This window comes from Hydrogenophaga sp. (assembly GCF_025699295.1).
Classification (GTDB): Bacteria; Pseudomonadota; Gammaproteobacteria; order Burkholderiales; family Burkholderiaceae_C; genus Hydrogenophaga.
This window is the reverse complement of record NZ_JAILWB010000004.1, coordinates 56,118-168,592: the sequence shown is the minus strand read 5'-3', so window position 1 is coordinate 168,592 and position 112,475 is coordinate 56,118. Positions and strand designations below refer to the sequence as shown.

The 112,475-nt window shown below is 67.8% G+C and carries 105 protein-coding genes (2 of these 105 cut by a window edge); 57 read left to right on the top strand and 48 right to left on the bottom strand.

Annotation, left to right across the window (positions count from 1 at the left end):
* The 3 genes in view from K5880_RS05320 to dbpA are tightly spaced (at most 22 nt apart) and all read left to right on the top strand, a layout consistent with a single transcriptional unit that may run on beyond the window.
* Positions 1-38 carry the 3' portion of a histidine kinase dimerization/phosphoacceptor domain -containing protein gene (locus K5880_RS05320; RefSeq protein WP_297649552.1) on the top strand. It extends 958 nt beyond the left edge of the window, so the window shows 38 of its 996 coding nt (coding positions 959-996); its start codon lies off the left edge, out of view; its stop codon occupies positions 36-38.
* Positions 35-1,525, top strand: coding sequence for a response regulator (locus K5880_RS05315; protein ID WP_297649550.1), 1,491 nt, complete (start codon positions 35-37; stop codon positions 1,523-1,525). Before K5880_RS05320 ends, K5880_RS05315 begins: the two co-directional genes overlap by 4 nt.
* Before the next feature lie 22 nt (positions 1,526-1,547).
* On the top strand, positions 1,548-2,942 hold the full coding sequence (gene dbpA, locus K5880_RS05310; RefSeq protein WP_297649548.1) for an ATP-dependent RNA helicase DbpA: 1,395 nt from the start codon (positions 1,548-1,550) through the stop codon (positions 2,940-2,942).
* A 169-nt stretch (positions 2,943-3,111) separates the two neighbouring features.
* Here the strand turns inward: dbpA and K5880_RS05305 are convergent, their stop codons facing one another.
* Positions 3,112-3,999 (bottom strand): reverse transcriptase domain-containing protein, encoded by an 888-nt coding sequence (locus K5880_RS05305; RefSeq protein WP_297649792.1) that lies wholly within the window; start codon positions 3,997-3,999, stop codon positions 3,112-3,114.
* 602 nt (positions 4,000-4,601) lie between these two features.
* Complete coding sequence (locus tag K5880_RS05300) at positions 4,602-5,213, bottom strand: hypothetical protein (protein WP_297649546.1); 612 nt, start codon at positions 5,211-5,213, stop codon at positions 4,602-4,604.
* Between the two features lie 57 nt (positions 5,214-5,270).
* On the opposite strand from K5880_RS05300, the gene K5880_RS05295 reads away from it, so the two are divergent.
* The 5 genes from K5880_RS05295 to msrA all read left to right on the top strand — a co-directional run bounded on the left by K5880_RS05295 (position 5,271) and on the right by msrA (position 7,569).
* Positions 5,271-5,447 (top strand): hypothetical protein, encoded by a 177-nt coding sequence (locus K5880_RS05295; protein WP_297649806.1) that lies wholly within the window; start codon positions 5,271-5,273, stop codon positions 5,445-5,447.
* Positions 5,448-5,462: 15 nt separating this feature from the next.
* Positions 5,463-5,723, top strand: coding sequence for a DUF3297 family protein (locus tag K5880_RS05290; RefSeq protein ID WP_297649544.1), 261 nt, complete (start codon positions 5,463-5,465; stop codon positions 5,721-5,723).
* 51 nt (positions 5,724-5,774) lie between these two features.
* A complete protein-coding gene (locus K5880_RS05285) occupies positions 5,775-6,359 on the top strand; it encodes a DUF1439 domain-containing protein (RefSeq protein ID WP_297649542.1) in 585 nt (194 codons plus the stop codon).
* A gap of 107 nt (positions 6,360-6,466) precedes the next feature.
* Positions 6,467-6,949: a peptide-methionine (R)-S-oxide reductase MsrB gene (msrB, locus tag K5880_RS05280; protein ID WP_297649540.1), complete on the top strand. Its 483-nt coding sequence runs from the start codon at positions 6,467-6,469 to the stop codon at positions 6,947-6,949.
* The gene (gene msrA / locus K5880_RS05275; RefSeq protein ID WP_297649538.1) at positions 6,946-7,569 is read left to right on the top strand and encodes a peptide-methionine (S)-S-oxide reductase MsrA; all 624 of its coding nucleotides are present in this window, start codon (positions 6,946-6,948) and stop codon (positions 7,567-7,569) included. Before msrB ends, msrA begins: the two co-directional genes overlap by 4 nt.
* 45 nt (positions 7,570-7,614) lie before the next feature.
* Here msrA and K5880_RS05270 read toward each other — a convergent pair whose 3' ends face one another.
* The gene (locus K5880_RS05270; RefSeq protein ID WP_297649536.1) at positions 7,615-8,592 is read right to left on the bottom strand and encodes a tripartite tricarboxylate transporter substrate binding protein BugE; all 978 of its coding nucleotides are present in this window, start codon (positions 8,590-8,592) and stop codon (positions 7,615-7,617) included.
* A 110-nt stretch (positions 8,593-8,702) separates the two neighbouring features.
* On the bottom strand, positions 8,703-9,638 hold the full coding sequence (gene xerD, locus K5880_RS05265; RefSeq protein ID WP_297649535.1) for a site-specific tyrosine recombinase XerD: 936 nt from the start codon (positions 9,636-9,638) through the stop codon (positions 8,703-8,705).
* 124 nt (positions 9,639-9,762) lie between these two features.
* Between xerD and K5880_RS05260 the strand changes: the two genes are divergently transcribed.
* From K5880_RS05260 to K5880_RS05245, 4 genes are all read left to right on the top strand, one after another.
* Positions 9,763-10,722 carry a TAXI family TRAP transporter solute-binding subunit gene (locus K5880_RS05260; RefSeq protein ID WP_297649533.1) on the top strand — a complete coding sequence of 320 codons (960 nt, stop codon included), beginning with the start codon at positions 9,763-9,765 and terminating at the stop codon, positions 10,720-10,722.
* A 105-nt stretch (positions 10,723-10,827) separates the two neighbouring features.
* Entirely contained in the window at positions 10,828-12,882 is a 2,055-nt protein-coding gene (locus K5880_RS05255) for a TRAP transporter permease (RefSeq protein WP_297649532.1), read from the top strand.
* Positions 12,883-12,912: 30 nt separating this feature from the next.
* Positions 12,913-13,323 carry a DUF1850 domain-containing protein gene (locus tag K5880_RS05250; RefSeq protein WP_297649530.1) on the top strand — a complete coding sequence of 137 codons (411 nt, stop codon included), beginning with the start codon at positions 12,913-12,915 and terminating at the stop codon, positions 13,321-13,323.
* Positions 13,324-13,358: 35 nt separating this feature from the next.
* The gene (locus K5880_RS05245; protein ID WP_297649528.1) at positions 13,359-14,273 is read left to right on the top strand and encodes an AEC family transporter; all 915 of its coding nucleotides are present in this window, start codon (positions 13,359-13,361) and stop codon (positions 14,271-14,273) included.
* Positions 14,274-14,604: 331 nt separating this feature from the next.
* On the opposite strand, the gene K5880_RS05240 is transcribed toward K5880_RS05245, so the two are convergent.
* Positions 14,605-15,276 carry a FadR/GntR family transcriptional regulator gene (locus tag K5880_RS05240; RefSeq protein ID WP_297649526.1) on the bottom strand — a complete coding sequence of 224 codons (672 nt, stop codon included), beginning with the start codon at positions 15,274-15,276 and terminating at the stop codon, positions 14,605-14,607.
* A 152-nt stretch (positions 15,277-15,428) separates the two neighbouring features.
* On the opposite strand from K5880_RS05240, the gene K5880_RS05235 reads away from it, so the two are divergent.
* Both K5880_RS05235 and K5880_RS05230 read left to right on the top strand, forming a co-directional pair.
* Positions 15,429-16,301 carry a fumarylacetoacetate hydrolase family protein gene (locus K5880_RS05235; protein ID WP_297649524.1) on the top strand — a complete coding sequence of 291 codons (873 nt, stop codon included), beginning with the start codon at positions 15,429-15,431 and terminating at the stop codon, positions 16,299-16,301.
* A 46-nt stretch (positions 16,302-16,347) separates the two neighbouring features.
* Positions 16,348-17,325, top strand: coding sequence for a tripartite tricarboxylate transporter substrate binding protein (locus K5880_RS05230; RefSeq protein ID WP_297649522.1), 978 nt, complete (start codon positions 16,348-16,350; stop codon positions 17,323-17,325).
* A gap of 4 nt (positions 17,326-17,329) precedes the next feature.
* Here K5880_RS05230 and K5880_RS05225 read toward each other — a convergent pair whose 3' ends face one another.
* From K5880_RS05225 to K5880_RS05215, 3 genes are all read right to left on the bottom strand, one after another.
* On the bottom strand, positions 17,330-17,905 hold the full coding sequence (locus K5880_RS05225) for a hypothetical protein (RefSeq protein ID WP_297649520.1): 576 nt from the start codon (positions 17,903-17,905) through the stop codon (positions 17,330-17,332).
* A gap of 170 nt (positions 17,906-18,075) precedes the next feature.
* Positions 18,076-19,089, bottom strand: a complete 1,014-nt coding sequence (locus K5880_RS05220) for a mammalian cell entry protein (protein WP_297649518.1) — start codon at positions 19,087-19,089, stop codon at positions 18,076-18,078.
* A 5-nt stretch (positions 19,090-19,094) separates the two neighbouring features.
* Positions 19,095-19,901: an ABC transporter permease gene (locus K5880_RS05215; protein WP_297649516.1), complete on the bottom strand. Its 807-nt coding sequence runs from the start codon at positions 19,899-19,901 to the stop codon at positions 19,095-19,097.
* A gap of 123 nt (positions 19,902-20,024) precedes the next feature.
* Here K5880_RS05215 and K5880_RS05210 point away from each other — a divergent pair, with 123 nt between their 5' ends.
* Positions 20,025-21,587 (top strand): acyl-CoA synthetase, encoded by a 1,563-nt coding sequence (locus K5880_RS05210; protein WP_297649514.1) that lies wholly within the window; start codon positions 20,025-20,027, stop codon positions 21,585-21,587.
* A gap of 2 nt (positions 21,588-21,589) precedes the next feature.
* Here the strand turns inward: K5880_RS05210 and K5880_RS05205 are convergent, their stop codons facing one another.
* Entirely contained in the window at positions 21,590-22,399 is an 810-nt protein-coding gene (locus K5880_RS05205; protein ID WP_297649512.1) for a siderophore-interacting protein, read from the bottom strand.
* 74 nt (positions 22,400-22,473) lie between these two features.
* Between K5880_RS05205 and K5880_RS05200 the strand changes: the two genes are divergently transcribed.
* The gene (locus K5880_RS05200; protein ID WP_297649510.1) at positions 22,474-22,911 is read left to right on the top strand and encodes a MarR family transcriptional regulator; all 438 of its coding nucleotides are present in this window, start codon (positions 22,474-22,476) and stop codon (positions 22,909-22,911) included.
* On the opposite strand, the gene queG is transcribed toward K5880_RS05200, so the two are convergent.
* Positions 22,887-23,978, bottom strand: a complete 1,092-nt coding sequence (queG, locus tag K5880_RS05195; protein WP_297649509.1) for a tRNA epoxyqueuosine(34) reductase QueG — start codon at positions 23,976-23,978, stop codon at positions 22,887-22,889. The two genes, K5880_RS05200 and queG, sit on opposite strands and share 25 nt — an antisense overlap.
* Before the next feature lie 42 nt (positions 23,979-24,020).
* Here queG and tsaE point away from each other — a divergent pair, with 42 nt between their 5' ends.
* Together tsaE and K5880_RS05185 are read left to right on the top strand one after the other, a co-directional pair.
* Positions 24,021-24,554, top strand: coding sequence for a tRNA (adenosine(37)-N6)-threonylcarbamoyltransferase complex ATPase subunit type 1 TsaE (gene tsaE, locus K5880_RS05190; protein WP_297649508.1), 534 nt, complete (start codon positions 24,021-24,023; stop codon positions 24,552-24,554).
* Positions 24,551-25,978: an N-acetylmuramoyl-L-alanine amidase gene (locus K5880_RS05185; protein WP_297649507.1), complete on the top strand. Its 1,428-nt coding sequence runs from the start codon at positions 24,551-24,553 to the stop codon at positions 25,976-25,978. Before tsaE ends, K5880_RS05185 begins: the two co-directional genes overlap by 4 nt.
* A gap of 59 nt (positions 25,979-26,037) precedes the next feature.
* Here K5880_RS05185 and K5880_RS05180 read toward each other — a convergent pair whose 3' ends face one another.
* From K5880_RS05180 to K5880_RS05170, 3 genes are read right to left on the bottom strand one after another with little or no spacing between them, the layout of a single operon-like run.
* Positions 26,038-27,012, bottom strand: coding sequence for a tripartite tricarboxylate transporter substrate binding protein (locus K5880_RS05180; RefSeq protein ID WP_297649505.1), 975 nt, complete (start codon positions 27,010-27,012; stop codon positions 26,038-26,040).
* Between the two features lie 29 nt (positions 27,013-27,041).
* Positions 27,042-28,310: a DUF1254 domain-containing protein gene (locus K5880_RS05175; protein ID WP_297649503.1), complete on the bottom strand. Its 1,269-nt coding sequence runs from the start codon at positions 28,308-28,310 to the stop codon at positions 27,042-27,044.
* A gap of 11 nt (positions 28,311-28,321) precedes the next feature.
* Positions 28,322-29,524 (bottom strand): CoA transferase, encoded by a 1,203-nt coding sequence (locus K5880_RS05170; protein WP_297649501.1) that lies wholly within the window; start codon positions 29,522-29,524, stop codon positions 28,322-28,324.
* A 113-nt stretch (positions 29,525-29,637) separates the two neighbouring features.
* Here K5880_RS05170 and K5880_RS05165 point away from each other — a divergent pair, with 113 nt between their 5' ends.
* Positions 29,638-30,594, top strand: coding sequence for a LysR substrate-binding domain-containing protein (locus K5880_RS05165; protein ID WP_297649499.1), 957 nt, complete (start codon positions 29,638-29,640; stop codon positions 30,592-30,594).
* Between the two features lie 84 nt (positions 30,595-30,678).
* Here the strand turns inward: K5880_RS05165 and K5880_RS05160 are convergent, their stop codons facing one another.
* Entirely contained in the window at positions 30,679-31,332 is a 654-nt protein-coding gene (locus tag K5880_RS05160) for a DedA family protein (RefSeq protein WP_297649497.1), read from the bottom strand.
* Positions 31,333-31,367: 35 nt separating this feature from the next.
* On the opposite strand from K5880_RS05160, the gene mutL reads away from it, so the two are divergent.
* The 11 genes from mutL to pgi all read left to right on the top strand — a co-directional run bounded on the left by mutL (position 31,368) and on the right by pgi (position 45,310).
* Complete coding sequence (mutL, locus tag K5880_RS05155; protein WP_297649495.1) at positions 31,368-33,272, top strand: DNA mismatch repair endonuclease MutL; 1,905 nt, start codon at positions 31,368-31,370, stop codon at positions 33,270-33,272.
* 163 nt (positions 33,273-33,435) lie between these two features.
* Positions 33,436-34,779 carry an NADP-specific glutamate dehydrogenase gene (gdhA, locus tag K5880_RS05150; RefSeq protein WP_297649493.1) on the top strand — a complete coding sequence of 448 codons (1,344 nt, stop codon included), beginning with the start codon at positions 33,436-33,438 and terminating at the stop codon, positions 34,777-34,779.
* Positions 34,780-34,883: 104 nt separating this feature from the next.
* Complete coding sequence (locus tag K5880_RS05145) at positions 34,884-35,777, top strand: alpha/beta fold hydrolase (protein WP_297649491.1); 894 nt, start codon at positions 34,884-34,886, stop codon at positions 35,775-35,777.
* 58 nt (positions 35,778-35,835) lie between these two features.
* Positions 35,836-37,080 carry a multidrug effflux MFS transporter gene (locus tag K5880_RS05140; RefSeq protein WP_297649489.1) on the top strand — a complete coding sequence of 415 codons (1,245 nt, stop codon included), beginning with the start codon at positions 35,836-35,838 and terminating at the stop codon, positions 37,078-37,080.
* A 5-nt stretch (positions 37,081-37,085) separates the two neighbouring features.
* Positions 37,086-38,054 carry a tRNA (adenosine(37)-N6)-dimethylallyltransferase MiaA gene (gene miaA / locus K5880_RS05135; RefSeq protein WP_297649487.1) on the top strand — a complete coding sequence of 323 codons (969 nt, stop codon included), beginning with the start codon at positions 37,086-37,088 and terminating at the stop codon, positions 38,052-38,054.
* On the top strand, positions 38,051-38,701 hold the full coding sequence (locus K5880_RS05130; RefSeq protein ID WP_297649485.1) for an ABC transporter ATP-binding protein: 651 nt from the start codon (positions 38,051-38,053) through the stop codon (positions 38,699-38,701). The genes miaA and K5880_RS05130 overlap by 4 nt, the downstream gene beginning before the upstream one ends.
* Before the next feature lie 156 nt (positions 38,702-38,857).
* Positions 38,858-40,333, top strand: a complete 1,476-nt coding sequence (zwf, locus tag K5880_RS05125) for a glucose-6-phosphate dehydrogenase (RefSeq protein ID WP_297649483.1) — start codon at positions 38,858-38,860, stop codon at positions 40,331-40,333.
* Positions 40,334-41,044: a 6-phosphogluconolactonase gene (pgl, locus tag K5880_RS05120; protein ID WP_297649481.1), complete on the top strand. Its 711-nt coding sequence runs from the start codon at positions 40,334-40,336 to the stop codon at positions 41,042-41,044.
* 148 nt (positions 41,045-41,192) lie between these two features.
* Positions 41,193-43,064, top strand: coding sequence for a phosphogluconate dehydratase (gene edd / locus K5880_RS05115; protein ID WP_297649479.1), 1,872 nt, complete (start codon positions 41,193-41,195; stop codon positions 43,062-43,064).
* Between the two features lie 11 nt (positions 43,065-43,075).
* A complete protein-coding gene (gene eda, locus K5880_RS05110; protein WP_297649477.1) occupies positions 43,076-43,714 on the top strand; it encodes a bifunctional 4-hydroxy-2-oxoglutarate aldolase/2-dehydro-3-deoxy-phosphogluconate aldolase in 639 nt (212 codons plus the stop codon).
* Positions 43,715-43,735: 21 nt separating this feature from the next.
* Entirely contained in the window at positions 43,736-45,310 is a 1,575-nt protein-coding gene (gene pgi, locus K5880_RS05105) for a glucose-6-phosphate isomerase (protein WP_297649475.1), read from the top strand.
* 4 nt (positions 45,311-45,314) lie between these two features.
* Here the strand turns inward: pgi and K5880_RS05100 are convergent, their stop codons facing one another.
* Positions 45,315-45,806 carry a hypothetical protein gene (locus tag K5880_RS05100; protein WP_297649473.1) on the bottom strand — a complete coding sequence of 164 codons (492 nt, stop codon included), beginning with the start codon at positions 45,804-45,806 and terminating at the stop codon, positions 45,315-45,317.
* Entirely contained in the window at positions 45,799-46,356 is a 558-nt protein-coding gene (locus K5880_RS05095) for a hypothetical protein (RefSeq protein WP_297649471.1), read from the bottom strand. Before K5880_RS05095 ends, K5880_RS05100 begins: the two co-directional genes overlap by 8 nt.
* A 224-nt stretch (positions 46,357-46,580) precedes the next feature.
* On the opposite strand from K5880_RS05095, the gene K5880_RS05090 reads away from it, so the two are divergent.
* Positions 46,581-46,937 carry a hypothetical protein gene (locus K5880_RS05090; RefSeq protein WP_297649448.1) on the top strand — a complete coding sequence of 119 codons (357 nt, stop codon included), beginning with the start codon at positions 46,581-46,583 and terminating at the stop codon, positions 46,935-46,937.
* Between the two features lie 36 nt (positions 46,938-46,973).
* On the opposite strand, the gene K5880_RS05085 is transcribed toward K5880_RS05090, so the two are convergent.
* Positions 46,974-47,849, bottom strand: coding sequence for an MBL fold metallo-hydrolase (locus K5880_RS05085; RefSeq protein ID WP_297649446.1), 876 nt, complete (start codon positions 47,847-47,849; stop codon positions 46,974-46,976).
* A 93-nt stretch (positions 47,850-47,942) separates the two neighbouring features.
* Here K5880_RS05085 and K5880_RS05080 point away from each other — a divergent pair, with 93 nt between their 5' ends.
* From K5880_RS05080 to sulP, 4 genes are read left to right on the top strand one after another with little or no spacing between them, the layout of a single operon-like run.
* Positions 47,943-48,269, top strand: coding sequence for a metalloregulator ArsR/SmtB family transcription factor (locus K5880_RS05080; RefSeq protein ID WP_297649444.1), 327 nt, complete (start codon positions 47,943-47,945; stop codon positions 48,267-48,269).
* A complete protein-coding gene (locus tag K5880_RS05075; protein ID WP_297649442.1) occupies positions 48,266-48,703 on the top strand; it encodes a YeeE/YedE family protein in 438 nt (145 codons plus the stop codon). The genes K5880_RS05080 and K5880_RS05075 overlap by 4 nt, the downstream gene beginning before the upstream one ends.
* Before the next feature lie 11 nt (positions 48,704-48,714).
* On the top strand, positions 48,715-49,152 hold the full coding sequence (locus K5880_RS05070; protein ID WP_297649440.1) for a YeeE/YedE family protein: 438 nt from the start codon (positions 48,715-48,717) through the stop codon (positions 49,150-49,152).
* 10 nt (positions 49,153-49,162) lie between these two features.
* Positions 49,163-50,893 carry a SulP family inorganic anion transporter gene (gene sulP / locus K5880_RS05065; protein WP_297649438.1) on the top strand — a complete coding sequence of 577 codons (1,731 nt, stop codon included), beginning with the start codon at positions 49,163-49,165 and terminating at the stop codon, positions 50,891-50,893.
* 15 nt (positions 50,894-50,908) lie between these two features.
* Here the strand turns inward: sulP and K5880_RS05060 are convergent, their stop codons facing one another.
* The 4 genes from K5880_RS05060 to K5880_RS05045 form a co-directional block, all read right to left on the bottom strand.
* Positions 50,909-51,925, bottom strand: coding sequence for a TRAP transporter substrate-binding protein (locus K5880_RS05060; protein ID WP_297649436.1), 1,017 nt, complete (start codon positions 51,923-51,925; stop codon positions 50,909-50,911).
* A gap of 62 nt (positions 51,926-51,987) precedes the next feature.
* Positions 51,988-53,265: a TRAP transporter large permease subunit gene (locus K5880_RS05055; RefSeq protein WP_297649434.1), complete on the bottom strand. Its 1,278-nt coding sequence runs from the start codon at positions 53,263-53,265 to the stop codon at positions 51,988-51,990.
* Positions 53,262-53,756 (bottom strand): TRAP transporter small permease, encoded by a 495-nt coding sequence (locus K5880_RS05050; RefSeq protein WP_297649431.1) that lies wholly within the window; start codon positions 53,754-53,756, stop codon positions 53,262-53,264. The genes K5880_RS05055 and K5880_RS05050 overlap by 4 nt, the downstream gene beginning before the upstream one ends.
* The gene (locus K5880_RS05045) at positions 53,753-54,292 is read right to left on the bottom strand and encodes a gluconokinase (RefSeq protein ID WP_297649429.1); all 540 of its coding nucleotides are present in this window, start codon (positions 54,290-54,292) and stop codon (positions 53,753-53,755) included. Before K5880_RS05045 ends, K5880_RS05050 begins: the two co-directional genes overlap by 4 nt.
* Before the next feature lie 181 nt (positions 54,293-54,473).
* Between K5880_RS05045 and K5880_RS05040 the strand changes: the two genes are divergently transcribed.
* The 3 genes from K5880_RS05040 to K5880_RS05030 all read left to right on the top strand — a co-directional run bounded on the left by K5880_RS05040 (position 54,474) and on the right by K5880_RS05030 (position 58,254).
* Entirely contained in the window at positions 54,474-55,499 is a 1,026-nt protein-coding gene (locus K5880_RS05040) for a LacI family DNA-binding transcriptional regulator (RefSeq protein WP_297649427.1), read from the top strand.
* A gap of 39 nt (positions 55,500-55,538) precedes the next feature.
* The gene (locus tag K5880_RS05035; RefSeq protein WP_297649425.1) at positions 55,539-55,826 is read left to right on the top strand and encodes a DUF1330 domain-containing protein; all 288 of its coding nucleotides are present in this window, start codon (positions 55,539-55,541) and stop codon (positions 55,824-55,826) included.
* Positions 55,827-55,911: 85 nt separating this feature from the next.
* On the top strand, positions 55,912-58,254 hold the full coding sequence (locus K5880_RS05030) for a penicillin-binding protein 1A (RefSeq protein ID WP_297649423.1): 2,343 nt from the start codon (positions 55,912-55,914) through the stop codon (positions 58,252-58,254).
* Here K5880_RS05030 and K5880_RS05025 read toward each other — a convergent pair whose 3' ends face one another.
* From K5880_RS05025 to K5880_RS05010, 4 genes are all read right to left on the bottom strand, one after another.
* Positions 58,255-59,235: a nitronate monooxygenase family protein gene (locus tag K5880_RS05025; RefSeq protein ID WP_297649421.1), complete on the bottom strand. Its 981-nt coding sequence runs from the start codon at positions 59,233-59,235 to the stop codon at positions 58,255-58,257.
* A 24-nt stretch (positions 59,236-59,259) separates the two neighbouring features.
* A complete protein-coding gene (locus tag K5880_RS05020; RefSeq protein ID WP_297649419.1) occupies positions 59,260-61,050 on the bottom strand; it encodes an acyl-CoA dehydrogenase in 1,791 nt (596 codons plus the stop codon).
* Between the two features lie 78 nt (positions 61,051-61,128).
* Positions 61,129-62,061, bottom strand: a complete 933-nt coding sequence (locus tag K5880_RS05015) for an FAD-binding protein (RefSeq protein ID WP_297649417.1) — start codon at positions 62,059-62,061, stop codon at positions 61,129-61,131.
* 11 nt (positions 62,062-62,072) lie between these two features.
* On the bottom strand, positions 62,073-62,822 hold the full coding sequence (locus K5880_RS05010; protein WP_297649415.1) for an electron transfer flavoprotein subunit beta/FixA family protein: 750 nt from the start codon (positions 62,820-62,822) through the stop codon (positions 62,073-62,075).
* Between the two features lie 354 nt (positions 62,823-63,176).
* On the opposite strand from K5880_RS05010, the gene K5880_RS05005 reads away from it, so the two are divergent.
* The 3 genes from K5880_RS05005 (at position 63,177) to K5880_RS04995 (ending at position 66,082) form a co-directional block, all read left to right on the top strand.
* Positions 63,177-64,190, top strand: a complete 1,014-nt coding sequence (locus K5880_RS05005) for a TRAP transporter substrate-binding protein (protein ID WP_297649413.1) — start codon at positions 63,177-63,179, stop codon at positions 64,188-64,190.
* Positions 64,191-64,271: 81 nt separating this feature from the next.
* A complete protein-coding gene (locus K5880_RS05000; RefSeq protein WP_297649411.1) occupies positions 64,272-64,790 on the top strand; it encodes a TRAP transporter small permease subunit in 519 nt (172 codons plus the stop codon).
* Positions 64,787-66,082: a TRAP transporter large permease gene (locus tag K5880_RS04995; protein WP_297649409.1), complete on the top strand. Its 1,296-nt coding sequence runs from the start codon at positions 64,787-64,789 to the stop codon at positions 66,080-66,082. Before K5880_RS05000 ends, K5880_RS04995 begins: the two co-directional genes overlap by 4 nt.
* Here K5880_RS04995 and K5880_RS04990 read toward each other — a convergent pair.
* The 3 genes from K5880_RS04990 to K5880_RS04980 are packed head-to-tail and all read right to left on the bottom strand — an operon-like array spanning position 66,059 to position 69,224.
* Positions 66,059-67,390: a mechanosensitive ion channel domain-containing protein gene (locus K5880_RS04990; RefSeq protein WP_297649408.1), complete on the bottom strand. Its 1,332-nt coding sequence runs from the start codon at positions 67,388-67,390 to the stop codon at positions 66,059-66,061. The two genes, K5880_RS04995 and K5880_RS04990, sit on opposite strands and share 24 nt — an antisense overlap.
* A gap of 30 nt (positions 67,391-67,420) precedes the next feature.
* Entirely contained in the window at positions 67,421-68,233 is an 813-nt protein-coding gene (locus K5880_RS04985) for an enoyl-CoA hydratase (RefSeq protein ID WP_297649407.1), read from the bottom strand.
* 37 nt (positions 68,234-68,270) lie between these two features.
* Complete coding sequence (locus tag K5880_RS04980) at positions 68,271-69,224, bottom strand: histone deacetylase family protein (RefSeq protein WP_297649406.1); 954 nt, start codon at positions 69,222-69,224, stop codon at positions 68,271-68,273.
* 26 nt (positions 69,225-69,250) lie between these two features.
* On the opposite strand from K5880_RS04980, the gene K5880_RS04975 reads away from it, so the two are divergent.
* From K5880_RS04975 to mltB, 4 genes are all read left to right on the top strand, one after another.
* Complete coding sequence (locus K5880_RS04975; protein WP_297649405.1) at positions 69,251-70,171, top strand: MoxR family ATPase; 921 nt, start codon at positions 69,251-69,253, stop codon at positions 70,169-70,171.
* A complete protein-coding gene (locus tag K5880_RS04970; protein WP_297649403.1) occupies positions 70,168-71,145 on the top strand; it encodes a DUF58 domain-containing protein in 978 nt (325 codons plus the stop codon). Before K5880_RS04975 ends, K5880_RS04970 begins: the two co-directional genes overlap by 4 nt.
* A gap of 126 nt (positions 71,146-71,271) precedes the next feature.
* On the top strand, positions 71,272-73,305 hold the full coding sequence (locus tag K5880_RS04965) for a DUF3488 and transglutaminase-like domain-containing protein (RefSeq protein ID WP_297649401.1): 2,034 nt from the start codon (positions 71,272-71,274) through the stop codon (positions 73,303-73,305).
* A 13-nt stretch (positions 73,306-73,318) separates the two neighbouring features.
* A complete protein-coding gene (mltB, locus tag K5880_RS04960) occupies positions 73,319-74,419 on the top strand; it encodes a lytic murein transglycosylase B (RefSeq protein WP_297649399.1) in 1,101 nt (366 codons plus the stop codon).
* A 31-nt stretch (positions 74,420-74,450) separates the two neighbouring features.
* On the opposite strand, the gene K5880_RS04955 is transcribed toward mltB, so the two are convergent.
* Together K5880_RS04955 and K5880_RS04950 are read right to left on the bottom strand one after the other, a co-directional pair.
* Complete coding sequence (locus K5880_RS04955; RefSeq protein WP_297649397.1) at positions 74,451-75,392, bottom strand: hypothetical protein; 942 nt, start codon at positions 75,390-75,392, stop codon at positions 74,451-74,453.
* 157 nt (positions 75,393-75,549) lie between these two features.
* Entirely contained in the window at positions 75,550-76,479 is a 930-nt protein-coding gene (locus tag K5880_RS04950) for a DMT family transporter (protein ID WP_297649396.1), read from the bottom strand.
* Between the two features lie 84 nt (positions 76,480-76,563).
* On the opposite strand from K5880_RS04950, the gene K5880_RS04945 reads away from it, so the two are divergent.
* The gene (locus K5880_RS04945; RefSeq protein ID WP_297649394.1) at positions 76,564-77,427 is read left to right on the top strand and encodes a LysR substrate-binding domain-containing protein; all 864 of its coding nucleotides are present in this window, start codon (positions 76,564-76,566) and stop codon (positions 77,425-77,427) included.
* 14 nt (positions 77,428-77,441) lie between these two features.
* Here the strand turns inward: K5880_RS04945 and K5880_RS04940 are convergent, their stop codons facing one another.
* The 5 genes from K5880_RS04940 to K5880_RS04920 form a co-directional block, all read right to left on the bottom strand.
* Entirely contained in the window at positions 77,442-78,401 is a 960-nt protein-coding gene (locus tag K5880_RS04940; RefSeq protein ID WP_297649392.1) for an alpha-E domain-containing protein, read from the bottom strand.
* A gap of 19 nt (positions 78,402-78,420) precedes the next feature.
* Positions 78,421-79,860: a circularly permuted type 2 ATP-grasp protein gene (locus K5880_RS04935; RefSeq protein ID WP_297649390.1), complete on the bottom strand. Its 1,440-nt coding sequence runs from the start codon at positions 79,858-79,860 to the stop codon at positions 78,421-78,423.
* 94 nt (positions 79,861-79,954) lie between these two features.
* Entirely contained in the window at positions 79,955-81,253 is a 1,299-nt protein-coding gene (locus K5880_RS04930; protein ID WP_297649388.1) for a HipA domain-containing protein, read from the bottom strand.
* Between the two features lie 78 nt (positions 81,254-81,331).
* On the bottom strand, positions 81,332-81,631 hold the full coding sequence (locus K5880_RS04925; protein WP_297649387.1) for a helix-turn-helix transcriptional regulator: 300 nt from the start codon (positions 81,629-81,631) through the stop codon (positions 81,332-81,334).
* A gap of 102 nt (positions 81,632-81,733) precedes the next feature.
* Complete coding sequence (locus K5880_RS04920; protein ID WP_297649385.1) at positions 81,734-84,205, bottom strand: DNA internalization-related competence protein ComEC/Rec2; 2,472 nt, start codon at positions 84,203-84,205, stop codon at positions 81,734-81,736.
* A 122-nt stretch (positions 84,206-84,327) separates the two neighbouring features.
* Between K5880_RS04920 and K5880_RS04915 the strand changes: the two genes are divergently transcribed.
* The 4 genes from K5880_RS04915 to K5880_RS04900 all read left to right on the top strand — a co-directional run bounded on the left by K5880_RS04915 (position 84,328) and on the right by K5880_RS04900 (position 92,094).
* Complete coding sequence (locus tag K5880_RS04915; RefSeq protein ID WP_297649383.1) at positions 84,328-87,834, top strand: DUF2126 domain-containing protein; 3,507 nt, start codon at positions 84,328-84,330, stop codon at positions 87,832-87,834.
* A gap of 87 nt (positions 87,835-87,921) precedes the next feature.
* The gene (locus K5880_RS04910) at positions 87,922-90,522 is read left to right on the top strand and encodes a circularly permuted type 2 ATP-grasp protein (protein ID WP_297649381.1); all 2,601 of its coding nucleotides are present in this window, start codon (positions 87,922-87,924) and stop codon (positions 90,520-90,522) included.
* A gap of 28 nt (positions 90,523-90,550) precedes the next feature.
* Positions 90,551-91,528 carry a transglutaminase family protein gene (locus K5880_RS04905; RefSeq protein ID WP_297649379.1) on the top strand — a complete coding sequence of 326 codons (978 nt, stop codon included), beginning with the start codon at positions 90,551-90,553 and terminating at the stop codon, positions 91,526-91,528.
* A gap of 98 nt (positions 91,529-91,626) precedes the next feature.
* Positions 91,627-92,094, top strand: a complete 468-nt coding sequence (locus K5880_RS04900; RefSeq protein ID WP_297649378.1) for a RidA family protein — start codon at positions 91,627-91,629, stop codon at positions 92,092-92,094.
* Positions 92,095-92,219: 125 nt separating this feature from the next.
* Here the strand turns inward: K5880_RS04900 and K5880_RS04895 are convergent, their stop codons facing one another.
* The 4 genes from K5880_RS04895 to K5880_RS04880 are packed head-to-tail and all read right to left on the bottom strand — an operon-like array spanning position 92,220 to position 97,844.
* Positions 92,220-92,399, bottom strand: a complete 180-nt coding sequence (locus tag K5880_RS04895) for a hypothetical protein (protein WP_297649376.1) — start codon at positions 92,397-92,399, stop codon at positions 92,220-92,222.
* A gap of 2 nt (positions 92,400-92,401) precedes the next feature.
* A complete protein-coding gene (locus K5880_RS04890; RefSeq protein WP_297649374.1) occupies positions 92,402-93,502 on the bottom strand; it encodes a crosslink repair DNA glycosylase YcaQ family protein in 1,101 nt (366 codons plus the stop codon).
* 7 nt (positions 93,503-93,509) lie between these two features.
* The gene (gene parC, locus K5880_RS04885; RefSeq protein ID WP_297649372.1) at positions 93,510-95,861 is read right to left on the bottom strand and encodes a DNA topoisomerase IV subunit A; all 2,352 of its coding nucleotides are present in this window, start codon (positions 95,859-95,861) and stop codon (positions 93,510-93,512) included.
* Positions 95,862-95,873: 12 nt separating this feature from the next.
* Positions 95,874-97,844, bottom strand: a complete 1,971-nt coding sequence (locus K5880_RS04880; protein ID WP_297649370.1) for a DNA topoisomerase IV subunit B — start codon at positions 97,842-97,844, stop codon at positions 95,874-95,876.
* Positions 97,845-97,999: 155 nt separating this feature from the next.
* Between K5880_RS04880 and K5880_RS04875 the strand changes: the two genes are divergently transcribed.
* The 5 genes from K5880_RS04875 to bamC all read left to right on the top strand — a co-directional run bounded on the left by K5880_RS04875 (position 98,000) and on the right by bamC (position 102,100).
* Entirely contained in the window at positions 98,000-99,250 is a 1,251-nt protein-coding gene (locus K5880_RS04875; RefSeq protein WP_297649368.1) for an MFS transporter, read from the top strand.
* On the top strand, positions 99,247-99,375 hold the full coding sequence (locus K5880_RS04870; protein WP_297649366.1) for a hypothetical protein: 129 nt from the start codon (positions 99,247-99,249) through the stop codon (positions 99,373-99,375). Before K5880_RS04875 ends, K5880_RS04870 begins: the two co-directional genes overlap by 4 nt.
* Positions 99,375-99,929: a class I SAM-dependent methyltransferase gene (locus tag K5880_RS04865; RefSeq protein ID WP_297649364.1), complete on the top strand. Its 555-nt coding sequence runs from the start codon at positions 99,375-99,377 to the stop codon at positions 99,927-99,929. The genes K5880_RS04870 and K5880_RS04865 overlap by 1 nt, the downstream gene beginning before the upstream one ends.
* Before the next feature lie 75 nt (positions 99,930-100,004).
* The gene (dapA, locus tag K5880_RS04860) at positions 100,005-100,904 is read left to right on the top strand and encodes a 4-hydroxy-tetrahydrodipicolinate synthase (RefSeq protein ID WP_297649363.1); all 900 of its coding nucleotides are present in this window, start codon (positions 100,005-100,007) and stop codon (positions 100,902-100,904) included.
* A gap of 170 nt (positions 100,905-101,074) precedes the next feature.
* Positions 101,075-102,100, top strand: coding sequence for an outer membrane protein assembly factor BamC (gene bamC, locus K5880_RS04855; RefSeq protein ID WP_297649790.1), 1,026 nt, complete (start codon positions 101,075-101,077; stop codon positions 102,098-102,100).
* Between the two features lie 91 nt (positions 102,101-102,191).
* On the opposite strand, the gene K5880_RS04850 is transcribed toward bamC, so the two are convergent.
* Both K5880_RS04850 and K5880_RS04845 read right to left on the bottom strand, forming a co-directional pair.
* Positions 102,192-102,713: a hypothetical protein gene (locus K5880_RS04850; protein WP_297649361.1), complete on the bottom strand. Its 522-nt coding sequence runs from the start codon at positions 102,711-102,713 to the stop codon at positions 102,192-102,194.
* Positions 102,714-102,745: 32 nt separating this feature from the next.
* Complete coding sequence (locus K5880_RS04845; protein WP_297649359.1) at positions 102,746-103,909, bottom strand: cupin domain-containing protein; 1,164 nt, start codon at positions 103,907-103,909, stop codon at positions 102,746-102,748.
* Positions 103,910-103,923: 14 nt separating this feature from the next.
* On the opposite strand from K5880_RS04845, the gene K5880_RS04840 reads away from it, so the two are divergent.
* Positions 103,924-104,475, top strand: a complete 552-nt coding sequence (locus tag K5880_RS04840) for a peptidylprolyl isomerase (RefSeq protein ID WP_297649357.1) — start codon at positions 103,924-103,926, stop codon at positions 104,473-104,475.
* Positions 104,476-104,593: 118 nt separating this feature from the next.
* Here K5880_RS04840 and dut read toward each other — a convergent pair whose 3' ends face one another.
* The 7 genes from dut to xseB form a co-directional block, all read right to left on the bottom strand.
* Positions 104,594-105,043 (bottom strand): dUTP diphosphatase, encoded by a 450-nt coding sequence (dut, locus tag K5880_RS04835; RefSeq protein WP_297649355.1) that lies wholly within the window; start codon positions 105,041-105,043, stop codon positions 104,594-104,596.
* A 31-nt stretch (positions 105,044-105,074) separates the two neighbouring features.
* Positions 105,075-106,850 carry a TRAP transporter large permease subunit gene (locus K5880_RS04830; RefSeq protein ID WP_297649788.1) on the bottom strand — a complete coding sequence of 592 codons (1,776 nt, stop codon included), beginning with the start codon at positions 106,848-106,850 and terminating at the stop codon, positions 105,075-105,077.
* Positions 106,850-107,452 (bottom strand): TRAP transporter small permease subunit, encoded by a 603-nt coding sequence (locus tag K5880_RS04825; RefSeq protein ID WP_297649353.1) that lies wholly within the window; start codon positions 107,450-107,452, stop codon positions 106,850-106,852. Before K5880_RS04825 ends, K5880_RS04830 begins: the two co-directional genes overlap by 1 nt.
* Positions 107,453-107,629: 177 nt before the next feature.
* Positions 107,630-108,709 (bottom strand): TRAP transporter substrate-binding protein, encoded by a 1,080-nt coding sequence (locus K5880_RS04820; RefSeq protein WP_297649351.1) that lies wholly within the window; start codon positions 108,707-108,709, stop codon positions 107,630-107,632.
* 193 nt (positions 108,710-108,902) lie between these two features.
* Entirely contained in the window at positions 108,903-110,798 is a 1,896-nt protein-coding gene (gene dxs, locus K5880_RS04815) for a 1-deoxy-D-xylulose-5-phosphate synthase (RefSeq protein WP_297649786.1), read from the bottom strand.
* Positions 110,799-110,844: 46 nt separating this feature from the next.
* A complete protein-coding gene (locus K5880_RS04810; RefSeq protein ID WP_297649784.1) occupies positions 110,845-111,723 on the bottom strand; it encodes a polyprenyl synthetase family protein in 879 nt (292 codons plus the stop codon).
* A gap of 29 nt (positions 111,724-111,752) precedes the next feature.
* On the bottom strand, positions 111,753-112,010 hold the full coding sequence (gene xseB / locus K5880_RS04805; protein WP_297649349.1) for an exodeoxyribonuclease VII small subunit: 258 nt from the start codon (positions 112,008-112,010) through the stop codon (positions 111,753-111,755).
* A 301-nt stretch (positions 112,011-112,311) separates the two neighbouring features.
* Here xseB and K5880_RS04800 point away from each other — a divergent pair, with 301 nt between their 5' ends.
* Positions 112,312-112,475 carry the 5' portion of an aromatic ring-hydroxylating dioxygenase subunit alpha gene (locus tag K5880_RS04800; RefSeq protein WP_297649347.1) on the top strand. It continues 1,042 nt past the right edge of the window, so the window shows 164 of its 1,206 coding nt (coding positions 1-164); it begins with the start codon at positions 112,312-112,314; its stop codon lies beyond the right edge, outside the window.

Below are 112,475 nucleotides of genomic sequence, written 5' to 3'. Positions count from 1 at the left end.
GCTTTTCCCTGCGTTTCCAGTTGGGAGAGACCCCATGAGAAACACGCCACCGCGCATCCTGATCGTGGAAGACGAAAGCATCGTCGCCTTCAACCTCCAGCAGCGCCTGTCGCAACTGGGTTATGACGTGCCCGCCGTGGCGGTGTCCGGGCAGGAAAGCCTGGCGCTGGTCCACAGCACGCGCCCCGACCTGGTGCTGATGGACATCCACATCGAAGGCGACATGGACGGCATCGATGTGGCCGCCCGCCTCAAGAACGACCACCCGGTGCCGGTGATCTACCTCACCGCCTATTCGGAGGACTCCACGCTGGAGCGCGCGCGCCAGACCACGCCCTACGGCTACCTGATCAAACCCTTCTCGGAGCGCGAGCTGCACGCGACCATCCAGATGGCGCTGGAACGCCACACGGTGGAAGAATCACTGCGGGAGAACAGGCGCCTGCTGCAACAGGCGCTCGACGCCGCGAGCATGGGGGTGCTGGAGATGGACACCGTCACCAGCGCAATGACCATCAATCCGCGCACCGCGTCTCTGCTCGGCCGCGACGCGGCACGGCCCCTGACCCTGGCCGATTTTCTGGCCGACGTGGACGAGAAGGACCGGCAGTACGTCGAGAGCAGGCTGCGGGAGACCATGGCGCCGCTGCGCAAGTTCAGCGAAGAGTTCCGCCTGCTCGCGGGCCCGGCCACGTCGCGCTGGATCAAGCTGGACGCCAGCCCCGTGTCGGAACAACGCCTGAGCGGCGTAGTGCAGGACGTCACCGAACGCAAGCACGCCGAGATCCGCCTGCAGCGGCTCAACGAGGGACTGGAGCAACTGGTGCACGAACGCACCACCGAGTTGCGCGAGAGCCTGCGCGAGCTGGAGACCTTCAGCTACTCGGTGGCGCACGACCTGCGCTCGCCGATCCGCTCCATCGCGGGCCTCAGCGCCGTGCTGCTGGAGGACCACCGCGCCGACCTGGGTGATGAAGGCGCCAAGCTGATCGCCCGGATCGCCGCCAAGAGCACCCAGATGGGCAACCTGATCGACGCCCTGCTCAACCTGTCCAAGCTCTCGCAGGTGCAGCCAAAACTCGTCGACGTCGACCTCAGTGCCATCGCCGCCGAGATCATCGAACAGCAACTCGAGACCGCGCCCGAGCGCATCGCCGAAGTGCGCATTGCCCCGGGGCTGAGCGCCGTGGGCGACCCAGTTCTGGTGCGCAGCGTGCTCGACAACCTGATCCGCAACGCCTGGAAGTTCTGCGCCAAGCGGGAGGTCACCCGCATCGAGGTGGGCCACGAACTGCAGGGCAACGAGGACGTCTTCTACGTGCGCGACAACGGTTGCGGCTTCGACATGGCGTATGCCGAACAGGTGTTCAGCCCGTTCCGCCGCCTGCACACCGACACCGAGTTCCAGGGCACGGGCATCGGCCTGAGCATCGTGCAGCGCATCGCCGCGCGCCACGGCGGGCGCGTGTGGGCCGATGCGGCGCCCGACAAGGGCGCCACCTTCTACTTCACGCTCGGCGGCTGAGCGCCGCCACCGATAATCGGGGATGACCACCGCCTCCCCGACCGATTTCGGCACCCTCCCCCTTTCTCCGGCCATGCTGGCCAACCTGGCACGGCTGGGCTATGCGTCTATGACGCCGATCCAGGCCGCCGCCCTGCCGCCCGCGCTGCTGGGCAAGGATCTGATCGCGCAGGCCCGGACCGGCAGTGGCAAGACCGCCGCCTTTTCCCTGACGCTGCTGGCCAACCTGAACCCGCGCCGCTTCGCGGTGCAGACCCTGGTGCTTTGCCCCACGCGCGAACTGGCCGACCAGGTGACCACCGAGATTCGCCGCCTCGCGCGCGCCGAGGACAACATCAAGGTCGTCACGCTGTGCGGCGGCGTGCCGCTGCGCGGCCAGCTCGCCACGCTCGAACATGGCGCGCACATCGTGGTGGGCACGCCGGGGCGCATCATGGACCACCTGGAACGCGGCAGCCTGCAGCTGGACGCGCTCAACACCCTGGTGCTCGACGAAGCCGACCGCATGCTCGACATGGGCTTCTTCGACGACATCGTGACCGTGGCGAAACAGTGCCCCGCCACGCGCCAGACGCTGCTGTTCTCGGCCACCTACCCCGAAGGCATCGCCAGCCTGAGCGCACGCTTCATGCGCGAACCCGTCACCGTGAAAGTGGATGCGCAGCACACGGGCACGCAGATCGAACAGCGCTGGTACGAAGTGGCCGAAACGCAGCGGCTGGACGCCGTGAGCCGGCTGCTGCACCATTTCCGGCCCGAGAGCACGCTGGCGTTCTGCAACACCAAGGCCCAGTGCCGCGATCTGGTGGCGGTGCTGCAGGCCCAGGGCGTCAGCGCACTCGCGTTGTTCGGCGAACTGGAGCAGCGCGAGCGCGACCAGGTTCTGGTGCGCTTTGCCAACCGCAGTTGCTCGGTGCTGGTGGCCACCGACGTGGCCGCGCGCGGCCTGGACATCGCCAGCCTGGCCGCCGTGATCAACGTCGACGTGACGCCCGACCCCGAGGTGCACGTCCACCGCATCGGGCGCACCGGCCGCGCGGGTGAAAGCGGCCTGGCACTCAACCTCGCGAGCCTGGACGAGATGGGCAGCGTCGGCAAGATCGAGCAGTTGCAGGGCCGCGAGTCGGCCTGGCACCCGCTGGACGAGCTCGCACCCACTGGAAGCGGCCCGCTCGTGCCGCCCATGGTGACGCTGCACATCCAGGGCGGCCGCAAGGAAAAGATCCGCCCCGGCGACGTGCTGGGCGCGCTCACCGCCGACCTGGGCTACACGCGCGAACAGGTGGGAAAGATCAACGTGAACGAGTGGTCCACCTACGTCGCGGTGAACCGCGACATCGCGCAACAGGCCGCCAGCCGCCTCAACGCCGGGCGGATCAAGGGCAAGGGTGTGAAGGTGCGGGTGCTGGAGGACTGAAAGTCAAACACTGTGAGATTCGGTTCTTTCCATCACTACCTGCCCGCAGATATTTCGCGAGTGCACTGCCTAGCTCGTGACACCAATACCCTCATGGATCACAGCGATCTCAACAGAACTGAAGTCTTGTGTTCGATTTCGCCCTCCCATGATGCATTGAGTCTCAGTACTACGATTTTTCTTGTCCAGATTTGCGAAGGGCACGCATAACGGCAAGTGCCTCATCTACATATTGCGAGGAGAGACTGCCCACTTGTGTGTCTGGACCAGAGAACGAAAGAGCAAACGCTGCCTTGCCTTGTATCTCGTCATACTGATCCAAGTGCTGAAATGGATTGAGCTTTACGTGGTGAAGCAATGACCGCAAATTTCTCCTGTACTCACGCGTCGGTTGTGCCTTAACGTTGACCACCAGGCCGGTAACCACTTGGCGGGAAGATTGACCGAATATCCTTGTTTTATCCCTGTTCAGCACCAGCCCCAACGCTCCCAAATGGTCAGATGCTTTGGCGATGCATATCCGGACAGCTTCAAGATCATCGCCGCTGAAAGTGATGTCGTCAGCGTAGCGCGTGTAGGTTACTCTGCTAGCTGAACTGTCTGACGTTAGAAGCTCGTCGAACTCATACATACAGATGTTGGAGAGAGCCGCGCTAGTGGGAGCCCCCTGCGGAAGGCTACCCCTGTAGGACGAAATTCGTGCAACGAAAGCTGCCGTATTCAGCTTGAACCCCGCGCGCAATAGCTGTTTAAAGACAACCTTTGTAGTGAGCGATCCGAAGAAATTCTGCACATCGATGTTGGCCACATAGCGTTTACCAACATGAGCAACGGCGTTCCATTTTATCGAACAGCCTGGCTCGAATGCAGTTGCCGCTGGATGAACTGGAAAAGCTCTCAGTAGATAGTCGAGGACAAAGTACTGGACCAGCTTCATTACAGTCCGAGGGGCACAAATCTCACGAGGCGTACCGTTGGCTTTGGGAATTTCAAAGACACGGTAATGCCTTTCAGGCTTATGGAGCAACACACCGAGTAGACGAGGACTAAGGCCCATAGCCAAAGCGATTTCTCCCAACCCGACACCGTCTTCTGGCACTGCCTCGTGTCCAAACGCCTCACAGCAACGCTTTACTGTGGGAAACGAAAGAAAGCGAAAAAAGGTGCCAGAGGAGGGGGAAGAAGAGCCAACATAAAGTTGCTGTGAGAGGAGCGGCCAATAGGCACGGCCGGAGCTCCGAGCTCTGCGAGGAGATTCGGCCGTGCCTATTGGCCGCTCATCCTCTTGTATTGCGGAATCAGTGAGTACGGCTGACGAAACATCAGCCTTCTCTGTACCCTGAACCTCTGGCTCCCGAACGGTAGCACTGCGAAGTTCTTTTAGCAAGAAGGAGCGCGTACGGTCTCGAAGCCTTCGTTCCTTGGCGCTCAACTTTCCATCGCCAGAGCGAGTAAGGGAATACAGCTTAAGTCGCTGATGTACGCAGACAGTGTCGCCACCACTTTCCCATGTACTCAACATTTCTTGGACGAGAGCTGGATTGACACTGGGTGTCTCCTCAGGCAGAGCGTTCCGGATGAACTCTGCAATGTGCAACGCCGACGCGGGCTGTATGCAGCCTAAAGCCAATCGGACAAGCGATCCATTCAGTCTCGCTGTCATGGTATGGGCGACGAAGGCGGACGACCTCGCCCATCGAAGAAGTGGGTAGACCGACGACCTGCTATCCGTCTCAAAACCGGCGTGAGATCCGCCGTAGCGAAATCTACAAACAACGTCTTCCCAAAGTCATCCGCGGCTCTTGCCGGGCCCTCATTGAAATAAGATCGATCATTTTCGTACAGCTTGTCAGCAAGCAAAATCAAATCGCAAGTTCGATCATCATTCCGAGCTAGCCAGTGCACAAAAAGACCAAGTTCACAAAATGAGCCTACGCTCCCTGCCACTATGACTATGGCGCTGCATTCCCGGCTGATGAACTCAAGCTCATTATCATGTGCGTAGCCCTTTGTCACCGATACGCGCACATCCTCCAAGCCCTCGTCCTCCCCCAAAACTACTTCGTATCCATCAGCTTCGAGCTCATCACGCAAACGGAGACGTAGCGCGGAACCACTGTTTGTTTCAGCGTCCTTTAGAGCAGGGCCGCACAAAAACACGACAAACCGATTGCCTTTGTATAGATCTTGGACGCTCTTCGAAAATCTATCAACTGAAGGTCTTTTCATCGAATCTACGACATGAAGTTTCCGATACAGATGGTATCCCATGCTCACTCCAAATCGAAAATTTTCAGACTGCTTTCCCATCTATATGAGTCGCCTCCAGTGGACTCCAAGCTCGGCTACAAGCCCAGGAATCTGATCGCCCCCGACAGCCTGAGCGCCGAACACTTGGAAGAAGTGGAGGCCCTTCTGGCCGCGCTGGACGCCAACGAGGACGTGCAGAACCCTTTGCCGGCTTGGGCGGCTGAGACCACGCCTTTCGCCCCGGCTGCGAACTGATCAACAATCCTGCCCATGAGCGACAACACCTCCCCCGACTCCTCTCGTCCACCCCTGCCCGACCGCCTGTGCATCGAACCGGGCAGCCCTCACCACGTGCCCGCCGTGTTCGAACATGACGTGGGCATCCGCTTCAACGGCAAGGAACGCTTCGACGTCACCGAGTACTGCATCAGCGAAGGCTGGGTCAAGGTGCCGTCGGGCAAGACGCTGGACCGCAAGGGCAACCCGCTGCTGATCCAGCTCAAGGGCAAGGTCGAGGCCTTCTACAAATAGAGACGACTTGACGCGAACCTGCGGCGCGACGCTGGCTCCAAACAGCCATCCATGCGACGCAGAACCCTTTGCCTTGTCCTCCCGCTGCTCCACGGCGCCCTTGCTGGTGCGGTGGGCGCGCGCGCCAGCGAATACCCTGCGCCTGGGGATGCGCCCGCAGGCCACACGGTGTCGCTCGATCAGCTGCAACAAGCCGTGGCCCGGCGTTTCCCGCTGCGCTACCCGGTGCCCGGCGTCCTGAACCTCGATCTGCAGATCCCCCGCCTGCGCCTGCTGCCCGCGCAGAACCGCCTGCGCAGCGAGATGGTGGTGGAGGTGGCCGGGCCCGCGCTCAACCGCAGCCACCAGGGCAGCTTCGACGTCGACTTCGCGCTGCGCTACGAACCGAGTGACCGCACTGTGCGCGCGCACCAGTTGCGCCTGGGTCGCCTGCGCTTTCCCAGCCTGCAGCCTGGCGTGGTGGACATGCTCAACACCTACGCGCCCGCGCTGGCCGAACAGTCGCTGCGCGAACTCGTGCTGCACCAGTTGCAACCTCAGGACCTGAAGATGGTGGACGCCATGGGCATGCAGCCCGGACCGATCACCGTCACGGACCAGGGCCTGGTGATCGGCTTCGTGCTCAAGCCCTTGTAATGGCGCGTGCGAGCGCAGAACCCGCGCGGCCAGACCGACTCCAACGGGTTCGCGTGTAAGAAATCGGCCACCGCGACCGACCTATCCGCATGAAAGGTCCCGTCACCATGAACCGCCGACACACCATGAAGCTGCTCACCCTCCTCGGCCTGGGCTCGCAGGCCGCCGCGCCCGTGGCCCATGCCCTGGCCGCCACCGCCCCCTGGAACCTCTCCCCCGCCGAATGGAAGAAGCGCCTGACACCGGCGCAGTTCGCCGTGCTGCGTGAGGAAGGCACGGAGCGCGCGGGCACCAGCCCGCTCAACGCCGAGAAGCGCAAGGGCACCTACCATTGCGCGGGCTGCGACCTGCCGCTGTTCTCGTCCGACGCCAAGTACGAGAGCGGCACCGGCTGGCCCAGCTTCCACACGCCGCTGCCCGGTGCACTGGGCACCAAGACCGACTACAAGCTGATCCTGCCGCGCACCGAGTACCACTGCGTGCGCTGCGACGGCCACCAGGGTCACGTGTTCAACGACGGCCCCCAACCCAGCGGCAAGCGCTACTGCAACAACGGCGTGGCGCTGCGTTTTGCCCCGGAGGCCGCATGAAGAGCCTGCACCGCTTCGGGTTCGGCCGAATGCTGGCCCTGATGGCCACCGCGCTGATCGCGGTCGCGCCCGCGCAGGCCCAGGCCCCTGCTGCCTCCGCCAAGGCCACCTTCGCGGGCGGCTGCTTCTGGTGTGTGGAGGCCGATTTCGACAAGGTGCCGGGCGTGCTGTCCACCACCTCGGGCTATATCGGCGGCACCGTGGCCAACCCGACCTACCGGCAGGTTTCCTCCGACAAGACCGGCCACGCAGAAGCCGTGGAGATCGTGTTCGACCCGGCCCGCGTGAGTTACGAGCAACTGCTCGCCACCTTCTGGCGCAGCATCGACCCGACCACGAAGAACCGGCAGTTCTGTGATGCCGGCAGCCCGTACCGCACCGCCATCTTCACGCACGACGCGGCGCAACTGGCGGCCGCACGGCGCTCGCTCGTCGAGCTGGAGAAAAGCAAGCCCTTCAAGGAGCCCATCGTCACCGAGATCGTGGCGGCCGGGCCGTTCTATGCCGCCGAGGACTACCACCAGGACTATTACAAGAAGAACCCGATCCGTTACCAGTACTACCGCGCCAGTTGCGGGCGCGACATGCGCCTGGAGCAGCTCTGGGGCAGCAGGAAATGAATAGGCCGCCCGCGGGCGGCCTCCTGGCGGCGGATGTCTGGTCGCTCAATCCAGCTTGAGCTTCTGCTTCGCCACCACGTCCTTGTAAACCTCGTACTCGGCCTTGATCTGCGCGGCGAATTCGGCCGGCGTGTTGCCGACCACGAGCGAGCCCGTGTCCTCCACGCGCTTCTTCACCGCCGGGTCGGTCAGAGCCTGCCGGGCAGCGCTGTTGACCTTCTCCACCACCTCGGGCGCCAAGCCCTTGGGGCCGATGAGGCCGTAATACGCCATGCGGTTCACCGGCTCCAGCCCCATCTCCTTGAACGTGGGCACATCGGGCAGCACCGCCAGGCGCTGCGGCGCCGCCACCGCCAGCGCCACCAGACGGCCGGCCTTGATGTGCGGCAACGCGGAAGGCAGGTTGTCGAAGATGATCGGCACCTGCCCACCAATGGTGTCGTTGAGCGCGGGGCCCGCACCCCGGTAGGGAATGTGCGTGATGAAGGCGCCGGTCAGGCTCTTGAACAGCTCGGTCTGCAAGTGGCCGATGCCGCCGGTGCCCGAACTCGCGTAGCTGTAGCGCCCGGGGTTCTTCTTGAGTTCGGCCACGAAGGCCTTGAAGTCCTTCGCCGGGAAGCCGGGATGCACCGCGATCACGTTGGGCGTCGCGGCGATGTTGACGATGGGCGTGAAGTCCGTGAGCGTGTTGTACGGAATCCTGGGATTGATCGCCGGATTGGCCGCCGTGGTCGACACCGTGGCCATGCCCAGGATGTAGCCGTCGGCCGGGCTGCGCGCGAGCTCGGTGGCACCCACCACGCCGCCGCCGCCGGCCTTGTTCTCCACCACCACGCTCTGCCCCAGCGCCTTGCCCAGCGACTCGGACATGACACGCGCAATGATGTCGGTGGTACCGCCCGGTGCGAACGGCACCTGCAGCCGGATCGGCTTGTTCGGGTAGGCCTGAGCCCACGCGCTGCCGGCCACAGCCGCCGAGGCGGTGGCCAGACCGATTGCAACGAGCTGACGACGAGAAACCATGAAATGTGCTCCAGTGAATGGGGATGTGGAAGGGCACAGGAAATGTAGGGCTTGCCGGACGCGCCTTCATTGGGGCTTCTACATACGCGTTAACCCGGAACGATGGCGCGCTACCCGCGCGGGTGGTGCCGCGCCACGAGGGTCTTGAGGCGCTCGCGCGCCACGTGGGTGTAGATCGTGGTGGTGGAGATGTCGGCATGGCCCAGCAGCATCTGCACCGCGCGCAGGTCCGCGCCGTGGTTGAGCAGGTGGGTGGCAAAGGCATGGCGCAGCGTGTGCGGCGACAGTGGCGAGGTGATGCCGGCCTGCGCGGCGTATTTCTTCACCAGTTGCCAGAACATCGCGCGCGTCATGGCCTCGCCGGCGCGCGAGCCGCGCGCGGTGACGAACAGGTCCTCGCTCTGCAGGCCGCCCAGGATATCTCCGCGCGCCTGCATCAGGTAGCGCTGCAGCCACTGGCCGGCGACCTGGCCGAAGGGCACGAGGCGCTCCTTGTTGCCCTTGCCGGTGATGCGCAGCACGTATTCATTCATGCCCACGTGCCAGGTCTTGAGCGTCACGAGCTCGCTCACACGCAGGCCGCTGGCATAGATGAGTTCAAGCATGCAGCGGTCGCGCAGCCCCAGCGGCGTGCCTGCGTCGGGCGCATTCAGCAAGGCTTCGACCTGCGCCTCCGACAAGGTCTTGGGCACGCGCAGGGGCTGGCGCGCCGGTGCGAGACGCAGTGTCGGGTCGATGGTGACGAAGCGCTCGCGCAGTGCCCAGCGGAAGTAGCGCTTGAACACGGTGAGGCGCCGGTTCGCGGTGGTGGCGCGGGTCTGCGCATGGCGCGCGCTGAAGTAATGGTTGAGGTCGGCTTCACTGGTCTCGGGCAGGGTCTTGCCCTGCCCGGCCAGCCAGTCACCCAGCAGCACCAGGTCGCGCCGGTAGGCATCGAGCGTGTTGCGCGACAGGCCCTCCTCCAGCCACAGGGCATCGGCAAAGGCATCGGCCGCGGCGCGGCTGGCCAGGGCCTTCGGAGACAGTTCGGTGGATGCCTGGGTCACTGCGGTGCGCTCGACTCTCGGGGAAAACCCGCCCCGACAGGTAAGCAGTTACCGGGGGGAGTTCCGTATCAACTTGTTGTATTCTGCCTGCTCGCATTTTTCACATCGACAGGAGACACACACCATGCGCTTGATTCACAAGATTGGCCTGGGGCTCAGCCTCGGCGCGGCCCTGCTCACCAGCGTGGCCTCGGCCCAGCAGCAGCAGTTCGTCAACGTGCTCACCGGCGGCCAGAGTGGCGTGTACTACCCCATGGGTGTGGCGCTCTCGCAGATCTTCGCCAAGGACATCCCCAACACCCGTTCCACCGCCCAGGTCACGCGCGCCTCGGCCGAAAACCTCAACCTGCTGCAGGCTGGCCGTGGTGAGCTCGCGCTGTCGCTGGCCGACGCCGTCTCCTACGCCTGGCAGGGCAACGCCGAAGCAGGCTTCCCCAACAAGCTGGACAAGCTGCGCGGCCTCTCGGCCACCTACAGCAACTACATCCAGGTGGTGGCCAGCGCCGACTCCGGCATCAAGACCCTCGCGGACCTCAAGGGCAAGCGCCTCTCGGTCGGCGCCGCGAAGTCGGGCACCGAGCTCAACGCGCGCGCCATCCTCAAGGCCGCCGGCCTGAGCTACGGCGATCTGGCCAAGGTCGAATACCTGCCTTTTGGCGAGTCGGTCGAACTCATGAAGAACCGCCAGCTCGACGCCACCCTGCAATCCGCTGGCCTGGGCGTGGCCTCCATCCGCGATCTGTCCACCGCCGTCAAGATCGTGGTGGTCTCGGTGCCCGCCGACGTGGTGACCAAGGTCGGTGACCCGGCCTACCAGCCGTCCGTCATTCCGGCCAACACCTACACCGGCCAGACCGAGGACGTGCCCACCGCGGCCATCCCGAACTTCCTGATCACCCACAGCGGCGTGTCCGACGACACCGCCTACCGCATGGCCAAGGCGATGTACGACAACATCGACACCCTCTACGCCGCGCACAACGCCGCCAAGGCCATCAAGCGCGACAACGCCATCAAGGGCATGCCCGTGCCGCTGCACCCGGGTGCCGAGCGCTACTACAAGGAAATCGGCCTGATCAAGTAAGGCGCAGACAGGCGACCAGGCGCCCCGGTGTTGCACCCGACACCCGCCCGGTTTGACACGGCCCCTACCCGGGGCCGTTTCCATTTCTGTTGACCCGAGGTTTCCATGAACGAACACAACACGCCCAGCGCACCCGACAGCCCCGCAGAGAGCCACGCCAGCCCCCTGACCGGTGCTGTTTTCTGGATCGCCATCCTGTTCTCGGCCTACCAGATCTGGATGGCGGCATTCCACCCGTTCTCCAGCCAGGTGATCCGCGCATTGCACGTGGGTTTCGTGCTGCTGATGATCTTTGCGCTGTTCCCGCCCATGGGCGGGCGCAACGCCGGCTGGCGTGCCCTGGGCTGGGTGCTGGGCATCGCGGGCTTTGCCACCGGCCTGTACCAGTGGGTGTTCGAGGCCGACCTGACCCTGCGCGCCGGTGAACTCACCCTGGCCGACTGGGTGGTCGGCGTCGTCGCCGTGGCACTGGTGTTCGAGGCGGCGCGCCGCGTGATGGGCTGGGGCCTGCCGCTGATCTGCCTGATCTTCCTGACCTATGCCGTCTTCGGCCAGCACCTGCCCGGCAACCTGGCGCACCGGGGCTATGGCCTGGACCAGATCGTGGGTCAGCTCGGCATGGGACTGGAAGGCATCTACGGCACGCCGACCTATGTGTCCTCCACTTACATCTTCCTGTTCATCCTGTTCGGCGCCTTCCTCGAACAGGCCGGCATGATCCGCCTGTTCAACGACTTCGCCATGGGCACCGTGGGCCACACGCGCGGCGGCCCTGCCAAGGTGTCGGTGATCTCCTCGGGCCTCATGGGCACCATCAACGGCTCGGGTGTGGCCAACGTGGTCACCACCGGCCAGTTCACCATTCCGCTCATGAAGCGCTTCGGCTACAGCCCGGCGTTTGCAGGGGGCGTGGAAGCCACGGCCAGCATGGGCGGGCAGATCATGCCGCCGGTGATGGGGGCCGTGGCCTTCATCATGGCCGAGACCATCAACGTGCCCTACCTGTCCATCGTGCAGGCGGCCATCATTCCCGCCATCCTGTACTTCGTCACCGCCTTCTGGATGGTGCACCTGGAAGCCGGCAACAAGGGCCTGACCGGCCTGGCCAAGGAAGACTGTCCCAACCCCTGGACCGCCGTGCGCCAGCGCTGGTACCTGCTGCTGCCGCTCGCCGGCCTGGTCGCGCTGCTGTTCTCGGGCTACACGCCGCTGTTCTCCGGCACGGTCGGCCTGGCGCTGACGGTGATCCTGATCTTCGGCGCGGCCGTCATGACCGGCGTCAAGGGCCCCGCGCTGCGCGGCCTGTTCTGGGTGCTGCTGGGCCTGGCCTGCGCGGGCTTCATCGAGTTCGGCGTGATCACCTTCTTCGTGATCACCGCCGTCCTGCTGGCGCTCACCTTCATCCGGCGCGTGGGCGGCGACGCCCGCCAGCTCGCGGTGCGTGCGCTGGTCGAAGGTGCGCGCCACGCCTTGCCGGTGGCCATTGCCTGCGCACTGGTGGGTGTGATCATCGGGGTGATCAACCTCACCGGTGTGGCCGCCGAGCTCGGCGGCTACATCATCGCCGTGGGCCGCGAGAGCCTGTTCCTGGCCTTGCTGCTGACCATGCTCACCTGTCTGGTGCTGGGCATGGGCATTCCCACCATTCCCAACTACATCATCACCAGTTCGCTGGCCGCGCCGGTGCTGCTGGAGCTGGGCGTGCCGCTGATCGTCTCGCACATGTTCGTGTTCTATTTCGGCATCATGGCCGACCTCACGCCGCCGGTGGCGCTGGCGTGTTTCGCCGCGGCCCCGATCGCGCGCGAGACCGGCCTGAAGATCAGCATGCAGGCCATCCGCGTGGCCATCGCCGGCTTCATCGTGCCCTTCATGGCGGTGTACAGCCCGGCGCTCATGCTGCAGTCCGGCGACTGGAGTGACACGCTCTGGATCGTGTTCAAGGCCTTGCTGGCCATCGGCATGTGGGGCGCGGGCGCCATCGGTTTCCTGTTCGGGCGCCTGAACTGGGTCGAACGCGCGGTGGCCGTGGTGTCGGCAAGCTTCCTCGTGGTGGCACTGCCGCTGACCGACGAGATCGGTCTGGGGGCCATTGCCGTCTTCGTGGCCTGGCACTGGTGGCGCACCCGCCAGCAGCGCGCGCTGAGCGCAGCGCGCTGAGCGCGGGGCGCGGCGGTGTCCACAGCGGGCGTGTGTCTGGCCCTCGCGGCCCTGGCCGCCGCGCCGACCCACGTGCCGGCCTTCATCGCCACCGAGCGCTTCACGCTGGCCTGGACGCATTCCATTGAAATGGTGCGCTGGGAAGAAGACTACGCGGTGGTGATGACGCCCGAAGGGCGGGCCGCACTGCGCGCGCTGGCGGCCCGCGTGCGCGGCTCGGCCGCCGGCATGGAGCCAGCGCCCGACGCGGTGCTGAAGGACGGCTGGTACAGCTACACCCCCCAGTTGCCGCAGCCCGCAGGATTGCGGCTCTCACGTTCAGAGTTCACTGCCGACTACGAGTTGTGCACCGGCGGCCAGTGCCGCGCCCTGTCGCACTGGCTGAAGTCGGACGGCGGGGTCACCCTGTTGACCGCCTGCGAAGCTCCCGCCACGCGCTGAGCCGGCGGCCCCGTGCGGACAGTTATGCTCGCCCGGTGAACTTCGCGCAGCTCCTCTTCCCCGACTTCTCGCTCATCCTTTGCGGCTACCTGGTGTGCCGCTTCACCGCGCTCAACCGCAAGGTATGGGAGCAGGTGGAGAGCCTCGTCTACTACTTCCTTTTCCCGGTGCTGTTGTTCCACAGCATCGTGAAGAGCCCGCTGGACCTGGGCGCCGCCTCCAGTCTGGTGGGTGCGGCGGTTTCGCTGGCGGTGTGTGCCATCGCGCTGTCGTACTCCCTGCCCCACTGGCCCTGGTTGGGCAAGCGGCTCGATGTGCGCCTGCACGCGGCCAGCGCACAGGTTGCCTTCCGCTTCAACTCCTTCATCCTGCTGGCGCTGGCAGATCGCGTGGCCGGGCCCGAGGGCCTGTTGCTGGTGGCGGTGATCATCGGGGTCTGTGTGCCGATCTTCAACGTCGGCGCGGTCTGGCCGATGGCGCGACACGGCAACAAGGGCTTTGCGCGCGAGCTGTTGCGCAATCCCTTGATCATCGGCACTGTCTCGGGCCTGATCGCCAACCTGCTGGGTTTCTCCATGCCGTTCTGGCTGGAGCCCACGGTGAACCGCATCGGCCAGGCTTCGCTGGCACTGGGCCTGCTGGCCGCCGGCGCGGGCATGCAGTTCGGCATGCTGGCCAGCGCCAAGACGCTGGGCATGCTGGTGCTGGCCTGCAAGCACCTGGGCATGCCGCTCATGGCCTTCGGCCTTGCCAGGCTGTTCGGGCTCGACCCGACGCAGACCACCATCCTGCTGATGTTCTCGGCCGTGCCCACCGCGTCGAGCTGCTATGTGCTGGCCGCGCGCATGGGCTACAACGGGCCGTATGTGGCTGGCCTGGTCACGCTGTCGACCTTGCTGGGCATGGTGAGCCTGCCGTTTGCGCTGGGCGTGCTGGGGAACATCCCCTGACGTTTCAGGCCTGCGGGCTTGGTATGGACCGAGGCACTGGGCTGACCGGCTCCGCTCATGTCCCCCGCCCAGGGCTTCGCCCTTGTCTCCTCCTTGACTTCGCTGCGCCGGTCAGCCCAGCGCCTCGGTCCGCCTGCACCAGAGCAGTCCACCGCTGGCATGCCACCGCTGCTTCGGATCGGGCACCCGGGCGCTCTGCGCAGCGAAGTCAAGGAGGAGAACCGGCGCAGTCGGTTCGGGGGACATGAGCGGAGCAGAGCGCCCGGGTGCCCGATCCCGCGAGGTCTCCGCACTCAACGCAACGCAACGCAACGCAACGAACGCGAGAGAGCTAATACCCGAGCAGGTTCTGCCGCACATGCAGCAGGTGCGCCAGCGTCAACTCGCGCGCCCGCACCGCATCGCGGTCGCGCAGTGCCTCCACGATGGCGCGGTGCTCGGTCTGGTAGGCCAGGCGCCGCTCGGGCGTCACGCTCTTCTTCTTGAGCTGCCCCCAGTCACCCTGCGCACGCACCGTCTTCATCAGCGTGAACACATTGGCCACGAAGCTGTTGTGCGCCGCGTCGGCAATCGCCTGGTGCAGCTCGGCGTCCCAGTGCTCGAAGGCCTCCAGCGTCTCGGCGCGCTCGGCGTTGTCGCAGCAGGCGTCCATGCGCTGCAGGTCCGCCTGGTTGGCGTTGCGGATCGCCATCTCGATGATCGCCGGCTCCAAGGCCAGGCGTGCCTCCATCAACGCGGCCGGGCTGGTGTGCTGCGACGAGTCCTGCTGCACGCGCCGGCCCAGGCGCGCGCCGGCGTCTTCGGTCACGAAGGTGCCACTGCCCACGGTCTGCTCGATCAGGCCCTGCGCCTTGAGTTCGAGCAGCGCCTTGCGCACCGTGGTGCGGCTCACGTTGAACCGGCTGGAGAGCTCGCGTTCGGTGGGCAGGCGATCGCCCGCGCGCCACTGACCGGCCTGCAACTGGTCGAGGATGGTGTCGCGCAGTGGTGTGGACATGCTCATCGCGCCAACTGTACCAAAACATACCAATATCCGCCAAAGCAACCGCATACGTGATTTCCCCAGTCCACTTCTCATTGGTATCGCCTACCATCCATCATCAGGTACCAATTGGTACTTTTGGTATCTTCTACGGATTTTCACAAGGAGTGTGTGTGCGCATTGCGACTTTTGTTCACGACGGCCGGCGCCAGGTGGGGCGCGTGTCCGCCGACGGTCTGGCCATCACCCCGCTGGCCCTGGACCCGGCCGACGCCCGGCTCGGCGCGCTCGCGCTGATCGAGGCCAGCGCGGCCGGCCTGCCGCTGCCCACCGAGGCTGGCAACGCCCTCGCGCTGGGCGAGGTGCGGCTCGAGGCCCCGCTGCCCCTGCCCCGGCGCAACCTCTGGTGCGTGGGCCGCAACTACCACGAGCACGCCAGGGAACTGCAGGGCTCGGTGTTCAAGAACAACAACACCAATCCGGCGGCCTGGCCCATCGTGTTCACCAAAGTGCCCGAGTGCGTGATCGCCGACGGCGACGAGGTGCAACTGCCGGGTGATCACATCTCGCCGCAGATCGACTACGAAGCGGAGCTGGCCGTGGTCATCGGCACCGGTGGCAAGAACATCGCCAGGGCCGACGCCATGAAACACGTCTACGGCTACACCATCGTCAACGACGTGACCGCGCGCGACGTGCAGATGCGCCACCAGCAGTGGGACATGGGCAAGAGCTTCGACACCTTCTGCCCCATGGGACCGTGGATCGTCACCGCCGACGAGCTCGATGGCCAGCACACGCGCGTGCGCTGCTGGGTCAACGACGAGCCGCGCCAGGACGGCCGCACCGAAGACCTGATCTTCGACATTCCGACGCTGATTGAAACCATCTCGCGCGGCATCACGCTCTACCCCGGCGACGTGATCGCCACCGGCACGCCCGCCGGTGTGGGCCTGGGCATGACGCCGCCCACCTTTCTGAAGAGCGGCGACGTGGTGCGCATCGAGATCGATGGCATCGGCACGCTGCGCAACCGCTTCGTCTGACCGCTTTCCGCCCTTGAACACCGACAACACACAGGAGACATCGCACATGAACCGAACCGCACTCAAGCTGTGCAGCCTCGCCCTCGCCCTGGCCGCCACCGTTGGCCTGGCCGCCGCGCAGGACGCCTACCCGAGCAAGCCCGTGACCATGATCGTCCCCTTTCCGCCCGGTGGCGTGGCCGACACCGTGGGCCGCCCGGTGGCCGAGGCCATGGCGCGCCACCTGAACCAGTCGGTGGTGGTGGTCAACCGCGGCGGAGCGGGTGGCGCCATCGGCATGGCCGCCGTGGCCAAGGCGCCGGCAGACGGCTACACCATCCTCATGGCGCTGTCGTCGCTGGTGGTGCTGCCCGAGGCCGACCGCATCCTGGAGCGTCCGCCGCAGTTCGAGGTGAACCAGCTCACGCCGATCGCGCGCATGACCGCCGACCCGACGGTGCTGGTGGTGCGCGCCGACAGCCCCTGGAAGACCTATGCCGAGTTCATCGCGCACGCCAAGGCCAATCCAGGGCGCATCAGCTTCGGTTCGTCGGGCAACTACGGCACCATGCAGGTGCCGATGGAGCAGCTCAAGGCCGCCACCGGCACCTTCATGCTGCATGTGCCCTATACCGGCGCCGGCCCGGCCATCGTCGGCCTGCTGGGCAACCAGGTGGAGGCCCTGGCGAGCGGGCCGGCCAGCGTCGTGGGCCACATCAGGAGCGGGCGCATGCGCGCACTGGCCCACTGGGGCGAAGGCCGCCTGGCGCTGCTGCCCGACGTCCCCAGCTTCAAGGAGCTGGGCGTGAACGTCAGCTATTCGCAGTGGGCGGGCCTGTTTGCGCCGGCCGGCACGCCGCAACCGGTGATCGACAAGCTGCGCGAAGCCGCTCGCGCCGCCGCACGCGACGAGCGCACCATCCAGGTGATGACCACGGCCGGCACCCGGTTCCAGTACCAGGACGCCTCGGAGTTCGATGCCTTCGTGAAGGCCGACGCCGCGGCCATGAAATCCGTGGTGCAGCGCATCGGCAAGGTGAACTGATCCGTCAGCGCGCTGCCGTGCCGGAGACGAGGTCGATGCGCCGTTGCAGGCGCGCGGCCTCGTCACCGGCGCCGGTTTCCCGGGCGCGCTGCTGTTGCAGCCTGAGCCAGGCCAGCAAGGGCAGGCGCCAGCCCTGGGCCGACGCGGTGTCCACTGCGCGCGCGGCCACCTCGCCCGATGCCCGGCCCTGTCGCTGCAACACGCCGGCGGCCACGAGCCGCGACAACGGGTCCTGGATCACGGCCAGGGCCGCCTCGGGCGCGGCGCCTTGCACCAGCGCGCGATGGGCTTCGGGCAGCAGCGCAACGTCGGCCGGCGTGGCCGCGCCCGCGAGATAGCGCGCATAGGCCTGCTCGGCCGGTTGCGCGTCCTGCGCCAGCGCGTCAAAGCCGGTGCAGGGCTCGAACACCAGCGAAGCCACGCGCGTGGCGCAGCGCAGCAGTTCGGCACGCGCCAGCAGCGCGGGCTGGCCGGTGCTGGCCAGCGCGGCGCGCACGCGCGCGAACTCCGCCGCCTCGATGCGCGCGTCCCCCACCAGCCACGCCTGGGCCGCGCGCTCCGCGCTGCCCTTCGCATTCATCTGCCACTCGGGCGCGGGGGGCTGACTGGAACAGGCGGACAGCGCAAAAAACGCCACGAAAGCAGACACGCCAGTCCAGAAATGCCGCGGAACCGGCTTCGCCGGGCCGCAGGCATTGCCCCCTTGAGGGGGTGACGGGACCCTGGGTCCCGGCGCAGGGGTGATCGTGTTCACGGCAGCTTGATCTCCGTGTCGCGGGCGAATGGCCACTTGCGGTTGATGTCGTTGATCAGCGACTCCACCTTGCGCAGGCTGGACTCGACCTCGCCGCGCAGCGTGCCCAGGTCGCCCGTGGCTTCGCGGGTGTTGCCCGCGATACCCTGCACCTCGACCAGCACCGCGTCAACCTTCTGCAGGCTGGTGCGGGCCTGGGTCAGCAAGGCGGTGAGCTGCTGGACGGTGGCGCGCGCATCGCCCGCCAGGCTGCCCTCACCCGGCGCCGCGCCCTGGCCGAACACCTGCCGGTCGGCGTTGGCGGCCAGGCTGTCCAGCCGCCGGGCGAGCGCGTCGGCGCGCAGCAGAAGAGCATTGGTGCGCTCGATGGTGAGCACCAGCTTCTTCGCGTCTTCGTCACTGCCCATCAGCACGCCCATGGCGCCCTGTGGACCCTTGAGGCGCTCGGTCGCACCCGCCACATTGCTCAGGGTGCCGGCCAGCGCGCCGTCGCTGCGGGTCAGCGCGGCCAGGTTCTCCAGCACCTCTCGCATGCTCGCGGCAAGCTTGGGGATCTCGGCCGCGGTGTCGCCGCGCAGCACCGTGCGCTCGGCGCCATCGGGCAGCGGCGGATCGTCCAGCACGCCGCTGTACGCGCGGATGCGCGTGCCGCCCACCAGGCCGCGCTCCATGGTGAAGATGCTCGACGTGCGCAACCATTTCGCGTCCGATTCGGGTACGTCGATCAGGATGCGCACATTGCCGTCGTCGGCCAGTTCGATGCGCGCCACGCGCCCGATGGCAAAACCGGCAAAGGTCATGTCCATTCCGACCACGACGCCCTCGGAATCGTCCGAGATCAGCACCAGCCGCTGCGTGGGTTCGAGCACGCCGCGCGCATACAGGATGTAGGCGGCCGAGCCCAGCAGCAAGACCACCATGAGCACCAGCAGCAGCGCGGCCTTGAGCTCCAGGTTCTTCACCGGTGGCGCGTCGGCGGGCGTGGGTGAGGGGGGTGGCGTGGGATTCATGGTCTTCAATAGTAGTTGCCCACCAGCGACACCACCTCGATCAGCAGCACCACCGAGAACAGGCGCGCGAACTCGCTCATGTCGCTGCGACGGGTGTAGTTCCCCAGCGCGTCCGGCTGGGCGCTCGCAGCCAGCGGCACCACCGCCACCGCCAGGCTGAAGAACAGGGTCTTGAGCGAAAAGATGAGCGAGACCGCGGGCGTGAACACGCCACCAACGGCGTGCGTGTAACCCGGCAGGCCCCAGGGCGAGAAGCCGTAGACCGTGAGGTAAGTCAGTATCAGGGCCACCAGGGAACTCAGCCCTGCGAGCAGCAGCACCGAGAACACGCAGCCCAGCGCGCGCGGCAGCAACTCGTTCACCAGCAGCATCTGCCGCTCGGGCAGGCGGCCTGCGCGCTGCTGCAGCGCCAGCTGCTTGCGCACCGCCTGCGCGCCGGGCATGGCATAGCGCACCGCGACGAACAGCGCGGCGTAGAGCGGAATGAGTTCGAGCACCAGCGTGCGCACCAGCACCTCCAGCGCGTACTGCGACAGGCCATAGCTGGTGGCCGTGGCCACCACGATGCGGATCAGCACCAGGCTGACCAGTGCCGAGAGCGTGAGGAACCAGGTGAGCAGAGGCGCGGTGGCGCGGTACAGGCTCTCGAACACGGCGCGCCGGTGCGTGCCCGCGCTGTAGCTCGTCGGCGAGAGCGCCAGCACCAGGATCTGCGCGCCCACCAGCAGCGTGTGCCACCAGGCGTCCCAGCTCGCGCGCGCCGCCCGGCCCCAGCGGTGCAGGGTGGATTGCGCGGAGGTCACCGGGTTCATGAACCGATGATAGCCGTGGGTCCGCGCCCGGGCATCGGCGCGCAAGCCTGCAAATGTGACAGCATGCGAAACCCGCGCCGGTCAGAATCCGGCGCTGACGTTCCCAGCAACAGGAGACATTGCATGCCCTCGTCCATCCACCCGGTGGTGCGCCGCCAGACCATCGCCGACGCCCTGCGCCGCACCGCCCAGCGGCTGCCCGCCAAGACCGCCATCGTCTGCGGCGACACGCAATGGACGTACGCCGAATTCGACGCACTGGTCAGCCGCCTGGCCGCAGGCCTGGCCGGGATCGGCGTGGCGCAGGGCGACAAGGTGGCCGTGCTGGCGCGCAACTCGCACGGCTTTGCCGCGCTGCGCTTCGCGCTGGCGCGCCGGGGCGCGGTCATGGTGCCGATCAACTTCATGCTCAAGGCCGACGAGGTCGCGTATATCCTGCGCCACGCGGGCGCCAGGACGCTGGCCACCGACAGCGGTCTGGCCGAGCTCGCGCGCGCGGCGGCAGCGCTGGACACGCAGGTGGCCCAGTACCTCTGGCTGCCCTCGGAGGACCCAAGCGAGCCGGTCGCCGGCATGCACGCGTTCGACACGCTGGCCGCCTGCACCGACCCGCTGCCCGACGTGAGCCTGGGCAGCTACGATCTGGCGCAGATCGTCTACACCAGCGGCACCGAGTCCACGCCCAAGGGCGCCATGCTCACACACGACGCCGTGCTGTGGCAGTACGTGAGCTGCGTGATCAACGCGGACATTGCCGAGGACGACCGCGCGCTGCACGCGCTGCCGCTGTACCACTGCGCGCAGCTTGACGTGTTCTTCGGCCCGGCCATCTACATCGGCAGCAGCAACGTGATCACGGCCAGGCCGGTGCCCGACAACCTGCTCGCGCTGATCGAGCGCCACGGCATCACCAGCTTCTTTGCACCGCCCACGGTGTGGATCGCGCTGCTGCGTTCGCCGCTGTTCGACGCGGCGAAGCTCAAACATCTGGCCAAGGGCTACTACGGTGCCTCCATCATGCCGGTGGAGGTGCTCAAGGAACTGGCCGCGCGTCTGCCCTCGGTGCGGCTGTGGAACCTGTACGGCCAGACCGAGATCGCGCCGCTGGCCACCATGCTCGGCCCCAACGACCAGTTGCGCAAGCCCGGTTCCTGCGGCAAGGCCGTGATCAACGTGGAGACGCGCGTGGTCGACGACGCGATGCGGGACGTGGCCGTGGGCGAGGTCGGCGAAATCGTGCACCGCTCGCCGCACCTGATGCTGGGCTACTTCAACGACCCGGAGCGCACGAAAGCCGCGTTCGAGGGCGACTGGTTCCACAGCGGCGACCTCGCGGTGATCGACGACGAGGGCTACATCACCGTGGTCGACCGCAAGAAGGACATGATCAAGACCGGCGGCGAGAACGTGGCCAGCCGCGAGGTGGAGGAGATGGTCTACCGCCTGCCGGCGGTGAGCGAGGTGGCGGTGATCGGCCTGCCCGACCCGAAGTGGGTGGAAGCGGTCACCGCCGTGATCGTCGTCAAGGCGGGCCAGACGCTGACCGAGGCCGAGGTGGTGGCGCACTGCAACCAGCACATGGCCGCGTTCAAGAGCCCGAAGCGCGTGGTCTTCACCGACAGCCTGCCCAAGAACCCCAGCGGCAAGCTGCTCAAGCGCGAGCTGCGCCAGCGCTACACGAACTGAACTCAGCCGCCCAGCGTTTCGTGGTGGCCGACGCTGCCGCGCTTCCAGTAGGCCGAGGCGCGCACGCGCGCCTTGTCCATCCCATGCCCCTGCACCAGAGCCTGGCGCACGGCGACCATGCTGGCGGCCTCACCTGCGGCCCAGGCAAAACCCTCGCCCGACGGTAGCGCCAGGGCCCGCACGGTGCTCGCCAGCGCGCTGACCTCCCCGCTGCGGACCCAGTGCGTCTGCAGATGCGCGCGGCTGTTCAGCGCTCGCCGGTCGCCGGCATCGGCGGTCTCGATCACCGTGATCGCGTGCGCGGTCTCGGGCAGTTCCTCCAGCCGCCGTGCGATAGCGGGCAGGGCCGTTTCGTCGCCCACCAGCAGATGCCAGTCGAAGCCCGTCGGCACCACGAAGGAACCGCGAGGTCCGCCGATCCCCACCTCGTCGCCCTCGCGGGCCTGCCCGACCCAGCGTGATGCGACGCCATCGCCGTGCAGCAGGAATTCGATGTCGAGCAGACCAGCCTCGCCATCGAAGCGGCGCGGCGTGTAGTCGCGCATGACAGGGCGCTCGGCACCCGGCGGCAGGGCCAGGCCGTCCGGCCCGGCTTCGGGCAGCACGAGCGGGGTACCCGGTTGCGCCGGCAGCATGAGTTTGACGTGGTCGTCGAACGAGGCCGAGACGAAGCCGCGCAGCGCATCGCCCGCGAGACGCACGCGCAGGAAATGCGGGCTGACCTGCTCGATGTGCAGCACCTGCAGGCGGCGTACCTTGGTCTCATGGCGCACGCGCTCGACGGCCAGGGCGTTTGATTCGCTTGTATTCATGTTTTCATCTGGTTGATAATGACAACGATAATGCCCTGATTGGATGACAATGTCAACCACATGGACGACCCACGATGACACGACAGACGAACACCGACGTGCTGGACCGCCTGCACAACATCACGCATGGCCTGCGGCGCCACCTGCGGGAAGCCATGCGAAATGACGGCGAGGGACTGGGGTCGATGGAAGCGCGTTGCCTGGCCTTCTTCGCGCGCCACGACGGCGCCACGCAGCGCGACCTGGTGCAGCACTCGGGGCGCGACAAGGCCCAGATCGCCCGCGTCGTCAAGCTGCTGCTTGAGCGCGGCCTGCTGCAGAGCCGCCCCGACCCCGACGACGGCCGCTGCCAGCGTGTGAGCGCCACGGCTGCCGGCCTGGCGCTGCGACGCAGGATGCAGCAGCACCTTGTGCGTTTCGAGAAGACCATGACCGCCGGTCTGGACGAGAGCGAGCGTTCCACCCTGCTGGCCCTGCTCGACCGGCTTCAGGACGCGGTCGGGACGTCCTGAGCCAGGGCCCACGCCACGTGCTCGCGCACCAGCTCGCCCGGATGGTCGGCACGGGACTGCAGCGCGCGCAGAATTTCGTCGTCATGCCCCGCACGCAGCGCGTTGCCCAGCGCCACAGCGATGTTGCGCAACCAGCGTTCGTGCCCGATGCGGCGGATCGGGCTGCCCTCGGTGCGGCGCAGGAACTCTTCTTCGCTCCACGCAAACAGCTCGACCAGCGCCGCACCGCTCAGGCCTTCGCGTTCGTCGAAGTCCGGCAGCGGGCTGCGCTGGGCGAACTTGTTCCAGGGGCAGACCAGCTGGCAGTCGTCGCAGCCGTAGACGCGGTTGCCCATCAGAGGGCGCAGTTCTTCGGGAATCGGTCCGCCGTGTTCGATGGTGAGGTAACTGATGCAACGGCGTGCGTCAAGCCGGTGCGGCGCGGTGATGGCCTGCGTGGGGCAGATGTCGATGCAGGCGCGGCAGGCGCCGCAGTGTTCGCTGACCGGACCGGTGGTGGGCAGTGCGAGGTCGACGTAGATCTCTCCAAGGAAAAACATCGACCCGGCTTCGCGATTCAGCAGCAGCGTGTGCTTGCCGCGCCAGCCCTGGCCGCTGCGCTGTGCCAGTTCGGCTTCGAGCACCGGCGCGGAATCGGTGAACACGCGGTGACCCAGCGGCCCCACGGCGCCCTGGATGCGTTCGGCCAGCGTCTGCAGGCGATTGCGCAGGACCTTGTGGTAGTCCCGGCCGCGCGCGTACATCGACACCACGGCCTCGCCCGGATGCTCCAGGCGCCGCAACTCCAGCGCCTGCCAGCCCTCGGGCGTGGCGCGCGGCAGGTAGTCCATGCGCGCGGTGATCACGCTCAGCGTGCCTGGCACCAGTTCGGCGGGCCGTGCGCGTTTCATGCCGTGGGCGGCCATGTAGCCCATGTCACCGTGACATCCAGCCGACAACCAGGCCTGCAAACCCGGTTCCGCGGCCGACAAATCCACACCTGCGACGCCAATTTGGGAAAATGCAAGCTCCTGGCCCCAAGCCTGTATCTGCGAGACGAGTTGAGCGGCATCAAAAGCGAACGTCATGTGAAGCCCATTGTAGGAACCGGGCCGGCGCCTGCGGGCTCCGTGTCCCCTGCGGCAACCTGGCAGGGCCGCTGGACCGCCGAAGAAGACACGCAGGCCTTTGCCCGCCAGCTCGCCACCTCTCCCGCCATCGCCCACGCCACGCTGACCCTGCAGGGCGACCTGGGCGCGGGCAAGACCACGCTGGTGCGCCACCTGCTGCGCGCGCTTGGTGTGCGCGGACGCATCAAGAGCCCGACCTATGCCGTGGTGGAACCGCACAGCGCGATCGACTGCGCGGTGATGCCGGCGGGCGAGCCGCTGCAGATCTGGCACTTCGACTTCTACCGCTTCAACGACCCGCGTGAATGGGAGGACGCGGGTTTTCGCGAACTTTTCGCGAGCCCCGGTCTCAAGCTGGTGGAATGGCCGGAGCGCGCCGGCGACTTCCTCCCTGCGGTCGATCTGCGGATCGACATCCAACCCGACGAGATGCCCCCTCAAGCCCACATCGATCTGGACCAGGACACGCGCCGCATCGTCAGCGCCACGGCCCTCACTGCCACCGGCCGCCTGCTGCTGGAGGCCCTTTCATGAACGACGCGCTCAACCGCCGCTCCCTGCTGCGCGCGGGCTCGCTGGTGCTGCTGCTGGGCGCGCAGCAGATCGCACGCGGCGCAAGCGTGGTGGCCGTGCGCATCTGGCCAGCCGAAGACTACACGCGCGTGACCATCGAATCCGACGGCGCGCTGCAGGCGCGGCAGTTCTTCATCAACGAACCACCCCGGCTCGCGGTGGACATTGAGGGCATGGACCTGCTGCCCAGCCTGCGCGAACTGGTGGGTCACCTCAAGTCCGACGACCCCAACATCGCCGGCATCCGCGTGGCGCAGAACGCGCCCAATGTCGTGCGCCTGGTGCTCGACCTCAAGAAGCCGATCAAGCCGCAGGTGTTCAGCCTGCAGCCCGTGGCAGCGTACCAGCACCGCCTGGTTTTCGATCTCTATCCGCTCAACCCGCCCGACCCGCTGGAGCAGCTGATCTCGCAGCGCATCCGCGAACTCGACGCCGCCAGCGAGCGCGCCGCGCGCCTGCTGGGACTGGAGACCGACAAGGTCGCCCGGTCGGGATCGCCCGCCGACGACCCCCTGGGCGACCTGATCGCCCAAGCCGAGCGCCCCGGCACCCGGCCGAAGCCAGGCCCGGGCGCACCGGCGGGTGAGGACACCACCGTGGCCGAAGCCGTGCCGAAAAAGGGCAGCCCTGCCAAGCAGCCCCCACCGGGCAAGGGCAAGACCGAGCGTCTCATCATCGTCGCGCTCGACCCCGGCCATGGTGGAGAGGACCCGGGCGCCATTGGCCCGCGTGGCACCTACGAGAAGAAGGTCGTGCTGCAGATCGCGCAGAAACTGCGCGACCGCATCAACGAAACGCGCGTCAACGGCAACCCCATGCGCGCCTACATGACACGCGACAAGGACTTCTTCGTACCGCTGCAGGTGCGTGTGCAGAAGGCGCAGGCCGTGCAGGCCGACCTCTTCATCAGCCTCCATGCGGATGCGTTCATGTCGCCACGCCCGCAGGGTGCGAGCGTGTATGCGCTGAGTACCCGCGGCGCCACCAGCACCGCCGCGCGCTGGATGGCCAACAAGGAGAACGCCGCCGACCTCGTGGGCGGGCTCAACGCCAAGGCGGCCGACGCCACCGTGCGCCGCGCCCTGCTCGACATGAGCACCACGGCCCAGATCAACGACAGCCTCAAGCTCGGCACGGCCATGCTCGGCCACGTCAAGAAGATCGGCAAGCTGCACAAGCCGCGCGTGGAGCAAGCCAACTTCGCGGTGCTGCGCGCGCCCGACATCCCCAGCGTGCTGGTGGAGACCGCCTTCATCAGCAACCCCGATGAAGAGAAGCGCCTGAATGACCCGAAGTACCAGAACGATCTGGCCGACGCGCTGCTGCGCGGCATCGTCGCCTACTTCTCGAAGAACCCCCCGCTGGCGCGCAGCCGGCAGATCTGAGGCCCGGCCGCAGCGCGAAGACGCACAGCCGGACCCCCCGCCCGGTCACTCGGACCCGTTCATTCCGGCTTGATGTTGGCGGCCTGGATGACCTGCGTCCACTTGCGGATTTCGCTGTCGATGAAGGCAGAGAACTCGGCCGACGTGCCCCCACGCACCTGCAGGCCGACCGCCTCGACCTTCTTTCGCACCTCCGGGTCGCTGAGAACCGCATTCGTCTCGGCGTTGAGTTTCTGCACGATGGCCGCGGGCGTACCGGCGGGCACCATAAGCCCGTACCAGCCATAGCCCACCACCGAGGCCAGACCCGACTCGCGCAAGGTCGGGGCCTGCGGGTACAGCGGCGTGCGCTCTTCGTTGGCCACCCCCAGCACGCGCAGCTTGCCGGCCTGGATGTGCGGCAACGCGGTCGAGATCGCCGTCAGCGTCGCATCGATGCGACCCGCCAGCAGCTCGGTATAGGCTGGCGCGTCGCCACGGAACTGGACCACCAGGCCTTTGGTTCCGGCCGAGCGCATCAGCAATTCGGCCGTGAGGTGCGGTGCCGAACCGGCCCCCGGTGAACCGAAGGTCAGACCCTTGTCGCTGGCTTTTCCGTAGGCGATGAACTCGGCCACCGTCTTGTAGGGCGCATCGGCATTGACGATGAGGAACAGAGGGGCGATGGCCGTGCTCAGCACCGGCACGAAGTCCTTCTTCACGTCGTAGGGCAGCTTGGGGTAGAGCGCCACGCCGATGGCGATGGGCGCGGCCGCGTGCAGCACGGTGTGGCCGTCGGGCGCGGCACGCGCCACGTATTCGTTGGCGATGCGCGTGCCCGCGCCGGCCTTGTTCTCGATCACCAGGCTCTGCCCGATGCGGGGCGCCAGGGCCTCGCCGAGCAGGCGCGTGAGGATGTCGTTGGACCCGCCCGCGCCATAGGGCGCGATGAGATGCACCGGCCGTGCGGGCCAGGCCTGGGCGAAGGCGCCCGTGTGCGCGAGACCGAGGGAGGCGAGGCTGGCGCCAAGCAGGTGGCGGCGTTGGATGGGCATGGTGTGTCTCCTGGTGTTGTGGATGGAAATCAATCGAGCTGTCGCAGCGGTGGGTACACGTAGCGGTGCTGCAGGTGTTCGGCCTGCGGCTGGTAGAGGCGCAGCACCACGTAGAACGGTTCGCCGGCGGGCGCGGGCAGCCAGTTGTGGCCCGGACCGGGATCACTGGCCTGGATGCGGATGGCCAGGCCGCCATCGGCGTCGTGGCGCAGACCGGGCGTGCGGTCCCCGATCGAGTAGCGGTGGATGGGATTGGCAACGAACAGGCAATCGCTGCGGCGGTACATCGTCAGCGACCAGAATGCGCCGACCCTGGGGCCGGCGCCCGGCGCAAAGCGCAACTCGTAGGCGTGCGTGCCATCGAGCGTTCGCCCCTCTCCGTCCACCTCGGCGGTGGGGTACATCGCCTCCTCGATGCCGAGCGCACCAATGAAGTTGCGCGCCACGCGCGCACGGGTCAGCAGGTCTGCGCCCCAGTGCGTCTTCACCTCCAGCGGCAAGGACCAGCCGCCACCGAGCTCGCGCGGCTGGTTTTGCTGCTCACGCAGTTCGGCATACACCTGCGGCAGCAGAGTCTGAACCGCGCCCGTATCGAGCGGCCATTCGAGCGCTTCGCCCGCCGGTGGCGGGTTGCCGGCCAGCGCGGTGTTCACCGTATCGATGTAGGTTTGCGCCGACGGTGTGACCACCGAACGCCCATCGATGCGGGTGTCCACGCGCATCGCGGCGTCGCTGCCTTCCAGGCGCGTCATGCGCAGCTGCTCCTGCAGCGCGCGCACCACGTCCATGTCGCCCACCGAGTCGTCGACCAGGAAGCGGCCGATGAGCCAGACGTCGTCGCCCGGCGCGACGATGACCTGGGACACGTCCGCTGGCACCACGCCCTGCCAGCGCGGGCCATGCACCAGGGTGCGCTGGCGCCGGTTGCCGGTGGTGCGGCGGCCGACGTAGGCAAACGGATTGGTCCATGCATCCAGCAGACCCAGCGTCCAGTAGCGATCGCCCATGTCGGGCGTGTCGATCAGCACAGGCCCCTGCGAGAGGTCCAGCCATGCATTGCTGTAAACCGTGTCGTTGTTCGGGCTCACGACCTCGCGGTCGTCCGGTCCGAGCTTGCGGTGCGTGTGCGTGAACTGGTTGACCCAGCGCTGTGTCGATCCTCGCTCTTCGCTGGCAAACCCGAGGACAGGGTGGCGACGCGCGGTGGTGGCCGCGCGCATGCGCATCATCTCGTACAGCGGCAGGGTCTGGATCAGCGCGTGGCGCACGCGGTCTTCGGTCTGTGGGGGCATCGTCATGTTCGGGTTCATCAGGCCACCACGCCAGTCCGGCGCAACGCGGCGATGTCGTGCGCGCCATAGCCGGCTTCGGCCAGCAGCGCGTCGGTGTCGGCGCCGCAGGCTGGCGCGGCGTGGGGCGCCGGCTGCGGCGCATCGTCGATGCGGTAGGGCAGCCCCAACGCGCGATAGCGCAGACCGTCGGCACCAACCGCCTCGACGATCAGGCCACTGGCCTCCAGGCCCGGGCTGCGCAGCACCTGGCTGTAGTTGCGCACGGCGCCGGCAACAATCTGGTTGCCCGCGAGCAGCGCCACGCATTCCTCGCTGCTGCGATCCGACAGGCATTCGCGCAGCACCACGCGCAGCGCGGCCCGGTTTGCGACTCGCTGTTCGTTGCTGCAGAACCGTGGGTCGCGGGACAGCTCCTCGCGCCCAACCACGCGGCAAAAGCGCAGCCAGTGTTCGTCCGCGTAGGCCGAGAGCACGATGTGGCCGTCGCGTGTGGGCACCACCTCGGCGGCGGGCGCGTTGTGCGGCTGGCCGTCGCCGATGCGGGTGGGCTCAGGCCCGCCACCCAGGAAATCGGCCCAGGTGGCTGCCTGCAAGTGCATGGCCACGTCGAGCAGCGAGGTTTCGATGGCAGCACCGACGCCGGTCTTCTCGCGGCCATACAAGGCCGCCAGAACCGCCTGGGCGCCCAGGTGGGCGGCTGCGGCGTCCACGATGGGCACGCCCACCTTCTGCGGCGGCCGGTCGGGCTCGCCGGTCACCGACATCAGGCCGCTCTCGGCCTGCGCTGCAATGTCGTAACCCGGCCGATCGCGCGAGGGCCCGCGGCTGCCGAAACCCGAAATCGAGAGGTAGACGATGCGCGGAAAGCGCTCGCGCACGGCCGCCGGACCCAGGCCCAGCTTGTCGACCACGCCCGGGCGCAGGTTCTGGATCACGACATCGGCCCGCGAGATCAGCCGCCATGCAGCCTCCCGGCCAGCGTCGCTCTTGAGGTCGAGCGCGATCGATCGTTTGCCGCGGTTGTAGGCCCGAACCATCGATTCGCCGTAGCGGCCGATGTGGCGCGCCTGGTCCCCCGCGAGCGGTTCGATCTTGGTCACGCTGGCGCCCAGCTCGGCCAGTGTCATCGCGGCGCCCGGGCCGGCAATGTACTGGCCCAGGTCCACCACGTGAACACCTGCAAGCGGCGCGGCCGGAGAAACAGTCTCGGGATCGGTCATGGTGTGTCTTGTCTCCTGTATGGGTCTCACGATAGGCGATGCCGGGATTCCTGAAAATTGAATAATGCTGATACCGTGATCCGCTTTGGTGATCACCTGCCTGGGGGTTTCACATGAACAAGGGTTTCGACCACCTCGTGCGCCGTCTGCGCCTGCGCCACCTGGAACTGCTGGTGGTGCTGGACGGGACCGGCACCATGCGCGCCGCCGCCAGCCGCCTGCACCTGAGCCAGCCGGCCATCAGCAAGATGCTGGCCGAGACCGAGGATTCGCTTGGCGCTCGCCTGTTCGAGCGCAGCCCCCAGGGCGTGACGGTCACCGCGGCCGGCGCGGCAGCGGTGCACCGCGCGCGTGTGGTGATGGGCGAGCTCGCGCATGCCCGCGACGAGGTCGAGGCGATACGCAGTGGCGCGAGCGCCGTGCTGCGGGTCGGCGCGTTTTCTGTGACGGCGGCGGTGCCCGCGGCGGTGGTGCAACTGCGTCAGCGCATGCCCGGCGCCGCGGTGCACATCCACGAGGGCCGCGTCAGCGAGCTGATCCAGCGTCTGCTGGATGGTGACCTCGACTGCGTGTTCGGCGCACTCACCACCGAGATGTTGACCAGCGACCGCCTGCGCCTGCTGCAGTCCGAGGTGCTGCTGCAGGACCGCCTGTGCGTGCTCGCCGCCGCGTCCAACCCGCTGGTGCGGCGCCGCCGCCTGCGCTGGACCGACCTGCGGGAAGCGAACTGGGTGGCGCCACCGCGGCAGACGCTGGTGCGCCAGGCCTTCATGACAGCCTTCCTCAATGAGGGCGTGGACCCGCCCGCGCCGGTGATCGAGGCCATCTCCTCGGTCACTATCGGCGCGGTATTGCGACTGGACCCGTCGTTGCTGTGCGCGGTGCGATTCGAGCATGCCCGCGACGAGGTGGCGCGTGGTGGCGTGCGGCGGCTGTCGGTCGCTCCCGAAATCGCGCTGCCTCCGCTGGGGCTGTTCACGCGGCGCAACGACGTGCAGACGCCACCGGTGATGCAGGCCTTCGCGCGCGCGATCCGCAAGGAAGGTGCCACGGGGTCGCGAAGCACGTGACGCAACCTGCGTTCTGCAGGAACACCCGCCCACCCTCGGCACGCACCGCGTGGCATCGGATGGACTGGAAGTCTCCTGTGGCCTTCAGGCCGGGTTGCGCTTCGCCTCGCGGCTGGCCTTCCAGCCGCCGTAGATCGCGATCAGGCCGGGAATGATGATCATGGCCCAGATGATCTTGCTCAGGTTCTGCTGGACCCAGGGCAGGTTGCCGAACCAGTAGCCCGCGGCCGTCAGGCCCACCACCCAGATCAGCGCACCGATCACGTTGTAGGCGGTGAACTTGGTGCGCGTCATCTCCGCCACACCGGCCACGAAGGGCGCGAAGGTGCGGATGAAGGGCATGAAGCGCGCCAGGATGATGGTGATGCCGCCATAGCGCTCATAGAAGGCGTGCGCCTGGTTGAAGGCGTTCTTGTTGAACAGGCGCGAGTTCTCCCACTGGAACACCTTGGGGCCGAAGTAGCGGCCGATGGAATAGTTGGTCTGGTCGCCCAGGATGGCCGCGGCCACCAGCAGCGCCATGGCCAGCGGCAGGCTCATGAGGCCCGCGCCGCACAGCGTGCCAACCACGAACAGCAGCGAATCGCCCGGCAGGAAAGGCATGACCACCACGCCGGTCTCTGTGAAGATGATGAGGAACAACAGGGCATAGACCCAGGCGCCGTAGTTCTGCACGAAGGTCTGCAGGTGCTGGTCCACATGCAGGATGAAGTCGATGAGGAAGGCAAGGATTTCCATGGAGGCGCATTATCCCTGCGGCCTACAATTTGCCTGTGACACGCCTTTCTGTCCTCAGCCCCCCACCCCGCCGCCCCATCCGCGAACTCCCTGACGAACTGGTCAGCCAGATCGCGGCCGGCGAAGTGGTGGAGCGCCCGGCCTCGGTGGTGCGCGAGCTGGTGGACAACGCACTGGACGCTGGCGCCACCCAGATCACGGTGCGCCTGCAGGCCGGCGGCGTGCGGCTGATCGGCGTGGAGGACAACGGCTGCGGCATCCTGCGCAGCGAGTTGCCGAACGCGCTCAAGCGCCACGCCACCAGCAAGATCACCAGCCTGGCCGACCTCGAATCGGTGGGCACCATGGGGTTTCGCGGCGAGGCGCTGGCCGCGATCTGCTCGATCGCCGAGGTCTCGCTGCTCACGCGCGTGGACAGCCCCGACGAACTCCATGGCTGGCTGCTCGACGGGCGCAGCGGCGAGCTGCAGCCCACGGCGCGTGCGCCCGGCACCACGGTGGAGGTGCGCGAGCTGTTCTTCGCCACGCCGGCGCGGCGCAAGTTCCTCAAGACCGACGCCACCGAACTCGGCCACTGCATCGAAGCCGTGCGCCGCCACGCACTCGCGCGGCCCGACGTGGGCTTTGCCATCTGGCACGACGGCAAACTGGTGGCGCAGTGGCGCGCCGCGCCCGGCGGCGGCATGGACGCGCTGCGCCAGCGCCTGGCCGATGTGCTGGGCGAGGACTTCGTGCAGCAGGCCGTGGCGCTGGACTGGCCCGTGGACGCGCCCGACGACGGCGACGGGCAGCCGCAGCGCCTGCGCGTGTGGGGCTTTGCCGGCGTGCCCGATGCGGCGCGCTCGCGCGCCGACTGGCAGTTCGCCTATGTGAACGGCCGCTATGTGCGCGACAAGGTCATCACGCACGCCGCGCGCAGCGCCTATGAGGACGTGCTGCACGGCCACCGCCAGCCGGTCTACGCGCTGTTCGTCTCGCTCGATCCGGCACGCGTGGACGTGAACGTGCACCCGACCAAGATCGAGGTGCGCTTTCGCGACAGCCGCGAGGTGCACCAGGGCGTGCACCGTGCGGTCGAAGCCGCACTGGCGGTGCCACGCTCGGGTGCTGCCGTCGAAACACCGGCCGTACCGGTTGCACCGGCCTGGACACCACCGGCACGGCAGGCACCGTTTTCGTTTGCACCGCGTGAGGCGGAAGTGGGGCACCGGGTGAGTGATGTGGGGGCTTTGTGGGCCTACGGATCTGGAGGGGTTTCGACAGACTCAGTCCGGACGGCGTTGGAAGTCGCGCCCGAGAAAACAGCCGTTCGGGCTGAGCCAGTCGCCGCCCTCGCCCAACCCCTGCCCGAAGGCGACTGGCCGCTGGGCCGCGCCATCGCGCAGTTGCAGGGCGTGTACATCCTGGCCGAGAACGCCCACGGCCTGGTGGTGGTGGACATGCACGCCGCGCACGAGCGCATCGTCTACGAGCGGCTCAAGCAGCAGCTCGACGACCAGCAGGTCAGCAGCCAGCCGCTGCTGATTCCCGCCACCTTTGCCGCCACGCCCGACGAAGTGGCCACGGCCGAGAGCTGCGCCGAGGTGCTGGCCACGCTGGGTCTGGAAGTGACTGCGCTTTCGCCCAAAACCCTGGCCGTGCGCGCCGTGCCCACCACCCTGGCGCAGGGCGACCCGGTGGAACTGGCGCGCAGTGTGCTCGCCGAGCTGGGCCAGCACGAGGCCAGCACCGTGGTGCAGCGCGCGCGCAACGAACTGCTGGCCACCATGGCCTGTCACGGCGCGGTGCGCGCCAACCGGCGCCTCACCCTCGACGAGATGAACGCGCTGCTGCGCCAGATGGAAGTGACCGAGCGCTCCGACCAGTGCAACCACGGCCGCCCGACCTGGCGCCAGATGGGCATGCGGGAGCTGGACGCGCTGTTCCTGCGCGGGCGCTGAGGCGCACCAGAACGGGACATCAACGGGCCGACACCCCGCACCGGCACCGCCCTGGATCAGATTTCGGGCAAGCACCCCGTCGGAACGCTTCAGAACAGGGCGTTTTGGGTCGCGAAATGCGGACTGCACATAATCTCATGCACCTTTTTGACGCATGAGACACATGAAATACACATCGGCCCACCAATTCCTGGAACACGTCGCACAACAGAACCCGGGGCAGCCCGAATTCCACCAGGCCGTCACCGAGGTGATGGAAAGCCTCTGGCCCTTCATCGCTGCCCACCCCCGGTACGCCGAACACGGCCTGCTTGATCGGCTCGTCGAACCCGAGCGCGTGGTGATGTTCCGCGTCTCCTGGGTCAACGACCACGGTGACGTGCAGGTGAATCGCGGCTACCGCATCCAGCACAGTTCGGCCATCGGTCCCTACAAGGGCGGCATGCGCTTCCACCCCTCGGTGAACCTGTCCATCCTCAAGTTCCTCGCGTTCGAGCAAACCTTCAAGAACGCGCTCACCACCCTGCCCATGGGCGGTGGCAAGGGCGGCTCCGACTTCGACCCCAAGGGCAAGAGCCCCGGCGAGGTGATGCGCTTCTGCCAGGCGCTGGTGAGCGAACTGTTCCGCCACGTCGGCAGCGACACCGACGTGCCCGCGGGCGACATCGGCGTGGGCGGGCGCGAGGTCGGCTTCATGGCCGGCATGATGAAGAAGCTCAGCAACCGCGCCGACTGCGTCTTCACCGGCAAGGGCCTGTCGTTCGGCGGCTCGCTGGTCCGCCCCGAGGCCACGGGCTACGGCACGGTGTACTTCGCCGAGGAAATGCTCAAGCAGCAGGGCAAAAGCTTCCAGGGCCTGCGCGTCAGCGTCTCCGGCTCGGGCAACGTGGCGCAGTACGCGGTGGAAAAGGCCATGGCGCTGGGCGCCAAGGTGGTCACGGTGTCCGACTCCAGTGGCACGGTGATCGACGAAGAAGGCTTCAGCCCGGCCAAGCTGGCCGAGCTGATGGAGGTGAAGAACCACCTGTACGGCCGCGTGAGCGACTATGCCCGGCGCACCCATGCGCGTTTCGAACCCGGCATGAAACCCTGGGCCGTCCCGGTGGACGTGGCCCTGCCGTGTGCGACGCAGAACGAACTGGATGCCGATGACGCCGCCACGCTGATCCGAAACGGTGTGGTCTGCGTGGCCGAGGGCGCCAACATGCCCACCACCATGGAAGCCGCGCAGCGTTTCGAGGATGCCGGCGTGCTGTACGCGCCCGGCAAGGCCAGCAACGCCGGCGGCGTGGCCACCTCCGGCCTGGAAATGAGCCAGAACGCGATGCGCCTGTCGTGGCCGCGCGACGAAGTCGATGCGCGCCTGCACACCATCATGGTCGGCATCCACGAGGCCTGCGCGCGCCATGGACGCCGTGCCGACGGTTCGGTGAGTTATGTGGACGGCGCGAACATCGCCGGCTTCGTGAAAGTGGCCGACGCGATGCTGGCACAAGGGGTGATCTGAGGCACAGCGGCGAGGGTTTGACCCGACGCCAGCGGTGGCATGGAAACTGCACCATCGGGAAAAGGACCTGAACTTTTCCCCGTCCGGGTGCATCCATCACCGCCATGAAGCGTCTCATCGCCACCGTGCTTGCCGCCCTGGCCCTGCTGGCCGGATGCGCGACGCTGGATGAACGGCAGCGCGCATGGATCTTCCAGCCCTCGGACCGCAGCTGGTCCGGCGGCACCTACGCGGCCCAGAGCATGGACGAGGTGTGGATTCACTACACCGAGCCCACCACCAGCAAGCCGGTCAAGCTGCACGGGCTGTGGGCAGCCCACGAGGACTTCGCGCGCCGCGCGGATGCGCCGGTGCTGCTCTACCTGCATGGCGCGCGCTTCAACGTCATCGGCTCGGCCTTCCGGGCCCGGCGCATGCAGGAGCTGGGTTTCTCGGTGCTCGCCATCGACTACCGCGGTTTCGGCCAGAGCACCAACGAGCTGCCGTCGGAGGACACGGCCTACGAGGACGCGCGCGCGGCCTGGGACTGGCTGGGCGAGAAGTACCCCGACCGGCCACGCTACATCTTCGGCCATTCGCTCGGCGGCGCCATCGCCATCGAGCTCGCGGCACGCGTGCAGGACGAGGCCGGCACCCTGGTCGAAGGCACCTTCACGTCCATCGCCGACGTCGTCAGCACCTTCAAGTGGGGCTGGCTGCCGGTCTCGCTGCTGATCACGCAGCGCTTCGAGGCCGTCAAGCGCGTGCCCGACATCGGTTCACCGCTGCTGGTCGTGCACGGCGGCGAGGATCGACTGATCCATCCCGCGCTGGGGCGCCGGCTGTATGAGGCCGCCACTGGCCGCAAGGCCTTCGTGCTGGTCGAGGGGGGCTCGCACCACAACACCAACTCGGTCGGCCAGGCGCAATACCGTGTGGCACTGGCCGACCTGTTCGGCCTGCGCGACGAGCCGGCCGCACTGGACGTGGTGAACGCGGCGGACGCGATCGCGCAGTAGGCGGTTGTTCCGATCCCGCGGGCTCGGGGCCGAGGGGTGTTCTGCTACCCTCGACCGGATGCCCTCCACGCCAACCGCTTCCGCCATGTCGCCGGGCCTGATCGTGCTCGTCCTGTCCCTGCTGCTGGGCATGCAGCCGATCGCCACCGACCTCTACCTGCCTGCCCTGCCCGCTCTCACCGCGGGCTTTGGCGCGCCCATGTCGCAGGCGCAACTCACGCTCACCGCGCTGCTGCTGGCCTTTGGTCTGTCGCAACTGGTCTGGGGCCCGCTGTCGGACCGCTTCGGCCGCCGACCCATCCTGCTCGTGGGCATGACGGGCTTCGTGGTGGCGTCGGTGGGCGCCGTGTTCGCGCCGTCAATGGAGCAGCTCATCGTCTGGCGCACGTTGCAGGGCGTGGCCATGGGCGCGGGCGTGATGTGCGCGCGCGCCATCGTGCGCGACCTGTACGCGCCCAGCGAGGGCGCGCGCGTCATGTCCAAGGGCCTCACCGGCCTGGGCGTGATCGCCTGTGCCGCATCCCCCACCGGCGGCCTGCTGTCCGACCTGTTCGGCTGGCGCGTCTCGCTGCTCTCGCTGGCGGTGTTCGGTGCCATCGCGCTGACCGTGGTGGCCTGGCGCTTCGAGGAAACCCTGCCGCAGAAGAACCCGCGCGCGCTGCAGCCGCGCACCATGCTGTCCACCTGGGCGCAGATCATGCGCCACCCGACCTTCTGGGCGTTCTCGCTGCTGTCCACCGCGTCCTACGGTGGCCTGTTCACCTTCCTGGCGGCCTCGTCCTTCGTGTTCATCCGCGTGCTCGGTGTGTCCACCACCGGCTACGGCCTGCTGATGTTCAGCATGTCGCTCACCTACATCCTCGGCACCTTCCTCTGCCGCCACCTGCTGCCGCGCGTAGGGTTGCGGCGCACCGTGGCGATTGCGGGCGCCATGACCCTGACCGCCGGCACATCCATGGGCTTGCTCGGCCTGCTGGGCGTGCACAACACCTGGGCCATCATGCTGCCGTTCTGGCTCTTCACGCTGGCCCACGGTGTGCACCAGCCCTGCGGCCAGAGCGGCGCGGTCGGCCCGTTCCCGCAGGCTGCCGGCGCGGCCTCGGCGCTCAGTGGTTTTCTTTCGATGGCCGCGGCCTTCGGCATGGGCGGCTGGCTCGGTGTGAGCCTGGCGGGCGCCGACAGCGTGCTGCCGCTGACCAACGGCCTGTGGTTCTGGAGCGTGCTCATCGCCGCCGTCGCCTGGACGCTGGTGCAGCGCTTCGGTGAGACCCAGGGCGCGCCGCAGCGCCTGGCGCCGACCTGACCGCCATGGCCCCCGCACCGCGCTGCATCGCCCTGGCCGGCCCCACGGCCAGCGGCAAGAGCGCGGCTGCGCTGGCCATCGCGCAGCGCTGGCCAGTGGAGATCGTGAGCGTCGATTCGGCCCTGGTCTACCGCGGCATGGACATCGGCAGCGCCAAGCCCACGGCCGCGGAGCGCGCGCAGGTGCCGCACCACCTGATCGACATCCTCGACCCGCTGCAGAGCTACAGCGCGGCCGACTTCGTGCGCGACGCCACGCGCCTGGTGGACGAGATCGCAGCGCGCGGGCGCACCGCGCTGCTGGTGGGCGGCACCATGCTGTACTTCAAGGCCCTGCTGGTGGGCCTGGACGACATGCCGCAGGCCGACGCCACGGTGCGCGAGGCCATCGAAGCCCGTGCGCGGGCACAGGGCTGGCCCGCGCTGCACGCCGAGCTCGCGCGCGTGGACCCGGCCACCGCCGCGCGCCTGCCACCCAACGATTCGCAGCGCATCCAGCGCGCGCTCGAGGTCTTCGAGGTATCGGGCCAGCCGATCTCCAGCTTCCAGACCGGTCGCACGCACAACCCGGCCAGCCCGCTCGTGCCCGGCGACCTGATCTCGCTGGAACCACAGGACCGTAGCTGGCTGCATGCGCGCATCGCGCAGCGCTTCGACGACATGCTCGCCAGCGGCTTCCTCGACGAGATGCGCGCCCTGCGCGCGCGCGGCGACCTCTCCACCGAACTGCCGTCGATGCGCTGCGTGGGCTACCGCCAGGCCTGGGACATGCTGGCCGCGCACGGCGACGCGCTCACGCGCGAACACCTCGACGAACTGCGCGAGCTGAGCACCGCCGCCACGCGCCAGCTCGGCAAGCGCCAGCTCACCTGGCTGCGCTCCATGCCGCAGCGCCGCGTGATCGCCTGCGACGCGCCCGATGCGCTGGCGCAGGTGCTGCGCGCGGTCGGGGAGCGGCTGGGATCACCGGCATGAGCCTTGTCGTCGACCGCCTGGGCAAGCGCTACGGCGACACGCCGGTGTTCAGCGGTGTGAGTCTCGCCGTCGAACCCGGCGAGTTCATCGCCATCGTGGGCGAATCGGGCGTGGGCAAGTCCAGCCTGCTCAACTGCCTGGCCGCGCTCGACGACTGGAGCGAGGGCACGGTCACGCACGACGGCGTGGACCTCGGCACCCTGGACGACACGCAGCGCGCGCACTGGCGGCGCGAGCACCTGGGCTTCGTCTTCCAGGCCTTCCACGTGCTGCCGCACCTGGACGTGGCGCAGAACGTGGGCCTGCCCCTGCTGCTGCTGGGCCGGCCCGACGCCGCGCGCGTGCGGCAGATGCTGGAGGCCGTGGGCCTGGGCGAACTCGGCGCGCGCCTGCCGGCCGAGCTCTCGGGTGGCCAGTTGCAGCGCGTGGCGATCGCGCGCGCGCTGGTGCACCGGCCCAGCCTGCTGCTGGCCGACGAGCCCACCGGCAACCTCGATCCGTCCACCGCCGCGCAGGTGATGGACGTGCTGCAGCAGCAGGCGGGCGGCAGTGGCGCGGCCCTGGTGCTGGTCACGCACTCCGCATCGGCGGCTTCGCGCGCGCAGCGCGTGCTGCACCTCACCGCCACGGGCTTGCAGGCCGCGTAGCGCCTCGGGCCTGAAAGAGGCCACACACGGTTGCGCCCCGCGCGTGCAAGGCGCGCAGCATCGGGGTAAGGTGGCGCACTGGCGGGCGCAGAAAGAAACCGCCATGTAACTTGATTACAATAAAATCCAAAAACAGCAAGTAACTAAATTAGATTCATGGCCACATCGACCCCCTCTCCCGCCCCTGTCGAACCGCTTGACCTGGTGATCTTCGGTGGCGCGGGCGACCTCTCGGTGCGCAAGCTGCTGCCCGCGCTCTACATGGCGCACCTGCACCACAACCTGCCCGAGGCCACGCGCATCCACGCGCTGGGCCGCCAGCCCTGGGACCGCGAGACCTTCACCGCCTTCATCAACGACAAGGTGCGCGGCTTCATCGCGCCCGAAACCCTGGACGAGGTGGCCTGGCGCGGCTTCGTGGACCGGCTCGGTTATGTGTGCCTGGACGCCACGCGGGCCGAAGACTTCACGGGCCTGGCCACGGCGATGCAGCCCGGCTCCGACCGCGTGTACTACCTGGCCACCGCACCCACGCTGTTCACCGGCATCTGCGCGCACCTGCATGGCGCGGGCCTGATCGACGAACGCGCCCGTGTGGTGCTGGAAAAGCCCCTGGGCCACGACCTGGCCTCGGCGCGCGCCATCAACGATGAGGTCGGCCGTTATTTCAGCGAGGCGCAGACCTTCCGCATTGACCACTACCTGGGCAAGGAAACGGTGCAGAACATGATGGTGCTGCGCTTTGGCAACACCATCTTCGAGCCGCTCTGGCGCAGCCCCTACATCAAGAGCGTGCAGATCACCGTGGCCGAGTCGGTGGGCGTGGGCAGCCGAGCCGGCTTCTACGACGGCACCGGCGCACTGCGCGACATGGTTCAGAACCACCTGCTGCAGCTGCTGTGCATCGTCGCCATGGAGCCGCCGGTTTCGCTTGACCCCGACGCCGTGCGGGACGAGAAGCTCAAGGTACTGCGCTCGCTGCGCCCCATGACGGAAGCCGACGTGGCGCGCGACACGGTGCGCGGCCAGTACACCGCCGGCGCGTCCAACGGCGACAGGGCTGCCGGCTACCTGCAGGAAGCCAACGTGCCCGCCGACAGCACCACCGAGACCTTCGTCGCCCTGCGCGCGCACATCAACAACTGGCGCTGGGCCAACGTGCCGATCTTCCTGCGCACCGGCAAGCGCATGGCCGAGCGCCGCTCGGAGATCGTGATCGAGTTCGCCGACCTGCCGTACACCATCTTCCCGGACGCGCCGCGCCAGCCGGTCAACCGCCTCATGATCCGCCTGCAGCCCGAGGAACACGTGCAGTTGCAGATGATGGCCAAGGAGCCCGGCAGCGGCATGCGCCTGCGTCCGGTAAGCCTGAACCTGGACCTCGAATCGGCCTTCAGCGCGCGCCGCGCCGAAGCCTACGAACGCCTGCTGATGGACGTGATCAAGGGCCGCCTGACCCACTTCATGCGGCGCGACGAACTCGAAGCCGCCTGGACCTGGGTCGAGCCCATCCTCGACGGCTGGAGCAACCTGCGCGAGAAACCCCGTCCCTATACCGCCGGCAGCTGGGGGCCCGCGGCCTCGTCGGCCCTGATGGCGCGCGAAGGTTCGGCTTGGGTCGAGGAGGCCTGAATGCGGCTTGAACACCCCTGCAACAGCCCGCACGAACTGGCGCAGCAGCTCGCGCGCCATGTGGCGCGTCGGCTGCGCGAGGCCGTCACGGTGCGCGGTCATGCGGTGCTGGCAGTATCGGGGGGCAAGTCGCCGGTGGCGATGTTCGAGCAGTTGCGCCAGCAACCGCTGGAGTGGGCGCGGGTCACCGTGCTGCTGGTCGACGAGCGCTGCGTGCCGCACGAGCACGCCGACAGCAACACCGCGCTGGTGCGCACCCACCTGCTGCAGGGCGCGGCGGCGCAGGCCATCTTCGTGCCGTTCTTCGACTCCTTGCCGGCCACGCTCGACGATGCCGCGCTGCAAACCCTGGCCGACGCCGCCAACCAGCGGCTGGCCGCGCAGCCCTGGCCCATGGATGTGGCCGTGCTCGGCATGGGCGAGGACGGCCACACCGCCTCGATCTTTCCGGGCGCGCCGGGCCTGGCCCGGGCGCTGCACGGCAGCGGCCCGGTCACCTGGCTGCGCCCGGCCACGGCTTCGCGCGCACCGCACGCGCGCCTCACCCTCACCCTGCCCGCCCTGCTGGCCACGCGCGAGCTGGCGCTCTCGATCACCGGCGCGAGCAAGCTCGCCGTCTACCAGCAGGCCCGCCTGACCGCCGACGAGAGCCTGCCGGTCTCGCTGGTGCTGGACCAGCACCTCACGCCCGTCAGTGTCTGGCTGGCATGACCATGAAACACCCCCCGCGCCGCTTCGCCTCTCCCCCCTCTCTCGCCTTTGGCGGGAGGGGGGGCGGCAGCTCGGGCCGGCGGAGCTGGACCCTGGCTGCCCCTGGGTCATGCCGTCTCACGCAACCGCTTTCTGCGAAATTGAAACCATGAACGATCTGAACCCCACCCTGGACCGCGTCACGCGGCGCATCACCGAACGCAGCGCGGCCACGCGCTCCAGCTACCTCGCGGCCATGGCCGCGCAGCGCAAGACCGGCACACAGCGCACCGGCATGGGCTGCGCCAACATGGCCCATACGACGGCCGCGTTGCCGCTGGCCGACAAGCTGCAGATCCACGCCGAGCGCGCGCCCCACATCGGCATCGTCACGGCGTACAACGACATGCTCTCGGCGCACCAGCCATACGAGACCTACCCGCAGAAGATCCGCGACCACGCGCACACGCTCGGCGCCACCGTGCAGGTCGCCGGCGGCGTGCCCGCCATGTGCGACGGCATCACCCAGGGTGCAGCCGGCATGGAGCTCTCGCTGTTCTCGCGCGACGTGATCGCGCTGTCCACCGCCGTGGCGCTGTCGCACAACGTGTTCGACGCCGCGCTGTTCCTCGGCATCTGCGACAAGATCGTGCCCGGCCTGTTCATGGGCGCGCTGCAGTTTGGCCACCTCAGCGCGGTGTTCGTGCCCGCCGGTCCCATGACCTCGGGCCTGTCGAATGATGCCAAGGCCAAGGTGCGCCAGCAGTACGCGCAGGGCCTGGTCGGGCGCGAGGCACTGCTCGAATCCGAGTCGCAGGCCTACCACAGCCCCGGCACCTGCACCTTCTATGGCACGGCCAACAGCAACCAGATGCTGATGGAGATCATGGGGCTGCACCTGCCGGGCGCCTCCTTCGTCAACCCCGGCACGCCGCTGCGCGACGCGCTCACGCTTGGCGCGGTCAAGCGCGCCCTGGCCAACACCGGGCGCACCGGCGAACCCGCGCTCTGCCTGGCCGACATCGTGAACGAGAAGAGCCTGGTCAACGCCATCGTCGGCCTGCTGGCCACGGGGGGTTCCACCAACCACACGCTTCACCTGGTGGCCATGGCGCGCGCGGCCGGCGTGCTGATCGACTGGGACGATTTCGCCGAACTCTCGCACGCGGTGCCGCTGCTGGCGCGCGTGTACCCCAACGGCAGCGCCGACGTGAACCACTTCCATGCCGCCGGCGGCATGGGCTTTCTCATGAAGGAACTGCTCGGCGCCGGCCTGCTGCACCCCGACGTGGACACCGTGATGGGCCCGGGCCTGGACGCCTACGTGCGCGAACCCTGGCTCGACAACGGCCAGCTCGCCTGGCGCCCGGTGCCCGAACACAGCGGCGACACGGCCGTGCTGCGCCCGGTCAGCGACCCGTTCAGCGCCGACGGCGGGCTGCGGCTGCTGCAGGGCAACCTGGGGCGCAGCGTGGTCAAGGTCTCGGCCGTGAAGCCCGAGCACCGCGTCGTGCGCGCGCAAGCCGTCGTGGTGAGCGACCAGCAGGACCTGCTCGCGCTGTTCAACGCCGGCAAGCTCGAACGCGACCTGGTGGCCGTGGTGCGCTACCAGGGCCCGCGCGCCAACGGCATGCCCGAGCTGCACAAGCTCACGCCACCGCTGGCGGTGCTGCAGGACAAGGGCTTCAAGGTGGCGCTGGTCACCGACGGCCGCATGTCTGGCGCCTCGGGCAAGGTGCCCGCGGCGATCCACCTCACGCCCGAGGCCCTGGCCAACGGACCGATCGCGAGTGTGCGCGATGGCGACTGGATCACGCTCGACTGCGAACGCGGTGTGCTCGAACTGGAAGTCGACGCCAGGACCATGGCCCGTCGCAAAATCAGCCACCCCGACCTCAGCGGCAACGGGCATGGCAGCGGTCGCGAACTGTTCGGCCTGTTCCGGCAGCAGGCCAGCGCCGCCGAATCGGGCGCGTCCCCCCTGTTCGGCGCGCTGCCGGAACATCTCCCCGCTGCTCTCGTTGAAACCCACTCCGGCTGAACCCAGACACCATGACCACCACCTGTTTCTCCCGCCCTGCCTTCAAATCCCGCGTCGTGCCCGTGATCGTGCTCAAGGACGCCGCGCACGCGGTGCCCCTTGCCCACGCCCTGCTCGAAGGCGGTATCGACGTCATGGAGATCACCCTGCGCTCGGGCGTGGCGCTGCAGGCCATCGAGGCCGTGGCGCGCGCCGTGCCGCAGATGCACCTGGGCGCGGGCACCGTCACCCGCGCGGCCGAGGTGTCGCAGGTTGCCTCTGCCGGCGCGGCATTCGCGCTGTCGCCGGGTTGCACCGCTGCGCTGGTGGAGGCGGTGCGCAAGGCTGCCCTGCCCTTCATTCCCGGCGTGATGACACCGGGCGAAGTGATGCAGGCGCGCGACCATGGCTTCACGCTGATGAAACTCTTTCCTGCCGCGCAGGCTGGCGGCATCGCCATGCTCAAGGCACTGGGCGCGCCTCTGCCCGACGTGCGCTTCTGCCCCACCGGCGGTGTGAGCACAGAGAACCTGCGCGCCATGCTGACCCTGCCCAACGTGGCCATGGCCGGTGGCTCCTGGCTCACGCCATCGGACGCGCTGCGCGACGGCGACTGGAAGCGCATCACCCAGCTCGCGCGCGAGGCGACCGCCCTTGCGACAGGCGTTTGAACCCGGGCGAACGGAGCACCCATGAGCGCACCCACCCAACTGTCCGCCTGGAAACAACTCGAATCACTGGCCCGCGCCACGCAGCCCCACCTGCGCGACCTGCTGGCCACCGATACCGGCCGGGCTGCCCGCATGACGCTGCGCGCCGCCGGCATCACGCTCGACGCCAGCCGCCAGCGCGTCTCGCCCGCGATCGAGCAGGCCTTGCTGGCCCTGGCCGAACAATCGGGCCTGACCGCGCAGCGCGAGGCCATGTTCCGCGGGGACCGCATCAACACCACCGAGGACCGCCCCGTGCTGCACGTGGCTCTGCGGGGCGACCCGCTGCACACCGGGCCCTGGGGCGCGGCGGTGCAGGCCGAGGTGCAGCGCGAGCTGCAGCGGGTGTGCGACTTCGCCGAGGCGCTGCGCGCCGGCACGGTGCGCGGGCACAGCGGCCAGGCCATCACCGACGTGGTGAACATCGGCATCGGCGGCTCCGACCTCGGCCCGCGCATGGCGGCCGACGCGCTGGCCCATCTCGCCCACCCCGGGGTGCGCGTGCACTACGTCTCCAACCCCGATGCCTGGGCCTTGTGGAGCGTGCTGCGTGGACTGGACGCACAGCGCACCCTGCTCGTCGTCTCCAGCAAGACCTTCACCACCCAGGAGACGCTGACCAACGCAGCCAGCGCGCAACGCTGGCTGAGCGACAACGGCTGTCCGGCCGATGCCCTGGCGAAGCACCTGGTGGCCATCACCGCCTCGACGGCGCAGGCGGCAAAGCTGGGCTATCCGGCCGAACGCACCTTCCTGTTCTGGGACTGGGTCGGCGGGCGCTACTCGGTCTGGTCGGCCTTGGGCCTGCCGCTGGCCATCGCCATCGGCGCAGAACAGTTTCGCGCCTTCCTCGCCGGGGCGCGCGAGATGGACGCCCATTTCCGCGACATGCCGCTGGCGCAAAACCTGCCCGTGCAGATGGCCCTCAACGGGGTGTGGAACCGCAACTTCCTGCGCCTGCCCACACAACTGATCGTGCCCTACGCCTCGCGGCTGGTGCGCTTCACGCCCTTCGTGCAGCAGATGGACATGGAGTCCAACGGCAAGCACACGCACACCGACGGCACCCCCGCCACGGTCGATACCGGCCCCATTGTCTGGGGCGGCCTGGGCATCGACGGGCAGCACGCCTACTTCCAGCTCATCCACCAGGGCCGGCACACCGTGCCGGTGGATTTCATCGGCGTGGAGAACGAAGACACGCCGCTGCCCCTGGCCGCCACGCACCACGCGGTGGTCAGCCTCAACCTGCGCGCCCAGGCCGAGGCGATGGCGCGCGGGCGCTCACTGCAGGACACGCAGGCGCTACTGCAAAAGGACGGGCTGGACGAAGCCCAGGCGAGGTCGATGGCACCGCACCGCAGCTTTGACGGAAACATCCCCAGCCACGTGCTCTGGCTGGACCGCCTGGACCCCATGCGCCTGGGCGCGCTGATCGCGCTCTACGAACACAAGGTGTTCACCCAGGCTGCCATCTGGCGCATCAACGCCTACGACCAGTGGGGCGTGGAGCTGGGCAAGACGATGGCCAAGGCGATGGAGAAGGCGCCCGGCTGAGCCGTCACTTCTTGAACCACAGGGCCAGCAGAAAAGCCAGGACGGCGGACAACAGCTTGCAGGCCATCGATACAGCAGCCAGCCCGTTCAGCGTGGCGGCCTTGAACGTTCCGAGCACGAGGCCCTGTTTGCCCAGGGCCAGCGAACCATCGATTCCCGCCGAAATCAGTGCGGTGCACAGCACGCCCAGCACCAGTGCGCCCGTCGGCGTGAACAGCTGGGCGCGCCGATAGGCCCACGCACTCGCAGGCACCACCGACACCGGCGCGCGCTCACCGTGTGTCAGGCCCAGTTGCCCCGGCAGCAGGAAGATCTCGTCCGTGGCGCCGGCACGAACGACCGGGTTCACCGCAAAGATCCCCGAGCGGGACGCATCGTCCTTGAGCGCAATGCGCAGGTACCTGGCCCGTGCCAGTTCGGACCCTTTGCCGTACTCGGGCAAAGAGGCTTCGGCGCCTGAGCCGAGCGCACGGACAACAAGTTGTGCCTCAGACACGGCGCACCTCCTGCACCACGTGCTGCAGCGCAGGCGCAAGTTCGCTTTCAGGGAGGTTGAGCTGCGTCGCGAGCGCGGCGGCCGCTCCCATGAGGGCGCGCGCCCTGGCAGCGCCCGGTCTGGCGTAGGCCTTCAGGCTGGCTGGCGTGTCTGGCCCCGCCAGCAGTTCGGACAGGTAGGTCGCGTCATGGCGCAGCCACGTCCAGCGCTCCTCGGCCAGATCACCGATCAGGTCTTCGACATCCTCGATACCCTGTGCCCAGATGGCGAAACCGGAGGGTGTGCCCTCCGTCGGATCGCGGTCGTCCCCGGCTCCGGGTCCGGGTCCGGCCGGAGAGTCACCCGCACCGCCCGAGGTCTTGCCCGCAGCCACCGTGAGCAGCCCCACGACGCAACAGCCACAGACGTAGGCGGGTCGGCTCTTGTCGCGCATGCCGTGGGCCAGACAGGCGAGCACGCCGCACAGCTTGCAAGCCCCGACCGCATCGCCAGCGCTCTGGCCTGGAATCAAGCCGTACTGGTGTTCACAAAGGTAACAAGCCGCACCCATGAAGGCCTCCCGTCCGACCCCGCCAGGGGGCTGGACGGATTCAACGCCCGCAGGCCAGAGCAAGTCAAGCACCGCGCCAGCGCTTCGCTCGGGAATGAACTGTTGTCGGGCGCGTTGTCGCGTGGAATCGCCGGGAAAATACGGTATCGGGTATAAACCCATTTGTTCCGCACAGGTACCGCACCCTTCTGCCAGTTCGGCTCACACGAAAGGCATCCTCAAGCATGCAAAGCGTCAAGACCTTTCTCAGCAGCCTCACATCGATCCTGTCGCCGAACGCCGAGTCCGCGCCCAAGGCAGCCGACCCCCAGGCCATGGTTCTCATTCAGAAATCGATGTTGCGTCTGCTGGGGGTGCGTGGCGCCGAACTCAATCCCCAGCTGGAGAACCGCATCCGCTACGCTTCGAGCATCGAGGCGCTGTGGTTCCTGCGTGCCGACCTCGCGCAAGCCATGTGCCTTCAGCGGGACGAAACCAGCGCGCTGGCCGCGGTGTCGGATCTGACGCCCCTGTTCGAAGGCAATATCTCAAGGGCGCAGTTGCAGTCGTTCCAGCGCGGCCAGGGCCAGCGGCGCGGCTGAGCGCCTCCCGACCGGGGCCAGCACCAGCCCCCTTCCCTACAGCACGTTCAGCGGAATCTTCGCGTAGGCGATGCCGTTGTCCTCGGCAGGTGGCAACTGGCCCGCGCGGATATTGATCTGCACCGACGGCAGGATCAGTACCGGCATCTCCAGCGTGGCGTCGCGCCGTGTGCGCATGGCCACGAACGCTTCTTCGCTCACGCCGTCGTGCACATGGATGTTGTGCGCGCGCTGCTCGGCCACGGTGGTTTCGAAGGCCACCGCGCGGTCGCCGGGCGGATAGTCGTGGCACATGAACAGCCGCGTCTGGGGCGGCAGGCTCAACAGCCTGCGCGTGGAGGCATACAGCGTCTTCGCGTCGCCACCAGGAAAGTCGCAGCGCGCCGTTCCCACGTCGGGCATGAACAGCGTGTCGCCGACGAACACCGCGTCGCCGATGCGGTAGGCCACGCAAGCGGGCGTGTGGCCGGGCACGTAGAGCACCTCGCCGGTGAGGTCACCCACCTGGAAGGCTTCACCGTCCTGGAACAGGTGGTCGAACTGTGAACCGTCGAGCCGGAAGTCCGGCTCCAGGTTGAAGATGCCCTTGAACACCTTCTGCACGTCGGTGATGTGGCTGCCGATGGCAATGCGGCCCCCGAGCTGGGACTTGATGTACGGCGCGGCCGACAGGTGGTCGGCATGGGCGTGCGTCTCCAGGATCCACTCGACCTTCAAGCTGTTCGCACGCACGTAGGCCGCGACCTTGTCGGCCGACCCATGGCCGGTGCGGCCGGCCTTGGGGTCGTAGTCGAGCACCGGGTCGACGATGGCGCAGGCGCTGCCCGGCCCGTTGTGAACGACGTAGGTCACCGTCCAGGTGGCAGGATCGAAAAAGCCCTGGACTTGCGGAGAAATGGCACCGGGTTTCATGAAGACCTCCTTCAATTAATCTACAAATAGTCTATTGACAAATATATTGTCTGTCAATAGAATATGCACCATGCTGAACCACGAGAAAACACCATGACTTCCACCACCCTGGACCTCGACGACATGCGAACGGCCGCGGCCGACGCCTGCCGGCTGATGAAGGTGCTCTCCAACCCCGATCGCCTGCTCATCCTGTGCCAGCTCTCGCAGGGCGAGCACCGCGTGGGCGAACTGGAAGAGCTGCTGGGCATCGTGCAACCCACGCTGTCGCAGCAGCTCACCGTTCTGCGCGACGAAGCGCTGGTGAGCACGCGCCGCGAAGGCAAGCACATTTACTACCTGCTCGACAGCCCGCGGACGCTGGCCGTGATGCAGGTGCTGTACGCACAGTTCTGCGGCACGAAACGGAGCAAGACATGAGCATCGACTGGACAAACTTCACCCCCTGGGCCTCGCTATCCGGCGGCATCCTGCTGGGCGTGGCCTCGGCACTCTTCATCCTGCTGAATGGCCGCGTGCTCGGCATCAGCGGCATTCTGGGCGGGCTGCTCAAGCCCAGGTCCGGCGACGCGGGCTGGCGCATCGCCTTCCTGCTCGGCATGCTGGCCGCGCCCCTGGCCTACGGCCTGCTCGCGCCCGAGGGCTTCGCGCAGGCTCCCCGGATCGACGCGGGCTACGGCGCCATCGTGGCGGCCGGCCTGCTCGTCGGCCTGGGCACACGCTACGGCTCGGGTTGCACCAGCGGCCACGGCGTGTGCGGCCTCTCGCGCCTGTCGCCCCGCTCGCTGGTGGCCACACTCGCCTTCATGGGCGCGGGCTTTGTCATGGTTTTCGTGGTCCGCCACGTTCTGTAAGGAGTTCTCACATGCACCGCATCACCGAATTCTTCGTGGGCCTGCTGTTCGGCCTGGGCCTGCTGCTCTCGGGCATGACCGACCCGGGCAAGGTGCTCGGCTTCCTGGACCTGTTCGGCACCTGGGACCCCTCGCTCGCCTTCGTCATGGGCGGCGCCATCGCCGTGGGCTTCTTCGCCTTCGCGCTCGCCCGCAAGCGCACCACCAGCTTCCTGGGTGGAGCCCTGCACCTGCCGAAGTCGAACCAGATCGACCGGCGACTGGTGCTCGGCGGCCTGACCTTCGGCGCCGGCTGGGGCCTGGCCGGTTTCTGCCCGGGGCCGGGGATCGTGTCCATGGCCTCGGGCGAGGTCAAGGCCGCGATCTTCGTCGCCGCCATGTTGGTGGGCATGGCGCTGTACGAGGTGGCCGAGCGCTCGTTCAACCGCCCGGGTGCGGTGGCACGCTGAGCGAGGCCGCATGATGTCCCGATGGAGCGCGTGGCTGCCCACGCTGCCCGCGCGGCAGTGGGCGCGTGGCTATGGGCGTGACACCCTGACGAGCGACGGCCTGGCCGCGCTCATCGTCACCATCATGCTCATTCCGCAGAGCCTGGCTTACGCCCTGCTCGCGGGCCTGCCACCCGAAGTCGGGCTGTACGCCAGCATCGCTCCGCTGCTGCTGTATGCGGCCCTGGGCTCCAGCCGCGTGCTCGCGGTGGGGCCGGTGGCCGTGGTCTCGCTCATGACGGCCGCGGCCATCGGCGAGCACGCCACGCCGGGCAGCGACATCTGGTGGGCAGTGGCCATCACCCTCGCCTTTCTTTCGGGCGTGCTGCTGCTGGCCATGGGCCTGCTGCGGCTGGGCTTCCTGGCCAACTTCCTGAGCCACCCGGTGATCTCGGGCTTCATTTCGGCCTCCGGCCTGCTGATCGCGGCCAGCCAGCTCAAGACGCTGCTGGGCGTGCAGGCCGGTGGCCACAACCTCATCGAACTGGGCCGCTCGCTGCTGTCGCAGATCGAGCAGGTGCATGGACTCACCGCGCTGGTGGGCGTGGCCAGCGTGGTGTTCCTGTTCTGGGTGCGCAGCGGGCTCAAGCCCTTGCTGGTGCGCGCGGGCCTGCCGGCACGCGCCGCCGACCTGATCGCCAAGGCGGGGCCGATCGCCGCCATCGGCACCACGGCGCTGCTGGCCTGGGCCCTGCAGTGGCAGGCGCAGGGCGTGAAGACCGTGGGCACTGTGCCTCAAGGCCTGCCCCCCTTCACGCTGCCGCTGTGGGACATGGCGCTGTGGCAGTCCCTGCTGGTGCCGGCGCTGCTGATCAGCGTGGTGGGTTTTGTCGAATCGGTATCGGTGGGTCAGACGCTGGCCGCACGGCGGCGCCAGCGCATCGATCCCGACCAGGAACTGGTGGCGCTGGGCGCGAGCAACCTGGGCGCAGCCTTCACCGGCGGCTTCCCGGTCACCGGCGGCTTCGCGCGCTCGGTGGTCAATTTCGACGCCGGCGCGCAGACGCCGCTGGCCGGCGTGCTCACGGCGGCAGGCATCCTGCTGGCCTCGCTGTTCCTGACCCCCGCCCTCTTCCACCTGCCGCAGGCCACGCTGGCCGCGACCATCGTGGTGGCAGTGCTGTCCTTGGTGGATTTCGGCATCTTCAGGCGGACCTGGGCCTACTCGAAGCCGGACTTCATCGCCATGCTGTCCACCCTGGTGGTCACCCTCGGGGCGGGCGTGGAGTCGGGTCTGGTGGTCGGCGTGGGCGTGTCGCTGGCCCTGCACCTGTACCGCACCAGCCGCCCGCACATCGCCGAAGTGGGCCTGGTGCCCGGCACCGAACACTTCCGCAACGTACAGCGCCACGCGGTGGTGGTGAGCCCGCGGCTACTGGGCCTGCGGGTGGACGAAAGCCTGTACTTCGCAAACTCGCGCGCGCTGGAAGACCGCGTGAACGAAGCCGTGGCCCGGCACCCGGGGCTCGAGCATCTGGTGTTGCAGTGCTCGGCCATCAACGACATCGACGCCAGCGCGCTCGAAAGCCTGGAGGCCATCGACATGCGGCTGCGCGAAGCGGGCATCCAGCTGCACCTGTCCGAAGTGAAAGGCCCGGTGATGGACCGCCTGCAGCGCACGGACTTCCCGCGCACACTCAGCGGCCGGATCTTCCTCAGCCACTACCAGGCGGTTCGCGAACTCGCACCTGACGTGGGCTGAGAAGCAGGTCGTCGCTTACTTCGAGGCGCGCGCCTTCGCCACCGCGGCCTGGGTGTCCTTCCACAGATCCTCGCCGACATTGGCTGCGATGCTGGCGTTGACCGCGCCGAGCTTCTCGCGCATGCGGTTGGCCTCGGACGGGCTGAGCTGGTTGATCTGCATTCCCTTGCCCTTGAGGTCGGCCAGAGCCTTGTCGGCCTCGGCGCGCGTGTCCTGGCGCTCGAAGTCGCGGCTCTTCTTCGCCGCGTCCATCAGCACCTTCTGCTCGTCCTTGCTCAGGCCATCCCAGTACTTCTTGCTCACCAGCACGATCCAGGGGCTGTAGACGTGGTTGGTGACGGTCAGGTACTTCTGCACCTCGTAGAACTTGCTCGAGAGGATGGTGTTGTACGGGTTCTCCTGGCCGTCGACCGTCCTGGTCTCCAGCGCGGTGAAGAGTTCGGAGAACGGCAGCGGCACCGCGTTGGCGCCCAGGGTCTTGAAGCTGTCGATGAAGACGTTGTTCTGCATCACGCGCAGCTTGATACCGTCCATGTCTTCCAGCTTGGTCACCGCGCGCTTGTTGTTGGTGAGGTTGCGGAAACCGTTCTCCCAGTACACCAGGCCCACGAGGCCCTTCTCCTGCAGCTTGTCCATCACCTTCTGGCCCACCGGGCCGTCGAGCACGGCATCGGCTTCCTGCGCATTGTTGAACAGGAAGGGCGTGTCCCAGATCGCCATCTCCTTGGTGATGCCCACCAGCGTGGCGGTGGAGCCGACCATCATTTCCTGCGCGCCGCCGATGAGCGCCTGCTGCATCTGCACGTCCGAGCCCAGCGCGGCCGCGCCGATGGCGCGGATCTTCATCTTGCCGCCGGAGGCTTTTTCCACCTCGTCGGCGAACACCTTGGTCGCCCGGCCCTGGTTGGAGATTTCGTTCAGGCCGTAGCCGAAGCGGATCAGGCGCGGCTTGATGTCCTGCGCCTGGGCGATGCCGGCGCCCAGGGTGGCCAGCGCAACAGCCGCGGCGATGGTGAGTTGCTTGAGTTTCATGGGAAGTCTCCTCGGGTTGGATGCGGCGAAGCGCCGCGGGGGTGCAAAAGAAGGTGGGCGCGTCAGAACATCAGCTTCAGGGGCCACAGCACGATGGCCGGGAACACGATGAGCAGGGCCAGCATGGCCATGTAGACCAGCAGGAAGGGCATGACGCCGCGGATGACCGGTTCCATGCGCAGGCCACCGACACCGGCGACCACGTTGAGCACGGTGCCCACCGGCGGGGTGAGCAGACCGAGGCAGCCGACAAAGATGAAGACGAAACCGAAGTACACCGGATCGATGCCCGCCTTGGCGGCCAGCGGCGCGAGCACCGGCGCCAGGATCAGGATGGTGGGCGTGAGGTCCATCACCATGCCCACGGCCAGCAGGAACAGGCAGACCACGGCCATGAACAGCATGGGCTCCGAGAGCAGCGGCCCGATGCTTTTCGCCAGCTCGTTGGGCAGGTCGGCCAGCGTGATCATGTAGGACGCGGCGGTGGCGGCGCCACACAGGAACATCACCACGCCGGTGGTGCGCGAGGCATTCACCAGCACGCGGTAGATGCCCGCAAAATTCAGTTCGCGGTAAACCAGCGTGGCCACCAGCAGGGCGTACACCGCGGCCACCACGGCGGCTTCGGTGGGTGTGAAGAAGCCCATGCGCAGCCCGCCGATGATGATCACCGGCATCATCAGCGCCCAGGCGCTGCTGGCCAGGGCGTGCCGGCGTTCGGGCCAGCTCGTTTTCTCGGCCACGGACAGCTGCTTGTCGCGCGCCACGCGGCGCCACACCAGCACCAGCGCACTGGCCATCAGCAGGCCAGGCACGATGCCCGCGAGGAACAGCTTGCTGATCGAGGTGTTGGTGGTCACGCCATAGATCACCATGGGCATGGACGGCGGAATGATCGGTGCGATGATGCCGCCCGACGCGATCAGGCCCGCACTCGATCCGTCGGGGTAGTTCTGCCGCCGCATCATGGGCAGCAGCAGCGTGGCCAGCGCGGCCGTGTCGGCAATCGCCGAGCCACTCATGGAGGCGAGCAGCACCGAGGCCGCGATCGCCACGTAGCCCAGGCCACCCGGCACATGGCCCACCAGGGATCGCGCCAGATCGATGATGCGCCGGCTCAGGCCGCCCGCGTTCATCAGCTCGCCCGCCAGGATGAAGAAGGGCACGGCCAGCAGCGGGAAGCTGTCGAAGCCGGCCTGCACGTTCTGCGCGAGCAGCTGCGCGTCGAAGAAGTCGAGGTGCACCATGAGCGCCAGCGCGGTGAGCATGAGCGCAAACGCGATCGGCACGCCCACCGTCATGGTGGCGAACAGGACCAGCAGGAAAATCGCGATGGTCATGACCGCTCTCCTTCGGTCATCGATCCGGGCGCGTTCCCCCGCAGATCGTCCCAGGCCTGCAGCACCAGCAACATGGCCATGCACACACCCATCACCAGCGTGCCCGCGGCACCCACGGCCAGCGGCGTGTTCATCACCGGGCTGCGGCTGTCCAGCCCCACCAGCACCTGCGACCACGAGCCGTCGATGAGGTAATACAGCGCCAGCGCAATCAGGCCACGCGTGAGCCAGCGAAACACCGCGGCTGAAGTTCCCTTGAGGCGCGCCGTCACCAGGTCAAAGCCCAGGTGCTTGTTTTCGCCAAAAGCCAGGATGGCCGAGAGGCAGACCAGCCACACGAACAGCAGGCGCGAGAGTTCTTCGGACACCACCCAGCCCGTGCCCCAGAAGTAGCGCAGCAACACGTTGCCAAACACACAGACGACCATGCCCAGCAGGCACAGCGCCAGAAGGGCTTCAATGCCGTGCTTCAGGGCCTGAGCGGGCTTCATGTTCGAGTCTCCAGACCGGCCGTGGCCGGTGCGGCATGCACCCAGCGCACAACGGACGCGGCCAGTTCGTCGAGCGGCGCGGTGGCCTCGAGATGCAGCACGCCAGGCTCTTCGCGCGGGTCTTCCAGTGCGGCGAACTGGCTGGCCACCAGGCTCACCGGAAACAGGTGCGCCGGGCGCGAGGCCACGCGCTCGCGGGCCTGTTCCTGCGTGAGGTCGAGAAACACGAAACGCAGGCCGGGCGCGGCCGCGCGCAGGTGCTCGCGGTAGCGCAGCTTGAGCGCCGAGCAGGTCAGCACCACGCCGCGCGGATGCGCCTGCAACTGCGTGGCAAGGGCATCGAGCCAGGCAGCGCGGTCGTCGTCGCTCAGCGGCGTGCCGCTGCGCATCTTGGCCACGTTGCTCGCGGAGTGAAAGTCGTCGCCTTCGAGCAGAGGCAGACCCAGTGCCCCGGCACAGCGCTGGCCCAGGCTCGATTTGCCACAACCCGCCACGCCCATGACGACGAGAGAGGTGTTTTCGGGCGGATTCTTCATTTGGTAGCGCTATCCCAACGAGCTAAAAAAAGAGGCGGATCGACCTGGTCGCGTCGCCGCTGTATCGTCTGGGCCCTGCCTTGACGCATGCCCTGCGGTTCAGGGTAAATTCGGGTGGCAGAAAGCATTGGACAGCGCTATCCTAACGCCACGCAAACCGCATCAAATACAGGGAAAACCCTTGGATCCGACCGAACGCAGGCGCCGCCACAGCGGCCGCACCACCCTGAGCGACGTGGCGCTGGCCGCCGAGGTCAGCCCCATCACCGCTTCACGCGCCCTGCGCGGCGAACGGGGCGTGGCAGCCGATCTGGTAGAGCGCGTCAAGCGGGCGGCCGAGCAGCTCGGCTACGTGCCTGACCCGGCCGCACGCGCCCTGGCCTCGCAGCGCAGCACCCAGGTACCGGTGCTGGTGCCCCTGTTGTCCAACGCCTTGTTCGTGGACGTGCTCGAAGCCGTGCACCGCACGCTGTTGCCGCATGGCTACCAACCCATGATCGGCGTGACCCACTACGATCCTCAGGAAGAAGAGCAACTGCTGCGCAGCTATCTCGCACACCGCCCGGCCGGTCTGCTGCTCACGGGTTTCGACCGCACCGAAGCCGCGCGCCAGATGATCGCGACCAGCACCGTGCCCTGCGTGTACCTGATGGAGCTGACCCAGGCGCCCAACGTGTACTGCGTGGGCTTTTCACAAGCCGACGCCGGTCACGCCATCACCGAACACCTGGTGCAGCGCGACCGCCAGCGCATCGCCTTCGTGGCCGCCCAGCTCGACCCGCGCACCCTGCAGCGCGCCGAGGGCTACCGCCGCTGCCTGCGCGAGCACGGGCTGTACGACGCGCGGCTGGAACTGCTGAGCCCGCAACCCTCGTCCATGCGGCTGGGTGGCGAACTGCTGGAAGACCTGCTGCGCACCCGGCCCGAGGTGGACGCCGTGTTCTTCTGCAATGACGACCTGGCCCAGGGTGGCCTGCTCATGGCGCTGAAGCTCGGCGTGAACGTGCCGGGCCGCATCGCCGTGGTGGGATTCAACGACCTCTCGGGCAGCGACCAGATGGTGCCGCCGCTCACCACGGTGCGCACACCACGCCGAGCGATGGGAGAGGCGAGTGCGCAGATGCTGCTCGGTCTGATGCGCGGCGAGATGCCGCCACGCAACTCGATGGATCTGGGGTTTGAGATGATGCTGCGCGGGAGCAGTTGAAGCCCGAAGCCGTACCGATTCACCTCCATTGGAGAAACCATGCCCGCCTACATTTACGCCAATGTCGAAGTCACCGACACGGCTACCTACGAAACCTATCGCCAGGAGGTGCCGGCACTGATCGCCGCGCATGGCGGGCGCTACCTGGTGCGCGGCGGCGCGGTCACGGTGCTCGAAGGCGGCGGCGTGCCGCACCGCCAGGTGATCCTGGAATTCCCGGACATGGCACACCTGCAGGCTTTCTATCGATCACCCGAGTACCAGCGCCTGGTCAAGATTCGCCAGAGCGCGTCCAACGGTACATTGTTCGCGATCGAGGGCGTCTGAACGGCCTGGGTGCGGTCACAGCTGGTTACGTCGACGACCTTTGACCACACCCGTGCTTCACATCGGCGCGGGATAATTCAGCCCCATGCCTCAGTTCACCCTGCGCCGGGCCGCAGTGGCCCTGGCGATTGCCGCCGCCACCGTTGTCGCACTTCCGGTCCCGGCCTCGACCTTCGATCTGCCGTCGCTCGACCGCATCGTCCACTACCAGCCCAAGCTGCCGCTGCAGGTGCTCACCGCCGACGGCGTGGAGATCGCGCAGTTCGGCACGGAGCGGCGCGAGTACGTGCCGCTCTCCCGCATCCCGCTGCAGCTGCAGCAGGCCGTGCTGGCGGTGGAAGACGCGCGCTTTCGCGAACACTCGGGCGTGGACCCGAAAGGCATGGTGCGCGCGCTGGTAGCAGCTGTCACTGGCGGGCGCAAGCAGGGTGCGTCGACCATCACCCAGCAGCTCGTGCGCACCATGCTGCTCACGCGCGAGTTCTCCGCCGAACGCAAGGCCAAGGAAATCTGGCTCGCGCTGAAGCTGGAAGATGAAATCTCCAAGGACCGCATCCTGGAGATCTACCTCAACGAAATCTTCCTCGGCCAGCGCGCCTACGGCTTCGCTGCCGCCTCGCAGATCTACTTCGGCAAGCCGCTGGACCAGCTCTCGCTGGCCGAGACTGCCATGCTCGCCGGCTTGCCGCAGAACCCGTACTACGCCAACCCGGTCGCCAACTTCGAGCGTGCGACCCAGCGCCAGCGCGTGGTGCTCGAACGCATGCGCGTGACCGGCGTGATCACCGAGAAACAACTGGCCACGGCGCGTGCCGAGAAGCTCAATATCCGCACGCCGGGCCTGCGCAGCGTGCACGCCGCCCACGTGGCGGAGATGGCGCGCCTGGCGGTGGTCGAACGCTTCGGCACGGAGGTGTATTCCAAAGGCCTGCGTGTGACGACCTCACTGCGCGCGGCCGACCAGCGTGCGGCACACGCAGCGGTGCAGCGTGGCGTGCTGGCCTTCGACCGGCGCGGTGCGTGGCGCGGCCCGGAAGACATGGAGTCCCTGCCCGCGGGCGATGGTGCCGATCTGGAGCGCGCCGCGGCCGAGGCGCTCAAGGACCACCGGGACGACGAGACCCTGCGCGTGGGCATCGTGCTCGCGGCCAGCCCCAAGGCCTTGCGGGTGCAACTGGCCAGTGGCGAGCGCATTTCGGTACAGGGTGAGGGCCTGCGCTGGGCACAGCGCGCTCTCGATCCCAAGGCCAAGGCCCCGCTCAGGCTCGCGCGCGGCGCCATCGTGCGCGTGGTCGGGAGCAGCAGCAAGGTCAAGGGCAAGGCCGTCACCACCTGGGCCATCTCGCAGTGGCCCGAGGCCGAGGCCGCACTGGTCGCCATGGACCCGCACACCGGTCGCGTGCGCGCGCTGGTCGGTGGCTTCGACTTCGGCAAACAGCCGTTCAACCACGTCACGCAAGGCTGGCGCCAGCCAGGCTCCGCACTCAAGCCCTTGCTGTACTCGGCCGCGCTGGAGGCGCGCGTGATGCCTGCCACCCTGGTGGACGACCTGCCCTTCACCGCCGCCAATGGCTGGAGCCCCGACAACGCCAGCCACGAGCACCTGGGCGCGATCACGGTGCGCGAAGCGCTGACGCGATCCAGCAACCTGGCCAGCGTGCGCGTGCTGCAGCACACGGGCACCCAGTCCGCACGCGAATGGACGGGCCGCTTTGGCCTGGATGTGGCGCGCCAGCCGAGCGACCTCACGCTGGCACTGGGCACAGGCAGCGTCACGCCGCTGCAGATGACCCAGGCCTACGCCACGCTGGCCAACGGCGGTTGGCAGGTGGCTCCGGTGGTGATCGAGAAGATCACTGACGCCCAGGGCAAGGTGCTGTTCGAGGCGCCACCACCGGCGCCCTTCACCGAGGACAGCCGCACCATCCCGGCGCGCAACGCCTTCGTGGTGTCGAGCCTGCTCAACGACGTGACGCGCACGGGCACGGCCGCGCGCGCGCAGGCCCAGCTCAAGCGCCCTGACCTGTATGGCAAGACCGGCACCACCAACGACGCGGTGGACGCCTGGTTCGCGGGCTACCAGCCGACGCTGGCCACCACCGTGTGGGTGGGCTACGACAAGCCACGCGGCCTGGGCGGCAGCGAGTCGGGTGGCCGCATCGCGCTGCCGATCTGGATCGACTACATGGGCGCCGCGCTCAAGGGCGTTCCGGTGGCGCAGCCAGGCTCCGCTCCCGAAGGTCTGGTGCGCGACGGCGGCGACTGGCTGTACGCGGAGTGGCGTGACGGTGGCTGGGTGTCGCAGATCTCGGACGCGTACGGCGTGCAGTACAAGAGCAGCTTCGGGGCCGCCATCGGCTCGGCTCTGGACGCCTTCAAGGCTTGGCTGGGCGGCGGCGAGCCGGCGCGCCCGACGACGTCGCCCTGATCAGGCGGCGCAGAGCCGCGCCCTGGCCTCGGCGTATTCGCGCTTGAAGCGCGCCACGAGATCGGCTGCCGGCACCACTTCGTGGATCGCGCCGATGCCCTGGCCACAGCCCCAGATGTCGCGCCAGGCCTTGGCCGCGTTGGCGCCTTCGCCGGTGGCGAAGTTCATCTTGCTGGGGTCGCTTTGCGGCAGGTTGTTCGGGTCCATGCCGGCGTTCTGGATGCTGCCTTTGAGGTAGTTGCCGTGGATGCCGGTGTAGAAATTGCTGTAGACGATGTCGTCGGAGTCCGACGCGGTGATCATTTCCTTGTAGCCGTCCACCGCGCGCGCTTCCTCGGTGGCGATGAAGGCCGAGCCGATGTAGGCCAGGTCGGCGCCCATGGCTTGCGCGGCCAGGATCGCGCCGCCGGAGGCAATGGCGCCCGAGAGCGCGATCGGGCCACCGAACCACTGGCGGATTTCCTGCACCATGGCAAACGGGCTCTTCACGCTGGCGTGACCACCAGCGCCGGCCGCCACGGGAATCAGGCCATCTGCGCCCTTCTCGATCGCCTTGTGCGCGAACACGTTGTTGATCACGTCGTGCAGCACGATGCCGCCCCAGCCGTGCACGCCCTGGTTCACGTCCTCGCGCGCGCCCAGGCTGGTGATGATGATCGGCACCTTGTACTTGGCGCACAGCGCCATGTCCTGCTCCAGCCGGTCGTTGCTCTTGTGCACGATCTGGTTGATGGCGAAGGGCGCGGCCTTGTTGTCGGGGTTCGCCTGGTCGTGCGCTGCCAGCGCCTCGGTGATCTCGGCCAGCCACTCGTCGAGCTGCGAGGCCGGGCGCGCATTGAGCGCAGGCATGGCCCCCACCACGCCGGCCTTGCATTGGGCAATGACGAGCTTGGGATTGCTGATGATGAACAGCGGCGAGCCGATCACCGGGAACTTCAGGCTCTTGAGTACGGGCGGCAGGCTGCGTGCGGGTGCGGTCATGGTGTCTCCGGGTGATGGATCAGATCAGAACGATTCGATGGCCAGCGCGGTCACGGCCTCGGCGCCATCGACGATGGCATCGCGCACACCAGGCGCGCGGCTGAGAATGTGGTCGGCATAGAAACGCGCGGTGGTGATCTTCGCGTCCATGAAGGCCCTGTCCTGTCCCTTGGCAGACAGGTCTTCGGCCACCATCAGCGCGCGCGCCATCTGCCAGCCCGCCACCAGGTTGCCCGCGAGCATGAGGTAAGGCACGCTGCCCGCAAAGGCCGCGTTGGGGTTGGACCGGGTGTTCGCCGCGATGAACTCGACCACGTCCACAAAGGCCTCGCGCGCAGCCTTCAGGCGCTGGTGCACGGCCTTGGCGTTGGCGCTGCTGCGCTTTGCCAACTCGGCCTCCGTCTTCTGAATCTGCGCCGCGATCGCCTTGGCGCCGGTGCCGCCGTCGCGCGCGGTCTTGCGGCCCACCAGATCGTTGGCCTGGATCGCCGTCGTGCCCTCATAGATGGTCAGGATCTTGGCGTCGCGGTAGTACTGCGCCGCGCCGGTTTCTTCAATGAAGCCCATGCCGCCGTGCACCTGCACGCCCAGCGAGGTGACCTCCAGGCTCATCTCGGTGCTGTAGCCCTTGACCAGTGGCACCAGGAATTCGTAGAACGCTGCGTTCTGCTTGCGCACCTCGGCGTCCGGGTGGTGGTGCGCCGCATCGTAGGCGGCAGCGGCCACGCTGGCCATGGCCCTGCAGCCTTCGGTCGAGGCGCGCATGGTCATGAGCATGCGCTTCACGTCGGGGTGGTGGATGATGGGTGCGGCCGCAGAGAGCGAGCCGTCGACCGGGCGGCTCTGCACGCGATCCTTCGCGTAGCCCACGGCCTTTTGATATGCACGTTCCGCGATCGCGATGCCCTGCACGCCGACGGCGTAGCGCGCGGCGTTCATCATGATGAACATGTATTCGAGGCCGCGGTTTTCCTGACCCACGAGGTAGCCCACGGCGCCGCCTGCGTCGCCGTACTGCAGCACGGCGGTGGGGCTGGCCTTGATGCCCATCTTGTGCTCGATGCTCACGCAGTGCACGTCGTTGCGTGCGCCCAGTGAGCCGTCCTGGTTCACCAGGAACTTCGGCACCACGAACAGGCTGATGCCCTTGACGCCCTCGGGCGCGCCGGTCACGCGCGCGAGCACCAGGTGCACGATGTTCTCGGCCATGTCGTGCTCACCGTAGGTGATGAAGATCTTGGTGCCGAAGACCTTGTAGCTGCCGTCGGGCTGCGGTTCGGCGCGGCTGCGCACGGCGGCCAGATCGGAGCCAGCCTGCGGCTCGGTGAGGTTCATGGTGCCGGTCCACTGGCCGCTCACCAGCTTTTCCAGGTAGATGGCCTTGAGCTCGTCGCTGCCGGCCGTGATCAGGGCTTCAATGGCACCGTCGGTCAGCAGCGGGCACAGCGCAAAGCTCATGTTGGCGCTGTTGAGGATTTCGCCGCAGGCCGCGCCGATGGTCTTGGGCAGGCCCTGGCCACCGAAATCGACCGGATGCTGCAGGCCCTGCCAGCCGCCTTCGGCGTACTGCCTGAAAGCGTCCTTGAAGCCGGGCGTGGTGGTGACGACGCCGTCCTTGAACGACGACGGGTTCTTGTCGCCTTCAAAGTTCAGCGGCGCGATCACGCCCTCGTTGAGCTTGGCGCACTCCTCGAGAACGGCCTGCGCGGTTTCCAGGCCGGCGTCTTCGAAGCCCGGCATCTGCGCCACCTGGTCGATGCGCGCCAGGTGTTCGATGTCGAACAGCATGTCCTTGAGGGGTGCGGTGTAGCTCATGGTCTTGTCTCCACGGAATTCAGGAATGCAGATACAACAAGGGCATCGCTAACGATGCCCTTGTGTGGTTCAGAGGGCTCAGAGCGCCTTGATCAGCTCGGGCACGGCCTCGAACAGATCGGCCTCCAGGCCGTAGTCGGCCACCGAGAAGATCGGGGCCTCGGGGTCCTTGTTGATCGCCACGATCACCTTGGAGTCCTTCATGCCGGCCAGGTGCTGGATCGCGCCCGAGATGCCCGCGGCAATGTAGAGCTGGGGCGCGACGATCTTGCCGGTCTGGCCCACCTGCCAGTCGTTGGGCGCGTAGCCCGCGTCCACCGCGGCACGGCTGGCACCCAGCGCGGCGCCGAGCTTGTCGGCCAGCGGCGTCATGACGTCGTTGAACTTCTCGGCGCTGCCCAGCGCCCGGCCGCCCGAGACGATGATCTTGGCCGCCGTCAGCTCGGGGCGGTCGCTCTTGGCGATCTCGCTGCCCACGAACGTGCTCTTGCCCTCGTCGGCCGCGGCCGTGGCGGTTTCCACCGCGGCGCTGCCACCGGTGGCCGCCGCCGGGTCGAAGCCGGTGGTACGCACGGTGATGACCTTCTTCTCGTCCAGCGCCTGCACCGTGGCGATGGCGTTGCCGGCGTAGATCGGGCGCTCGAAGGTGTCGGCGCTGATCACCTTGGTGATGTCGCTGACCTGGCCCACGTCCAGCGTGGCGGCCACGCGGGGGGCGATGTTCTTGCCGCTGGCGGTGGCGGGGAACAGGATGTGGCTGTAGTTGGCGGCGATGGCCAGCACCTGCGCGGCCACGTTCTCGGCCAGGCCGTGTTCGAAGCCCGGCGCGTCGGCGTGGATCACCTTGGCCACGCCCGCGATCTGCGCGGCGGCCTTGGCGGCTTCACCGGCGTTGTGCCCGGCGATGAGGATGTGCACCTCGCCCCCGCACTGGGCGGCGGCGGTCACGGTGTTGAGGGTCGCGCCCTTGACGGAGGCGTTGTCGTGTTCGGCAATAACGAGTGCGGTCATGTGTCAGGTCCTCAGATCACTTTGGCTTCATTTTTCAGCTTGTCGACAAGGGTGGCCACGTCGGGCACCTTGATGCCGGCACCCCGCTTGGGCGGCTCGCCGACCTTCAGGGTCTTGATGCGCGGGCTCACGTCCACGCCCAGGTCCTCGGGCTTGACGGTGTCGAGCTGCTTCTTCTTGGCCTTCATGATGTTGGGCAACGTCACGTAGCGCGGCTCGTTCAAACGCAAGTCGGTGGTGATGACCGCCGGCAGCGTGACCGACAGGGTCTCCAGACCGCCATCGACTTCGCGCGTGACGCTGGCTTTGCCGTCGGCCACTTCCACCTTGGATGCAAACGTGGCCTGCGGCAGGCCGGCCAGCGCGGCCAGCATCTGGCCGGTCTGGTTGCAGTCGTCGTCGATCGCCTGCTTGCCCAGGATCACCAGGCCGGGCTGTTCCTTGTCCACCAGGGCCTTGAGCAGCTTGGCCACGGCCAGAGGCTGCAGTTCCTCGCTGGTCTCGACCAGGATGGCGCGGTCCGCGCCGATGGCCATGGCCGTGCGCAGCGTCTCCTGGCACTGCGTGACGCCGCAGGAGACCGCAATCACCTCGGTGACCACGCCCTTCTCCTTCAGGCGCACGGCTTCTTCCACCGCGATCTCGTCAAACGGGTTCATGCTCATCTTCACGTTGGCGATGTCCACGCCACTGCCGTCGCTCTTGACGCGCACCTTGACGTTGTAATCCACCACGCGTTTGACGGGGACGATGACCTTCATGCTGGTTTGCTCCTGGATGATTGGAAAAATGGGCGCCACGAATTGACGTGCACGTCAACTCGGGGATTGTATGCCTGCACCCACTCTGCGCCATCGCGGGAGAACGGGTCATGCTGGATGCGGCCACAAAAAAAAAGAACGGTCGTGCTATTTCGAATTATAGAGGATCGCCCTTGCAAGCCCAAGTCACATCGACGGCCCCGTCGGTAATGTCGCCCGAGCGACCATTAACCAACCAATCGGTCGGGCAATTCGGGTAAGTCTGGGGACGGTGTTCCCGGGTAATTGCTTATATTGAGTCACCGTGTCTTTACTTAATATATTAATTATTCCCCCCTTACCCGGAGTTGTCGCATGAAATCTCGCCACCTGTTCGCCGCTGCCCTGTCCACCACCGTGCTCGCAGCCGGCGCGGTCTCGGCCCAGACCGTGTTCACCGTCTCCAGCTGGCTGCCACCCACGCACACGCTGAGCACCGTCCAGAAGAACTGGTGCGACCTGCTGGAGAAGGACAGCGCGGGCCGCATGAAGTGCAACATCCTGCCCAAGGGCGTGACAGCCGCACCCGGCACGTTCGACGCCGTGCGCGACGGCCTGGCCGACATTTCGTACACGGTGGATGGCTATACGCCGGGACGCTTCATCAATACCCAGGTGGCCGAGTTCCCGTTCCTGGGCGACAACGCCACCGCCACCTCCGTGGCCTACCAGCGCATCTACAGCAAGTACTTCGCGCCACTGGGAGAGCACCGTGGCGTGAAGGCGCTCGCGGTGTTCACGCACGGCCCGGGCATCATCTTCAACAGCAAGCAGCCCGTGACATCGGCGGCGGATGCGGCGTCGCTGAAGTTTCGCATCGGTGGGGGCAACATCAACGAGCTGTCCAAGGCGATGGGCTGGAACACCACGCTCAAGCCGGCGCCCGAGTCGTTCGAGCTGCTCTCCACCGGTGTGATGGACGGCACCTTCTTCCCCGATGAATCGGTGGCCTCGTTCAAGCTCAGCATGATCAGGCATGCCACCACCTTCCCCGGTGGCCTCTACAACACCAGCTTCGTCTTCATGATGAACCAGGGCAAGTACAACGCCCTGTCGGCGCAGGACAAGGCGGTGGTGGACAAGATCTCTGGCGAAACGGCCGCACGCATGTTCGGCGAAGGCTGGGACAAGGTGGACGCGGCCAGCCGCGAGCTGCAGAAGTCCCAGGGCGTCGCGCGCGTCATGGCCGACAAGGCGTTCGTGAAGGCTGTCGCCGACAAGCAGGACTACCTGGAGACCAAGTGGGCTGCGGCCGCCCAGGTCAAGGGCCTGAAGAACCCCAAGGCCGTGCTGGCCGAATTCCGTGCTGAAATCGCCAAGGTGAAATAAGGCACCCTGCCCATCCCACCAGCCGTCAGCGGCCGGCGGAGCAACATGCCCGCCGGCCTTTTCACATCAAGACTTCCCACCATGCTCAAGTTGCTCGAGCGCATGCTGCGCTGGTCCGCCGGCCTCATGGCGGCCATGGCCCTTTTCTCCATCATGTGGCTCACCCTGGTGGATGTCACAGGCCGCCGCTTCTTCAGCCATTCGGTGCCAGGCGGGCTGGAGATCACCGAAATCCTCATGGTGGTGGTGATCTTCGGCGCCATGCCGCTGGTGTCCTGGCGCGGCGAACACGTGGTATTCGATTCGCTGGACGCCTTCATACCCGGCTGGCTGCGCTCTATCCAGGCGCGCCTGGTGAACCTGGTGTGCGCGGCGGTGTTCGGCTTCCTGGCCTACCTCATGACCACGCGCGCCGAACGTTTCATGGAGTACGGTGACATCACCGTGCACCTGCAGCTCTCGATCGCGCCGGTGGCCTGGATGATGGCGCTGTTCCTCCTGCTCACGGCCCTGGTGCACCTGCTGTTCGTCTTCATCACGGTGCCGGTACCGTCGCCCCACCATCCCGCGCCCGTCAACGCCGAGAGGGCGCCCTCATGATCGAAGCCGTGCTGGGTTTCCTGGCCGTCTTCGCGATGGCTTTCATGCGCATCCCGCTGGCCGTGGCGATGACCATCGCCGGCATCGTCGGCATGGGTCTGCTGCGCGGCTGGCAGCCGGCCTACGCCAGCACCAGCCAGGTCATCTTCGAGACCGGCTTTCACTACGTGCTTTCGGTCATCCCGTTGTTCGTTCTCATGGGCAATCTGGTGGCGCGCGCCGGCATGGCCAAGGAGCTGTACACCGCGGCCAACGCCTTCGTCGGTCACCGCAAGGGCGGCCTGGCCATGGCCAGCATCATTGCGTCGGGTGGCTTCGGTTCCATCTGCGGTTCGTCCATCGCCACGGCGGCAACCATGGCGCGCGTGGCCTACCCTGAGATGAAGGCGCACGGCTACAAGGACACGCTGGCCACGGGTGCCATTGCCTCGGGCGGCACCCTGGGCATCCTGATCCCGCCCTCCACCATCCTGGTCATCTACGGCATCATCACCGAGACCGATATCGGCAAGCTGTTCATCGCAGGCATCCTGCCGGGTCTGGTGGCCATCACCTGCCTGTGCCTGGGTGTGGTCTTCGTCACCTGGCGCGACCCCGCCGCGGGCCCGCCGGCCGAGCGCTTCAGCTGGCGCCAGCGCCTGGCCGCCATCCGTGGCATCTGGGGCGTGGCCGTGCTGTTCGCCCTGGTCATCGGCGGCATCTACGGCGGCGTGTTCACCGCCACCGAAGGCGCGGGCGTGGGCGCGGCTGGCGCCTTCGTCTTCGCGCTGCTTCGCGGAGCGCTCACGCCGCGCGTGCTGGTGGACATCCTGGTCGAGAGCTCGCGCACGACAGCCATGCTGTTCACCATCCTGATCGCCGCGATGATCTTCACCAACTTCATCAACTTCACCACCATGCCGGCCGACCTGCGCGATTTCGTGCTGCAGTTCAGCCCGCACCCGGTGATGGTCGTCGTCGTGATGATGGGCGTCTACCTGGCGCTGGGCATGGTGATGGAAGAACTGGCCATCGTGCTGCTGACGATCCCGGTCTTTTTCCCCGTCATCACCGGGCTGGGCTTCGACCCCGTGTGGTTCGGCATCCTGATCGTCACCATCGTGGAGATCGGCATGATCTCGCCCCCGGTGGGGCTGAACCTGTTCGTCATCAACTCGCTGCTGCCCCAGGTCAAGCTCGGCTCGATCTACCGCGGCGTCTGGCCCTTCGTGCTGGCCGACATCGTGCGCCTGGGCATCCTGATCGCTTTCCCGGCCATCGCGTTGTGGCTACCGGGGTTCATGAACCGCTGAGTCCGCTGGAGGCTCGGGTGTGAGCGCGGGCGCGGACACCATGTGCAGCACGCGCTGCGGGTACGGAATCTCGATACCGTTCGCCCGCAGCGCAGCCAGGATGCTGCGGTTGACCAGTGAGCGGATGTTGAGCGTGCCGTTCTCCGGGTCGGCGATCCAGTAGCCGAGCGTGAACTCCAGCCCGTCCGCGCCGAAACTGGACAGCGCCGCCGACGGTCCCGGGTCCTTGAGCACGCGCTCGTGCTCGGCCACGGCCTCGGTCAGCAGCCGCATCACCAGCTCCACGTCGCTGTCGTAGGCCACCGAGACCACGGTCGACTGCCACAGGCGGTTGTCGGCGAGCGAGAGGTTCTCCACCCGGTTGATGATCAGCAGTTCGTTGGGCACGATGGACTCGCGGCCCGTGGTCGAACGGATCACCGTGTAGCGCGCGTTGATGTCGGTGATGCGCCCCTCGAAGTTGTCCACGCGCACGTTGTCGCCGATGCGCATGCTGCGCTCGGCCAGGATCACGAAGCCGCTGACGTAGTTCGAAGCCAGCTTCTGCAAGCCGAAGCCGATGCCCACGCCGATGGCGCCGCCGAGCACCGACAGCGCGGTGAGGTCGATACCGACCATGGACAGCGCGACGATGAGGCCCAGAAACATCAGCAGCGCGCGCGTCGCATTGCTTACCGCCTTGCGCAGCGAGAGGTCGCCGCCCACCGCCTTGCGCAGCAGTCGCGTCTCGATCGCCGAGGATACCCACAGCGAGAGGATGAGCACCACACCCGCGGTGATGATGCCTTCGAGCAGCGTGCGCAAGCTCAGCGTGGTGGCCCCGATTTTCCAGTTGATGCCGTCGAGCTCGGCCAGTACCACCGGCAGCAGCCCGCTGACCCAGAGCACCATGGCCAGCCAGGCCACCCAGGAGATGGTGCGCTCGAGCACGCGCACCCAGGGTGCGGTAGCGAACGCCACCTGCAGCACCTTCACGCCCACGCGGATCACCACCAGCGAGACCAGCACCGGAATGGCGACCTTGAAGGCCGCCAGCGGCAGGAACTTGGTCACCAGTGCGCGCGCAATGTAGCCCAGCGTGAGCAGCACCAGCGGAAAGAGCGCCCCGTCGATCAGGCGCCGGCCGAACAGCACCGAAGTCTTTTCATCCTGCATGCCCAGCGCGCGGCGCAGGGCCCAGCTGAAGAACCAGGCCAGCACGACGCAGACCACCAGCGCGGCCAGTTCGACCAGCACGGTGGGCTGCGCGAAACCGGACAGCCACAGGCCGAGGTCGTCGATCGGTTTGGGATTGGCGGTGGAACTCATGGGGTGGTGCAAACCGGTGGTTGAAGAAAGTCAGGCGCGCCAGGCGGGCGGCCGTTTGTCGACGAAGGCCTGCACGCCCTCCTGCGCCACCTCGTGGACCATGTTGCAGGCCATGGTCTGACCCGCGAGCTGGTAGGCCGACTCGATGCCGGTTTCGAGCTGCCGGTAGAACAGCGCCTTGCCCATGGCCAGGGCCTCGCGTGGCTTGGCCAGGATGCGATCGGCCAGCGCGGCCACCTCGGCGTCGAGTGCATCGGGTGCCACAACGCGGTTGACCAGTCCGCGCGCGCGCGCTTCCGCGGCCGAGATGAAGTCACCGGTGAGCAGCATCTCCATGGCCTGCTTGGGCAGGATGTTGCGCGAGAGCGCCACGCCGGGTGTGGCGCAGAACAGGCCCACGTCGATGCCGTTGACGCCGAAGCTGGCGTTGTCGCTCGCCACCGCCAGGTCGCACTGCGCCACCAGCTGGCAACCCGCGGCCGTGGCCAGCCCCTGCACGCGAGCGATCACGGGCACCTCCAGCTTGCGAATGGCGAGCATCAGGCGCGAGCACTGCGCGAACAGCCGCTGGTAGTAGCCCAGTTCGGGCGTAGCGCGCATCTGCTTGAGATCGTGCCCGGCGCAGAATGCGCGGCCGCTGGCGGCGATCACCACCAGACGCGCCTGCGGGTCGGCCGCGACGGTGTCCAGCGCGGCCTGCAGGGCTGTCAGCATGGCCTCGGACAGCACGTTGAAACTGCGCGGCGTGTTCAGCGTGAGCGTGTACACACCGCGCGCATCGCGCGCCTGCAGCAGCAGCGAGCCGTCGATCGGGTCGGTGGGCGTGGGGGTGGAATCCGTCATGGAGCGCATTATCGGCCGCACTCCGGCGGCCTGCGGCTCAGACGCCGGCCAGCACGCGCAGGTGTGCCTCCACACTGCGCCCCAGCGCGCTGAGCGCGTATCCGCCTTCCAGGCAGCTCACGATGCGGCCTTTCGCGTGGCGCTGCGCCACTTCCTTGATGCGCTCGGTGAGCCAGGCGTAGTCGTTCTCCACCAGGCCCAGCTGCGCCATGTCGTCCTCGCGGTGGGCGTCGAAACCCGCACTGATGAAGATCATCTGCGGCTTGTGCGCCTCCAGCCGGGGCAGCCACATCATGTCGACCAGCTCCCGGACGTCCATGCCCTTGGTGTAGGCCGGCACCGGCAGGTTGACGAGGTTGCTCGCGGTGGAGTGTTCGCACAACGGATAGAACGGGTGCTGGTAGAAGCTGCACATGAGGATGCGCTCGTCGCCGGCCACGATGTCCTCGGTGCCATTGCCGTGGTGCACGTCGAAGTCGACGATGGCCACGCGCTTCAAGCCGTGGCGTTCCAGCGCGTACCTGGCGGCCACGGCCACGTTGTTGACAAAGCAGAAGCCCATGGCCTGGTTGCGCGTGGCGTGGTGACCGGGTGGGCGCACCGCGCAGAAGGCATTGGCCAGCTCGCCGGCCATGACCGCGTCGGTGGCGTCGATGGCCGCGCCCGCGGCCATCAGGATCGCGTCCCAGCTGTGGGTGTTGATGGAGGTGTCCGGGTCCACCTGCGCGCGCCCCGGGCCGCCTGCGGCCATGTCCTCGCGCAGCTGTTCGCTCAGGCCGCGCAGCGAGGCCAGGTGCATGCGGGTGTGGGCGAGTTCGAGATCGGCAATGGCCGCGGCGGTGGCCTCGCGGCGTTCCAGTGCGATGTCCAGGCCGCTGATGAGCAACCGGTCCTCGATGGCATCGAGCCGCTGGGGGCATTCCGGGTGGCCGGCGCCCATCTCGTGCCTCCAACATTCCTTGTGGGTGAAATATCCGGTGGCCTGTCCCATGGCGGTTTTACGGTATGGTTCGCGGCATGCAAGCCGACACAAGAATCCAACTGCTGCTGAGCCAGCTTAACACGGTGATCGTGGGCAAATCGCAGCAGGTGTCGGACTGCGTGGCCTGCCTGCTGGCGGGTGGCCATCTGCTGATAGAGGACGTGCCCGGCGTCGGCAAGACCACGCTGGCGCACGCGCTGGCGCGCTCCTTCGGCCTGCAGTTCTCGCGCGTGCAGTTCACCGCCGACCTCATGCCCAGCGACCTGGTGGGCGTGTCGATCTACGAGCGCGGGCGGGAGGATTTCGTGTTCCACCCCGGTCCGGTGTTTGCCCAGGTGCTGCTGGCCGACGAGATCAACCGCGCCAGCCCCAAGACACAGAGCGCGCTGCTCGAAGCCATGGAAGAGAAACAGGTCACGGTCGAGGGCGAGACGCGCGCCCTGCCCGAGCCCTTCTTCGTGATCGCCACGCAGAACCCGCACGACCAGCTCGGCACCTACGCGCTGCCCGAGTCGCAGCTGGATCGCTTCCACATGCGCCTGTCCATCGGCTACCCCGACCGCGCGGCCGAACGCGAACTGCTGCGCGGCCAGGACCGGCGCGACATGCTCGACCACATGCCACCGGCCCTCACTCCGGCCGACCTGGCCGACCTGCAGCACACCGTGGGCCAGGTGCACACGGCCGACCCGGTGCTGGAATACCTGCAGGACCTTGTGGCCGCCACACGCAGTGGCCGCTGGTTCGCGCAAGGCCTGTCGCCGCGCGCCGCGCTGGCCGTGGTGCGATCGGCCAAGGCCCAGGCCTACCTGAGCGGGCGCGACTACGTGGCTCCCGACGACATCGCCGCCGTCCTGCCGCAGACGGTGGCGCACCGCCTGACTCCGGTACGCGACGCCGGGCGCGGCCCGGTCGAGCAGGTGCGCGCGATGCTGGAAGCCGTACCCTTGCCGTGAGCGCCATCCCGGTTCGCGCCCGCATCCGCACCTGGTGGCACAACCGGCTGCCGCGCCGCGACACCCTCACGCTGACCCAGCGCAATGTCTACATCCTGCCCACGCGCGCGGGCTGGATGCTGGCGCTCACGCTGATGCTGCTGCTCGTGGCCAGCATCAACTACCAGCTCAACCTGGGCTACCTGCTGACTTTCCTGCTGGCGGGCAGCGCGGTGGTGGGCATGCACGTGTGCCACGGCAACCTGCGCGGCACCACCCTGCACCTGGACGCGCCCGCGCCGGTGCACGCGGGCCAGGCTGTGGCGATGGACATCCGCCTCTCCAGCGAACGAACACGCACCCGCTACGGCATCGGCATGGGGGTGATCGGTGCCGACCTGGCCCACGCGCCACTGGCCTGGATCGACGTGCCCGCGCAGGGCAGCGCGACGTTGCAGGTGAGCTGGCCGGTGCCCGGGCGCGGCCTGCACACGCTGCCCGCGCTGACCGCGCTCACGCTCTTTCCTCTCGGCACCTTCCGTGTCTGGACAGTGTGGCGTCCGGCGTCCACCGTGCTGGTGTACCCGGAGCCGGAAAACCATCCCCCGCCGCTGCCGCCAGGGGAGCCGCAGGCCGGCAGTTCGGGCAGCGCGCGCGTACAGAGCACCGGCGAATTCGATGGCGTGCGCGGCTACCGCCGTGGCGACCCCATGAAAGCCGTGGTGTGGAAGAAGGCTGCGCAGGCCTTTGCCGCCGGGCGCGACGAACTGGTGAGCCGCGACGCGCTCTCCACCCAGCGCCAGCAGCTCTGGCTGGACCACGCGCAATGCGGGCACAGCGGGCTGGAAGCGCGCCTCTCGCGTCTGACCGCCTGGGTGCTGATGGCCGATCGCCTCGGGCTGGACTACGGCCTGCGCCTGCCCGCGCGCGAACTCGTGCCCGACCAGGGTCCGGCGCACCGCGCGCGCTGCCTGGAGGCGCTGGCGCTGGCATGAAACACCCCCTGCGCCGCTTCGCGTCTTCCCCCTCTCCTGCGGGAGGGAGACGCAGCCTGTGGCCTGGCGAAGCCAGTTCCACGGCTGCCCTGGCATGTGCCACCTCGCTCCGTCGCGTGCTCTGACATGGCTGCCCTGTCACTGTCTTCCCTGCCCCGCGAGACGCGCGACGCGCTCTTCCTGCTCGTGGTCGTCGCCTGGGTGGTCGGCATGCAGGTGGGCCACGTTCCGTGGTGGTGCAGCGCGCTCACCGCGGGCGTGCTGGTCTGGCGTGCCGTGCTGGCGCTGCGCGGCCTGCCGCTGCCGGGCTGGCCATGGCGCCTGGGCCTGCTGCTGCTCACGCTGCTGGCCACCTGGGCCACCCACGGCACCGTGCTGGGCCAGGATGCCGGCGTCACGCTCATCGTCGTGCTTCTGACACTCAAGACGCTGGAGATGCGAGCGCGACGCGACGCCTTCGTAATCTTCTTCCTCGCCTTCTTCACCCTGCTCACGCACTTCTTCTACTCGCAGTCCCTGCCCACCGCGGCCGGCATCCTGGTGGCGCTGCTGGGCCTGCTCACCGCGCTGGTCAACGCCCACATGCCGGTGGGCCGGCCTTCGCTCGCGCAAGCCGCGCGCATCGCCGCCGGCATGGCCGCCATGGGCGCGCCGATCATGCTGGTGCTGTTCCTGCTTTTTCCGCGCCTGGCGCCGCTGTGGGGCGTTCCTTCCCAGTCCGACACCGGGCGCAGCGGCCTCTCGGGCGAGATGCGCGTGGGCCAGATCGCCGAGCTGGTGCTCGACGACAGCATCGCGCTGCGCCTGCGCTTCGACGACGCGCCGCCCCCCCAGAGCCAGCTGTACTTTCGCGGGCCGGTGCTGAGCGATTTCGACGGTGTCGAATGGCGCCCGGTGCGCTCCGAATTCCCGGCGCGCCTGAGCCTGGCGGCCAACCTGAGCGTGGCGGGCGATCCCGTGCGCTACGAGGTGACCATGGAGCCGCACCGCCGGCCCTGGCTGTTCCTGCTCGAGGCGGCCACACAGGCGCCCGAAGTGCCGGGCACGCGCGTGCGCATGAACGACGACCTGCAGTGGGTCACCAACCGGCCCATGAACAGCCTGGTGCGCTACCGCGCCGAAAGCCACACCACCTTCCGCCACGGCCCGCTCGAACCCAGCGTGGCCCTGCAGGACCACGTGGCCCTGCCGCCGGGCTACAACCCGCGCACGCTGGCGCTCGCGCAGCAGCTGCGGCGCGAGCATGGCACGGGCGCCGACGCCAACGCCCGCCTCGTCCAGGCGGTGATGGAGCGCCTGCGCACCGGCGGCTACAGCTACACGCTCTCGCCCGGCGTGTACGGGCGCGACACCGCCGACGAATTCTGGTTCGACGTTCGCGCGGGTTTCTGCGAACACATCGCCAGCAGCTTCGTCATCCTCATGCGCGCGCTCGACATCCCCGCGCGCATCGTCACCGGCTACCAGGGTGGCGAGCTCAACGGGCTGGACGGCTACTGGACGGTGCGCCAGCGCGACGCCCACGCCTGGACCGAGGTCTGGCTGGCCGGCCAGGGCTGGGTGCGGGTGGACCCCACCTCGGCCGTGGCGCCCGGGCGCATCGGCGCGTTCGAGCGCCTGAGCGCACCTGAAGGTGCCATCGCCGGCGCGATCCGCAACCTCACGCCCAACCTGTCGGCCCAGCTGCGCGCCGCCTGGGAAGCCCTCAACAACAGCTGGAACCAGTGGGTGCTGAACTACACCCAGGGCAGCCAGCTCGACCTGCTGCGCAACCTCGGCTTCAAATCCCCGAGCTGGACCGATCTGGCCTACGTCCTCATCGGCGTGGTGGTGATCGTGAGTCTGCTCGGAGCGGCCTGGACCCTGTGGGAACGTCAGCAGCACGACCCCTGGCTGCGCCTGCTGCGCCGCGCGCGCCAGAAACTCAGGGCCCTGGGCGTGGACAGCGCCGAGCACACCCCGCCGCGCGAACTCGCGCAGCGCGTGCGGCAACACTGGGGCGGCAGCAACGCCGCAGCGCAACGCATTGCACAATGGCTCATCCGGCTCGAAGCCCAGCGCTACGGTCGCCCCGCCACGCCGGGCACGAACACCCTGGCCACACTGCAAAGCGAATTCCGGCAACTGGCCTGGCCCCGAAATTCCACACCGTCCCGTTGAACCCATCCCCCGAATGTCCATTTGCCTCCCGCGCAGCGCCCTCGCCCTCTTCGCCACCAGCCTGCTGAGCCTTGCCGGCGCCACCACCGCCCTCGCGCAGTCGCCCGCCAAAACGCGGCCAGGCGCCTCGCCCGCCGCAGCGGCCTTCAACTACGCACAGAGCGAGGCCGCGATGGCCTTCGCCAGCGACATGGCCGAGCGCCGCAACCTTGACCCCACCTGGGTGCGCCGGCAGCTCGGTGCCGCACAGCGCATCCCCGCCGTCATCCGCCTCATGCAGCCCGCGCCAAGCGGCACTCCCAAGAACTGGGCCGCCTACCGCGCGCGCTTCATCGAACCCGTGCGCCTGCGCGCCGGCCAGCGCTTCTGGGAAGACAACCGCGAGGCACTCGCGCGTGCCGAGGCCGAGTACGGTGTCCCCGCCAGCCTCATCGTGGGGGTGATAGGCGTGGAGTCGCTGTACGGCCGGTACACCGGCAACTTTCGCGTCATCGACGCGCTCGCCACGCTTTCGTTCGACTTTCCCGGCAGCCACCCGCGCGCAGCGACCCGCACCGAATTCTTCCGGAGCGAACTCGAACAGTTCCTGAGCCTGGCCGAACGCACCGGCACCGACCCCGCGAGCTACCTGGGCAGCTACGCCGGCGCCATGGGCTGGCCCCAGTTCATGCCCAGCAGCTGGACGAAATACGCCATCGACTTCGACGCTGACGACAAGGTCGACCTGTTCAACAGCCAGGCCGACGTGATCGGCTCGGTCGCCAACTACTTCAAGGCCTTCGGCTGGCAACCCGGCCTGCCCACGCACTACCCCGTGCGCTTCGACCCCAACCAGAGCCCGCAGGACCTGGCCACCCTGCTCGCGCCGGACATCCTGCCCAGCTTCAGCGTGGAAACCTTCAACAAAAAGGGCGTGCTGATCGAAAGCCCCCTGGCACCGCAGCACAGCGGCCCGCTCGCCCTGGTGGAACTGCAAAACGCCAGTGCACCGTCGACCTACATCGCAGGCACACAGAACTTCTATGTGGTCACACGCTACAACTGGAGCAGCTACTACGCGCTGGCGGTGATCGAACTGGGGGAAACGGTGCGGCAAATGATGGGGGAGCGTTGACGCGCATACCTCCCGCAGGCCTTCAACGACCTCAATGCGCCGACACTCCCACCAGCGGAAAGTCGTAGTCGGCATCCACTACCCGCGCGGCCATGGTCGGCAGCATGCGGTCGATGAAAACCTCGCCGATCCAGCGGCGCAGTTCGGGGCGGTTCATGGGGCCGGCAGCCTGCAGCGAGAGGCTGCTGAAGGTGGCGATGCCGTCTTCCATGAGCAGACCCGTGGGCACAGGGGGCAGGCCGGCCAGCGCCTGGGCGCTGCTGCCGTCGTGGCTGTCGTTGCCGCTGTCCTGGCCTTCCCGTGCGGGTGCGGCGGGCGTGGTGGCCACGATGTCCACCTGCGTCATCTGCTGCCAGGCGCTCAGGAAGCGGTCGAAGCAGCCCACAGTGCCGCGGCGCCAGACGTCGGCGAGATAGAACACCCAGGCGCCCTGGTCCTCGACGACGAAGCCCCAGGAAAACTCGTGGATGCCGTCGGGCGCCTGCGCGAGTACGCCGACTTCACGCACGTCCTCGCGCGCCTGGTACTCGGCGTACAGCGGGCCGGGGCCCGAGAGCTCGCCGCGCACGAAGCGCTCGAGGGTGCCGGGGTCGGAACTGAACAGGGGCAGCGGGTCGGTCCACGAGCGTTTGGCACGGTGGATCAGGCGCGAGGTGGCGTCGGCGCTCTTCTGCGCCTGGATGCAGCGGTCCATGAAGGTCTTGCGGCCTTCAGGGGTGGAGAGCAGGTCCACGGTTTCGGTGAAGGCAGCGTCGTTCTTGAGGTAGCCGTCCTCGCGCAGGCGCAGCACGATGTCGAGCATGGAACTGCGCGTGATGTGTTCGAGCATGTAGGCCATGTCGCCGCCCGCGTAATCGCCCATCGAGCGCTGGACCCAGGCCATGGTTTCCTCGGGCGAGAGGCCCTGGGGTGCCCGGGGCATGTCGTTGAACAGGGCGCGCAGCACCCTTACCGTGTCGAGATCGCTGGCCATGTCGCCTCCGGTGATGGCATCTTCTTCGTGGGCGGGCCAGTCCTGGAGGCTCCGGCGCCCGCCCGAAGGGCAGCATAGTTCGATTTGGCCACCTCCCCGGCCGCAGGCGGCGGCCGTCCGTGACTTTTGCGACCAGCGGGGCGGGTTTTTGCGGCCGTCAGGCCCTGCGCGAGCGCTCGGTGCCCACCGCCACGAGGGCCACCAGCATCACCACCACGCCGAGCAACTGGCTCGCGCTCAAAGCCCGGCCATACACCAGCCACTCCACCGCCACCGCGGTCGCCGGGTAGACGAACTGCAGTGCGGCGACCCGCCCGGCGCCCAGGCGCGCCACGCCGGCATAGAGCACCACGTAGGCCAGGCCCGTGTGAATCGCACCGAGCCCGGCCAGCCACGCCCACGCCGGCCCGAAGGCGGGCCAGCCCTGCGAGAGCGGCCACCACACCAGCACCACAGCGCCCACCGCGCATTGCCACCAGGCCAGCGCAAGCGGGCTCACGCCGCGCGCGCGCAGCGCGATGAGGGTGAGCGCGGCATAGCCCACCGAGTTGAGCAGGGCCAGCGCGATGCCCCAGAGGTAGCGGGACGACCCGCCCACGCCGTTCAGGGCGCCATCGAGCCAGCCCGAGGCCAGCGCCAGGCCGGTCAGCGCGGCCAGTGCGGCCATGCCTTGCGAGCGGCTGATGCGCTCCTTCCACCACCAGGCGCCAAAGGCCATCACCAGAAAGGGCTGCACGTGCACGACGACGGTGGCCACGCCGATGGAGGTGCGGGCTATGGCCTCGAAGAACAGCAGCCAGTTGACCACCGCGAGCACGCCGGCGCTCACCGCCGCCACGCGCGCCGTGCCGATCAGCCTGAGCTCGCTCCAGCGGCGGGTGACGGCGAACCAGGCGGTGAGCGCAAGCAGGCCGAAGGCGCAGCGGAACCACACGGCCATGAAAGGGCTCTGGCCCGCCTCCTCCAGAAAGATGCCCAGCGTGCCGAGCACCGCACCGCCCGCGACCATCAGCCACAGGCCGCTGCGCTCGCGCGCGGAGTGGATGTCGGCGGTGGCGGTGGCAGGCAACGAGACGGACGTGTTCATGCACCGATGGTCGGCCGGCACACGGGCTCTGTACAGCGGATAAATAGAATCCATCTCATTCGATAAACGAATGATCGAGGTGCCATGACCCATACCGACCTGCAGCTCGACTGGCTGCGCGCCTTCGTCGCCGTGGTGGACGGTGGCTCGCTGTCGGCGGCCGCGCCGCTGGTGCACCGCTCGCAGCCCGCGGTGAGCATGCAAATCCGCAAGCTGGAAGACGCGGTGGGACGCGCGGTGCTGCTGCGCGGCCCGCGCCACCTCGAACTCACGCCCACCGGCACCGAGCTGCTGGTCCATGCGCGGCGCATGCTGGCCCTGCACAGCGAGGCCCTGGAGGCGCTGCACGGGCCGGTGCTGTCGGGCCGCGTGCGCCTGGGCGTGCCGGACGACTACGCCGGCAAGTACCTCACGCCGGTGCTGCGCAGCTACGCCAGCCGCCACGTGGGCGTGGAGATCGAACTCAACTGCGAACAGTCGACCGCGCTCATTCCCCGGGTGCAGCGCGGCGAGATCGACATCGCCCTGGTCTCGCGCGACAAGGCCACGCGCGGCACGCTGCTGTTCCAGGAGCCGCTGGTGTGGGTGGGCGCCCCGCAGTTCGAGGTCTGGCGGCGCGATGCGTTGCCGATCGCGGTGTACGAGGCCACCAGCCTGGCGCGCCGTGCGACCATCGCGGCGCTCACCGCGCAGCGGCGCGCCCACCGCGTGGTCTACAACAGCTCGAGCCTGGCGGGGCAGCTTGCGGCGGTGGAAAGTGGCCTGGCGGTGGCCGTGCTCACACGCTGCAGCGTGCCGGCGCACCTCGCCATCCTCGGTGAACGCCAGGGCCTGCCGGCACTGGCCTCGATGGACGTGGCGCTGTACCGCAGCCAGGCCTCGCGCGCCTTGAAGGCGGTGGATGCGCTGTTCGAACTGATGGTGCAGACACTGAAGGCCACCGGCTGAGCCGGTGGCCGGGCTCAGTGCGAGGGCACCAGGAAGTCCTGGCTGATGCGCCCGCCGAGTTCGTTCACCCGGTCCAGGAACTGCGTCAGGAAGGCGTGCAGACCGGTCGAGAGGATCTCGTCGATGCGCGCGTACTGCAGGTCGGCCTTGAGCTTGCCGGCGCGCCGCAGGGTTTCGGCCGAGTGCTCGTTGGACACCACGGCGAGGTTGTTGACCACTTCGTTCAGGCTGGCGGCCAGGCTGCGCGGCATATCGGCGCGCAGGATCAGCAACTCGGCCACGCGCTCGGGCGTGATCACGTCGCGGTAGACCTTGCGGTAGACCTCGAAGCCGCTGACGCAGCGCAGGATGGCGCTCCAGTGGTAGAAGTCGTATTCCTGATCCAGCTCGCTGGCGGCGCCGAAGAAGTCGCTGTGCACGGCGTGGAACTTGACGTCGAGCAGGCGCGCCGTGTTGTCCGCGCGCTCCAGGAAGGTGCCCATGCGGTAGAAGTGGAACGCTTCGTCCTGCAGCATGGTGCCGATGGCCACGCCGCGCGAGAGGTGCGAGCGGAACTTGACCCATTCGAAGAACTCGCTCGGATCGCGCTCGAAGTTCTTGCTCTTGACCATGCGGTTGAGTTCGAGCCAGGTCTGGTTCTGCGTTTCCCAGAACTCGGTGGTGAGCGCGCCTCGCACCGCGCGGGCGTTCTCGCGCGCGGCCTTCAGGCAGGTGTAGATGCTCGACGGGTTGGCCTCGTCGCGCACCATGAAGTCGATCACGTTGCGCGGCGTGATGGCCTGGCCGTACTTGGCGGTGTAGCTCGGCATGAGCTCGCTGATGATGAGCAGACCTTCCCAGCCCACCTGGGCCACGGCGGCGGACTGCGGCAGCAGCGAGGTCTGGTAGTTCACGTCGAGCATGCGGGCGGTGTTCTCCGCGCGCTCGGTGTAGCGGGACATCCAGAAGAGGTGGTCGGCGGTGCGCGAAAGCATGTTGTGTCCCTTCGGTCAATCAGTCTTCGAGTACCCAGGTGTCCTTGGTACCACCGCCCTGCGACGAGTTGACCACCAGCGAGCCAGCCTTGAGCGCCACGCGCGTGAGGCCGCCGGGCACCATCTGCACTTCCTTGCCGCTGAGCACGAAGGGCCGCAGGTCGATGTGGCGCGGCGCCACGCCGCTTTGCACGTAGGTCGGGCAGGTCGAGAGCGAGAGGGTGGGCTGGGCGATGTAGCCGCCGGGGTTGGCCACCACGGCCTTGCGGAAGTCCTCGATCTCCGCCTGGGTGGAGGCCGGTCCGACCAGCATGCCGTAGCCGCCGGCGCCGTGCACTTCCTTGACCACCAGGTCCTTCATGTGCGCCAGCATGTACTTGAGGTCTTCGGCGTCGCGGCCCATGTAGGTGGGCACGTTGTTCAGGATCGGCTTCTGCCCGAGGTAGAACTCGATCATCTTGGGCACGTAGGGGTAGATCGACTTGTCGTCGGCCACGCCGGTACCCACCGCATTGCAGATCGCCACGTTGCCGCTGCGGTACACGCCAAGCAGGCCCTCGCAGCCCAGCGTGGAGGTGGGCCGGAACACGGACGGGTCGAGGAAGTCGTCGTCGACGCGGCGGTAGATCACGTCCACGCGCCGGGGACCGCGCGTGGTGCGCATGTAGACGAAGTTGTCCTTGACGAACAGGTCCTGGCCCTCGACCAGCTCGATGCCCATCTGCTGCGCCAGGAAGGCGTGCTCGAAGTACGCGCTGTTGTACATGCCGGGCGTGAGCACCACCACCGTGGGCTCGGCCGTGGTCGCCGGGCTGACGGCGCGCAGGGTTTCGAGCAGCAGGTCGGGGTAATGCGCCACCGGTGCCACGCGGTTTTCACCGAAGAGCTCGGGGAAGAGCCGCATCATCATCTTGCGGTCTTCGAGCATGTAGCTCACGCCGCTGGGCACGCGCAGGTTGTCCTCCAGCACGTAATACTCGCCCACGCCGTCGGCATTCGGCGCGCGCACGATGTCCACGCCAGAGATGTGCGAATAGACCTGGTGCGGCACGTCCACGCCCATCATCTCGGGGCGGAACTGCGCGTTCTGGAATATCTGGTCGGCCGGGACGATGCCGGCCTTGATGATCTCCTGCTCGTGGTAGACGTCGTGGATGAAGCGGTTGAGGGCGGTGACGCGCTGCACCAGGCCTTCCTCCATGCTCTGCCATTCGTGCGCGGGAATGACGCGGGGAATCAGGTCGAAGGGAATGAGGCGCTCGGTGCCCGAGCCATCCTCGTCCTTGGCGCCGTACACCGCAAAGGTGATGCCGACGCGCCGGAAGATCATCTCGGCTTCCTCGCGCCGCGCCGCCATGACGTCGTCGGGCTGCTGCGCCAGCCACTTCGCGTAGTTCTGGTAGTGGGCCCTGACCTCGCTGGGCGAGGCATTCATTTCGTCGAACATCGGTCTGCTCATGGGCTTTTTCTCCTGGGCACAGCATAGCAAGGACTGGGCCAGGGATGGGGTTTCGCGACCGCCGTGCTCGAATTCAGCCCGCGCGCCAGGTTGCTCAGGCGGTCAGTGCCACACCGCCCTGCAGGCGCGCGCCGACTTCATCCCGGACGTTGCGCGGCGCATCGGCCAGCAGCGCGGGCCAGTCGGCGCGTGCTGCCTTGACGAGGTCCCTGCAGTGGCGCAGCACCACCGCCTTGCGCAGCAGGCCCGCGCGCTCGATCAGCGAGCCGAGCTGATCCCAGGTGAACGCGCGCAGCGTGCGGTCGATGGCGCGGTTGACGCCGTAGTCCGCTGGCGGCAGGCCCGCGAAGAACGCGCTCACGCAGACCGGGTCGTACAGCGGAGCCAGCTGGGGTTCGATGCCATCCGGGTACAAAAGGGCCCAGTTCTTGAGGTGGGCATCGGTATTGCCCATCAGGATGAAGGCGACGAAGCGGCCGAGAAATTCGCGCGTGTCCCGGGCCGGCTGCACCGAATACTGGTTGAGCAGGCGCAGCATCTGCCCGAAGTCGCGCTCGATGCCCTTGCCGTATTTGTGCTTCGGGGCATAGCCCATCACCTGGGCGAACTCTTCCATGTGCACCCGCAGGCCATGCTGGCGGTCCAGCCGCTCGACCGCCAGGATGTGCGGGAACCCGGCGGGCTCGGGCAGTTGCGCCTGCTCCCGGGTGATGATGCTGGCGCGGGCGCAGTCCAGCCCCAGCGCCGTGCACAGCCGGTAACCCGTGTATTCGTTCTCGACCAGGTCGGGGTGCCGGGTGCTGGGCAGCTTGAGGATGTGGCTGCCGGCCAGGCCATGGCGCCTGACGACATAGCGCCGACCTTCCTGCACCGCGGAGAACTTCGTCACCATGCCGGGCAGGGACGCCGCGTCTTCCACCGGCAGTTCCACGAAACCCGGCTCCAGCACATCAAGCCCCAGCGCCGCGTGCCAGTGGCGCACCGCCTGCGGAATCTCCTCGTCCGTCGGCACGGGCTCCACCTCCAGCGCACCCATCAGGTCGTGCCCGGCAGCGGCCAGCAGCTCGAATTCGTCGTCGGTGGAGCACCCCCTTTGCGCCGCAAGGCGTTCGCGGTTGTGGCCTTCGGGCAGCAGGTTCTGGAAGAACACCGGCCAGTGGCCATCGTTGCGCACCAGGCGTTCGTCGCGCGGAGCGCGCAGGATCTGCCGGGTGGCGTCGTCGTCCACGCCGCGCAGGCTCATGGACAGGGTGGGCCGGTGCGGGTCGTCGATGTACGACGCATCGAAGGACATGCGCAGGATGTCGCCGTACTGCGAGAGGTGGCCGATGGGCCGCTTCTCGCCTGTCGGCGTGTGCAGCGACAGGCGCAGGTAGCGAATGAACGTGCTCACTGGACAACCTTCGTGCTGCGCACTGCGGTGCGAGCTTGCTTGGGACGGCCCGGCGCTGTGCTCATGGGCACCCCGCCATCAGGGCGCCTTGTCGAGCAGATCGACCAGCGAGCGGGGTGCGCCCGCGCCGGCAGGCTGCCCCAGCACGCGCCCGCCCGATCGCAGGAAACCCTCCACCTCGGGGCGCAGCGCGCGCGGCACCAGCATCAGCTCCATGCCCATGGCCCGCGCCAGTTCCTGCAGCGTGGACAGCCGGGGGTCCATGCCGGCCTCAATGCGGGAGACGGTCATGCGGCTGACGCCCGCGCGCTGCGCCAGCCCCTCCTGGGTGAGCGAGGCCGCCTTGCGGGCACTTTCAATGTCCTGAACAATGCTCATGAAAATGATCTTTTATCTAAAATTGATAAGTTAATTTATCATATTGACTTCATGCCAGCAAGTTGATTTGATTTATATATTGATCAAATCACGACAAATGCTCTATTCATTTGGCATGGCATGCCAGTACCGCCGATACACCTCGCGCTGGCACACGACGGCATCGGGCCGGGCGCTGTTCCAGGTGGCGGCCCCGCATTCAGGCGAGTTCACCCATCGGATGCCGCGCTGCGCGTAGCGCTCCAGCACGGCCGGTGCCGGGTGGCCGAAGCGGTTGCGATACCCCGACTGCACCAGCACCCAGCGCGGCTGCAGGGTGTTGAGCAGCACCGGGCTGCTGGACGTGCGGCTGCCGTGATGCGGTGCGAGCAGTACGGTGGCACGCTCGTCGGGTCGCGCCAGCGCCAGCCGCACCTCGCGTGTGGCGTCGATATCGCCCCCCAGCCAGGCGCTGTGCGCACCGCTGGAGACGCGCAGCACGCAGGACATGGCGTTGCTGGCGAGGCGGGCCGTGCCATCGTCGGCGTAGTCGCCAGGCTGTGGGTGCAGGACCTCGAAGTCCACACCGTCCCATTGCCAGCGCTGGCCAGCCACGCAGCGGCGCGCCGGGTCGGTGTCGAACGACGAGAGCCAGCGCGCCTGCGGCTGCGCCGCCTGCACCGAGGCCGCACCGCCCGCGTGGTCGCTGTCGCGGTGGCTCACCACCACGGCGCCCAGGCGCTCGCCCAGCGCGCGCAGCACCGGCAGCACCACACGGTCACCGGCGTCGGCGGCATCGGGTTGTGGGCCGTACCGCGGCCCGGTGTCGTACAGCAGGCTGTGGCGCGCGGTGCGCAGCAGCACCGCGCTGCCCTGCCCCACGTCCAGCGCCAGCAGATCGAACTCACCGATCGCAGGACGCGGCGGCATGTACAGCAGCGCCGGCCACACCAGCAACGGGCCCGCCAGCCGCACGGCCCAGGGCAGGCGCAGCACCAGCAGCACGCCGCCGGCCACCGCGGCCAGCGCCAGTGGCCAGGGCGCGACAGGCCGGAACAGGGCGGCCCAGGACCACTGGGCCAGCCATTGCAGGCACAGCGAAAGACCCTGCACGGCCCAGCCAGCCACCTCCCACAGCGGCGGCACCAGCACGCCCAGCAGCGCCAGCGGCGTGACCAGCAGCGTCACCCAGGGAATGGCGACCAGGTTGGCCAGCAGCCCGACCACAGAGAACTGGCCGAACAGCAGCAGCGTGAGCGGCGCGAGCGCCACCGTGACCACCCCCTGTTCACGCACCAGACCCTGCATGGCCCGCACGCCGCGCCACAGCCAGGCCTGGGGGTCTCCCTCCTCCCCATGCGGCGCCCGGCGCCGCCGCCCCGGATCGGTGGCGAACAGGATGCCCACCGCCACGAAACTGAGCCAGAAGCCAGCCTGCATCAGTGCCCAGGGGTCGAGCAGCAGCACCACGGCCATGGCCAGCAGCCAGACCATGGGCCAGGGCCAGTGGCGCACACCCAGGCGCAGACCCACCACCACCGCCAGCATGAGCACGGTGCGCTGCGCCGGCACGCCCCAGCCCGAAAACAGCGCATAGGCCGTGGCCAGCGCCACGCCACCCATGCCCGCAGCCCAGGGTGTGGGCACGGCCAGAAGGGCCTGCGGCCAGCGGTGCGCCAGGCGCCGCCAGAGCACACCCACCAGCGCAGTGGCCAGCCAGGCGAACAGCGTCACATGCAAGCCCGAAATGCTCATCAGGTGAGCCACGCCTGTGGTGCGGAACAGGTCCCAGTCGGCGCGGTCGATGGCCGACTGCTCGCCCACCACCAGCGCGGCCAGCACGCCAGCACTGCGCGGGTCGTCCGCCACACGGGCTTCGATGCGCTCGCTCACCGTCTGCCGCAGCGTGTCCAGCGGGTGCCGCAACGTGGCGCCCAGCCGCCGCGGCGCCGGGTCGCGTGGGCCACTGCGCACATAGCCCGTGGCCTGTATGCCCCGCTCCCAGAGCCAGCGCTCGCGGTCAAAGCCGTGCGGGTTGGCATTGCCATGCGGGCTGCGCAGGCGCACGGTGAAGCGCCAGCGCTCGCCCGCGCGCAGACCGGGGCTGCCGGCCGACAACTGCCAGGCTCCCACCTCGGGCAGGGCGCCAACGCCGCCGTACCAGCCCAGTTGCAGGCGCGGCGGCAGCGACACGGCCTCACTCGCATGCGTGGCCGACTCCACCACGAACTCGAAGCGTTCACCCTGGGCGCCGCGCTGCGGCAACGAGGCGATGCGCCCGGTGATCTCGACGTCAATCCCCTGCAGGGTCGGGTCGAGCGCGTCGGCGACAAACAGCACGGCACGGGCGCCGGTCAGGCCGGCGCCGACCATGGCGCCGGTCAGCAAGGCTGCTGCGAGCACAATGGCAGGCGGCAGGGACCCGATGGCACGGCGCCGGAACAGCATCAGCACCCCGACAACGCCGACCAGCAGCAAGGCGGCATAAACCGGTCCTGCCCAGAGCGCGGGCTGCTGAAGTTGCAGGGCCACACCCAGCACCCAGCCGGCCAGGACCACGAAACCCCGGTGCCCCACGATCAGACCGGCCGGCACGCGCCCGTGCAAATGTCATCGTGCGATGGCGCAAGACTTGCTAGCATGGCTGCAAGCCTCCCCCGCCACCGTCGTGCCTGCGGATTCATCGTTGTTTCCCCCCTGCCTGGAAAGTCTTTCGTATGGCCATCCATGTCGCCCTGAGCCACATCACCCATTATCGGTACGACCGCCTGGTCAAGCTGGGGCCTCAGGTGGTGCGGCTGAGACCCGCGCCGCACAGCCGCACCAAGGTGCTGTCGTATTCGCAGCGCATCGAACCCGAAGGCCACTTCATCAACTGGCAGCAGGACCCGTTCGCCAACTACCAGGCGCGGCTGGTGTTTCCCGAGCCCACCACCGAGTTCAAGGTCACGATCGACCTCGTGGTGGAGATGGCGGTCTACAACCCGTTCGATTTCTTTCTTGAACCGTCCGCGGAGAACTTCCCGTTCAAATACGACGACGCGCAGAAGCAGGAACTCGCACCCTACCTCGCGACCGCGCCGCTCACGCCGCTGCTCAAGGCCTATGTGGACGCGGTGGACCGCAGCGAGCGCCGCACCATCGACTTCCTGGTGGAGATCAACCAGCGTCTGCAGCGCGACATCGCCTACACCATCCGCATGGAACCCGGCGTGCAGACGCCAGAGGACACGCTCAAGCTCAAGAGCGGTTCCTGCCGCGACAGCGGCTGGCTGCTGGTGCAGGTCCTGCGCCACATGGGGCTGGCCGCGCGCTTCGTCTCGGGCTACCTGATCCAGCTCACGGCCGACGTGAAATCGGTCGACGGCCCCAACGGCCCCGAGAAGGACTTCACCGACCTGCACGCCTGGTGCGAGGTGTTCCTGCCCGGCGCCGGCTGGATCGGGCTGGACCCGACCTCCGGCCTGCTGGCCGGCGAAGGCCATGTGCCACTGGCCTGCACGCCACAACCCTCCAGCGCGGCGCCGGTCGAGGGCGCCATGGACAAGTGCGAGGTGGAGTTCAGCCACCACATGGGCGTCACGCGCGTGTACGAATCGCCGCGCGTGACCGCGCCCTACACCGACGAACAGTGGGCCGGCGTGCTCGCGCTGGGCGAACAGGTCGACGCCGATCTGGAACAACACGATGTGCGCCTGACCATGGGCGGCGAGCCCACCTACGTGGCCACCGGCGACCGCGACGCCGCCGAGTGGAACACCGACGCCCTCGGCCCGACCAAGCGCGGCTATGCCACCGAACTGCTGGGACGCTTGCGAACCGAATACGGCGCAGGCGGCTTCGTGCACATGGGCCAGGGCAAGTGGTACCCGGGCGAGCAGCTGCCGCGCTGGGCACTCTCGCTGTTCTGGCGCGCCGACGGCGACACGATCTGGCGCAACCCGGCGCTGCTGGCCGACGAGCGCGATGCCGCCAGGTACACGAGCGACGACGCGCGCCGCTTCACGCAGGCGCTGGCGCGCAAGCTCGGCCTGTCGACCCAGTACATCACCCCGGGCTACGAGGACACCTGGTACTACCTCTGGCGCGAGCGGCGCCTGCCGGTGAACGTGGACCCGTTCGACAGCAAGCTCGACGACGAGCTCGAACGCGCACGCCTGCGCCGCGTGTTCGGCCAGGGGCTGGAGGCCACCGTGGGTTACGTGCTGCCGCTGCAGGCCTCGGGGCAGAACGGCGCGCTCTCCAGCAACGGCAAGAGCGGCTACCCGCGCATCTCGGGCACGGTGTGGTCCACCGGTCCCTGGTTCTTCCGCGACGAGCGCATGTACCTCATTCCCGGTGACTCGCCCATGGGCTACCGCCTGCCGCTGGACTCCCTGCCCTGGGTATCGGCGGGCGACTACCCGTACCACATCGAGCAGGACCCGCACTCCGCGCGCGACCCGCTGCCGCGCGGCGCGGCGGTGAAGCACCAGGTCTCGCCGCACCAGGTTGGCGGCGGCTTTGCCGAAGGTGGCACGGTGTCCATGCAGGGCATGGACTTCGACTCCGATGCTGAAACCGTCGAAGGCCTGCGCCCGGGGCAACCCGGCCCGGGCGCCGCGCCCGCGCAGGCTCTGGCCGCGCGCTTTCCGCAGCGCGGCGAATCGGCCGCCTGGCTCACGCGCACCGCGCTGTGCGTGGAAGCGCGCGACCCCCATCGTGCCAGCGGCCCCAAGGCAGAAAAGGCCGGCGGCGGCAAGAGCAGCCACCTCTATGTGTTCATGCCGCCGATGGCGCAGCTCGAGGATTACCTCGACCTGCTCGCCGCGGTGGAAGCGACCGCGGAGAAGCTGGGCATGTCCATCGTGCTCGAAGGCTATCCGCCACCGCGCGACCCGCGCCTGAAGATGCTGCAGGTCACACCCGACCCGGGGGTGATCGAAGTCAACATCCACCCCGCGCACAACTGGCGCGAGCTGGTCGAGCACACCGAGTTCCTGTACGAAGCCGCTCACCAGACGCGCCTGTGCGCCGAGAAGTTCATGACCGATGGCCGCCACACCGGCACCGGCGGCGGCAACCACTTCGTGCTCGGCGGTGCAACGCCAGCCGATTCACCCTTTCTGCGCAAGCCCGAGTTGCTCGCCAGCCTGCTGGCCTACTGGCACAACCACCCCTCGCTGTCCTACCTGTTCAGCGGCCTCTTCATCGGCCCGACCAGCCAGGCGCCGCGCGTGGACGAGGCGCGCAACGACCAGCTGGTGGAGCTGGAGATCGCGCTCGCGCAGATCGGGAAAAACCGCAAGACCTATGGCGAGGACATGCCGCCCTGGATGGTGGACCGCACGCTGCGCAACATCCTGATCGACGTCACCGGCAACACCCACCGCAGCGAGTTCTGCATCGACAAGCTCTACTCACCCGACGGCCCCACCGGGCGCCTGGGCCTGCTGGAGCTGCGCGCCTTCGAAATGCCGCCGCACGCCCGCATGAGCATCGCGCAACAGCTGCTGCTGCGCGCCATGATCGCGCGCTTCTGGCAGCAACCCTGGTCCACGCCGCTCACACGCTGGGGCACAGAGTTGCACGACCGCTACCTGCTGCCGACCTTCGTGCGCATGGACTTCGAGGACGTGCTCACCGACCTGGCCGACTTCGGCTACGCCTTCGACATGGCGTGGTTCGAGCCGCATTTCGAATTCCGCTTCCCGCTGGTGGGCGAGGTCGCCGCGCGCGGCATCGAGCTCACCATCCGCAGCGCGCTGGAGCCCTGGCACGTCATGGGCGAGGAAGGCGCGCCGGGCGGCACCGTGCGATACGTGGACTCGTCGCTGGAGCGCGTCGAGGTGCGCGTGAGCGGCTTCAACGACAACCGCCACGTGATCACCTGCAACGGCCGCGCCCTGCCGCTGCAGAGCACCGGCACAGTGGGCGAATACGTGGCCGGCGTGCGCTACAAGGCCTGGAGCCCGCCGTCGGCGCTGCACCCGTCGATTCCGGCGCATGCGCCGCTCACGTTCGACGTCGTCGACACCTGGCTCAAGCGTTCCATGGGCGGCTGCCAGTACCACGTGGCCCACCCGGGCGGGCGCAACTACGACACCTTCCCCATCAACGCCTTCGAGGCCGAAAGCCGCCGGCTCTCACGCTTCTTCCAGATGGGGCACACGCCGGGGCGCATGGACGTGGCGCCCGTCACCCGCGCGCGCGAGTTTCCGTTCACGCTCGACCTGCGGACCTGAGCACCCGCGGGCCCTGTGTGAACGATGCAACAGGGCGAAGAGCGCACGGCAGGGCCGCCCAGGGGCCAACGGGCATACTCGGGAACCGTGACGCCAGAACCGACCGACTCGCTGTTTGACGAACTGCGCCCCGACTCGCCGGGTGAGTGGGCGCTGTCCCTGTCCGTGCCGGCCGACCCGGGCCACCGTGACGAGTTGCGTGCCGACGGTTCGCCCGAGGCCACCGCCCTGGCGCCCACCTGGGCCAGCTTCTTCGATCACATCGGCACGGATGGCCTGGCCGACCTGAACCGCCGCGCCGACAACCTGCAGCGCCAGATCCGCGACAACGGCGTGACCTACAACGTCTACGCCCACGCGTCCAAGGGACTGGAACGTCCCTGGGCGCTCGACCTTTTCCCCAAGATCATCGACACCCAGGACTGGGCGCAGATCGAAGCCGGCGTGCTGCAGCGCACGCGCCTGCTCAACGCCATGATGGCCGACCTGTATGGCGAGCGCGAACTGCTCAAACGCGCGCTGCTGCCCGCTGCGCTGGTGCAGGGCCACCCGGGTTACCTGCGTTCGATGCAGGGCATGCGCCCGCCCGGTGACACCTGGCTGCACATCGTGGGCTTCGACCTGGCCCAGGGGCCTGACGGCCGCTGGTGGGTGGTCGGTCAGCGCACGCAAGCCCCTTCGGGCCTGGGCTACCTGCTGGAGAACCGCATCGCGATCTCGCGCCAGTTCCCCAAGGCCTTCGCCGGCATGAAGGTGCAGCGCCTGGCCGCGAGCTACCGCGCGCTCATGGACGGCATCAAGCGCATGGCGCCCGAAGGCGAGAGCGCGCGCATCGCGCTGCTCACACCAGGCCCCTACAACGAAACGTATTTCGAACACGCCTACCTGGCGCGCTACCTCGGCCTCACGCTGGTCGAGGGCAACGACCTCACGGTGCGCGACCAGCGCCTGTTCCTCAAGACCCTCAGCGGGCTGGAGCCGGTGCACGCGCTGATCAAGCGGCTGGACGACGAGTGGCTGGACCCGCTGGAGCTGCGCTCGGACTCGCGCCTGGGCGTGCCCGGCCTGCTGCAGGTGCTGCGCGCGGGCAACCTGCTGCTGGCCAACACCCCGGGGTCGGCGCCGCTGGAGTCGAGCGCGCTGCTCGGCTTCCTGCCGGCCATCAGCCGCCACCTGCTGGGCGAGGAGCTGGCCCTGCCCTCGCTGGCCACCTGGTGGTGCGGCGAGGACGCGGCGCTGCGCGAGGTGTTGCCGCTGCTCAAGGACAGCGTGATCAAGCCCACCTACCCCCGCTCAGGACTGGAGACCGCGATGGGCCAGAGCCTGGGCGAGCGCGAACTCGACGAATGGTCTGGTCGCATGGCGCGCCACCCCGACAACTACACCGTGCAGTCCTGGCTTCCGCTGTCGCAGACCCCCACCTGGAGCGGCGAGCGCCTGATGCCGCGTTCGGCCATGCTGCGCGTGTTCGCGCTGGCCGATGGCCCGCTGTCCTGGCGCGTGCTGCCCGGCGGCATGGTGCGGCTGGCGCCGCGGGGGCAGCTCATCGCGGCCATGCAGCGCGGCGGCAGCAGCGCCGATTGCTGGGTCCTCACCGACGGCGCGGTGGACCACACCAGCCTGCTGCAATCGGCCCCCAGCACGCTGGCGCTGGCGCAGCAGAAGCAACCCGTGACCAGCCGCGCGGCCGAAAACCTGTTCTGGCTTGGTCGCTACACCGAGCGCGCGGAGAACAGCGTGCGGCTGGCGCAGATCGTGCTGAACCACATGGGCGGCGAGGAACCTACCTCGCGCGCGCTCATGGCCTGGCTCTCCGACACCGCACGCGAGAACGCGCTGGTGCTGCCTGACGCGCCCGCGGCCACGCTCTCGCCGCGCGTGTTCGCGCGCAGCCTGATCGCGGCGCTGTCGCCCCAGGCCGGCGACACCATGGCCGAGCAGTCGCACAGCGTGGGCTTCAACCTGCGCGCGCTCAGGGCCGCCGCCGCACAGGTGCGCGAGCGCCTGTCGCAGGAGCACTGGAGCCTGATCGAGCGCACCGAAGCGAGCTTCGCGCGCGACTGCGCGGCACTGTCCACCGACGCCGAGTACGCCACCGCCGAGGCCATGACGGCCCTGCAGAACGCCAGCGAAATGCTCGCGGCCATCACCGGTTCGCAGACCGACCGCATGGTGCGCGACGACGGATGGCGCCTGCTCTCCATGGGCCGCCACATCGAACGCCTGATCGCGCTCTCGCGCGCGCTGTCGCTGGCGCTGGAACACGGCTGCGTGCACGACGCGACCGGCTTCGAGGCCGTTATCGCGCTGTTCGACAGCACCATCACATTCCATGCCCAGTACCAGCAACGCCGTGACATGGTGGCATTGATCGACCTGCTGGTGATGGACCGCGACAATCCACGCTCGCTGGCCTGGGTGGTACACACGCTGCGCTCGCGCCTGGCCAAGCTGGCCAACAGCGCCACGCCGCAGGACGCGGTGCTCGCGCGCAACCTGCCCGACCCCGGTACCTGGGTGCTGCTCGACCTGAGCAACTGGCAGCGCAACGCCGAGGGCCTGCGCACCTGGAGCGACCTGGCCGCGCTGCTCGACGACTGCGAGACCGCGGCGGTGGACCTTTCCGACGAAATCACACGCCTGCATTTCAGCCACGCCGACCAGCGCAACCAGAGCCTGGGCGCCTGACCATGAACCGCCACGCCGTGCACTGAACATGCTCCTGCGCATCCTTCACCGCACCGAATACGACTACCGGGGCAGCGTCGACATGGCGCAGCACATGGCGCACCTGCGGCCGGTGGACACGCCGCTGCAGCGGGTGATCTCGCACGAACTGCGCATCACCCCCGAACCGGCCGCGCGCAGCGAAACCACCGATGTCTTCGGCAATACGCGCAGCTTCTTTTCCCTGCAGTCCACCCACAGTGTGCTCACGGTGGAGGCCGACAGCCTGGTCGAGACCCACGCGCCATTGCCCTTGCCCGAGGGCACTCCGTGGCGCTGCATGAGCTGGGAACGGGTGCGGGAGCACTTCCGCTACCGCGCCAAGGCCCCGTTCGACGCGGCCAGCGAATTCCTGTTCGCGTCCCCTCACGTACCTCGCGACGACCGTTTCGCCGCCTTTGCGCGGCCTGCGTTCACGCCCGACCTGCCCGCGCTGGTGGCCGCGCGCGCGCTCATGGAGCGCATCCACACCGAGCTGATCTACGAAAGCGAAAGCACCGAGGTCAGCACCCCTGCGCTGGAGGCACTTGAACAGGGCAAGGGGGTGTGCCAGGACTTCGCCCACATCATGCTGGGATGCCTGCGTACGCTGGGTCTGCCGGCGCGCTATGTCAGCGGCTACCTGCTCACGCGGCCACCCCCGGGCCAGCCGCGCCTGATCGGGGCCGACGCCTCGCACGCCTGGGTATCGGTGTACGTGCCCGTGCCCGCCAGCGCCGCAGCGGACGGTGATGACGGTGCGGCGACGCCCAGCGGAGCGTGGTTCGACTTCGACCCCACCAACAACCGCTGTGGCTGGGGCAGCCCGGGCGAGGACTACGTGACCCTGGCCATCGGCCGCGACTTTGCCGACGTGTCCCCGATGCGGGGCGTGATCCAGAGCGGCGCCGGACACGAGCTCGCGGTGGCGGTGACGGTCGCGCCACCCGATGAGCTGGACCGGCTGCAGGCGTCTGAAGACAGCTGAGCGGCGATCTCATTTGCGGGGCCATGAAAGCCCCTCATGCAGGGCCTGATCGCAAGGGCCGTCGATAGAATGAAACGCCCAGCTACCAGGAGTCTTTCATGAGCGTCCACGACCAGTTGTCCCGCCTCGGCATCACGCTGCCTCCCGTCTCGGTGCCGGCCGCCGCCTACGTGCCCTTCGTCCAGACCGGCAAGCTGATCTTCCTCAGCGGCCACATCGCCCGAAAGGACGGCAAGCCCTGGGTGGGCCAACTGGGCCTGACCATGACCACCGACGAGGGCAAGGCCGCGGCCCGCGCCGTGGCCATCGATCTGCTGGGCACGCTGTCCGCAGCCTGCCTGGCCGTCGGCAAGAGCCTGGACGACGTCAAGCGCATCGTCAAGGTGCTCAGCCTGGTCAACTCCACCCCCACCTACACCGAGCAGCACCTGGTCACCAACGGTTGCAGCGAACTCATCGGTGAAGTCTTCGGCCCGGTGGGTGCGCACGCACGCAGCGCGTTCGGCGTGGCGCAACTGCCCATGGGCGCTTGCGTGGAAATCGAGCTGATCGCGGAGATCGAATAACCTCCTGCGCGCCTTCGGCGCGCCCCCGCTTTGGAAGGCGGCGATGCCCGGGGCCGACGGAGCCGGACCCTTGGCATCTCTGGATCAGGCACTTCGCGCCGGCAAGCTTGCTGAAGTGTCGCGGCTCACTTCTTCTTGCGCTCGTTCGCGCGCCGCACCTGGCGGCTCTGCGTGGCTTTGGCCGCCGCCTGTTCCCGGGCGGCGCGCCGCCGTGCGAAGTGGCGTGTTGCAAAACGCGCGACGCCAAAGGACAGCGCCGCCAGCACCGCCGCGATCACCACCCCGGCCCATTCCCCGTTGTCCATCTTCAGTTCCCCTGTTCCAGGAAGATTTCGAAACGTGCCAGTTCCTCGTCCAGCGCCCGCTGGAATCCTGCGTCCCGCGCACGGGCTCCCGCAAATCCCAACTGGTGCCGAAGATGGCCGCGTTCCACACGCATGTTGGCCCAGCCCACCACCTGCTCGCCCCACAGCACGGGCAGCGCGTAGTGGCCCATGGTGCGCTTCGCGGCCGGTACGTAGGCCTCGAAGCGGTAGGCCCAGCCCCACAGCATCTCGAAGCGCCGCCGGTCCCAGACGACGGGATCGAACGGTGCGAGAAAGCGCAGGCCCTCACCGGGCTGGTGGCGGCGCGAGACCGGGTTTTCATCCGCCGGCCAGAACCAGGTGGTGCCATCGACCACGGCATGACCGTAGCGCTCGCGGGCCGCTTTCACCACCGCACGGGCTTCAACCGAAAGATGGGGAGCCCCGTAGCGCAACAGCGTCACCAGGTAGCCCAGGCTGGGTGAAGGGATCGGTGCGTACAGCGCCACGATGGCGTCGACCAGCGCCTGGGCACGCGCCAGGCGGGCCGATGGGCTCTCGTCCTGTTCGGCGTGCCTGATCGCTTCGTACACCCGCGTGCCGGATTCGCGGCGGCGCACGCGCAGCCAGCCGTGGTGGTGCATGTGCTCGAGCAGGCGGGTGCTCGCATTGAGCTCGCCACCCCAGTACCCGGGCACGCGGCCGTGATGCACAAAGACTTCGCCCACTTCACGGGGATGCACCGCGCCGCGCTCCCGCACGAAGTCCAGCACCTCCCGCGCGCGGCGCACCGTGGCCTCGTCCCAGGGCTGGCGCGGCGTGCGCGGGTGCAGCAGGGCCAGCATCTCGCGCGGCACGAAGCCGTAATTGACAAAGGCGTCTTCCTCGATCGCCAGTCGCTCGTAGCGGCGCTCCAGGTCACCCGCGCGGTAGTCGCGCACGCGCTGGAAGAGGATGAGGTCCTGCGCACGGGCGGGTGCGCGCATCGGGTCGGCCTGCACGAAACCCAGCCGGCGGATGGCCGCCGGCAACGTCACCGGTTTGAACAGGCTGCGCGCTATTGCGTAGCGGCGCAGCTCGGCCAGCGTGGGCGAACGCGCCATGCCGGCCTCACTCCACCCGGGTGATTCGATGGGGCTTGAAGCCCAGGTCCGCTGCCTTGCCCTTGCGCGCGCGCGCGGCACGCGCGTTGTTCAGGCTGCGGATCTCCAGCGTTTCCTCGCGCTCCTTGCCGCCGCGCCCGATACCTTCGATCTTCACGCTGCGCGTGTAGGCGGCCGCACCGGCCAGCGTGTCCTTGGGCTCGAGGTCGATCAGCATCAGGCCGCGACCGCCCTTTTCCATCAGCTTGAGTTCGCTGATTTCGAAAGTGAGGATGCGTCCGCCCGTGGAGGCACAGCACACGTGCGTGGCAGGCGCCAGCGGCTGACCGCCCGAGGAAAACGCAGCGTGCGACGGCGCGCACGGGGTTTCTCCCGCGCCCAGGTTCAGAAAGGTCTTGCCCCCGCGCTGGCGGGAGACCATGTTCTCCACCGTGGCCAGGAATCCGTAGCCACCCGAGCTGGACAGCAGCAGCGCCGCGTTGGCCGGGCCGGCGAAATAGTGCAGCGGCTGCGTGCCGCTGTCCAGGTCGATCAGCGTGGTGATAGGCTGGCCGTCGCCGCGCGCGCCGGGCAGGCTGGCCACCGGCACTGAGTAGACGCGGCCGTTGCTGCCAAAGGTGATGAGCGTGTCTACCGTGCGGCATTCGAAGGTGCCGTACAGGCCATCGCCCGCCTTGAAAGCGAAGCTGCCCGCCTCGTGGCCGTGGCCGGTGCGCGCGCGCACCCAGCCTTTGCTGGAGACCACCACGGTCACCGGCTCGTCCACCACCTTGATCTCGGCCACGGCCTTCTTTTCGGCCTGGATCAGCGTGCGGCGCGGATCGGCGAAGGTCTTGGCATCGGCCTCGATCTCTTTGACCATCAGGCGCTTGAGGCTGCCGGGATTGCCGAGAATGTCTTCGAGTTTGCCCTGCTCCTCGCGCAGGTCCTTGAGTTCCTGCTCGATCTTGATGGCTTCGAGGCGCGCGAGCTGGCGCAGGCGGATTTCGAGGATGTCCTCGGCCTGCCGGTCGCTGAGTTTGAAGCGCTCGATCAGCGCGGCCTTGGGCTCGTCGCTCTGGCGGATGATCGCGATCACCTCATCGATGTTGAGCAACACGAGCTGCCGCCCTTCCAGGATGTGGATGCGATCGAGCACCTTGGTCAGGCGGTGCTGCGAGCGGCGGGTGATGGTGCCCTGGCGGAATTCGATCCACTCGGTGAGCATCTGCCGCATCGACTTCTGCGTCGGCCGCCCGTCCAGGCCGATCATGGTGAGGTTGATCGGTGCCGAGGTCTCCAGGCTGGTGTGGGCCAGCAGTGCGGTGATGAGTTCCTGCTGCTCGATGCGGCTGCTCTTGGGCTCGAACAACAGGCGCACCGGGGCGTCCTTGCTCGACTCGTCGCGCACGCCGTCGAGCACCATGAGGATGCTGGCCTTGAGCTGCGTCTGCTCCTGCGTCAGCGCCTTCTTGCCCGCCTTGACCTTGGGGTTGGTGAGCTCCTCGATTTCCTCCAGCACGCGCTGCGTGCTCACGCCCGGCGGCAGCTCGGTCACCACCAGCTGCCACTGGCCCCGCGCGAGGTCCTCGATCTTCCAGCGCGCGCGCACCTTGAGGCTGCCGCGGCCGCTGCGGTAGGCGTCGGCGATGTCGCCCGCCGGGCTGATGATCTGGCCACCGCCGGGGTAGTCGGGCCCCGGCATCAGCGCAAACAGCTCGTCGTCCGCCAGCCTGGGGTTCTTCACCAGCGCGATGCAGGCATCGGCCACCTCGCGCAGGTTGTGACTGGGGATTTCGGTCGCCAGACCGACGGCGATGCCCGAGGCACCATTGAGCAGATTGAACGGCAGGCGCGCGGGCAACTGTTTCGGCTCGATGGTGGAGCCGTCGTAGTTGGGCACTAAGTCCACCGTGCCTTCTTCGATTTCGTCGAGCAGCAAGGTGGTGATCTTCGCCAGCCGCGCCTCGGTGTAGCGCATGGCCGCGGCGCCGTCGCCGTCGCGGCTGCCGAAGTTGCCCTGGCCGTCGATCAGCGGATAGCGCTGCGCGAAGTCCTGCGCCATGCGCACCAGTGCGTCGTAGGCGGCCTGGTCGCCGTGCGGGTGGAAGCGACCGAGCACATCGCCCACCACACGCGCGCTCTTGACCGGGCGCGCGGCCGTGTTGCGGTTGGGCCCGCTGAAGCCCAGCCCCATGCGGTCCATGCTGTAGAGAATGCGCCGTTGCACCGGCTTCTGGCCGTCGCACACGTCGGGCAGCGCGCGGCCTTTCACGACAGAGAGTGCGTATTCGAGATAAGCGCGCTGGGCGTAGTTCGCGAGGTTCAGGCCGTCGTCCGGTTCGGACAGTGGCAGTTCAGGGGTGATCAGATCGGACATGGATGTTCAAACTCAGATATCGATTTCCACCGAGTCGCCGTGCAACTCCATGAGCTCGCGGCGCGAGGCGGCTTCGCCCTTGCCCATGAGCTTGGTGATGAGGGCCTCGGTGCCGGCGAAGTCGATCGCGCCGAGCACCACGGGCATGAGGCGGCGCGTGTCGGGGTTGAGCGTGGTGTCCCACAGCTGCTCCGCGCTCATTTCGCCCAGGCCCTTGAAGCGGCTGATCTGGCACTTCTCTGGCGCCACGCCGTCCTTGCCACATTTGTCCAGGATGGCGTGCAGTTCGCCTTCGTCCAGCGCGTACTGCTTGGCCGCGGGCTTCTTGCCGCGCGCGGGAATGTCCACGCGAAACAGCGGCGGGCGCGCCACGAACACGTGACCGGCTTCGATGAGTTTCGGAAAGTGCCGGAAGAACAGGGTGAGCAGCAGCACCTGGATGTGCGAGCCGTCGACGTCGGCGTCGGACAGGATGCAAACCTTGCCGTAGCGCAGGCCCGAGAGGTCGGGCGTGTCGTTCGGGCCGTGCGGATCGACGCCGATGGCGACCGCGATGTCGTGGATCTCGGTGTTGGCGAACAGGCGGTCGCGCTCGACCTCCCAGGTGTTGAGCACCTTGCCACGCAGCGGCAGCACAGCCTGGCACTCCTTGTCGCGGCCCATCTTGGCGCTGCCACCGGCCGAATCGCCTTCGACCAGGAACACCTCGTTGTGCGCCAGGTCCTTGCTCTCGCAATCGGTGAGCTTGCCCGGCAGCACGGCCACGCCCGAGCCCTTGCGCTTCTCGACCTTCTGGCCCGCCTTCTGCCGCGACTGCGCGGCCTTGATGGCGAGTTCGGCGAGCTTGCGGCCGTAGTCCACGTGCTGGTTGAGCCAGAGTTCCAGCGCCGGGCGCACGAAGCTGCCGACCAGGCGCACGGCGTCGCGCGAGTTCAGGCGCTCCTTGATCTGGCCCTGGAACTGCGGGTCCAGCACCTTGGCGCTGAGCACATAGCTGGCGCGCGCGAACACGTCCTCGGGCAGCAGCTTCACCCCCTTGGGCAGGAGCGCGTGCAGTTCGATGAAGCTCTTGACGGCCTGGAACAGGCCGTCGCGCAGGCCGCTGTCGTGCGTGCCGCCGGCGCTGGTGGGAATGAGGTTGACGTAGCTCTCGCGCACCGGCTGGCCGTCTTCTGTGAAGGCCACGCACCAGGCCGCGCCCTCGCCTTCGGCAAAGCTGTCGTGCCCGCTGTCGGCAAAGCCTTCGCCCTCGAACAGCGGGATCACCGGGTCGCCGGTCAGGGTCTGCTGCAGGTAGTCGCGCAGGCCGCCCTTGTAGAGCCAGGTCTGCACGTCCTTCGTCTTTTCGTTGACCAGCGTCACCGTCACGCCCGGCATCAGCACCGCCTTGCTGCGCAGCAGGTGGGTGAGCTCGGCCATGGGCAGCGTGGCGGATTCGAAGTATTTCGCGTCGGGCCAGGCGCGCACGGTGGTGCCCTGCTTGCGGTCGCCCTCGCCCCGAGGAGCCAGTGCCAGGGGTTCGGTCACGTCCCCGCCTGAGAACGCCAGCCTTGCCACCTGGCCGTCGCGGAAGCTGGTCACCTCCAGTCGGGTGGAGAGCGCATTGGTCACGCTCACACCCACCCCGTGCAGGCCACCGGAGAAGCTGTAGGCGCCGCCCTTGCCCTTGTCGAACTTGCCGCCCGCGTGCAACCGGGTGAACACGAGTTCGACCACCGGGGCCTTTTCCTCGGGGTGCAGGCCGAACGGAATGCCCCGGCCATCGTCCTCCACGCTCACCGAATGGTCAGTGTGCAGCGTGACCTTGATCTTCTTGCCATGCCCGGCCAGGGCCTCGTCGGCCGCGTTGTCCAGCACTTCCTGGATGATGTGCAGCGGGTTGTCGGTGCGGGTGTACATGCCCGGGCGCTGCTTGACCGGCTCCAGCCCCTTGAGGACGCGGATCGAGCCTTCGGAATATTCGTTGGGTGTTTGGATCGCCATGGGGGCGGATTGTATGCCCGCCGACCCGAAACCACTGTATACAAATACAGATAGACACCCGCGCCGAGCGACCCATGCGTCCGGATCATCAATCCCGGCGTCCGATGTCAAGGGTGCGGCAGGCAAGCCGGCGGCTTCTTCGCTACATTTCCCGGATGTCTTCAACGCCACACCCTGCCCCCGTACCGTCCATACCTCGCCTGTCGGCCCTGCAGGTGCTCGCCTGCGGTGCCCTGATCGTCACGCTGTCCATGGGCATCCGCCACGGCTTCGGGCTGTGGCTGCAACCGATCACCCAGGCCCAGGGCTGGACGCGCGAGACCTTCTCGTTCGCGCTGGCCATCCAGAACCTCTCCTGGGGCGTGTTCGGCATCTTCGCCGGCATGGCGGCCGACCGCTTCGGCGCCTTCCGCGTGCTGATCGGGGGCGCGCTGCTGTACGGGCTGGGCCTGGCCGGCATGGCGCTGAGCACCTCGTCCCTGGGCTTCGCGCTCACCGCCGGCGTGCTGATCGGCGCGGCCCAGGCCGGTACCACCTACGCGGTGATCTACGGCGTGATCGGCCGGCAGATTCCGGCCGAAAAGCGCTCCTGGGCCATGGGCGTGGCCGCGGCCGCTGGCTCGTTCGGCCAGTTCCTCATGGTGCCGGTGGAGGGCTGGCTCATCAGCAGCTTTGGCTGGCAGGAAGCGTTGCTGTTCCTGGGCGCCGCGGTGCTGCTGATCGTGCCGCTGGCCCTGGGCCTGCGCGAGCCGGGTTTCACCGGCGGCGTGGCACCCATGCGCGAGCAGACCATCGCGCAGGCGCTGCGCGAGGCGTTCCGCTACCGCAGCTTCCAGTTGCTCATGGCCGGCTATTTCGTCTGTGGCTTCCAGGTCGTCTTCATCGGCGTGCACATGCCCAGCTACCTCAAGGACAACGGCCTGTCCCCCCAGGTGGCGAGCTATGCGCTCGCGCTCATCGGTCTGTTCAACGTGGTCGGCACCTACGCCGCCGGTGCGCTGGGCCAGCGCCTGGCCAAGCGCCACATCCTGGCTTTCATCTACTTTGCGCGCGCCGCCGTCATCGCGGTGTTCCTGATTGCGCCGCTGTCGCCGATGAGCGTGTACATCTTTGCCAGTGTCATGGGCCTGCTGTGGCTCTCGACGATCCCGCCCACCAACGCCGTGGTGGCGCAGATCTTCGGCGTGGCCCACATGTCGATGCTGGGCGGCTTCATCTTCTTCAGCCACCAGATCGGCAGCTTCATGGGCGTGTGGCTGGGTGGGGTGCTCTACGACCGCACCGGCAGCTATGACATCGTCTGGTATCTCGCGATCGCGCTGGGCGTCTTCGCCGGCCTGATCAACCTGCCGGTGCGCGAGACACCGATCGTGCGCGAACCACTGCGCGCGGGGGCCCCGGCTTGAGACCCCTGGCCACGCGCGTTCTGGTGTGGACTGCGGTGGTCGCGGGCCTGCTGGCCACGCTGGCGCTGTACCAGCGACCCGAATTCCTGGTCAGTCTGGCCGACCAGCTCTGGAGCTGTTTCTGATGCACGGCACAGAGGCGCCGTCGGCCTGGGTACGGCGCTGGTCGCACCTGGTGCCCACGGGCGGCTCGGTGCTGGACGTGGCCTGCGGGCACGGCCGCCACATGCGCTGGTTCGCGCAGCGCGGCCACGCCGTCACCGGCGTGGACCGCTCGCCGGAGGCCATCGAATCGGTGCTGCCGTTGGGGCGGGCGGTGCGGGCCGACATCGAGAACGGCCCTTGGCCCTTCGAGGGCGAGCGCTTCGACGCCGTCGTCGTCACGAACTACCTCTGGCGCGCGCTGCTGCCCACCCTCGTGGCCAGCGTGGCCGAGGGTGGCGTGCTGGTGTACGAAACCTTTGCCGACGGCAACCAGAGCGTCGGCAAGCCCTCGCGGCCCGACTTTCTGCTGCAGCCGGGCGAACTTCTTCAGGCCGCCGCAGGTCTGCATGTGGTGGCGTACGAAGACGGCTTCTGCGATCGACCCGAACGCTTCGTCCAGCGCCTGGCGGCGGTGCGAAAACGACCGGAAACACCCGTGTTGCCCCCTAGGTATCCGCTGGATGCCACTGGGTAGAATGCAAGGTTCGCGCGCGCTGGCCGTCCCCAGGGAACGGAGCCAGAAGGACGCCCCCCAATCAAGTCTGTACCTATGACACCCATCACCGGCAGCATCGTGGCCCTGGTCACGCCCATGCATGAAGACGGCAGCGTCGACTACCCCACGCTGCGCAAGCTGATCGACTGGCACATCACCGAAGGCACCGATTGCATCGGCGTGGTCGGCACCACCGGCGAATCGCCCACCGTCTCGGTGGAGGAGCACTGCGAGATCATCCGGGTCTCGGTCGAGCAGGCCAGGACGCATGGCGCCAGACGCGTGCCCATCATGGCTGGCTGCGGTGCCAATTCCACCGCCGAGGCGATCGAGCTCGCGCGCTTCGCGCAGAGCGTGGGCGCTGACTGCCAGTTGCAGGTCGTGCCCTACTACAACAGGCCCACGCAGGAGGGTCAGTACCAGCACTTCAAGGCGATTGCCGAAGCCGTGGGCGACCTGCCCACCGTGCTCTACAACGTGCCCGGGCGCAGCGTGGCCGACCTGCAGCACGACACCGTGCTGCGCCTGGCACAGGTGCCCGGCATCGTCGGCGTCAAGGAAGCCACCGGCAACATCGAGCGCGCGCAGTGGCTGATCCGCGAGGTACCCAAGGGTTTCGCTGTCTATTCGGGCGACGACCCGACCGCCGTCGCGCTCATGTTCTGTGGCGGGCAGGGCAACGTGAGCGTGACCGCCAACATCGCGCCGCGCCTGATGCACGAGCTCTGCGTGGCCGCGATCGCGGGCGATGTGAAGCGCGCCATGGCGATCCAGTTCCAGCTCATGCCGGTGCACAAGCACCTGTTTGCCGAAGCCAATCCGATTCCGCTCAAGTGGGCCATGGCCCGCATGGGCCTGTGCAACGAGACCCTGCGTCTGCCCATGACGCCGATGTCGCGCTCCCTGGTACCCACGGTGGAGGGTGCGCTGCGAGACAGCGGCCTGCTTTCCTGATGCGGCGTGCCAGCGCCTCTACGCGACCGACCCTTCTTCCTGACGAGCCCCCCAACATGTCCATCCGCACCCCGATCCCGACCCTGCACTCCGCGGCACAGCCAACGTGCAATGCCCTGGCCCGACTCGGCCTGCTGGCCGCAGCGGCCCTGCTGGCCACGGGCTGCTCGATGCTGCAGGAGGACAAGATCGACTACAAGAGCGCGCAGCGTGGCAGCACGCTGGATGTGCCACCCGATCTCACCCAACTCAGCCGCGATTCGCGCTACAACCTGCCAGGCTCGGTGGTCACCGCCAGCGGCTATGAAACGGCCCAGCCTTCGCAGGCCACGGCCTCCAGCACCGCCATGGCCACCGTGGGCGACGTCCGCATCGAGCGCGCGGGCACCCAGCGCTGGCTGGTGGTCAACCGCCCGGCCGACAAGCTCTGGACCCCGCTGCGCGACTTCTGGCAGGAGAACGGCTTCCTGCTGGACATCGACCAGGAGACGCTGGGCATCATGGAGACCGACTGGGCCGAGAACCGCGCCAAGCTGCCGCAGGACTTCATCCGTTCGACCATCGGCAAGTTGTTCGAGAACCTCTATTCCACCGGCGAACGCGACCGCTTCCGTACGCGCCTGGAACGTCGGGCCGACGGCGGCACCGAGATCTACATCAGCCACCGCGGCATGGTGGAGGTCTATTCCAGCAAGGACAAGGACCAGACGGTGTGGCAACCCCGCCCAGCCGATGTGGAACTGGAAATCGAGTTCCTGCGACGCCTGATGGTCAAGCTCGGCGTGAGCGAGGCGCAGGCGCAGGCGGTGGCCGCGAGCGCACCCGTGCAGGCCGCGGCCAGGGTCACCCAGGTGAACAACGCGCCGGTGGTGCAGTTCGACGACAACTTCGACCGCGCCTGGCGCCGCGTGGGCCTCTCGCTGGACCGCACCGGCTTCACCGTCGAGGACCGCGACCGCAGCAAAGGCCTGTACTTCGTGCGTTATGTCGAGCCCGTGGTCAATGCCAAGGAGCCCGGGTTTTTCTCCAAGCTGTTCGGCGCCTCCAAGGAAGAAGCGAGCACGGCGCGCTACCGCGTCTCGGTGCGCAGCGACGACAACAAGACCACCGTGGCGGTGCTCGACAGCCAGGGCCTGCCCGATGGCTCGGCCGCTGCGCAGCGCATCGCCAGGCTGCTTGCGGAAGACCTGAAGTAGATGCCCTGCGGGGCGCTGCCCCCGGATGCCACCGGAAAGAGCCGCCCGAGGGCGGCTCTTTTCATTCAGGTCCGCGATCCCTTGCTTCCGTTCACAAGCCCAGCGTCGAAGCCGGAAACGCAGGCGTGCCTTTCAGCCACCACTGCTGCAGCTGTTCCTGCAGGGCCACACGCCGCTCGGCGCTGCGGCTGGCCACCATGGTGCAGCGCACCGTGTCCAGCCGCTGGAGGGTCCAGACCGGAGACCACAGCAGGCTGGGCAGTTCCTCCACCGTGGCAGCGGGACAGGCCTGCGCCTCCACCAGGTGCGACCATGTCACCCGCCACTGCACAAAGCGGGGGTGCAGCTGGCGCAACACGCCGTACTCGCGCGCGAGCAGCTGCAGCGAGCGGCCCCGCGTCGACCAGGCATTGAGCGAGGCCACCACGTCGCGGTCGCCCAGGGGCCAGTCGGCAAAGTCGGCGTCGCACAGCACGATGCGCGGCCACCCTTCCCGCGCCGCCGTCTCGAAGGCCTGACGCACCAGATCCGCAAAGGCCTGGCGGCCCGAGAGCCGGCCTTCGGGCAGTGGCCCAGGCTCAGGCATGTCGGCGGTGGGGGCGGTGTCGGTCATGCAAGGCTCCAGTCCCGTATGACAGCGCGGTATCAGGCGGGTTCCACCCGATGCAGCCAACCGGCTTCGAACCAGTCCCGAAGCAGGGCCAGGGCGTCCGCGCTGGCGCGGACCACCTGGCGATCGCCCAGGCAGCGCTGGTCGGCCAGCGTGCGCATCAGTCGGGCGTCGGCGCCACCTGCGCGAAAGCTCTCGCCATTGATGAACACATGGTGATCGTCGTACATCATGCGCGTGCGCCGGTCCAGCCGCAAGGCGCCAGGCACCCAGGCCGCCGAGGCTTCGTCGAACCAGATGCGGGGCTTGGGTTCGGTCATGACTTCACCGAGCGCGCAGGCCAGCAACCCGCGCTCGCCCAGCAGGCGCTGCAGTGCACCGGCAGCAAATGCCTCAAGCGCGACCGGCATCGCCGCAGGGGTCGCGGTGGCCGGTTGCCGCGGGTCGCGGTAGAGCGTGGTGTCCTCGAACTCGTCGGCCATGCGCTGAAGCAACTCGCCCGCCAGCCCGCCGCGCTGGGGGGCACGGAAACCGATGGAATAGGTACTGCAATCACCGCCGACCGCGTCACCGTCGTGCGCCCAGCGCGGCGGCAGATACAGCATGTCGCCCGGATCGAGCACGTACTCTTCCTCCGGTTCGAAATGGCTCAGGATCTTCAGGGGAACGTCGGGCTGCAGCGAAAGGTCCTTCTGCCGCCCGATGCGCCAGCGCCGCTGTCCGGTGGCCTGCAGCAGGAACACGTCATAGCTGTCGAAGTGCGGGCCCACACCGCCGCCATCGCTGGCCCACGAGATCATCAGATCGTCGAGACGCGCGTCGGGGATGAATCGGAACTGCCGCAGCAACTCGTGCGCTGCATCCAGATGCTGATCCACGCCCTGCACCAGCAGCGTCCAGCCGCCCCGCCTGAGTGGGGGCAGGCTGGAGCGGGCCAGCGGCCCGTGCCTGAGGGCCCAGCCCCGTGGTTGGCGCACGATCAGGCGCGATTCGACCGCCTCGTCCGCGGCCAGATCGAACAGCGCCTGGCGGCTCAGCAGGGGCACCAGTCCGGGCATCGCGGCGCGGATCAACAGGGGCTTCTTCTGCCAGTGCCGGCGCATGAACTGCGCGGGGGAAAGGCCCCCCAGCAAGGCGCGGGGAAGATCGGGCGCCGCGGCATACGGCGAGGACGGGCTGGATTTGCGGACAGGGGGCATGGGACAATTGTCGGATGAAAATCAACCAACAATGCGTGGTGGCGCTGACCTGGACCCTCAAGGACACGTTGGGCGAAGAACTCGACGTGCTCGACGAGCCCGTGGAGTTCCTCATGGGTGGCACCGACCTGCTGGCCAAGATCGAGGAAGCCTTGTTGCACCACTCGGCGGGCGATACGGTCGAGCTGCACCTGGAGCCCACCGACGGATTTGGCGACTACGACGATCGCCTGTTGTTCCTGGAACCCCGCCACCTGTTCCCCGACGACATCGAGGAAGGCATGGGCTTCGAAGGCTTGCCCCAGGGCTGCAACCCGGCCGCGCCCAAGGACCGCCTGTACTTCGTCAGCGACATCTACCCGGATCACGTGGTGCTCGACGGCAACCACCCGCTGGCCGGCATCGCATTGCGCATCAGCCTGAAGGTGCACGCGGTGCGCGAGGCGCAGGAGAGCGAAGTGGGCAAGGGGAGCCTGGGCACGGGCTTCTTCCGCATGCAGGTGGATGCGCCCGACGAACTGCAGGGCCCTGGCCTGACGCCGCCCGGCCCGCACACGCTGCACTGAATTCGGAAACACCCCCGCCGCGCTGCGCGCGCCCCCCTCAAGAGGACGGCGCCTGCGGCCCGGCAGAGCCGGTTCCGCGGCACCTCTGGGCGGTACAGCCTCGTTCGCTGCGGGTTTCTCAGCCGCGACCGGTTGAACCGTAACCGCCTGCGCCGCGCTCGCTGGCGCTGGCAAAGTCACTCACCACATTGAAGCGGGCCTGCACCACGGGCACGATCACCATCTGCGCGATCCGCTCCAGTGGCTGGATGGTGAAGGCCACGTCGCTGCGATTCCAGGCGCTCACCATGAGCTGCCCTTGGTAGTCGCTGTCGATCAGGCCGACCAGATTGCCCAGCACGATGCCGTGCTTGTGGCCCAGCCCCGAGCGCGGCAGGATCATGGCCGCGTAGCCCGGATCGGCCAGATGAATGGCCATGCCGGTGGGCACGAGCTGCCAGGCATTGGGAGCGAGCGTCAGGGGTTCGTCCAGACACGCGCGCAGGTCCAGTCCGGCGCTGCCGGCGGTGGCGTAGGCCGGGAGCTGGTCCGCGATGCGCGGATCCAGCACCTTCACGTCAATGTGCATGCGCCGTTCGCTCCATACAGGTGGGCATTCATCAGTTCTTCTTGAGGCTGTTCTGAAGCGCCTTCATCGGGTCGTCGGCGTTCTGCTCCAGAGCGGGCGGCTCGGGCATCGCGCCCTCCTCGCCCTCCTCTTCCTCCGCGGCTTCTTCGGCAGCCTCATCCAGGCTGGGCATGTTGCGCAGCATGTCGGTCACGGCGGCATCATCTACCTTGACCGCAGCCTCCAGATTGCCGGTGACGATGGTGGGATTGAACACGATCACCGCCACCATGATGACCTGCAGGATGATGAAGGCGATCGAGCCCTTGTAGATCTGCGTGGTGGTGACAGCCGGGATGCGCTTGCCGGTCACCGCATCGTCGTAGTCCTCGCGCGCGGCCACGCTGCGCAGGTAGAACAGCGCGAAACCGAAAGGCGGCGTGAGGAACGAGGTCTGCAGGTTCATCGCCAGGATGATGCCGAACCAGATCAGGTCGATGTCCAGTTTCTCGGCAACAGGCGCCAGCAGCGGAATCACGATGAACGCGATCTCGAAGAAGTCGATGAACATGCCCAGCACGAACACCAGGAAGTTGACCACCAGCAGGAAGCCGAGCTGGCCGCCAGGCAGCTTGTCGAAAAGGTGTTCGACCCAGACGTGACCGTCGGCTGCGTTGAAGGTGAAGCTGAACACCGTCGAACCGATCAGGATGAACATCACGAAGATGGCCAGCTTGGTGGTGTTTTCCAGCGCCTGCTTGAGCAGCGAGAACGACAGCGTGCGCCGCGCACCCGCCATGATCAGCGCGCCCAGCGCACCCATGGCGCCGCCTTCGGTGGGCGTGGCCACCCCCAGAAAGATTGTGCCCAGAACCAGGAAGATGAGCACCAGCGGCGGGATCAGCACGAAGGTGACCCGTTCACACAGGCGCGAGAGCAGTCCCAGCCGGAACAGGCGGTTGAACAGCGCCAGCCCCAGGGCCAGGAAGGCCGAGACGGTGAGCGACATGATGAAAACTTCATCGCCCGGCGCGGGCAACTCACGCCCGAGGAAGGGGTTCATGATCGCCTCGTGCATCTGCGACCAGGCATAGCCCGCGGCTCCGCACAGCACCAGCAAGGTGACCAGCGACACATGACCACTGGCACCGCTGGGCTCGACATAGATGCGGGCCTCCGGCGGCAGCGCCGGCACCCACTTGGGCCTGACGATGGCAACGGCCGCGATGAACAACAGGTAGAGACCGACCAGCAACAGTCCGGGAACCAGCGCACCAGCGTACATGTCGCCCACCGAACGCCCCAGCTGGTCGGCCAGCACGATCAGCACCAGCGAGGGCGGCAAGGCCTGCGCCAGCGTGCCCGAGGCGGTGATGGTGCCGGTGGCGATGGTGCGGTTGTAGCCGTATCGCAGCATGATGGGCATGGCGATCAGGCCCATGGAGATCACCGACGCGGCTACCACGCCGGTGGTGGCCGCCAGCAGCGCACCCACCAGCACCACGGCCACGCCCACGCCACCGCGCAGCGGACCAAACACCTGGCCCACCGTTTCGAGCAGGTCCTCGGCCATGCGGCTGCGTTCGAGGATGATGCCCATGAGTGTGAAGAACGGAATCGCCAGCAGCGTGTCGTTCTGCATGATGCCGAACACGCGCAGCGGCAGCGCCTGAAAGAGGTTGGGCGGAAAGAGCTCCAGCTCCATGCCGATCAGGCCGAAGAACAGGCCGGTGGCGGCCAGCGAGAACGCGACCGGAAAACCGGCCAGCAGGAAGAGCAGCAGCCCCGTGAACATCACGGGCACGAAGTTCTGTGCGAGCAGTTCCATCATGACGCGGCCCCTGCCTTGCGGGTCTTGTCCTGCGCGGCAATGTCCGCGGCCAGCTGCTGGATCTCGTCAGGCCCGGTGTGGCTCAGGGCGTCCGGGCCGTTGCCGGTCAGGAAGGCAAAGCGCTTGATCAGCTCCGAAGCACCCTGGAGCATCAGCAGCGCAAAACCGAGTGGAATGAGACCGTACACCGGCCAGCGGATCAGGCCACCCGCGTTGGACGACATCTCGCCGGTTTCCCATGCGCGCTCGAACAGCGGCCAGCCCAGGGTCATCATCATGTAGCAGAGTGGAAACAGGAAAATCACGATACCGGCGACATCGATCCAGTTGCGCGTGCGCGCGCTGAACCGGCCCGACACGAAGTCGATGCGCACGTGGGCGTTGCGCAGGAAGGCATAACCACCACCGAGCATGAACACAGCGGCGAACAGGTACCACTGGACTTCCAGCAGGCTGTTGGAGCTGACGCTGAAGATCTTGCGCACGATGGCATTGCCCGCGCTGATGAGGGTGGCGGCCAGAATGAACCACATGGCGAGCTTGCCGATGAGTTCGGCCAGGGCGTCGATGAGTCGGGATATCTTGAGCAGGAGCGACATGGGAATTCCCATCTGAGAAAGGCCTGTGCGGCCAGCCGCAAAGTCTAGTGGGCATGCCCGTCCGAGACTGAACCCGGGCTGACGGCCAATGCCATGGAACGGCAGCGACAACCCGTCCGGGCAGTCCGAGCAAAAAGCCCCGCGAGGGCGGGGCTTCTTGTCGGACGCCGGGACCGCTTAGAGCTTGGCCCTTTGCATGTAGTTGTCGAACTGCGCTTCGGTGAAACGGAACCAGAGGTTCTGGTCCTTGCGGAAGGCCGAGTAGTCCGAGTAGATCTTCTTCCACTTCGGGTTCTTGGTGCTGATATCCGCGTAGAGGGCCATGGAGTTCTTGAACGCCGCGTCCATCACGGACTTGGGGAACGCCAGCACCTTGGTGCCCGAGGCCACCAGCTGCTTGAGCGCGCCGGGGTTGAGAGCGTCGTACTTGGCCTGCATGGTGGTGTGCGCGATGGCGGCGGCGCATTCCACGATGGCCTTGTTCTCGGGCGACAGCCCCGCATAGGCCTTGTTGTTGACGTACAGCGAGAGCTGCGGGCCACCTTCCCACCAGCCGGGGTAGTAGTAGTACGGCGCGACCTTGTTGAAGCCGAGCTTCTGGTCGTCGTACGGACCCACCCACTCGGTGGCGTCGATGGTGCCTTTCTCCAGCGCCTGGTAGATCTCGCCACCCGGGATGTTCTGCGGCACACCGCCCATGGTGGTGAGCACCCGGCCGGCAAAGCCGCCGATGCGCATCTTCAGGCCCTGGATGTCCTTGAGCGACTTGATTTCCTTGCGGTACCAGCCACCCATCTGCGCACCCGTGTTGCCCATCGGGAAGTTCACGATGTTGTAGCCCTCGTAGAACTCGCGGAACAGCTTCATGCCGTTGCCTTCGTACATCCAGGCCGTCATCTGGCGGCTGTTGAGGCCGAAGGGAATGGCGCAGTCCAGGGCGAAGGTGTCGTCCTTGCCGAAGAAGTAGTAGGGCGCGGTGTGGGCGCACTCCACGGTGCCTTCCTGAACGCCGTCGACCACGCCGAACGCGGGCATGAGCTCGCCACCGGGGTGCACGGAGATCGTGAACTTGCCGCCGGACATTTCGCCCACTTTCTTCGCGAAGACGTCGGCAGCGCCGTAGATGGTGTCGAGCGCCTTGGGGAAGCTCGAGGCCAGACGCCAGCGGATGGCGGCCTGGGCATGCACGGCAGGCGCGGCGCCAGCGGCGAGCACGCCAGCAATGCCGGCATGCTTGATGAGGGAACGACGATCCATATTGATTGACTCCGTGGTTGGTATGTGAATACACCCGGCCCAGCAAGACAGGCAGGAGACTTGTCAGTCAAAGGGCATTGTAGGAAGCCCCTACCGCAGGGATTCGGGGGTTTTCCCTCGAAGAAAGGCCTGCACGGGCCAAGCGTTCAGCCTCTTGCAAGCTTCGCGACCGGGGTCGGCGAAGCCTCGTCGGTCAGCTCACGCGCTTGAGGCCAGGCGACGCGTGCAACAAGGAGCCGAAGCGCTTGCGCACCGAGCCCTCGATGCCGGCCGCGTCCAGGCCCTCCATGGCGAGCAGCCGGGCCGGGTCACCGTGCTCGATGAAGGTGTCGGGCAGGCCCAGCTGCAACACCGGCAGCGTCAGTCCCTCGGCCTGCAAGGCTTCGAGCACAGCCGCGCCCGCCCCGCCCTGGATGCTGCCCTCTTCCACCGTCACCAGGGCCTCGTGGGTGCGCGCGAGCTCGCGCAGCAGATCGAGGTCGAGCGGCTTGACCCAGCGCATGTTGGCCACGCTCGCGCCCAGCACCTCGCCGGCCGCCAGCGCGGGCTGCAGCAGCGTGCCGAAGGCCAGGATGGCGACACCACGGCCCTGGCGCCGGAGTTCACCCCGGCCATAGGGCAGGCCCTGGAGATCCACGGGCCGCGCCACGCCGGCACCCGCACCGCGCGGATAGCGCACGGCCACTGGGTGGTTCTGCTCGAACGCGGTGCTGAGCAATTGCCGGCACTCGGCCTCGTCGGCCGGGCAGGCCACCGCCATGTTGGGAATGCAGCGCAGGTAAGCGATGTCGTAGGCACCGGCGTGGGTGGCGCCGTCGGCACCCACCAGGCCCGCGCGATCGAGCGCAAACACCACGGGCAGGTTCTGCAGCGCCACGTCGTGGATGAGCTGGTCGTAGGCGCGCTGCAGGAAGGTCGAGTAGATTGCCACCACCGGCTTGAGGCCTTCGCAGGCCAGACCGGCGGCGAAGGTCACCGCGTGCTGTTCTGCGATGCCGACATCGAAGTAGCGCGCCGGGAATCGGCGTTCGAACTCGACCATGCCCGAGCCCTCGCGCATGGCCGGCGTGATGCCGACCAGACGCGGATCGGCCTCGGCCATGTCGCACAGCCACTGGCCGAACACCTGGGTGAAGGTGGTCCTGGGCGGCGTTGCCGGCTTGGTCAGACCCACCGAAGGATCGAACACGCCAGGGCCGTGGTACGCGATCGGATCGGCCTCCGCAAGCTTGTAGCCCTGCCCTTTCTTCGTCACCACGTGCAGGAACTGCGGGCCGCTGTCGGTGTCGAGCAGGTGGCGGATGTTCTCCAGCGTGGGAATCAGCGAGTCGAGGTCATGGCCGTCGATCGGGCCGATGTAGTTGAAGCCGAACTTCTCGAACAGGGTCGCGGGTACGACCATGCCCTTGGCGTGCTCCTCGAAGCGCTTGGCCAGCTCGAACAGGGGCGGCGCGCCCTTGAGCACCTGCTTGCCCACGTTCTTCGCCGCGGCGTAGAACTGCCCGCTCATGAGTTGGGCGAGGTAGCGGTTGAGTGCGCCCACGGGCGGAGAGATCGACATGTCGTTGTCGTTGAGCACCACCAGCAGACGGCCCTCGGCGACGCCCGCGTTGTTCAGGGCTTCGAAGGCCATGCCGGCGGTCATGGCGCCGTCGCCGATGATGGCCACAGCCTTGCGCTGGTCGCCCTTGATTTTCGCCGCCAGCGCCATGCCGAGCGCGGCCGAGATGCTGGTGGACGAGTGCGCGGTGCCGAAAGTGTCGTATTCGCTCTCGCTGCGGCGCGGAAAGCCGCTGATGCCACCGAACTGGCGCAGCGTGTTCATGCGCTCGCGCCGGCCGGTGAGGATCTTGTGCGGGTAGGTCTGGTGACCCACGTCCCAGACCAGCCGGTCCTCGGGCGTATTGAACACGTAGTGCAGCGCCACGGTGAGCTCCACCGTGCCCAGGTTGGAACTGAGGTGCCCGCCGGTGCGTGCCACGCTCTCCAGCAGGAAGGCGCGCAGTTCGGCGGCCAGCGGCGGGAGCTGCGCGCGCGTGAGACGGCGCAGGTCAGCGGGCGAGTCGATGGTCGACAGCAGGGAGCTCATGGGCAGGGGCGCTTGGGTCATGGGAGTATCGGGCCTGCGTGGCCCGTCAGGAAACGCGCCGCCCCACCCAGTCGGCCAGGGCGTGCAGGGTGTGGGCATGGCTGTGGTCGAGACCGCTGCGGCGCAAGGCATCGTGGGCCTGGTCCAGCACGCGGTCGGCATAGGCCTGCGCTCCGGCCAGGCCCATCAGGGAGACGAAGGTGGGTTTGTCGGCGGCGGCGTCCTTGCCTGCGGTCTTGCCCAGCGTGGCCGAATCCGCGGTCACGTCCAGGATGTCGTCCACCACCTGGAATGCCAGGCCCAGGCTGGCACCGTAGCGCGCGAGCAAGGCCTGCACGTCATGCGACGGCGTGCCGGTGGCCGCCCCCATCACCACGCTGGCCTGCAGCAGGGCACCCGTCTTGCGGCGGTGCATGGCTTCGAGCGAGGCGAGGTCCAGAGCCACACCGACACTGGCCAGGTCGACAGCCTGTCCGCCGGCCATGCCGTCGGCACCCGCCGAAAGCGCGAGCAGGCGGCACAGGCGCGCGCTCATGGCGTCGCCCACGCTGCCATCGCCGGGCACCAGCAACTCGAACGCCAGCGCCTGCAACGCGTCACCCGCCAGCAAGGCCTGCGCCTGGCCGAAGCGCACGTGCACCGTGGGCTTTCCCCTTCGCAGCACATCGTTGTCCATGCACGGCATGTCGTCGTGTACCAGCGAGTAGGCGTGGATCAGCTCCACGGCGCAGGCCGCGCGCAGCGCGGCCTCGTGGTGTCCGCCCACGGCCTCGCAGGTGGCCAGCACCAGCAAGGGGCGCAGGCGCTTGCCACCGTCGAGCACCGCATAGCGCATGGCATCGCCCAGCCCGGCCGGCGCGTCGGACGGCACCCAGCGCTCGAGCGCGCGCTCCACCGAGGCCTGCTGCGCGCTGCGCCATGTCACGAAAGCATCGGTGTCGGACAGCACGGCGTTCAAGCGGCATCCCAGGGCTTGAGCGTGCCACCTTCGAGCACCTTGATCTGGTTCTCGACCTCTTCCAGCCGGGTGCGGCAGAAGGCGAGCAGCTCGGCACCACGCTGGTAACGGGTCAGCAACTGGTCCAGCGGCAACTGGCCGGCGTCGAGCTGGGCCACCAGCTGCTCCAGCTCGTCGAGCGCCGCCTCGTAGCTGGCTGCGGCAGGTGGGGTGGAGGCCGCGCGCGGTGCACGGGAGGGGGAAGGTGTGGGCATGGATCCAGATTGCTGAGGCCCATCGCGGGCCACCAAGAGGGCTTCGTCGCGGGAGGCGCCGGACCTCGTCTCAACCGATCCCCGCGCCCTGCAGACAGCCTTGTGAAACGGGCATTTTATGCCCGGCAAGGGCTTTGCCCCCCGGGGTACAATCCGCGTTCTTTTTTTCTTCACTTCTCTTCACTACGGACAGTTCCTGTCCGGAGGGACGCACCACCCCACCCATCCCGCGCGAATTCGTCTGACGAGCACAGCGCTTACCCTGCCCCTTCATAGGGGGAGTCTCTAGGTCAGGACCACCATGTCTGATTTAAGTCTTCAACTGCAGCAGGCCGCAAGCCAACTTCCGGTTTCCAGCTATTTCAGCGAGGCGCTGTTCCAGCGCGAGAAGGAAACCCTCTTCCAGCGCGGGCCCCGGTATGTGGGGCACCAACTCGCGGTCCCCAACGTCGGGGACTACCACGC

What these genes read in the sequence shown, in the direction of transcription:
- K5880_RS05315 (WP_297649550.1), top strand. Translation starts at nt 35, where the DNA reads ATGAGAAACACGCCACCGCGCATCCTGATCGTGGAAGACGAAAGCATC.
- dbpA (WP_297649548.1), top strand. Translation starts at nt 1,548, where the DNA reads ATGACCACCGCCTCCCCGACCGATTTCGGCACCCTCCCCCTTTCTCCG.
- K5880_RS05305 (WP_297649792.1), bottom strand. Translation starts at nt 3,999, where the DNA reads ATGGGCCTTAGTCCTCGTCTACTCGGTGTGTTGCTCCATAAGCCTGAA.
- K5880_RS05300 (WP_297649546.1), bottom strand. Translation starts at nt 5,213, where the DNA reads ATGGGATACCATCTGTATCGGAAACTTCATGTCGTAGATTCGATGAAA.
- K5880_RS05290 (WP_297649544.1), top strand. Translation starts at nt 5,463, where the DNA reads ATGAGCGACAACACCTCCCCCGACTCCTCTCGTCCACCCCTGCCCGAC.
- K5880_RS05285 (WP_297649542.1), top strand. Translation starts at nt 5,775, where the DNA reads ATGCGACGCAGAACCCTTTGCCTTGTCCTCCCGCTGCTCCACGGCGCC.
- msrB (WP_297649540.1), top strand. Translation starts at nt 6,467, where the DNA reads ATGAACCGCCGACACACCATGAAGCTGCTCACCCTCCTCGGCCTGGGC.
- msrA (WP_297649538.1), top strand. Translation starts at nt 6,946, where the DNA reads ATGAAGAGCCTGCACCGCTTCGGGTTCGGCCGAATGCTGGCCCTGATG.
- K5880_RS05270 (WP_297649536.1), bottom strand. Translation starts at nt 8,592, where the DNA reads ATGGTTTCTCGTCGTCAGCTCGTTGCAATCGGTCTGGCCACCGCCTCG.
- K5880_RS05260 (WP_297649533.1), top strand. Translation starts at nt 9,763, where the DNA reads ATGCGCTTGATTCACAAGATTGGCCTGGGGCTCAGCCTCGGCGCGGCC.
- K5880_RS05255 (WP_297649532.1), top strand. Translation starts at nt 10,828, where the DNA reads ATGAACGAACACAACACGCCCAGCGCACCCGACAGCCCCGCAGAGAGC.
- K5880_RS05240 (WP_297649526.1), bottom strand. Translation starts at nt 15,276, where the DNA reads ATGAGCATGTCCACACCACTGCGCGACACCATCCTCGACCAGTTGCAG.
- K5880_RS05230 (WP_297649522.1), top strand. Translation starts at nt 16,348, where the DNA reads ATGAACCGAACCGCACTCAAGCTGTGCAGCCTCGCCCTCGCCCTGGCC.
- K5880_RS05225 (WP_297649520.1), bottom strand. Translation starts at nt 17,905, where the DNA reads ATGAATGCGAAGGGCAGCGCGGAGCGCGCGGCCCAGGCGTGGCTGGTG.
- K5880_RS05220 (WP_297649518.1), bottom strand. Translation starts at nt 19,089, where the DNA reads ATGAATCCCACGCCACCCCCCTCACCCACGCCCGCCGACGCGCCACCG.
- K5880_RS05215 (WP_297649516.1), bottom strand. Translation starts at nt 19,901, where the DNA reads ATGAACCCGGTGACCTCCGCGCAATCCACCCTGCACCGCTGGGGCCGG.
- K5880_RS05210 (WP_297649514.1), top strand. Translation starts at nt 20,025, where the DNA reads ATGCCCTCGTCCATCCACCCGGTGGTGCGCCGCCAGACCATCGCCGAC.
- K5880_RS05205 (WP_297649512.1), bottom strand. Translation starts at nt 22,399, where the DNA reads ATGAATACAAGCGAATCAAACGCCCTGGCCGTCGAGCGCGTGCGCCAT.
- K5880_RS05200 (WP_297649510.1), top strand. Translation starts at nt 22,474, where the DNA reads ATGACACGACAGACGAACACCGACGTGCTGGACCGCCTGCACAACATC.
- queG (WP_297649509.1), bottom strand. Translation starts at nt 23,978, where the DNA reads ATGACGTTCGCTTTTGATGCCGCTCAACTCGTCTCGCAGATACAGGCT.
- K5880_RS05185 (WP_297649507.1), top strand. Translation starts at nt 24,551, where the DNA reads ATGAACGACGCGCTCAACCGCCGCTCCCTGCTGCGCGCGGGCTCGCTG.
- K5880_RS05180 (WP_297649505.1), bottom strand. Translation starts at nt 27,012, where the DNA reads ATGCCCATCCAACGCCGCCACCTGCTTGGCGCCAGCCTCGCCTCCCTC.
- K5880_RS05175 (WP_297649503.1), bottom strand. Translation starts at nt 28,310, where the DNA reads ATGACGATGCCCCCACAGACCGAAGACCGCGTGCGCCACGCGCTGATC.
- K5880_RS05170 (WP_297649501.1), bottom strand. Translation starts at nt 29,524, where the DNA reads ATGACCGATCCCGAGACTGTTTCTCCGGCCGCGCCGCTTGCAGGTGTT.
- K5880_RS05165 (WP_297649499.1), top strand. Translation starts at nt 29,638, where the DNA reads ATGAACAAGGGTTTCGACCACCTCGTGCGCCGTCTGCGCCTGCGCCAC.
- K5880_RS05160 (WP_297649497.1), bottom strand. Translation starts at nt 31,332, where the DNA reads ATGGAAATCCTTGCCTTCCTCATCGACTTCATCCTGCATGTGGACCAG.
- gdhA (WP_297649493.1), top strand. Translation starts at nt 33,436, where the DNA reads ATGAAATACACATCGGCCCACCAATTCCTGGAACACGTCGCACAACAG.
- K5880_RS05145 (WP_297649491.1), top strand. Translation starts at nt 34,884, where the DNA reads ATGAAGCGTCTCATCGCCACCGTGCTTGCCGCCCTGGCCCTGCTGGCC.
- K5880_RS05140 (WP_297649489.1), top strand. Translation starts at nt 35,836, where the DNA reads ATGCCCTCCACGCCAACCGCTTCCGCCATGTCGCCGGGCCTGATCGTG.
- miaA (WP_297649487.1), top strand. Translation starts at nt 37,086, where the DNA reads ATGGCCCCCGCACCGCGCTGCATCGCCCTGGCCGGCCCCACGGCCAGC.
- K5880_RS05130 (WP_297649485.1), top strand. Translation starts at nt 38,051, where the DNA reads ATGAGCCTTGTCGTCGACCGCCTGGGCAAGCGCTACGGCGACACGCCG.
- zwf (WP_297649483.1), top strand. Translation starts at nt 38,858, where the DNA reads ATGGCCACATCGACCCCCTCTCCCGCCCCTGTCGAACCGCTTGACCTG.
- pgl (WP_297649481.1), top strand. Translation starts at nt 40,334, where the DNA reads ATGCGGCTTGAACACCCCTGCAACAGCCCGCACGAACTGGCGCAGCAG.
- edd (WP_297649479.1), top strand. Translation starts at nt 41,193, where the DNA reads ATGAACGATCTGAACCCCACCCTGGACCGCGTCACGCGGCGCATCACC.
- eda (WP_297649477.1), top strand. Translation starts at nt 43,076, where the DNA reads ATGACCACCACCTGTTTCTCCCGCCCTGCCTTCAAATCCCGCGTCGTG.
- pgi (WP_297649475.1), top strand. Translation starts at nt 43,736, where the DNA reads ATGAGCGCACCCACCCAACTGTCCGCCTGGAAACAACTCGAATCACTG.
- K5880_RS05095 (WP_297649471.1), bottom strand. Translation starts at nt 46,356, where the DNA reads ATGGGTGCGGCTTGTTACCTTTGTGAACACCAGTACGGCTTGATTCCA.
- K5880_RS05090 (WP_297649448.1), top strand. Translation starts at nt 46,581, where the DNA reads ATGCAAAGCGTCAAGACCTTTCTCAGCAGCCTCACATCGATCCTGTCG.
- K5880_RS05085 (WP_297649446.1), bottom strand. Translation starts at nt 47,849, where the DNA reads ATGAAACCCGGTGCCATTTCTCCGCAAGTCCAGGGCTTTTTCGATCCT.
- K5880_RS05080 (WP_297649444.1), top strand. Translation starts at nt 47,943, where the DNA reads ATGACTTCCACCACCCTGGACCTCGACGACATGCGAACGGCCGCGGCC.
- K5880_RS05075 (WP_297649442.1), top strand. Translation starts at nt 48,266, where the DNA reads ATGAGCATCGACTGGACAAACTTCACCCCCTGGGCCTCGCTATCCGGC.
- K5880_RS05070 (WP_297649440.1), top strand. Translation starts at nt 48,715, where the DNA reads ATGCACCGCATCACCGAATTCTTCGTGGGCCTGCTGTTCGGCCTGGGC.
- sulP (WP_297649438.1), top strand. Translation starts at nt 49,163, where the DNA reads ATGATGTCCCGATGGAGCGCGTGGCTGCCCACGCTGCCCGCGCGGCAG.
- K5880_RS05060 (WP_297649436.1), bottom strand. Translation starts at nt 51,925, where the DNA reads ATGAAACTCAAGCAACTCACCATCGCCGCGGCTGTTGCGCTGGCCACC.
- K5880_RS05055 (WP_297649434.1), bottom strand. Translation starts at nt 53,265, where the DNA reads ATGACCATCGCGATTTTCCTGCTGGTCCTGTTCGCCACCATGACGGTG.
- K5880_RS05050 (WP_297649431.1), bottom strand. Translation starts at nt 53,756, where the DNA reads ATGAAGCCCGCTCAGGCCCTGAAGCACGGCATTGAAGCCCTTCTGGCG.
- K5880_RS05045 (WP_297649429.1), bottom strand. Translation starts at nt 54,292, where the DNA reads ATGAAGAATCCGCCCGAAAACACCTCTCTCGTCGTCATGGGCGTGGCG.
- K5880_RS05035 (WP_297649425.1), top strand. Translation starts at nt 55,539, where the DNA reads ATGCCCGCCTACATTTACGCCAATGTCGAAGTCACCGACACGGCTACC.
- K5880_RS05030 (WP_297649423.1), top strand. Translation starts at nt 55,912, where the DNA reads ATGCCTCAGTTCACCCTGCGCCGGGCCGCAGTGGCCCTGGCGATTGCC.
- K5880_RS05025 (WP_297649421.1), bottom strand. Translation starts at nt 59,235, where the DNA reads ATGACCGCACCCGCACGCAGCCTGCCGCCCGTACTCAAGAGCCTGAAG.
- K5880_RS05020 (WP_297649419.1), bottom strand. Translation starts at nt 61,050, where the DNA reads ATGAGCTACACCGCACCCCTCAAGGACATGCTGTTCGACATCGAACAC.
- K5880_RS05015 (WP_297649417.1), bottom strand. Translation starts at nt 62,061, where the DNA reads ATGACCGCACTCGTTATTGCCGAACACGACAACGCCTCCGTCAAGGGC.
- K5880_RS05010 (WP_297649415.1), bottom strand. Translation starts at nt 62,822, where the DNA reads ATGAAGGTCATCGTCCCCGTCAAACGCGTGGTGGATTACAACGTCAAG.
- K5880_RS05005 (WP_297649413.1), top strand. Translation starts at nt 63,177, where the DNA reads ATGAAATCTCGCCACCTGTTCGCCGCTGCCCTGTCCACCACCGTGCTC.
- K5880_RS05000 (WP_297649411.1), top strand. Translation starts at nt 64,272, where the DNA reads ATGCTCAAGTTGCTCGAGCGCATGCTGCGCTGGTCCGCCGGCCTCATG.
- K5880_RS04995 (WP_297649409.1), top strand. Translation starts at nt 64,787, where the DNA reads ATGATCGAAGCCGTGCTGGGTTTCCTGGCCGTCTTCGCGATGGCTTTC.
- K5880_RS04990 (WP_297649408.1), bottom strand. Translation starts at nt 67,390, where the DNA reads ATGAGTTCCACCGCCAATCCCAAACCGATCGACGACCTCGGCCTGTGG.
- K5880_RS04985 (WP_297649407.1), bottom strand. Translation starts at nt 68,233, where the DNA reads ATGACGGATTCCACCCCCACGCCCACCGACCCGATCGACGGCTCGCTG.
- K5880_RS04980 (WP_297649406.1), bottom strand. Translation starts at nt 69,224, where the DNA reads ATGGGACAGGCCACCGGATATTTCACCCACAAGGAATGTTGGAGGCAC.
- K5880_RS04975 (WP_297649405.1), top strand. Translation starts at nt 69,251, where the DNA reads ATGCAAGCCGACACAAGAATCCAACTGCTGCTGAGCCAGCTTAACACG.
- K5880_RS04965 (WP_297649401.1), top strand. Translation starts at nt 71,272, where the DNA reads ATGGCTGCCCTGTCACTGTCTTCCCTGCCCCGCGAGACGCGCGACGCG.
- mltB (WP_297649399.1), top strand. Translation starts at nt 73,319, where the DNA reads ATGTCCATTTGCCTCCCGCGCAGCGCCCTCGCCCTCTTCGCCACCAGC.
- K5880_RS04955 (WP_297649397.1), bottom strand. Translation starts at nt 75,392, where the DNA reads ATGGCCAGCGATCTCGACACGGTAAGGGTGCTGCGCGCCCTGTTCAAC.
- K5880_RS04950 (WP_297649396.1), bottom strand. Translation starts at nt 76,479, where the DNA reads ATGAACACGTCCGTCTCGTTGCCTGCCACCGCCACCGCCGACATCCAC.
- K5880_RS04945 (WP_297649394.1), top strand. Translation starts at nt 76,564, where the DNA reads ATGACCCATACCGACCTGCAGCTCGACTGGCTGCGCGCCTTCGTCGCC.
- K5880_RS04940 (WP_297649392.1), bottom strand. Translation starts at nt 78,401, where the DNA reads ATGCTTTCGCGCACCGCCGACCACCTCTTCTGGATGTCCCGCTACACC.
- K5880_RS04935 (WP_297649390.1), bottom strand. Translation starts at nt 79,860, where the DNA reads ATGAGCAGACCGATGTTCGACGAAATGAATGCCTCGCCCAGCGAGGTC.
- K5880_RS04925 (WP_297649387.1), bottom strand. Translation starts at nt 81,631, where the DNA reads ATGAGCATTGTTCAGGACATTGAAAGTGCCCGCAAGGCGGCCTCGCTC.
- K5880_RS04915 (WP_297649383.1), top strand. Translation starts at nt 84,328, where the DNA reads ATGGCCATCCATGTCGCCCTGAGCCACATCACCCATTATCGGTACGAC.
- K5880_RS04905 (WP_297649379.1), top strand. Translation starts at nt 90,551, where the DNA reads ATGCTCCTGCGCATCCTTCACCGCACCGAATACGACTACCGGGGCAGC.
- K5880_RS04900 (WP_297649378.1), top strand. Translation starts at nt 91,627, where the DNA reads ATGAGCGTCCACGACCAGTTGTCCCGCCTCGGCATCACGCTGCCTCCC.
- K5880_RS04895 (WP_297649376.1), bottom strand. Translation starts at nt 92,399, where the DNA reads ATGGACAACGGGGAATGGGCCGGGGTGGTGATCGCGGCGGTGCTGGCG.
- K5880_RS04890 (WP_297649374.1), bottom strand. Translation starts at nt 93,502, where the DNA reads ATGGCGCGTTCGCCCACGCTGGCCGAGCTGCGCCGCTACGCAATAGCG.
- parC (WP_297649372.1), bottom strand. Translation starts at nt 95,861, where the DNA reads ATGTCCGATCTGATCACCCCTGAACTGCCACTGTCCGAACCGGACGAC.
- K5880_RS04880 (WP_297649370.1), bottom strand. Translation starts at nt 97,844, where the DNA reads ATGGCGATCCAAACACCCAACGAATATTCCGAAGGCTCGATCCGCGTC.
- K5880_RS04875 (WP_297649368.1), top strand. Translation starts at nt 98,000, where the DNA reads ATGTCTTCAACGCCACACCCTGCCCCCGTACCGTCCATACCTCGCCTG.
- K5880_RS04865 (WP_297649364.1), top strand. Translation starts at nt 99,375, where the DNA reads ATGCACGGCACAGAGGCGCCGTCGGCCTGGGTACGGCGCTGGTCGCAC.
- dapA (WP_297649363.1), top strand. Translation starts at nt 100,005, where the DNA reads ATGACACCCATCACCGGCAGCATCGTGGCCCTGGTCACGCCCATGCAT.
- bamC (WP_297649790.1), top strand. Translation starts at nt 101,075, where the DNA reads ATGCTGCAGGAGGACAAGATCGACTACAAGAGCGCGCAGCGTGGCAGC.
- K5880_RS04850 (WP_297649361.1), bottom strand. Translation starts at nt 102,713, where the DNA reads ATGACCGACACCGCCCCCACCGCCGACATGCCTGAGCCTGGGCCACTG.
- K5880_RS04845 (WP_297649359.1), bottom strand. Translation starts at nt 103,909, where the DNA reads ATGCCCCCTGTCCGCAAATCCAGCCCGTCCTCGCCGTATGCCGCGGCG.
- K5880_RS04840 (WP_297649357.1), top strand. Translation starts at nt 103,924, where the DNA reads ATGAAAATCAACCAACAATGCGTGGTGGCGCTGACCTGGACCCTCAAG.
- dut (WP_297649355.1), bottom strand. Translation starts at nt 105,043, where the DNA reads ATGCACATTGACGTGAAGGTGCTGGATCCGCGCATCGCGGACCAGCTC.
- K5880_RS04830 (WP_297649788.1), bottom strand. Translation starts at nt 106,850, where the DNA reads ATGGAACTGCTCGCACAGAACTTCGTGCCCGTGATGTTCACGGGGCTG.
- K5880_RS04825 (WP_297649353.1), bottom strand. Translation starts at nt 107,452, where the DNA reads ATGTCGCTCCTGCTCAAGATATCCCGACTCATCGACGCCCTGGCCGAA.
- K5880_RS04820 (WP_297649351.1), bottom strand. Translation starts at nt 108,709, where the DNA reads ATGGATCGTCGTTCCCTCATCAAGCATGCCGGCATTGCTGGCGTGCTC.
- dxs (WP_297649786.1), bottom strand. Translation starts at nt 110,798, where the DNA reads ATGAGCTCCCTGCTGTCGACCATCGACTCGCCCGCTGACCTGCGCCGT.
- xseB (WP_297649349.1), bottom strand. Translation starts at nt 112,010, where the DNA reads ATGCCCACACCTTCCCCCTCCCGTGCACCGCGCGCGGCCTCCACCCCA.